The following is a 114694-nucleotide window of genomic DNA, read 5'->3' on the forward strand; positions in this document are numbered from 1 at the left end:
GGCCTGCTGGTCAACCGGGTTCGCCACCGTCCAAGTCGCCCACACCCTGGCCGACGCCGGCCTGGAACCACGCCGGAACTACTTCGTCGTCATGGACGAACTCTGGAGGGCCCTGCGCTCCGGTGAAGGCATGGTCGACCGGGGTCGACTCCCTCACCCGTCTCAACCGCACCGAGGGCGTCGGGCAGGCCATGATCACCCACACCATGAGCGACCTCGAAGCCCTGCCCACCGAATCCGAACGGATGAAAGCGCGCGGTTTCGTCGAACGCTCCGGCATGGTCGTCTGCGGCGCCCTGCCCGGGGCCGAAATGGAAAAACTCAACAAAGCCGTCACCCTCTCCAGGGCCGAACAGGCCCGCCTCATCTCCTGGGCCGACCCGGGATCATGGACCGACGTCGGCGGCTCCCGCAAACGCGTCCGCCCGGGCCTGGGCAAATTCCTCTTCAAAGTCGGCGGCCGCCCCGGAATCCCGGTCGCACTCAAACTCACCAGCGTCGAAGAACGGCTGCACGACACCAACAAACGCTGGACGATCAACAACACCGGCGAGGGGGCGAACTGATGGGCGCACCAAGCAGCGGCAAACGCTCCCGGCTCGACACCGAAACGGTCCTGCTGTGGGTGTTAATCACGGCCGTGGTGCTTGGTGTTGGCTCGGTGACCGGCGCCGTACACCTGGGATCGATGCTCTCCCGTGATGGCCAGAAGCTGCCGGCGAACCCGTTTGAACTGGTCTTCGGCCTGATCTCCCAGAAGGTCACCTGGCCCCCGGCCGCAACCTGGGTCCTGATCGGCTTCGCTGTCATCATCATCGTCGTCTCCGTCCTGGTGGTCCGGTCGGTGCTGCGCAAACGGTCCAAACGTTCCCGGGTGGACGCCGCCGCGCAGCACATGGCCAAAGGCCGCGACCTGCGCGCCCTCAGCCTGCGCGGTGCCACCGCCACCGCCGAACGCCTCGGCGTGACAGGATCACCCGGCGTCCCGGTCGGTAAGACCGTCCTCGGCGGACAGATGGTCTACGGGTCCTGGGAAGACATGCACATCGACATCTGGGGACCCCGCACAGGCAAGACGACATCCCGGGCGATCCCGGCGATCCTCGCCGCCCCGGGAGCGGCGCTGGTGACCTCGAACAAGCGGGACATCGTCGACGGAACCCGCGACGTCCGCGCCGCCGACGGCCCCGTATGGGTGTTCGACCCGCAGTCCGTCGCCCTCGAGGAACCCACGTGGTGGTGGAACCCCCTGTCCTACGTCACCGACGAGGTGAAAGCAGCACGCCTGGCCGACCACTTCGCCGCCGGTTCCCGTGGCCCCGACGCCAAAACCGACGCCTACTTCGACCCCGCCGGCCAGGACCTCCTCGCCGGGCTCCTCCTCGCCGCCGCCCTCGACAGCCGGCCGATCACGCAGGTCCACACCTGGCTGACCCGACCGGCTGACGATGAAGCGGTGGACATCCTCAAATCCCACGGCTTCACCCAGACCGCCAACGCCGTCGGCGGCGTCATCAACGCCCCCGAAAAACAGCGCGGCGGCGTGTACGGCACGGCACTGCAGATGGCCTCCTGCCTCACCAACCGCCAAGTCGCCCGCTGGGTCACCCCGCAGGGCGACAACGACACCCGGCCGCAGTTCGACCCTGCAGCATTCGTCCGCTCCAAAGGCACCCTGTACAGCCTGTCCAAGGAAGGCAAAGGCACCGCCGGCCCGCTCGTGACCGCGCTGACCGTGGCCACTGTCGAGGCCGCCGAAGAACTCGCCGTCCACTCGCCCGGCGGCCGGCTCGCCACACCCATGGTCGGTGTCCTGGACGAAGCAGCCAACGTCTGCCGCTGGCGGGAGCTCCCGAACCTTTACAGCCACTACGGATCCCGCGGCATCGTCCTGATGACCATCCTCCAATCCTGGTCCCAAGGCGTTGAAGTTTGGGGACGCGACGGGATGCGCAAACTCTGGAGCGCCTCCAACATCAAGGTCTACGGCGGCGGCGTCGCCGAAGCCGAATTCCTCAACGAGCTTGCCCAGCTCGTGGGGGAGTACAGGTACTCCAACATGACCAGAAGCCGCTCCAAACAAGGCACCTCCTACAGCCGCGACGACGACCGCAAGGAACGCACCCTGGACGTCTCGGACCTGGCCGCCTTTCCTCGCGGCCGGGCCATCATGTTCGCCTCCGGCACCCCCGCGGCGCTGCTGGAAACGGTGCCCTGGATGAGCGGACCGCAAGCTGACGCGGTCCGGGCCTCCATCGCCGCACACGACCCCGCGAACAAGCCGGCGGTCGCGGCCGGGAACCGGTGGATCGCCGCGGGCGCCTCACATGAGTGAGGGCCTGGGGGAGTGGGACGAAGAGCCGGACGACAATTCGGCCGGCGCGACGGAGTCGACCGAGGAGGACGCGCAAGCTCCTGAGTTGTTCTACCCGAATGTCGCCGAATTCGTCAGCAACAAGCTGGCCACGAGCTACCGCCGGCAACTGAACGTCCAAGGCGGGGTGACCTGGTGCCCGCAATGGTGGAAGCACGCCGAAGCCATTAGCCGCCTCGAAGCGCTCTGGCGCGCCTGGGAATTCCTGCGCCTGGACGGCACCACGGGGATGAGCGTCTGGTGGCGCGACCACGCAGACCACCACATGTCCGTCCTGCTCTCAACAGACGGCCCATTTAAAGGCTGCACCCCGGACGAAGGCCACCGCTCCAAACTCGCCCCGCTGCCCTGCGAGGAACCACCCGCAGGGCTGTTCTAAACCGGCTGTTTCCAACGCTCAAGGTGACCTCGCGAGCTGTCCACAGTTGGGGTCAATCCGGGTTATCCACGGCTGAAAACCGGGAGCCACCAGGAAAGCTCCCTCAGCAGAAGTAGCGGTGGATAACCCACCAGGATTGTCCCCCGCCTGCGGGCAGCGGAAAAGCAGTCCAGACGGGTTCTGAACCGGAGCGCCGATTTACCGGACGTGGATGCTTACCCCGGCCATTCGCTGGTCCAAGTCCGCCGGTAGCGAAAGGCTTCGTCAGGCGTGGCTTTCCTCGTCTAACTGTCGGAGCCTGCCGGTACGGTAGGTGCTACGCCCGGAGTCACGTCCGATGACCTGGAGAAGAAAGGCGCCGCATGAGTGAGTTCGAGGGGCTTCCTGCCCGCGGAGTGGTGTTCTGGCCGGTTGGTACCGGAGACAGCACCACGGTGGTAGTTGACGATCTGGTCGTGATGCAGGTTGACATTCACGATATGGCGAAGGCGGACGATGATGACACACCCGAGGTTGCGGTGGTGGACCGTCTTGTCGAGGCGCTCCCAGCGGTCGGGGGCAAGCCTTATCTCGCGACGTTTGTACTAACCCATGCCGACAAGGACCACTGCCTGGGTTTCGCTGACCTCCTGCAGCAGGTGACGATTGGGGAGTTGTGGGCGACACCGCGCCTCTGGCGCGAGTACAACGACCCTGACGCTCCGGAGCTGTGCAGCGACGCTGTTGCGTTCCGTGAGGAGTCGGAGCGGCGAATCGAGGCCACGATGAAGGCCGTGAGCGCTGGTGGCGTCCCGGCGAGTGGCGATCGAATTCGTGTTGTCGGCTATGACGATGAGCAAAGCTCGCATGCCTACAGCGAGTTGCCCGAAGAATATCTGGCCTGGCCCGGCCAGTCGCTGACGATGCTTGATGGAAACGAGTGCGCCGGCGTGTTCGAGGCGTTTATCCACGCCCCCTTTAGGGACGACGCAGCCGCCGCTCGAAACGAGACCTCTCTGTCGATGCAGGTTACGTTGACGGACGAAACGGGTGTTGATGGGAAAGTGCTGCTGTTCGGCGACCTTGCCCATGACACGATCATGAAGGTCTTCGATTACAGCGAGTACTACAACCGTGAGCAGTACCTCGCGTGGGATTTGCTGCTGGCACCGCATCATTGCTCCAAGCGGGTGATGTACAAGAGGGATGCCGAGGGCACGGAGCAGCTCCAGATGGATGTGCTCAATGCATTCGAGCGCAACGCACGTCCTGGCGGGACCGTTGTGTGTAGCAGCGCGGTGTTCCCGGATGTAGACGTCGACGGGAACAATCCTCCGCACAAGATGGCGGCTGACCGATACGCGGAGATCTCCGATGAGGTCATCTGCACAATGTCATGGGTGGATGAGGGAGCGCCCTCCCCGGTTGTGTTTGGTGTCGATGCGGCTGGTGCCCGCATCATCCGCGGCGACCTCGTCAAGTCGGCAGCATCCGAGGCCGCGGCAGAACTCGCAGCATCGGCAGTCGGCCGGCGGTTCGCTGCCGTCACCGCGGCCGCCGTAGCGGTGGCGAACAAGATTCCGCGGTCGGCTGCGGCCACCACGGTCGTTGCTGGCCCCGAGCGGGTAGACGCGGCCGTGACCTCTGACCGGGGCGGCCGGCATGCACCGGAGACGCCGGTCGGGTTCGGTCGTTGAGCGAACTCGCGCAACGGCAGCTTACCGAACTTGCGGAAATCAGCGACGGTGCTATCCAGCTGCTGGGAACTGTAACCGAGAGCGGCCTGACCACTCTCACGGTCTCGCTCGACACGTCAGGGATCGAGACCGCCAATGGCGGAATCCGGTTGCGCGCACGGGAACGGTTCGAAATCATCGTCGGCCCGTCCTTCCCCGACTTGCACCCGGACGTCAACGTCGCGCATCGACGGTGGGCAGGAACACCCCACGTCCAATGGGGACGCCACCTCTGCCTGTACGCGGCACCTTCCGTGGAATGGAACCCGGCCGACGGAATGCGCGGGTTGATCGCAAGACTAAATCTGTGGCTTCAACGCGCTGCAGCCGGCGAGCTGGACCCGGCTGGACGGCCACTGCACCCACCAGTCGCATACCACTCATACAAGCACGGCTGGGTCGTTGTCCGCCCGGACTTGGGAGATCTTGTGCCCTGGACAAACGCCGGACCAGAACGAGTGAAACTCCTCTACGCATGGTGCGCGAAACGCGGTAAGCGGATTGACGTCCTCGAATGGCTTACCAGGCAACAGATCATTGACCGGCTCGTTGCAGACGACCTGCGCGCGCAGGGCGAGAACGGCGTAGCGTACTTCGCTGCGCCGCTCGTGCTGATCAGCGACACCCTCGAAATGGAGTACCCAACCACGGCTGCACTCCTCGCAGGCGCCCTCGACACCTACGGCCTCAACCGCGACGAACTCCTACGGGTCCTCGTCAACGCCCGGATAATCAACAAAGCCATCGGCGTGACACTTGAGGGCGATGACGCCGTACCGGCGATGATGCTGCTGGGGACACCCGCGCGCCGCCTCGAACCGGGAGTACTCCTCGCGCATATCACAGCCTGGCATCTTGATGACCTCGGCGCGGACATCACCGACCTACTCCAAGAGGTCAGTCCAGAGCACGTTGAGCTCGCCGCACGGGTGCGAAAATTGGCCCATGACTGGCTCGGCTTCGCCAGGCTGCAGTGGATGGTCATCCACGAAGCCCGCCCAGAAGTGACGCGGCGTCGAGATGCCGGCTCACCTCTCCAGTGGCTGGCCGGCAAAAGGGTACTGGTGCTGGGTTGCGGAGCCCTCGGAGCACCGATCGCTGAACAATGCATCCGGGCAGGAGTCGCGCAGCTCCATGTGATTGACAAGGGAGCAGTCACACCCGGAATCCTCCTCCGGCAGCCATACGAAGACGCGGACATCGGCTACAACAAGGCCGAACGCCTCGCGACCCGGTTGTCTCGAATCCGGCACGACCTGACAGTGACAAGCTCAAGCGCGAACATCGTGACAGGGACACTTACCGACCCTGCAGACCTGCTCCAGTACGATCTCATCGTCGACGCAACAGCTGACATCGGTGTTCGCGTCGGTATTGAACGAGCCCGTGGAGCCATCCGCGCCGAGTGGCCGGCGACCATCAGTGCGCTGTTCGGGCACACAGCACAACGTGGTGTGGCCACAATCTCCCTGCCGGGAGCGACCGGAAGCGGCCACGACATCCTCCGCCGCCTTTCCATCGATACCGCTATCACGGCACCTGCCGGATGGAAGGACCTCGCCGACGATCTCTTCCCAAATCCGCCACGAACCGAGCGGTTCTTCCCCGAACCGGGCTGCTCCGCCCCCACGTTCACTGGTTCCGCCGCAGAGACAGCAGCACTTGCCTCAGCGCTACTCGTCTCCGCGGTCTCAGTCCTTGCCAGCACGGACGCTGAACCCATGACCGCAATTGGCTGCGACCTCTCCCCTGAAGTGAGGGGCCCGCGACCCGTACGCCTCGGGTGGAGAAATGACGTGATCCTCCCAGACAAGACCGGAAATTATGAGGTCCGCATTAACGCTCGCGCCCTAGCGGAGTTGCGCACAGAAACCCGTCGTGGGCGCAGAGTCCGCGGCGGACGGATCGAAACTGGCGGGATGCTGCTGGGGAGTTTTGACGAAGCGACGCAGACGGTCCTCATCGACACGGTCGCAGGTCCTTCACCGGACAGCCACCTTTCGGCTGCATACTTCGATCACGGTACAGAAGGAACACAAGAAATCGTTACCTCCCTTAGCACCGCCACTGCGAATCGGGTCGGGTTTGTGGGCATGTGGCACACGCATCCTTACGGAGTCGCCTCCCCCAGCGACAGGGACGAGGAAGGCATGGCCGACATCGTCGCGATGGACGGTGGCAGCCGCCGTGCGCTAATGCTCATCCTCGGGGGTAATGCTCCTATTTGGGAGGGTTGGCTCGATAGCGGGACCCTGCCCAACATTTACGCCCGGGTGATCAATCGGAACCCCGCCAGCCGACAGGAGGGAATGGTCGCGCCGTTCCTCACCTCTTCGGGTGCCTGGTTCCCTGGGGGATATACCTATCCAACAGGGCAATTCCCTACGGGTGCCGGAGAACGCGCAGGGATCGGCAGGGACCAATGAGCCCGAGGATTGGACTCGCGTTGTCTGGGGGCGGCTTTCGCGCAACAGCGTTCGGCCTCGGCAGCCTACGAGCCCTTCACGATCGCAATCTTCTTCCCCAGGTGACTGTCGTTTCGGGCATCAGTGGGGGGAGCCTCCTCGCTGCGATGTGGGCTTACGGACCGGAACGATTCGATGAGTTTGACGACTCCGTCACTACGCTCCTGCGTGGGGGACTCCAAACTGAGCTTGCTCGACGTGCCTTCACGCCACGGGCAGCGGGGCGTGCAATCGCCAGCGCTGTCCGGGCACTTGCCTCGAAGGAGGGGCGCTCCTATTCCCGCACTGATGCACTCGTCGATGCCCTGTCGTCGCGTAATTTCGGAGCCAAGCTCATCACTGATGTGACCCATGCAGGCATCGAGACCGTGATTTCGTCCACAGACATGAGAACCGGTAACGCAGTGCGATTCGGCAGCGCTCTCAGCGCATCTTCGCCGTTCGGGACAATCCTCGATGAGGTAACTGTTGCGGAAGCAGTCGCAGCCTCAGCGGCGTTCCCAGTTTTACTTCCCGCTTTGTGCCGAAGTTACGAATTCCTTGGTAGAGACGGTGATCGACGTAGCGAGCGATTGTCTTTGACCGACGGTGGTGTATACGACAACCTTGGCCTTGCTCCCTTACTCCCTGGCCGCTCAACCAAGTACAGTTCCCACGTATTCGATCTCGATTACATTGTCGCCGTCGACGCCGGACGCGGACGTACTGAGCGTTCCGCGGCTCGATTCATGGCCGGCAGGCTCGCCCAAAGTTTTGACATCACACACACAAAATCTCAGGACTCTGCCCGAAGCCGGATTCACTTGGCCCGCGAGCACGCGGAGGTAAAGGGCATTGTTCACGTCTACCTCGGCATGCGAGATGAGCGGCTGCCAATGCCCTTGGCGGACCTCGTCCCACGCGCAAGAGTCCAAAATTATCCGACGAACTTCGCTCCAATGAGGGATGTTGATTTGGACGCCATTGCGATCCGCGGGGAACAGCTCACTCGGACGCTGCTCAACAACTACACCCCCGACCTTGGAGGATAGTTTGCTACCCCTAGCTGCTTGTTCCCGTTCCTTGTTCCCGCGGCCGTAGACCTGCCCGGGGCTGCTGGGTGTCGGACCAGCGGAGTTTGTGCCAACAGTTTCTGCACAAAACAGAGAGATCGGGCATCCCTTGGGCAGGAGGGTTCGCCAGCGTAACCGTCCGGTTGGAATCTAGACCCTTCCGTCGAAGTGTGCCAATTGGCTGGTCGGGGCCCTATTCTGACGCTTTTGTCCTTGCTGCCTGACGTCAGGTTGGGGTGTAGTTCAGTCTGATCGGAGTTCTGAAGGACCGCGTAGCGCAAGAACTGCAGTAGGAGATGTAACTAGCCGTTGTTGACAACAGCGTGGCCAAAACAGGCATAATGGATAGGCCCTCTGTTTAAACCGATGAGTCGGAACTGGCCGATAAGAACCATATGTCGTCTAGTACTCTGCGAATACCACCAGATGAATCAATCTGAAACATGCGGTTTTCCGGTTTGCCACATGAAATGGATCTCTGCCCGCAACCTGAAGTACATGACGGCGATCGTGCGCGCCTGGGAATCATTGCGACAACGTAGCAAGTGCCACAGCTTGTGGCACATTTGCGGTCGGAGCCACATCCGCACCGTTCTCGACTAGGGCGTGTCTCCTAAATTCAAGTTGGTTTAGCCGGGATGCTTGATGGGTGTCGCGTACTTCTGTTTTGACCGATGGGCAGTGGGCCCGCATCCAGCCGTTGTTGCCGTCCTCTGATGGTCGTCGGGGTCGTCCTTTCCGGGATGACCGGCGCGTGGTCGAGGGCATCATTTACCGGTATCGGTGCGGGATCGCGTGGCGGGATGTGCCTGCCGAGTTCGGTCCGTGGCAGACCATTTGGAAGCGTCACCGTCGCTATAGCGGTGACGGAACGTGGGACAGCATCCTGGCTGCATTGCTGACGGTCGCGGACTCTCAGGGTGAAGTGGATTGGTCGGTCTCGGTCGATTCGACGGTGAACCGTGCCCACCAGCACGGCACCAACCTGCCGCGCACCACAGGGGGCCGGTTCGAATTACATGAATCTGTTTGCTGAGCCGGACGATCATGCGGTTGGACGGTCCCGGGGCGGATTGAGCACCAAGATTCACGCCTTGGTTGATGGCAAAGGCAGGCCCTTGGTTCTGCTAGTCGCTCCGGGCCAGGGCGGGGACGCGCCGATGTTCGCCCACCTCATGAACCAGCTGAAGATCAACCGGGCGGGTCAGGGCAGACCCAGAACCCGCCCGGACCGCGTCCGCGGTGACAAGGCCTACTCCTCGAGAGCGATCCGAACCCACCTCCGCGACCGCGGTATTACCGCAGTCATCCCGCAACCGTCCGACCAGATTGGCCACCGAAAGCGACGAGGTTCCACCGGTGGCAGGCCGCCTGCCTTCGACAAAGAGGACTACAAGGGCCGAAATGTCGTCGAACGAAACTTCAACATCTTCAAGCAATGGCGGGCCCTGGCGACCCGCTATGACAAGCTCGCCCTGACTTACCGCGGCGGAGCAGTTCTCCGGGCAATCATCATCTGGCTGACAGCTTTAGGAGACACGCCCTAGCGAACGAGGAAGAATTCCTGCGCAGCGTTCGATCGTGTGAATCACGGGGCCGGGTAAGGATGAAAGCGGTGGCGGCGTCCTGGTTGGGCGTTCACCGGCCCAGCTCTTGATGTTGCAATAGCTCGAGGGCGCCGCAACTATCCGTCAGGGACAGTTCAAGCCGTTCCGATTCGGGGTAGCGCACCACAGGGTTCTCGCCGCCCCATATCTGTACCGACTGGTCTGGGCCCCACTGCGGCCATCCCGGGTTTCCGGTTGCGGCGAAGCGGGTCCATGCGCTGCGCATCCGGATGCCGGATTCGATCACTGAGTCAGTTGGCTCCGGGATCAGCGCTCCCATTCCGGTGTCCAGGGTGTTGAAGGTCAAGGGCAAGTCAATGGCGTGCGGGGAGCCCATGCCCCCTACCGGGTCGATGCACAGCTCGTAGACGAACACGTGTCCCCCGGCGTCGGCGCCGGCCATGGCAGCCTGCAGTGTAGGGGCGAGGAACAGGTAGTCGGTATTGACCTTTTCGTAGAGCTCCCCGGGTTCTGCTTGCGGCATAATGGCGCGGTAGCCGTCGGCGTCTCCGTTGGGTGCGAAGATGTGCAGGGCGGTGTCCGCTTCTTCCGTGGTGATGCTAAACCGCTTTTGTTGGGCGGTGAAAAGACGGTATTCGTCGCGGGTATGGCCGGTGATTATGGGTATTTCGCGGGCGGCGCCATTTCGAAGCGCCGTCCATGGGTCCTCCGGCATCGTGTCTCCGTCCACGATCGGCCCAAAGATCGGCCCAAACGACGAGGAAGTGTAGGCGAGGGTACCCCATTCGTCGGCGCGGTTTCCCATGGTGCTGATGACCAGCCGCGTTGCGTCGGCCAGCGTCTGAGGAGTCAACGTCGCAAGGGTGCGTGCATCTGCTGTTCCTTCGATGCCGGCTGCGGCGGCGACGGCCTGGGTGACCGAGTGCGCGAGTGGTGGGGAGACGAACATCCGAGGAATACTCTGGGCGATGGCCCGATGGAACAGATTGCGGGCGCGTGGCATGGTTAGCAGGGCCAGGACACATCCGGCGCCTGCGGATTCTCCGAAGATTGTGACCTTTTGCGGGTCACCTCCGAAGCCGGCAATGTTGTCCCGCACCCATTCCAGTGCCGCGATCTGGTCGAGGATCCCGCGGTTGGAAACGGCGCCGTCGATCTGTCCGAAGCCGTCCACACCCATCCGGTAGTTCACGGTGACAACCAGGACGCCCTCGCGGACCAGTGCGGTCCCGTTGTACGCCCGTTCTGAACCTGCCCCGGCGAGGTAGGCTCCGCCGTGGAACCACACCATGACCGGCAATGCCTCTGGAGCTGCACTCGGGGCCCAGATGTTGAGGGTCAGACAGTCAGGTGCCGGATCGGTTGACGGCGGGATCTCCGAGCCAGGCAGTTGCAGGCCCTGGGGCGCCGGGGGCCCGTACGAGGAGGCATCGCGAACAGAGCTCCATGGAGTAGGGGCCTGGGGCGGTGCGAATCGGTGCCGGCCCCAGGGCGGCGCGGCGTAGGGGATCCCGAGCCAACTGCGCACCCCGTCATCTTCACGGCCTTGGACTGGACCTGTTTGAGTTAGCACCGGGTTGAGCATGGAACCGACCTTTCATAATTTGCAGAGAATATTTCTGCATTCAAGAGAATGACTGAAAATGTGACGTTCGTCAACCCCTCTGACATGAAAATTAGGTGAGTGCGGTGGGGTGCGTGGGGTGAGCGGTGTTATCCGGTCTGTTGCAGGGGTTCGAGAATGACTTGATAGCCGAGGGATTCTAGTTGTCTGACGGCCCGGGCCATGGTTTTAACGGGTGTCTGCCGGGTGAAGTAGTCGGCGCCGGGGTCGTTGTAGAGTTCGCCGGTGGTGAGCATGTGCCACGCTGCGGTGAGGATGGAGTGTTCGACGGCGACGAGGGCTTTGGCGGGTCCGCGCCGGGAGGCAATGCGCCGGTATCTGGCACCGAGGTAGGTGTTCTTCGATTTCGCGCAGGACAGAGCAGCGATGCCCAGGGCACCTTTGAGGTACCGGTTGCCGGGCCGTGTTTTGGTGGATTTGACCCGTCCGGCGGATTCGTTGGATCCCGGGGAAGTACCGGCCCAGGATGCCAGCTGCCCTGCGGTGGCGAATGCGCTCATGTCGGCGCCGGTTTCGGCGATGAAGATTTCCGCGATGGTGGTGCTGAACCCCGGGATGCTCACGAGGAGCTCCCGGGCGAAACGAAAGGGCTCCATCGCCGCCTCGATCCTGGCGCTGAGGTCGTTGATATCGGCGGTGTGGGCATCAATCCGGTGCAGATAGAGTCCGGTCATGTAGCGGTGGTGTTCGGTGAACCGGCCGTTGAGGGCTTGGGTGAGTTCAGGGATTTTGGACCGCAGCCGGCGTTGGGCCATCTCTGCCAGGGCCGCGGGGTCGGTCTGCCCGTCGATGAGTGCTTGGAGGATCAGTCGTCCGGAGACCCCGGTGATGTTCGAAGCTACCGAGGATAGTTTGATGCAGGCGTCCTCGAGGAGTTTCTCCAGGCGCTGGATTTCCCGGGTCCGTTCCTGAGTGATGATGGTCCGGGCCCGGGTCAGGTCCCGCAGTTCACGGATCGGAGGCGGGGGCACGAAGGAGGCCCGGACCAGCCCGTGGGCGCCCAGGTCGGCAAGCCAGGCAGCGTCGGAAACGTCGGTTTTGCGGCCCGGGACGTTCCTGGCGTCATGGGCATTGACCAGGATGATGTTCAGTCCGTCGTCTTCAAGCAGGTAGTAGAAGGGGCGCCAGTAATCACCGGTGGCCTCCATGACCACCAGATCCACGTGCTCGTCCAGGAGGTGTTCCTTTAGCCCCAGGATCTGCCCCGTCATCGAACCCCAGGTCGTGATGGTGGATGTGGTGGACCGGCCGCCGCGGCCCTGGATGCGGACACAGACCTTCGCGTCCTTCTTTGAAATATCGACACCCGCGCAGCGCGGGTGAATGACCTCCATGAGAGCTCACCCTTCCTCGAACAGTCCAACAGATGGCGTCTGTGTCCCGGGGAAGGCGGATAAACAACAAATCTGACATTCGTGCTCAACGGCAACATTCCACGGTCCCGCGGACAAAAGCTGCGCCCTCCACCACCAAACTCACTTACAGGCTCACCGGCACTAAAGAGAGACCGGGGTCGACCGGAACACACTCTTCAGTCTGCTCCGGCAGCCCCGACACCGCAAAGGTTCCCCACAGCAGTACATTTTCGGCCCCCACGGCGGAGCGAAAGCGCCCCTGAGAAACTCACTTCAGAGAGAGGAGCATAGGCCGAGTCAATGGCCATTTTCGGGTGAGTCAGAATCACGGGCGGCCTCTTCGCCCCTGTCCAACTTCCGAATCGAGGCCATCTCTCCCGCGGTGAGCGAGAAGTCGAAAACGGATAAGTTTTCTTTGAGCCACAGAGGGTCGGATGCTTGCGGGATGGGGACGATGTCCTGTTGGACATGCCACCGCAGCAGGACTTGGGCTGGAGATTTGTCCAGGCGCTGAGCGATCTCGATGATCAGCGGATTCGCCCGCAGACCGGAGGACCGACCGATAGGACTCCAGGCTTCGGTGACTATTCCCAATAACCTGTGGACAGCGCGCGGCTCAGTCCGGGCAAGGTCGGGGCTCAGTTGGATCTGGTTTACGTCCGGAACTACTCCCGTTGCATCGATAATGTCCTTCAGGTGGGCTGGTTTGAAATTTGAAACTCCAATGGCTTTTACACGGCCCTCCTCCAGCAACTTCACAAGGCCCTTCCAGGCGTCCACGTACTTGCCCAAGGCCGGAACCGGCCAGTGACACATGAACATGTCCAGATGGTCAAGGCCGAGTTTGCGCAGGCTCTCGTCGTAGGCGCGCTGCACTCCATCGATGCTGTGGGACTCTTTGTTGAACTTGCTGGAAATAAATAATTCGGATCGGGGGACGCCGGCGGTGCGGATGCCCCGGCCGACTGCTTCTTCGTTTCTGTACTGGAACGCGGTGTCGACCAGGCGGTAACCGCTCTGCAGTGCGAAACGCACCGCAGTTTCGCACTCGTCTTCCAGCATCGGCCAGGTTCCGAGGCCAAGCCGGGGAATGGTGTGTCCGTGCGGCAATTTCAGCCGGGGAATGTCCGAAGCAGTGGTGTCAGTCGTTTCAGTTGTCATCGGGCACCTTTTTCTCGGGAGCTTCAAGCTGAGTTTGTTGGAGCGGCCTGCCTGGACCTGATTCTGTTGGCGCGATCTGCGCTGGAAGGTCTTTTCTGCGGATACTTCCAGCTGCTGGAAGGGTCATGAGGACGCCGGCCGTGACCAGCGCTGCGGCAACAGGGACCACGCTGACCAGCAGTGCCATCACAAACGGTGTTAGGAAGAGCGCTGAAGCCCGTACCGTGCCAGTCAGGGAGAGAGCATCCCCGCGTTCTTCCGGGTGCACTTCATCTGCAGCTATGGCCGGTCCGACAGTCTGGAGGATCCCGGCACCAACGCCGGAAACAGCGAGGGCGGCGGCGGCGGCAACTGCGGCGCCGGCCAGTGGCCCCGCCGCGGCCAAGCCCGTCCCCGTGGCCAGGAGGCCCGTGAGAAGGGACGTCCTGTTTCCCCGCCTGCGCAGCCAGCTCGCAGATGCACTTCCGGCCAGGACGGCAGCGTTGGGTATGGCTACCAGGATTCCGATGACGGCGACGGGTTGGCCGGCAAGGGAGAGCACGATGGGAACGTAGGAGTCCAAGAGGCTCTTCCAGGCGCCCGCTCCAGCGTTCATCCAGCAGGCGGCATCGACGCCAGGGCGCCGCCAGAGGCCTCGCGCCATTATTCCGCCTGTGGCATGCTCCGGAGCGAACACAGGAAGCCTAGTCAGAAGGGCAGCAGGGATGACGGCCGCCGATCCTGCCGCTGCCGCCACGATCAGCGGCAGCGGTGTCGAAAGTTCCCAGAGATAACCGGCAAGTGCAGGCCCCAGCAGTGCTCCGACCCCTGCGGCGAGATTCACGTCAGTCAGTCCCTTGACAGACGAGGTCGACATGCGGACGGCGTGCGTCTGGCTGCTGGTCCAGAACAAGGCTCGAGCCGAGCCCTGGACCAGCTGGGATACTACGAAAATTGCCAATGCATCTGAGACTGCGATCAGAGCGCACGAGACGGCAATCATGAGCGCTGCTCCCACGAGGAGGGCTTTGTCTGGGACCCTGCGCATCAGTGCTCCCAGGAAGATCCGGGTCACTAACTGCGAGACTGCTGCAAGTGCAACCATCATTCCGACTTCGACCGTGCTGTACCCCACGGCAATGGCCAATATCGGCACCACCACTGCCAGGGTTCCAAGGGCGAACGAGAACAATACCGTCGCGGCAATGCTCAGGATTCTGTCAGCGCCGGACAGGCCCACGGTCTGGCCTTTGCAGGATGATGGCACGCCGCCCTTGGGTCGGAGTCCGGTTAGAGAGCCGGCACGGCGATTTCTGCGCCGTGCCGGGCTTACCCGCGGACATGTTCGAGATAGGTGTTTGCTTCTTCCAGACCGACAACATCGCCGTATTTGTTGTCAATGTCGAAAAGGCTGGCGAGGTGCGGCAGTTCGGCCCGGTCTCCGACGCCCTCCTCAACAACGATGGTGTGGAATCCGTAGGAACATGAATCCACGGCGGTAGCCCGGATGCATCCGCTGGTGGTGCCGCCGATGAGGATCAGCGTATCGATGCCTTTGGACACCAGACGGGCCGCGAGATCGGTGCCGAAAAAGCAGGATGCATACTTTTTCACGAGCAGCATTTCATTGTTTTGGCGCTCGAGCCTGTCGTCGAGTTCCACCCATTCGCTTCCCTCAACCAACCAGCTGTTGGACGGGATTTTCCGGATCCATTTACCGGCCTCCTGCAGGTCGGTGTCGTACGCGACAGTTGAAAAGATGATCGGAACGCCAGCGCCCCGAGCTCTTCCAAGAAGTTCCTGGGCTGCCTTTAGCTGTTCGTCAAGGTCTCCGGCCAAGGGCGATCTTGAATCCGTGAATCCGCGGATCATGTCAACCACCAGAAGCGCCGGGCGGCTCCCGAAACCGATCCTTCCGCCCAGTCCCTTTTCCTTGAATTGGGACCTTAACCTCTGGTATTCCTCTCGGGCAGCAGTCGCAGACATGCTTTCCCCTTTCTTAGAGCGTTTCAGTACTCAGACACGTAGGCAAGCGGGCGTGCAGGCCCCCTGGGGCTAGACCTTGTTGCCCAGCCGCCGTTCGACTGCCCACAGGGCGAGGTTCCCGGCCAGTGCGATCGCAGCGAGGAGCACGATGATGCCGTACATGGTTGGCAGGTCCAGCATGCCGTAGGCCCGCAGCGCCAAAAGCCCGAGACCGGCACGCGCAGCGAAGAATTCGGCGATGATCACGTTGATGAACGCGATGCTGAAACCGATACGGATGCCAACCATGAGCGAGGGTGCCATGGCCGGAATGTATATCTTGGTCACCGTCTGCAGCGGGGATAGGCTCAGCGAGCGTGCCAGCTTGGGCAGGAGCGGGTTGATGGCGCGGACGCCTGCGGTTGTTGAGACCATGATGGGGAATACCGCTGCCAGCGCGGCCATCGCCGATTGCGCTCCCACACCCACTCCGAAAATCTGGAGAAGGATGGGAAAAAAGATTACGCGCGGGATGGCGAAGGCGCCTGCGACGATGGGATCGAAGACGGCACCGAGAAACTTGCTCCGGCCAATGGCATAGCCCAGTGGAAAGCCTATGGCAGCAGCGATGAGGAAACCGATAGCCACCGCCTGCAAGGTCGCGTTGAGGTGCCGGTAAATGGAGCCATCGGCGAAGCGCTTCGCCAGCGCGTTGAGCGAGTCAGTGGGCGAAGCGACGAGGTCACTTATGGAAGACAGCAGTGCCCACAGGAGCACCAAGGCCACCAACACGGCAGCACGCCACACGTTGTCCCGGATGACCCTGGATCTGTTCGCACTCTGTTGAGTGGTGACTGTCGGCAACGAAGGAATCGTTACATCGGTACTCACAGCATGTCCCTTCTGATGCGTTTCTCCAGCCAGGTAAGCACGCTGTTGACCAGTACGCTGAGGACGATGACAACAGCGATATAGGCCCACATGTCTGCTGTGTTCAGTTCCCGGTAGTAGAAGCCGGCGCGGAAGCCGACTCCTTGGGACGCGAGGATGAACTCCATGGCAACGGTGCCGATGACGGCGTAGATAAATCCGAGCTTCACGCCCGGGAAAATAAGCGGCGTCGCCGCCGGAAAGAGAACTTTTAAGTAGTACTGCCGCGGGGAGGCGCTGACCGAATTGGCGAGCTTGTGAAGAATAGGCTTGATGGCGTTCAGGGCAACCATCGTGGTCAGCGCAATTGGAATCAGGGACATCGATGCGGCTATAACGATGATCGGTCCCGCGTTGAGTCCCATCACGGCCAAAAGAACCGGATAAAACAACAAAGTGGGCATTGCATAGCCGGTGACGATGAAGGGCTCAAGGATGCGCCCTGCAGCCGGTACCCGCCACAAGAAAACCCCGAGCGGGACTCCCAGCACAAGTCCGATGGTGAACGCCACCAGAATGGTAGTAAGGGTTCGGGCTGCGTCCTGGCCAAACTGTTCCGTCGGGACGATCGAGGCCAGCCGGGTCAGAATCTCCGATGGTGGCACCATGAGGGACCGGCTGATCATGCCGGTTCTGGTAGTGAGCTCAAGGACAACGACAAGCGTCACAATGATTGCCCAAACGACCAGCGATGAACGCGGTACCATAGCGGCCTTTTGCTTGGCCGGCACGGCCGGGGTCTTCTCCAGAACGCTCACGCCAGCCGCGCCCCTGGTCCCAACGTTTTCTCCGCCTCAACCTTTACCAGCGCCCAGAGGTGGTCTTCCAACTCACGGAACCTTGGCAGCGCGTGGGTTCCCTCCGGCCGGGGCCGTGGCAGATCGATGGTTACCACCTCTTTGACAACGGAGGGCCTGGCTGACATGACCCAAACCTCGTCGGAAAGGTACACGGCTTCCTGGATATCGTGGGTGATGAACAGGACTCTATTGCGTGTCTTTTCCCAGATACGGAGCAGTTCCCGGCCGATGAACTGCCGGGTCTGCTGGTCCAAGGCGCCAAAAGGCTCATCCATGAGCAGGACGCGCGGCTCCATGGCCAAGGCCCGTGCGATCGCAACACGTTGCTTCATTCCTCCGGAAAGCTGGCCGGGGCGGTGGTCCTCGAAACCGGTGAGCCCGACAAGTTCGATCATGCGGCGGGCGCGCTCATGGCGCTCCGCTTTCGGGACGCCTTTGACCTCGAGGCCGAAAGCGACATTGTCCAGGACCGTGCGCCAGTGCAGGGTGGAGTCTTCTTGGAACACCATGGCAGTGTCCCGCCGGGGGCCGGTCACGCTTTCACCGTTTATGCTGACCGAACCCTGCGTGGGCTTCAGCAGGCCGCCGACCATGTCAAGCAAGGTGCTTTTTCCGCAGCCGCTGGGACCGATAACGGAAACGAATTTGCCTTCCGGTATGGCGCCCGAAACGTTAGCGACTGCGTGGGTGACTCCTGTCGCGGTGCCGAAAGTCATTCCGATATTGTCGAAAACGACGTCACTGTCGTGTCCTACTGAATCGATCGGGGATATCTGGCTCATGAAAGGAAGTTCCTCATAACGATGGCGTTCATGTCCGGTTCTTTGGTGATCTGGCCTTGTTCTTTACCGGCGGCGACGACGGCGGCCAGCTGGGCATCGGTGAAGTCCAGGCTGTAGAAGTTCTGCGAGTTCTTCAGCGCCTCAAGAGCCACCTTGGGCTCGTATTTGATTGCCTTCCCGTAGGCGTCGGCGGCCTTTTCGAGGTCGTTGGTAATCAGGTCCATCGCCTTCTTGAGCGCACGGCCCCAGCCCTTCAACGCCTCGGTATTTTCGTCGATGAAGGATCCTGTCGCGACGAGGCAGGTGTCCGACCAGTCCGTTACGTAGTCGCGGGAACGCCAGATCACCTTCGCTCCGCTTTCGGAGGCGATTTTCTCGGAAAGCGGCGAAGCCGTCCACGCTACGTCAACAACTTTCTGGGAGACGGCGGTCCACGAATCGCTCGCTGAGCCGACGCTGATAAGTTCAACGTCCTTGCCTGGGACTAAGCCAGCGGCCCGCAGCGTGCGGTCTGCGAAATACGAGGAGTTTGATCCTGGCGTGCTGACTGCCACTTTCTTGCCCCTGACATCCTCAATGGAGGTGACGGGAGAGTCGGGCAGCGCAATGAAGTCGACAGAAGCCGCCGTATAAACATTGCCGAAGATTTTTACGTCCATGCCCTTCTCGGCCGCGATAAAGACGGGAATAGTGGACGACGTACCGAAACCTATGCCGGATTCGATTCCTCGAACAGTGTCAAGCCCCCCTGGGAACTGAATATGCTCAAGGGTCAGCCCCTCTTCCTCGTAGTAGCCTTCCGTCTGGGCGATAAAGAAGGGGGCGGAATGAATAAGACTGGCCAGACCAGTAATAGCAACGTCGCCGGAATATCCCTTCTTACCCCCGCCGCTGCCGCCGCTGTCCTGGCCGCACGCCGTGAGGCCTCCCAGAAATAACGTCCCGCCCGCTGCCGCTGTGATCTTGATAAATCCGCGGCGTCCCATTGGTTCAAAACTCATTCGGCTCTCCCTCATCTTCGTGTCAGATCCGTGGTTGTACAAGTGAAACACATCACTTTACTGCTGTCCAGATAAAAGTTCTGTACAGCAGAGGCAGTGGTAGGCCTTTGTTCTTGACCACCCTGATGTCGTTCTAATGGCTTCGATGCCCGCTCTGCCGTTGCAACAACGGGGACGGTGGGTGTTCGAGCGCCGACAATCAAAGGCGGTGATGTGTCTGTAGAGGAATGGTCAGGGTCCAGCAAACGGTTGTGGTTCGAAAGCCCGCAGGGCTCACCGTCCAGGCCCGATAGTCTCTCGTCCAGGTATCGGAATGGACCGCGGTCGTCCTAGAAGACCGGCTCGCCAACGATCGGGGACGCTTCACACGCCTTGGTTGGCCCCTTCCCCAGCGAACGGGTCGGAAAACTTGGACATGACGCGGACATGACGAGACCCTGGATCGGGAGAGCCGAGGATCCGGTGGTGTGTCGACCGGTCATTGAGATTGTCACTGACTTCCGCCGCCCGTTCGTCCCGAACCAGGCCCCTATGATGGAAGCATGCGTCCGTGCTGGGAGCTTCATGTGGAGCCGGAGCCGCGAGCTCCCCTCGATGGCGTCGCCCGTGACCTCGGCCTCGTTTCGGACGTCTCTGCGGGACGACGGGGGGCGGTGATGCGTCTCTGGCAGCCGGACCGGACCGTCGTGCTGGTCGCGGAGGAAGCGTCTCGCACAGCGCCGCGGGAGGACGTGCCCGTTGTTGCGCGCCCCACGCCCGGTGGGCAGTGGCTTGCTGCCGGACCTGCGGCCATCCTGTGGTCGACGATCGCCACCAGGGAAACGCTCGGGATCAGCGGAACGGAGGACCCGCTCGAAGCCGCGTCTGAATGGGTGCTCGCCTCGTTGCGCCAGCTGGGAATGCAGGTGAGCCTGCAGGCAGGCGGAACGATTTGGACACCGATGGGCGTGGTCGGCGCTTGCGCGGTCGTCAAGCAGGACGGCGTCATCCTCGCGCAGGGCATCGTTGATTATGCAATGGATGCGGGTGATTGCGTGGGGACGGATCCGGTGCCGGCGGAGAACGTCCGTAGCCAATCGGGCTTGCCCTTGCCGCTCGTTATCGATCGTTTCGCGCGCATGGCGCGCACGCTCTTCCGGGCAAAGGTCATCTCGCCGGCATCCGGGTCGGCCTTACCTCGGTCCTGAGGCAAAGACGGGGTGTGTCCCAGGAGGGTTTCTGGGACACCCCCTGTTGAACGTCGGTGATCAGCCCGTGTAGGCCTTCGTGATGAGGTCGACGTACTCCTGTGGTGAGCCCATCACGTCGTTGACGAGCTTCTGCACGTCGTCGCCGCTCGTATAGTGGACCGGCCGCTTGGTGTCGGCGGCAGCCTTGATGAAGGCCTTGTCGGTCATGACCTTCTCGAAGGCGTCGCGGATTGTCTGCAGCGTGCCCGGGTCCATTCCTGGGGGGGCCGCGAGGAGGCGGCCGCTGGAGATGAGCTTCGTGTGCAGCGTTGCGAGTTCCTTCTGGTCGCCCTTCACCACGTCGAGGAGGTTGTCGACGTCCTTGATCTCCTTCTCACCGGTGTTCTCGCCGATGACGAGGATCGGTTTAAGATCGCCGGCGTTGATACCTGGCTGCTGGCTGCCGAACGAGCGCGAATGCAGCTCGACGTTGCCCTGGATAACGTTGAGGCTGGCCTCGTTGCTGGACTTGAAACCGGTCACGACCTGGTTGTCCATGCCAAGGAGCTGGTTCAGAACTACGGCGTCGATGTACTCGTTTGAGCCGGGGCCGGTGGCCGCGAAGCGTTTGCCAGCGATGTCGTCCACTGACGCGATGCTGGAGGACTTGCTGGTGGCGAGCACGTCGGGTTCGGAGCTGATTTGGCCGATGTAACTCATTGTCTTCGCGTCGTACCGGACGCCGTTGGTCTTCGCGATCGCAGCACCGAGGTGGCCGGGGCCGTTGAGCAGCACGAGGGTTTTCCCGTCCGGCTTGGCGTGCACGGACTCGTTCGTGGCGAGGATGCCGCCCGCGCCGGGCTTGTTCTCGACAATTACTGTAGCGCCGAGCTCGTCGGCAAGCTTCGGGGCCAACATGCGGGCGTAGGCGTCGTAGCCCCCGCCCGGGTCGAACGGGACGACCAGCGTGATCGTCTGGTTTTTCAGTTTGGCCGCTGCGTCCTCCGGGGAGGTTGACGCGCCGGTGGCACCTGCCGACGAGCAGCCTGTGAGTGCGCCGCCGGCGAGGGCGAGGGCGGCGAGGCCGAGTGCGAGCTTACGCATTGGGACGGGTCCTTTCGATTTTGGTGCGCCCGGACCATAGGCGGCCGGGCGGTGACGCGGGAAGGGAGAGCAGGGAAACGGGCGCTCAGGCGAGGCCGAGCAGCCCGCCCGGCAGCGGCAGTTTGAGGGCGATCGCGAAGACCACGTAGATGACGCCGCCGAGCAGGGCCGCGTAGATGGCGGCGAACCACCACGACTTGGCGGTTTGGAAGCGCAGGTAACCTACGGTGAAGGCGACCATGGCGAGGTAGATACCGAAGACCGACAGTGCGACAAAGAAGCCGCCGAGCCAGCCGAGCGAGGTGATCCAGTCCCGCGTCGAGAGGTTCTTGAAGAACTCGTACTCCTGCTCGGCCACCGACTTGGCGGCCTCGGGCACGTTGGTCTTCGGGGCGGCCGGCTTGGGCGGGAAGAACAGCACCCGTACGAGTAAGGAGGCGCTGGCAATCACACCCACGCCGCTGACGCCGAGAGGGAAGTAGGCGGCGAGGTCCCTCCAGCCCGTGGCCATCAGGAACGCCACGACGAACACGACGAGCAGCACGGATGTGATGATCAGATCGGGCTTGTGCACGTGGCGCCCCCGCGAGCCGCCCTCGCCGTCGCCTTCGATGGAGTGGATCATTTCGGTGCTCATACGAGACCTCCGGTGGCCAGGAGCTCGCGCTTATCGGCGCGCTTTTTGCGAGCGGTGCGGACCGCGGTGAACATGATCATGCCGGCGATGATGACCTCGATGACGATCACGCCGGGCCGGCTGAGCCAGTTGAACTGGAACAGCGCGTAGCTGACGGTGAAGTACCGCTCGAGGATCTCGCCGAGCACCAGACCAAGCAGCAGCGGGATGCGGGGCCACTTGAAGCGGCTGCACATCACGCCGATGGCGAGGAAGACGAGCATGATCCAGACGTCGTCGAGCGAGCTGGTGTTCGAGAATGCGCCGATGGTGAGCATCGTGATGAGAAACGGTACGAGCAGCCTTCCGGTCACCGAGGTGAGCTTGGCAAGGGGACGGATCAGCAGGTAGCCGAGGATGACAGCCGCGATCGTGCTCAGCACGATGATCCACACGAGCGAGAGCGTCACGTTGAGGTGCTCGCCCAGCATCTCGGGGCCAGGATTCAGGCCGAGGATCAGGAACGCGCCGAGTAGCACCGCCATGCTCGCGCCCGACGGCACGCCGAAGGCGATCGTCGGTACGAGGTGGCCCCCGTCCTTCGCTGTCGTGGTCGCACCTGCGGCGATCACGCCCTCGATCGAACCGTTGCCGAACTCCTCGGGATGCTTCGAGGTTTGCTTGGCGTGGCCGTAGGCGATGAACTGGGACACCGATCCTCCGAGACCGGGCATCATTCCCAGGACGGCACCGATGGCACTGGTGCGCAGCATCAACGACCAGTGGCGAAAGGAATCCTTGACGCCGACGAGGATGCCGCCAAGGTGTGGCGGCACGGCCGTCTTGGTGTCACCGTCTTTGTCGAGCATGGACTGCAGCACTTCGGCACCGCCGAGGAGACCGACGACGACGGGGACAATGCCGATGCCCTCCCAGAGGTGCAGGCTTCCGAAGGTGTACCGGGCCGCACGCGACTCTGATCTGCCTGAAAACGGCCATTGATTCCGACGATGCTTCTTCACGGAATCGAGAGGGGTTGACGAACCTCACATTTTGCGTCATCCTCTTGATTACAGAAACCTTCTCTGCAACACAGAGAAGACATGCGGGCCCAACGAAGGAGACCTCTCATGACAGACCAGACCAGCGTTATCCAGGACGTGCAGCGCGGCATGATTCCTGCACACATTTACAACGATAAGGAGATCTTCGAGCTCGAAAAGGAGCGCCTATTCGGACGGAGTTGGCTCTTCGTTGCCCACGAGTCCGAAGTGCCCGAAGCCGGCGACTACGTAGTGCGCCGTGTACTCGAAGATTCATTCATCATTTCCCGAGACGAAAAGGGCGAGATCCGTGCTCTCTTTAACATGTGCCTCCACCGGGGAATGCAGGTCTGCCGGGCCGAGATGGGAAACGCCTCGCATTTCCGCTGCCCCTACCACGGCTGGTCCTACCGCAACGATGGTCGCATCGTGGGTCTGCCGTTCCACAAAGAGGCCTACGGTGGGGAAGAAGGCTTCAAGAAAAAAGGTCAGACTCTGCTCCCCGCTCCTTCTCTGGGGGTATACAACGGTCTGATTTTCATCAGCCTTGACCCTGACGCGGAACCCCTTGAGGACTTCCTGGGCGACTTCAAGTTCTACATGGATTACTACACCAAGCAAAGCGCTGACGGCATCGAACTCCGGGGCCCCCAGCGCTGGCGTGTCAAAGCGAACTGGAAGATCGGCGCCGAAAACTTCGCCGGCGACATGTACCACACTCCCCAAACGCACACGTCAGTTGTTGAAATCGGTCTCTTCCGCGAACCCAAGGCTGAGAAGCGCAAGGACGGAACAACCTACTGGGCCGGCAACGGCGGCGGTACCACCTACAAGCTCCCCGAGGGCACCTTGGAGGAACGGCTTCGCTATGTCGGCTACCCCGACGACATGATCGCGCGGATGAAGGAGCAATGGAGCCAGGAGCAGCTTGATGTAGTCGGCAAGGACGGATTCATGGTCTCGGCCGCATCGGTCTTCCCAAACATGAGCTTCGTCCACAACTGGCCCCGCGTAGAAGAGGACTCCGACGAAGTCCTGCCGTTTATCTCCATCCGCCAATGGCAGCCCATCAGCGAGGACGAGACCGAAATCGTTTCGTGGTTTGCCGTGGACAAGAACGCGTCAGAGGAGTTCAAAGCCCTTTCGTACAAGGCATATCTCATGTGCTTTGGCAGCGGCGGCATGTTTGAACAAGACGACGTTGAAAACTGGGTCTCGCTGACGAGCACGGCGGGCGGCCCTATGGCCCGCCGCCTCCTGCTCAACAGCCGGATGGGCATGCTGGAAAACGGGCAGAACGTCGTAGAACCCCTGACCTCAGATGAGTATTCAGGACCAGGTTCCACACGAATCGGCTACAGCGAATACAACCAGCGTGAACTCCTGCTGCGGTGGGCTGATCACCTCGAACGACCGATGGAGAAAGCGGCCCAGCTGCACGTCGGAACCGATCCTATTCAGGCACCCGCGGCCACCGAGGCGGATCCTTCACGGGCCGCCGTCGGGAGCACTGCCATCCCAGCCGACCCGATCCTCACAAAGGAGGCCTAGGCCATGAGCGTTGAAACCGATCGCAACGGCAAGACCCTTTCGGAGCAGTCTGTTCTCGGTGGCCATGCCCCACGCACCCAGAGGATAGGGGAATCCCTCCCGTTCGATGATGCGCTCCACCTTCAGGCGCACCGTTGGCTGGTTGACGAAGCCTACCTCCTGGACGCCCAGGACTATGACGCATGGATGGCACGGATTGCTGAGGACGTGCATTATCTGATGCCCGTGCGGGTGACGACCGCCCTGGGTGCCGGCTACAGCACGTCCCCCGGTATGGCCCATCTTGATGAAAACAGGTACTCGCTCAGCCGACGGGTAGCCCGGTTTGCCACAGAGCATGCCTGGACCGAAGACCCTCCCTCACGGTTGCGCCACTACATCACGAACGTTCGGACGTTCCGCACAGACAACCCGAACGAAATCATCGTTGATTCGGCGGTGCTGCTCTTCCGCAGCAGGGGCGATGTACGGGAGGCCGCTACGGTGTCCGCCGGACGTGAGGACCTTCTGCGCCGCACCGGTACCGGATGGGAACTGGCGCGTCGGACCATCATGGTGGATGAGTCGGTTATCCGCATGCAGAATCTGGCCATATTCCTATGAAAATTGGTTGGGAAGGCGAGGAAGAAGACCGCCTTGCCGCCATTCGCGCGGCAGAGGAACGCGTCCGGCTGGAAGCGCATGCCACTGGCGCTCCGATCGTGATTGCCAATGAGTTTTCCGAGGTGCACATCACAAGGGTGGAGACCCGCAATGGCTCCCGGCTGATGATCAAATCCCCGCGCTCCGCGCAGTGGGTTTCATTGTGCCCGCTGGAACTCGAGGCGCTGACATGGCAGGCGCCGGCAACGTTTTCGGCCATGATCGGAAATCCATTCGGTCCGCTCATCGCCGAGGATGAACGACCGCCCCAATTCAAGAAGAACAGCAACACTTAGGCCAAGGAGTTTGAGCATGCCAGTCGTAAAAGCAGACCTAGCAGCCTGCCAGGGGTACGCCAACTGCGTTGTCGGGGCGACCGATTATTTTGATCTGGATGACGACGGGATCGTAGTCCTCCTCAAGACTGAAGTACCCGAGGCTGACCGGGCCCGGGTCGTGGAGGCAGCCCGCAGCTGCCCCGTTTCCGCCCTGATAGTGGAGGACTAATTGAATACAGTAACTGTCATCGTGGGCTCCTCCATCGGGGGTGTACGGACCGCACAGTCCCTACGCCTGGAGGGATACGAAGGACGTATCGTTCTCGTCGGTGAAGAAACGGAACTGCCCTACGACAAGCCGCCGTTGTCCAAAACTGTCCTGGCAGGTACAGCAACTGAAGCCTCCATCTGCCTACTGGACCGCGACCAAGCCCAGGAATTAGGAATAGAGCTGCAACTTGGACGTGCAGCAACCGGGATCGACATCGCAGGAAACCTGCTGAATCTGCAAGGTCAGGAAGCTCTGCACTTCGACAACCTGGTCATAGCCACAGGCGCCTCCGCCCGCCCATCGCCGTGGGGGCAGCGGCCTGGCATCCATGTTCTTCGCACCCTCGACGACGGCCGCAGCCTCCGTGCGGACCTCGCGAAGGGTGGACATCTGGCTGTTGTCGGCGCAGGTTTCATCGGCGCCGAAGCCGCGGCGACAGCGCGGGCGCTTGGTCTGGAAGTGACAGTTATCGACCCACTCCCGATCCCTATGAGCCGCATCTTCAACGCGGAAGTCGGACAGTGGTTCGGAGACCTTCACAGTAGCAATGGCGTGAAGACAATCTTTGGTACCGGAGTCGAGTCCATCGACGGCGAACAGGGCTCTTTCGCCCTGCGGCTTACCAACGGTCAGAACCTGGAGGCCGCCACAATTCTGGTCGGCATTGGCGCCGTTCCCAACGACGCCTGGCTCGCATCTTCCGGTCTGCTCGTGGACAACGGCCTGGTGCTCGACGAATACTGCCGCACCGTGGATGCCCCACACATATATGGCGTCGGCGACGTTGCACGATGGCGGCACCAAAAACATGGCGAAGATATCCGGATCGAGCACTGGACCAACGCCGTCGAGCAGGCCGCGTGCGTGGCTTACAACATCACGCATCCGGAGACTCCCCGCGCCTACACTCCCGTCGAGTACGTCTGGAGCGACCAACACGATTGGAAGATCCAGGTGGTAGGCCGGGTGGGCGGAAAGGCTGAACACGTCGTTATCGGACATCCGGAAGTTCACGGGCGCTTCGCCGCGCTATATACGGTTGACGGCACCAGCCTGAGTGGTGCCGCCATCGTGAACTGGCCTAAGGCGCTCCTGGCCTGCCGCCGCGGCATGGGTACGGGAATAACAGTTCAAGAACTGCGGGAGAAACTCGAACCAATGCTAGACCCCCAACCCTTGGCGGCATCCTGATGGGACAGACTTGGTCACCCCTGACACATGCAGGGGCGAGGGAAGCGATTGCTTTGGCCTGCCGTGTGCTGGCACACCGTGGCCTGGCAGACGGCATCCTCGGCCATATCAGCCTTCGAATCGGCGAGAACAGCCTGCTGGTCCGATGTAGGGGTCCCCAGGAGCGCGGGCTGGCATTCACCGAAGCCAGCGACATCCGTTTGGTCGACCTTGACGGCAACCCCGCTGCTGAAGGCGAGTTGGAGGGGGGATACTCCGCCCCTAACGAACTCCCCCTGCACACGGAACTGTTACGCCAACGCCCCGACATCAACGCGGTCGTCCACGCGCACCCGCCTCGGGTCGTCGCAGCTGACCTCGCCGGGCTTGGCATCCGCCCGATCGTCGGAGCCTTCGATATTCCAGGCACCCGCCTGGCAGCAGGCGGGGTACCCGTGTATCCGCGGGGAGTACTGGTCAGGAACCGCCAGTTGGCTGCGGAAATGCTCCACGCCATGGGTGATCGTCCTGTCGTGCTGCTCCGCGGACACGGGCTGACCAGCGCCGCAGGGAGCGTGGAGCAAGCAGTACTCCAGGCAATCAGCGTAGATACCCTTGCAGGGTTGTCGCTTCAGGTGACTTCAGCTGGGGGAGCGCTCAAAGACCTCCCAGACTCGGACATGGCTGAACTGCCAGACCTCGGTGGGTCGTTCAACACGCAAACGGCTTGGAGACACGAACTCGCTCGGATTAACGCTGCATGGTGAAGCTAGCCGACAGGAGCGTACAGACTCTCATCCCGGGGACGGAGGGGACATCTGACATGTCTTCTGACCCTATGAACGGCACATCCAAACACGGCCCGCCACCGCAGTACCCCATCGAATCTGTTGACAATGCATTGCGACTGCTCCTGCTATTCGAAACCCAGCCCAGCATCCGGTTAACAGATGCGAGCAACTATCTTGGTGTTGCATCGTCGACAGCGCACAGGCTTATGGGGATGTTGCTCTACCGAGGCTTCGTGCGACAAAACCCGGCTACTCGCGCATATGAACCAGGCCAGGCGCTCAGTTCCATCGCCTTCGCCATCAGACGCCAGGTAGACATCAGGGCCCTCGCTCGTCCCGTACTTGAACAGCTGTTCCAACAAACCGGGGAAACAGTCCACTTCGCCACGCTCGAGAGGACAGACGCCCGATTCCTTGATGCCATTGAAAGCTCAAGGGCAGTGCGGGTGGGCTCCCGCCAAGGCATCACGCTGCCAGCCAACTGCACTGCGACAGGAAAAGCGATGCTGAGCCGGCTCACTCAGGAGCAGCTACGGGCCCTGTACCCGAATAAGGAACTCCCCGTGCTGACGGAAAACTCAATCAAGACAAGAACAAACCTCGAAGCCGAGCTTGATGAGATCCGCCGAGCGGGATACGCCACGAGCAGAGAGGAAAGTGAAGACGGAGTTACGTCGGTCGCCGTGGCTATTACGGGCCCGTCCGGGGCGCTTTTCGGGATTAACGTTTCGGTGCCGGCTCACCGGATGTCGGACAAGTTGCGCGCGGAACTTGGGGGAATGATCCGCGTCGCCGCTGAAAATTTGCAAGGCCTGCTGCTTTAGCCGGCTGCAACCCACAATGCGGTCGGTCCCGCTTGTTACTCCAGTAGCCCGTTGATCTTTGATCCTCTGCCAAGGTGACCCTGATGCCTTGCCCTTGAGATGCTACAGATGTCGCAGGGCGGTCGTAGTTGGTTGCTGTAAACGTAAGCCAATCAGCGGCGCACCGCGAAGGGATCCCTTTCTCGTTGTCGGCCCCCGGCATCAGTGGCCCCAGCCACGGCCGGAGTGAACTGAGCGCGACACTTCACTCCAAAAAAACCAATATCATCACTCGCACTGACATTTCTGATTACAGTCAGTCAGCTTGGAGAAACGGATGCAGGAACTGCGGCAGGCTTCAGTCGCTATACCTTTCTACAGGGACGAGAAGGGGAATCTTCGCTTGGTACTGATCAAACGATCAAACTATGGACAACATGGAAGCCAGATTTCGCTGCCTGGAGGCAATCGGGAACCACAGGACGAAGGTGCTTGGGACACTGCCCTTCGTGAAACTATCGAAGAGCTGGGATTGAGCACCAAGCAAATTGTTTTACTCTCTCAACTCGAACCAATTGATACCCACGTAACCCGCTATCGAGTTTCACCTTTCGTAGTCCAACTGCAGGGGATCACACCAAGCTTTGTATGGAAGCCTCAAATGGCGGAGGTCGAGGAGGTGGTCGATGTACCAGTGAATGTGCTGGCCTCCGAAACTGCAGCAGGAGAAGAAGAACTATGTTTTCCGGGCTGGAACACTCGGAGGAAAGTCCCCGTGCGGAGGTTTCAGGGGCATACAGTTTGGGGCCTAACCCTCCGAATCCTCGAGCCCGTATTGCCTCAGGCGCTGGCAGGAAAATGGCCCATATCGTGACGCACATCAGAACCTCTTCGCAAACGATTGCACTCACCAACGCAATCCGGACGTGCGGAAACTGTCCTGAATCATGTGAGTTGACCAACGAATACCCCCGAATCTAGAGGGTTGGGTCGACTGCAGCGAAACGGATTGCGGAGGGAGCCGGTCCCGACGACATGACCAGCCTTGCCGCCTTCCTCCTCTCCGACGAGAGCAGCTACATCACCGGACAAACAATCTCTGTCAATGGAGGGCTGCTTCACAGATAGGAAGTCCTGCTGACAACCCAAAAAAAATCCGCCGCGGTTTCCATGGCCGCTCAGATCCATCGTCAACCGTGGCGCCAGACTGGAAGGCCGGGCGCCAAGGCTGTCTAACAGGACCTGACAAAGTCCCGGCTCGCTCCGTTGCCGCCCGAGCCTGGTTGATCTTCTTTTGGTATGGGATACACCCCCTTCCTCGGGCACTCCCCCGCTCATTTTCGACTGGTAGCGGGACGTGTTGAAGTGGGACGAGTAGAAGTTCTTTTTGACCGGGGCATGTCTGGAGCGGATGTTCAAAATGCGAGTCATTTTTAAAGCCCTGAATGGACCCGGCTTATCGGCCGCATCAGTCGCCTTGAAGTGGCTCTCGGCCCACCAGGTCCGCCGCGCGGTCGTAGTTCATCACAAGTGTCGGGGTGCCGAGAGTTAATCGTCTTTGAGCAACATGGATAACTGAGACACTCGTGTGCCTGTATATGGTGACCTCCGGGAAGCTTTCGTTGATGACTTTCCAGTGCGCACCAGGGATGGTGTGGGTCAATACATCGCCCAGGAACATTCCTATGGGCCTGACCAGCGCTTCCAGGGATGCCTTGTCTTCTGCGCTCCCTATCAAAGAATCGACTGCTACCAGTCCTTGTCGTGAGCGGGGAATCGACATACCCTTCTTCCGGCATAACTCGAGTAATTCGTCGTAGCCTCCAACATTGGTCGGGGGAGGCTTAATTTCTCCGGGAATAGCAGGTCTGTACTCGGCATATTTCCTGGCCATCCCAGGGGGCAGCGACTGCAGAGGCTCGTCGATTCCGTCCGGGTGACACATGCGGCCATGCTACTTCACCGTCCGAAGCGGTTCCTCGAGTCCGCCTCTTGTGTGGAAAGTGGACATGTATTCCATGTAGTTTGCCGACGACGCCAGGGCATGGCGATCGATCGTGGCCGGGGAGTAGCCAAGGGCTTCAGCGATGATGGCCACGGGTGCGAGTTTGGTGAGTTCGTGAAGTGTTCCGAGCCTGGCCGCCCGACTGCTGAAAGCCGTGCTTAGCCGCTGGGTGAGGGTTGAGGCCTGGAGGTGCCGGCCTGGCGAGCCGCCTCTGAATACCCAGTTGCTGTTGGGGTGCGCGGCCGTTTGATGGTGGGTTGGCGTGACTGCTAGTTCTCGCCAGGGCTCATCGAGCGGAGGTGTGAGAGCGATTTCGACGGTTCCGAGGGTGATGGTGACGATTTCCTCGGTCACGGTGACGTTGTCCCAAGTGAGTTTGACGATGCCGGAGACTTGCTGGCCGAAGACCAGGACGAGGATAGCCGCTGCCCGGTCTCTGGGGTTCATGTCGGTCGTGTGGCTCAGGTTCTGGACGAGGCCGTTCTGGGCGGCTGCGTCGAGTCGTGGGCTGGTGCCGCGGCGGTGGGGCTGCAGTTGCAGGGAAGGGTCGATGAGGTTGGTTTTGGTTGCCCAGTCGAGGAAACGTGAGGCGATGCCTCGTGTCGTCGGGCCTTCCGCCTGCCATCGGTCCAGGTGCGCTTGATTCACTTCGGCGAGTTCGGCACCTTGATCGCTGAGCCAGTTCAGAAGTTCTACGGCGACGGTGACTGCCTGTTTGGCCCGCAGGAACGTTCCTCGGGTGACTTCGTCCATCTGGTTCATGCGGCGCTGGTGGTGCCAGCGGATGTAGAGGCGCATGATGTCGCGGTGGCTCGGGCTGGTGATCCTGTCGAGGGCTTGCTCGGCCCAGTCGCTGAACCTAATGCTAAGTTCATCGCGACGGGGCAGCGCATGGTGTTCGACGAGTAGGCCGCGGACGTATTCGCGGGTCCGGGACGCCGGTAGTTCGTCGAGGCGGGCGTGGGTGATCACAGGCTCGGCTGCCAGTTGTTGAAGGAATGCCGTGACGTGCGACTGCTGGATCCACGTGAGTCCGCTATTGGCGCGTTTCATGGACTTCAGAGCGGTGCCAATTACCTGAAGAGCGGCGGAGGGCGGCTCGTTGTCTGGGCTGAGGAGTCGGTCAATGGTCAGTGTAAGGATGCATGACCAGCAGCGGTTGCCGGAGTGGAGTTCGCCTTCCGTCCCGCATCCGATGCAGTCAACGTTGAGCTGAACTCCGGAGCATTTCCGGCAGGCCGGCAGGGTGTCGACGCGTCCGGGCAGCACGCCGTTGTGGCCGCAGGCGCAGGTGCCTCGGGTTCTTTTGGCCTGCTGGTAGCAGTAGCCGCAGATTCCGGCGTCGGGCCACCGGACGGCGATTTTGTGGTGTTCGCCGCATCGCCCGCAGGCTTCCGGCCATTTGGTAGGGTCGCCGGCTTTGCGTGGCCTAGTCATCTTCTTCCGGAGGCAGGACGCGGATCCGGCGGGCGATCGGCGCTCCAGGTGTGATGCCCAGGTCTTCTGGCCGCTTGGGTGCGTTGGCGGTTTTGGCGGCGCGCATCTGGACGTAGGGTTCGAACAGGTCGTTGGACGTGCATTCGAGGATGTCACAGAGGGCCGCGAAGGTCTGGGCAGGAATGCGTTCGGGTGTACCGGTGACCAGTCGGTGGACCTGCGCGTTGGAGAGGTTGATGCCCCGGGCTTTGAGTAGGGGGAGCAGTTCGGTGGTCTTCCAGAGGTTCCGTCGAGCCATCAGTTGCCGGAGGTTCCAGCGGTAGCCGATCCGTCGCTGTTCAGCCATGATCGTTCCCCTCGCCGTCGCCGCTGCGTAGCCGCTGGGCGATCATTTTCTGGATGGTCTTCTGTTTGAAGTCCGCCGACACGGAAGTATAGAGGGCTGTGGTCGAGGAGTAGCTGTGCCCGACCTGTTGTTGCATTATCTTGAGCCCGTCGGGCTCCTGTGCCTCTGGCCTGCGGTTTTGGGTTGGTGGGTGTGTCCGGGACGTGCATGACGGTGGCATTGGGTGTCCTTTCATTCTCGTGGATCTGTTATGGATTCGGGATGGTCGCTGGGTCTGGTGATGGACTTTGGCGGCGTTGTCCGAGGGCGTGTGCGAGTTGCTGTCGCAGTCGTTGGTTCTCGTCGTTGAGTCGTCGGATTCTGTCGTTGGCCGCTTCGAGTCGTTGCCGTAGCGAGGCCTCGCTTGCCCGCTGTGGCTGTGATGCCGGTGTGGGCTCCGCTGAGGCGTGGTTTTGGCGGAGGCGTTCGATTTCGGCGCGGAGGTCGGGCTGGGTGTAGAGCCAGGACCGGGAGACTCGGGCGTATTTGGCGACGGCGTCGAAGGTGACCGGTCGGCCTTCCGCGTGCAGCGTGCGCAGCGCTTGGACGGCTTTGGACCGGGTGAGAGCGGCGCGCTGCTGTGCAGCTTTGATCAGGTGCCGGCTGTTGTCGGGGCGGTTCATCCGGCGGCCTCGGCTGGTGCGGTGTCGTCGAGGGAGTCGATGATGCGGTCCAGGTTGTGCAGCACGGCCTGGTTCATCTCGATGAGCCGGGTCTGTCCGCGGGCCTCGGCCGCGGAGAGGATCTGGACGGTCTGGCGGCGCTGCTCTTGGTGCTGGGGGAGGAATTCGGCGGTGGTGACAAACATGGGACAGGTCAGGCAGGCGTTGGCGTGCGGGCAGGTTTTCTGAACCGGCAGCCCGCAGAATCCGTTCGGCAAGCTCTGCGTCGCGCGGCCGAGGCGTTGTTTGGCCCAGCTGGCTTCGGCGAGAGGTCCTTGCGGGTCAATGGTGATGGTGTCGCCGTTGATGTTGACCTTGCGGGCTTTCTCCCAGTGGCGACGCACGGTCGTGTCATGCAGCCGGGCGTAATGGGCGGTCATCTCCGCCGAGGTGTGATCGAGGAGGACCCGGACAACTTCCTGAGGAACGTCGCGGTTGATCAGTGTTGTCCCGAAGGTGTGGCGCCACTGATGCGGAGTCAGGCGCACCTCTTGCCCGTGTTCGTCGCGAATGTCGCAGCGTTCCAGCCAGTCTTCAAGCTGTCCGCGGTAGGAGTGTGTGGTGAGCGGTTTTGCTCCGTCGGGGTTCATCTTCGGGGCCGGGAACAGCCAGTTGCTGCCTTCGGGGAATCGTTCGCGGACGCGTCGTTGCTGATCGAGGATGGCGGTATGGACTTCCTCGTCGAGGGGTACGAGGGCTTCGCGTTTCATCTTCCGGTTCATATAGCGAAGGTATGGGGCGCCGTCACCGTCACGGACCACGCCGTCTGATACCAGGTTGCAGGCGTCCCCGACGCGCAGTCCGCAGCGCATCAGTATCAGTGTGAGTAGCCGACTGTCGGGGCTGGTCCATTTGCCGAGGTTTTCGGGTTGGTCGAGTTGCGCCATGATGTGATCGGCCAGGGCTCTGGGCAGTCGTTTGGCTGGTCGTGGGAAGTCTTCGGGGTAGAAGTTCGCCGATGCCGGCAGGTCCTTGGCCCGGTCGTGGCGGCGGATCGCGGCGAAGAAGGCGTTCAGGGAGCTGATGTCGCGGCCACGGGAAGTCACGGCCCGTTTATCCCGGGCGAGTTCGGCGAGGAAGCGTTCCAGGATGCCGCGGTCGATGCAGTCCGGGCCGTCGGAGTGGGGGATGGTGTGGGCGAGGAACGCGGCGAATCGGTTCAGGGCGAGGAGGTCGATGCGGGCTTGGATGATTTCCCTGCCGCTGGTCAGCCGCCATCGGATGAAGCGTTTTGCCATGGTGCGCAGCCACGGTTGCGGGATCTTGTCGAAGCGGAGGGTGCCGCGGGTGTCGGTGTAGCCGAGGCGGTGCAGGGCCCAGACGTCGCGGGAATACTCTGACTCCCAGCCGGTGCCGGCGGCGAGGTCTTCGAGCCGGGTGTAGGCAAATCGCAGGAATGCGAGTTGCCCGTTGTGGCGGTGACTGCGGCCCACCCGGCCGGCGCTATAGAACGCTGCCCACTGGCCAAGATTCCACTCCAGCAGCGAGGTGACGCCGCTGTCGGTGAGGAGCCGGATCACGGGCGTCACAACGGAGGAGCGGGTACTGGCCCGGCGTTCATCGTGGCGGCATTGCAGGGCGTGCTGGAGCTCAAGCCGCAGCTGGGGACGATCTGCCAGGCATCGGAAATCGAACCGGTCCAGGCCCACGCTTTCGCACCGGGCGACGAACTCGTCGATATCCGGTGTGCCAATGGCGTGCCAGCGGGACTTGTGGTTCAGACACAACGGCGAGTTGCCTTGGGCCCAGAGGTCGCAGAACGCGAGCCTGCATTCGGGCCGTTCGGTGGCTGGCTCGGGGGAGAGGGTAGCGAGCCACTTATTCACGTCGGTCTCGCTGGAACGACTGAAGAACCCGTGATGGCTGATGCAGAGGCCGCGTCTGGCCGAACCGAAGCGGCACCAGGTGACGGTGCATGCCGCCAAGGGGCCGTCGCCTACGGGTAATGGGCCGGGGCTGGCGAGGAATGACTCCAATTCGGGGCGTCCTTGGTCCAGCCAGCGCTTGTAGTGGCTTTTGCAGAACCCTTTCACCGTACGTTGCCGTTCACACTTGTCGATCCGGCAGGGCTCGGTGTTGAAGACGAGGGAGCCTGGGGCCGGGATCACGATTTCGGGTCTGAATTCGGGCCGGACGGTGCCCATGAGCTTAGCCAACAGACCGCGACCGTCCTCGTTTTCATTCAATGCGAGGGAGCTCACCAGGTGACCTCTTTTCCGGTCAGCAGCCCTGCCTTTTCGAGGGCGCGGCGGGCGTCCTCAACAGTGAGGTGGCCGTAGACGTCGATGGTGGTTGCGACCGATGCGTGGCCAAGCAGGCTGCTGATCACTTCGATGGGTGTCCCGGCCCGTAGCAAGCGGGTGGCATAGGTGTGGCGGAACCAGTGCGGGTCAAAATCCACTCCGGTGTTACGGCGCAGCCGCTTCACCAGGTCATAGAATGCCGCGTAGCCCATCGGGCGGCCGCGGGCGCCGGCCCACAGATTCACGAACACGTAGTCGCTGTCCAGATCTCCGTATTCCTCGTGAAGGTAGTCGCCGTAGAGCCGCACGACGTCCGCGCCGATCGGTATCGTGCGCGGCGAAACGGACTTCGCCCGGGCCCGGTTGGCGTTCACCCGCCGGCGGATCGTCAGCTCGCCCTCGGCGACTGCAATGTCCTCATGCCTTAGTCCGAGTGCTTCGCCGATACGGATTCCCGACTCCCACAGCAGGACGAACATGAACCGGTCCCTCAGCCGAGTGCACGCATCCAGCACTGCTTGTGCCTGCACCGCAGGCAGGACCGTGGGCAACCTCTTGGGCTCACGCAGCTTCACGATCCGGCGCCGCTGCGGCCTGTCCCCGGCAAGGTGGGCAAGGAACGGTCTCCATCCCGTTCTTCGGTGCCGGACCGTTTCGAACTCGGTGACAAGGTCGCCCAGCGGAACCCCATGACGGGAGTGAAACACGTAGAAGCCGCCCACCGCCGCGAGCTTGCGGTTCACCGTTCCCGGCCCGCAGTGATGGGAAGCCGACGGCAGCAGCGTCACGTCCGCGGCGCGCCCGGCAGGCGGAAGCCGCAGCCAGGCGAGAAACTCGCCGACGTTCTCCAAGGCCACCTGGCGCCAATCAATGCCGCGGTGGCGAAGAAAGACGAACCAATCCTTGAGATCATGCGCATACGCCTTGAGCGTGTTCGGCGACCTCTCGACGTCGGTCAGGTAAGCCAGGAACCGCTCCACCGGCTCGACGACACCATGATCATCAAGCACAGTCCACGACTCAAGCGGCGAACCGGACACCAAAACTCGTTGAACCTGCATGAACCCTCCCGCGATCCCGTGTGATGGACAGCTTCAGATAAGCACCTCCATCACGCGGAACTGTGCGGTTACGGGCCTCGTGCTGCACGTCAAAGACACCCCGGTTCCGGCCCCAGATAAGCTGGATGAACAGCGGGTCGTAGCCGGCCTCGATCAGATGAGTGACGTACGAGTGCCTCAGGGTGTGCAGGGTCAGTTCCTCCGGCAGGCCGGCGATCGTCCGCACCCGCTGAAAAGACCGGTCGAAGTTGCGGAAAACAGTGGAACCAGAGCGCTCCGAAGGCCACAGGCTAGCGGACCGGTCAGCGGTCGGGAAACGTTTCCGGCCGTCAGGGGAGAGCCAGTGCTCAAGGAGCCCAACCACCCAATCGAACTCGGGAACCGTCAGAACGGTGCGCCGTCGGGGTCCGGAACCCTTGGTTCCCTTGGCCCACCGCACCTGGAGTGCCCCGAAGCGGCCGAACTGCTCGACGTGCGGATTGGGACCAAAATCGACGTACTCGAGCATCACCAGTTCGCGCCGCCGCAGCCCGTATGCATAGCCCACCTTGAACGCCGTCGAGTCCCTGAATGCTGGCAGCCAGCGTTTGGAACCCTTGGCGAACTCTGTGTCGACCAGGTCGTCGGCAGCGTCGAAGAACGTCTGCAGTTCTGTCCGGGTGAACGCCCGGCGGCGTGCCGGCAGGGCATCGTCCGTCGTGTGTCGTGGCGAGTTCCACTCGAACACGACCTGCACCGGAATGTCCGCGAAGACCCGCTCACAGAACGTGGCCCAACCGTAACGCCCGTCCGTTAGATAGGAACAGAAAGCCCTGATGGCCCCGGAGTTTGTCCTCAGGGTTGATAACGCCAACCCTTTCTCTGAGCTGCGGCGGTCTGCCAGAAATTCATCCACGTGATGCGCCGACCACGTCCACGGATACTCGTTCGCGTGCTCCTGGAACTTCTGGATCGTCCCGCATGAGCTCTTGATGTACGACGTCGACAGACCGCGAGCCAGCATCTGTGCACGCCAGCCATCCACCATCGCCTCGAAGACTCGATCCTCGGCACGCAGCAGCCCGACATTCGCGTTGGTCAGAAAGGCCGGAATCCGCCCAGATTCGATACTCACTGAGCTAACTGTACGCAAAAATCTCTCATCTAATGAGAGACTACGTCACTGTGCCGCGGCGTCCCGCGCAAACGCTGACTTCCAGCAATCGACGTCAATTGGTCATTGCACCGCACTGACCTGCGCAAACATCAAAAAACAGGATGAGACGAGTTCTCTAATCTACTTCTACTCGTCCTACTCAAACGCCGATAATGGAGATTATGTAAAGCTGTACTCTGCGTATTGCATCAGATGAATCAATCCACCCCGATCCCCTATGGTTGCTTGGCTCGGCTCCTGAGCCTCGAATTCCGCGGATTTGTAGGCGGAACTCGGCTGATGCGCAGTCACGCAAGCCGCTCCATGCGGACCAAAGCGTCGGCGCTTGAGCGTCCCTGAAGGGCGTTTGACCTGCGGTTTTGCGCTGATGATGCATTTAATGAATCATTGATTCAGTTATTGAATGTGGTTTGAGGGCGACTTTGGGAGCGAACTGTGGCGGTTGACGGGTCCGGGCGCGTGCTGCAGTTGAATGCCGTTTCGTTGCTGCATCCCGAGGAGCAGACGCTCGAGGACATGTTCACCGGCTGGCGCAACCAGCAGCTCTCCCGGAATCTGCAGTTCGACACGATCGACAAGGGAATCGCCAGTGTCCGCAGGTTCGTGAACCATGTGAACGAGTTTCCGTGGAACTGGGCGCCGGAGCATGTAGAGGAGTACTTCGGTGATCTCCGCTCGATCCGTCAGCTGAAGCACTCCACCGTCCGCGGCTACCAGTCAATGCTCCGCCGTTTCTCGTCCTACGTCTCGAACCCCGATTACGGCTGGGACAGGGTCTGTGAGCAGCGTTTCGGCACGCACCCGTCCCAGGTCTTCTTCGACTGGAACACGGCAACCCACACCCAGGAGTACGAAGGACAGCCGTCGAAGAGGCCCTTTACCAAGGCCGAGTTGCAGATGCTGTTCGATCATGCGGACGACCAGGTCGAGCTCATTGCGGCGTCAGGCAAGAAGGGCTGGAAGGCAGCCTATCGGGACGCCGTCATGCTGAAAATCACCTACTCGTACGGGCTGAGGTTCAACGAGCTGCGTCACCTGCAAACCGTCGATTTCGCAACCAACCCTCAGGCGCGCAGGTTCGGAAAAGCAGGTGTTTGCAAGGTCCGGTTCGGCAAGTCACGCAAGGGTTCCCCCTACAAACCTCGCAGCGTCCTGACCGTCTTCGACTGGAGCGCTGGCATCATCGAGGACTGGCTCGCCAACGGCCGGGGAACTCTCGACACCCTGGATCTTTTCCCCAGCGAACGCGGCGGCCTGATCTGTGAATCAACCCTGCTGCGTCGGCTCCGGCGCTACCTGAACGAGCTGGACCTGCCGCTGGAGGGTCTCGATCTGCACTCCCTGCGCCGCAGCTATGCGACGCACCTGTTGGAGGACGGATGGGATCCTAGATTCGTGCAACTTATCTGGGGCCGGAACCGGGGTGTCTTTGACGTGCAGCACGAGGCCCGTAACCGCACAGTTCCGCGTGATGGAGGTGCTTATCTGAAGCTGTCCATCACACGGGATCGCGGGAGGGTTCATGCAGGTTCAACGAGTTTTGGTGTCCGGTTCGCCGCTTGAGTCGTGGACTGTGCTTGATGATCATGGTGTCGTCGAGCCGGTGGAGCGGTTCCTGGCTTACCTGACCGACGTCGAGAGGTCGCCGAACACGCTCAAGGCGTATGCGCATGATCTCAAGGATTGGTTCGTCTTTCTTCGCCACCGCGGCATTGATTGGCGCCAGGTGGCCTTGGAGAACGTCGGCGAGTTTCTCGCCTGGCTGCGGCTTCCGCCTGCCGGGCGCGCCGCGGACGTGACGCTGCTGCCGTCGGCTTCCCATCACTGCGGGCCGGGAACGGTGAACCGCAAGCTCGCGGCGGTGGGCGGCTTCTACGTGTTTCACTCCCGTCATGGGGTTCCGCTGGGCGACCTTGTCACCGAGTTCGAAACGGTCCGGCACCGAAGAACGGGATGGAGACCGTTCCTTGCCCACCTTGCCGGGGACAGGCCGCAGCGGCGCCGGATCGTGAAGCTGCGTGAGCCCAAGAGGTTGCCCACGGTCCTGCCTGCGGTGCAGGCACAAGCAGTGCTGGATGCGTGCACTCGGCTGAGGGACCGGTTCATGTTCGTCCTGCTGTGGGAGTCGGGAATCCGTATCGGCGAAGCACTCGGACTAAGGCATGAGGACATTGCAGTCGCCGAGGGCGAGCTGACGATCCGCCGGCGGGTGAACGCCAACCGGGCCCGGGCGAAGTCCGTTTCGCCGCGCACGATACCGATCGGCGCGGACGTCGTGCGGCTCTACGGCGACTACCTTCACGAGGAATACGGAGATCTGGACAGCGACTACGTGTTCGTGAATCTGTGGGCCGGCGCCCGCGGCCGCCCGATGGGCTACGCGGCATTCTATGACCTGGTGAAGCGGCTGCGCCGTAACACCGGAGTGGATTTTGACCCGCACTGGTTCCGCCACACCTATGCCACCCGCTTGCTACGGGCCGGGACACCCATCGAAGTGATCAGCAGCCTGCTTGGCCACGCATCGGTCGCAACCACCATCGACGTCTACGGCCACCTCACTGTTGAGGACGCCCGCCGCGCCCTCGAAAAGGCAGGGCTGCTGACCGGAAAAGAGGTCACCTGGTGAGCTCCCTCGCATTGAATGAAAACGAGGACGGTCGCGGTCTGTTGGCTAAGCTCATGGGCACCGTCCGGCCCGAATTCAGACCCGAAATCGTGATCCCGGCCCCAGGCTCCCTCGTCTTCAACACCGAGCCCTGCCGGATCGACAAGTGTGAACGGCAACGTACGGTGAAAGGGTTCTGCAAAAGCCACTACAAGCGCTGGCTGGACCAAGGACGCCCCGAATTGGAGTCATTCCTCGCCAGCCCCGGCCCATTACCCGTAGGCGACGGCCCCTTGGCGGCATGCACCGTCACCTGGTGCCGCTTCGGTTCGGCCAGACGCGGCCTCTGCATCAGCCATCACGGGTTCTTCAGTCGTTCCAGCGAGACCGACGTGAATAAGTGGCTCGCTACCCTCTCCCCCGAGCCAGCCACCGAACGGCCCGAATGCAGGCTCGCGTTCTGCGACCTCTGGGCCCAAGGCAACTCGCCGTTGTGTCTGAACCACAAGTCCCGCTGGCACGCCATTGGCACACCGGATATCGACGAGTTCGTCGCCCGGTGCGAAAGCGTGGGCCTGGACCGGTTCGATTTCCGATGCCTGGCAGATCGTCCCCAGCTGCGGCTTGAGCTCCAGCACGCCCTGCAATGCCGCCACGATGAACGCCGGGCCAGTACCCGCTCCTCCGTTGTGACGCCCGTGATCCGGCTCCTCACCGACAGCGGCGTCACCTCGCTGCTGGAGTGGAATCTTGGCCAGTGGGCAGCGTTCTATAGCGCCGGCCGGGTGGGCCGCAGTCACCGCCACAACGGGCAACTCGCATTCCTGCGATTTGCCTACACCCGGCTCGAAGACCTCGCCGCCGGCACCGGCTGGGAGTCAGAGTATTCCCGCGACGTCTGGGCCCTGCACCGCCTCGGCTACACCGACACCCGCGGCACCCTCCGCTTCGACAAGATCCCGCAACCGTGGCTGCGCACCATGGCAAAACGCTTCATCCGATGGCGGCTGACCAGCGGCAGGGAAATCATCCAAGCCCGCATCGACCTCCTCGCCCTGAACCGATTCGCCGCGTTCCTCGCCCACACCATCCCCCACTCCGACGGCCCGGACTGCATCGACCGCGGCATCCTGGAACGCTTCCTCGCCGAACTCGCCCGGGATAAACGGGCCGTGACTTCCCGTGGCCGCGACATCAGCTCCCTGAACGCCTTCTTCGCCGCGATCCGCCGCCACGACCGGGCCAAGGACCTGCCGGCATCGGCGAACTTCTACCCCGAAGACTTCCCACGACCAGCCAAACGACTGCCCAGAGCCCTGGCCGATCACATCATGGCGCAACTCGACCAACCCGAAAACCTCGGCAAATGGACCAGCCCCGACAGTCGGCTACTCACACTGATACTGATGCGCTGCGGACTGCGCGTCGGGGACGCCTGCAACCTGGTATCAGACGGCGTGGTCCGTGACGGTGACGGCGCCCCATACCTTCGCTATATGAACCGGAAGATGAAACGCGAAGCCCTCGTACCCCTCGACGAGGAAGTCCATACCGCCATCCTCGATCAGCAACGACGCGTCCGCGAACGATTCCCCGAAGGCAGCAACTGGCTGTTCCCGGCCCCGAAGATGAACCCCGACGGAGCAAAACCGCTCACCACACACTCCTACCGCGGACAGCTTGAAGACTGGCTGGAACGCTGCGACATTCGCGACGAACACGGGCAAGAGGTGCGCCTGACTCCGCATCAGTGGCGCCACACCTTCGGGACAACACTGATCAACCGCGACGTTCCTCAGGAAGTTGTCCGGGTCCTCCTCGATCACACCTCGGCGGAGATGACCGCCCATTACGCCCGGCTGCATGACACGACCGTGCGTCGCCACTGGGAGAAAGCCCGCAAGGTCAACATCAACGGCGACACCATCACCATTGACCCGCAGGGACCACTCGCCGAAGCCAGCTGGGCCAAACAACGCCTCGGCCGCGCGACGCAGAGCTTGCCGAACGGATTCTGCGGGCTGCCGGTTCAGAAAACCTGCCCGCACGCCAACGCCTGCCTGACCTGTCCCATGTTTGTCACCACCGCCGAATTCCTCCCCCAGCACCAAGAGCAGCGCCGCCAGACCGTCCAGATCCTCTCCGCGGCCGAGGCCCGCGGACAGACCCGGCTCATCGAGATGAACCAGGCCGTGCTGCACAACCTGGACCGCATCATCGACTCCCTCGACGACACCGCACCAGCCGAGGCCGCCGGATGAACCGCCCCGACAACAGCCGGCACCTGATCAAAGCTGCACAGCAGCGCGCCGCTCTCACCCGGTCCAAAGCCGTCCAAGCGCTGCGCACGCTGCACGCGGAAGGCCGACCGGTCACCTTCGACGCCGTCGCCAAATACGCCCGAGTCTCCCGGTCCTGGCTCTACACCCAGCCCGACCTCCGCGCCGAAATCGAACGCCTCCGCCAAAACCACGCCTCAGCGGAGCCCACACCGGCATCACAGCCACAGCGGGCAAGCGAGGCCTCGCTACGGCAACGACTCGAAGCGGCCAACGACAGAATCCGACGACTCAACGACGAGAACCAACGACTGCGACAGCAACTCGCACACGCCCTCGGACAACGCCGCCAAAGTCCATCACCAGACCCAGCGACCATCCCGAATCCATAACAGATCCACGAGAATGAAAGGACACCCAATGCCACCGTCATGCACGTCCCGGACACACCCACCAACCCAAAACCGCAGGCCAGAGGCACAGGAGCCCGACGGGCTCAAGATAATGCAGAATCAGATGGGCCACGAACATGCCTCCACCACGGGGATCTACCAGTTTGTCAGCGATGACTTTCGCAACGCCACGCTCCGCGCGGCCCTGGACCGCACCATGGACGAAGTCCTGGGCGTGCAGCTGCGGGGGCAATGGTGAGGCGCGAAGTCGAATACAAATGGCGGCTTTCGGAGCTCATGGCAGCCCGGGGACTTCACAACACCACCGACCTCATCCCTCTTCTGGCTGAGCGCGGCATCACCCTCTCACGGCCACAGGTCTACCGGCTCGTCAACCAGAAACCGGAACGCGTCGCATTGCAGGTCATCGCCGCGATCTGCGACATCTTTTCCTGCGGCCCCGAGGACCTCATCACCGTCACAGCCGCCGACGCTCGAGCCCGGAAAACCGGCACCAGCGCCCCCAACGTCGTCGACTTGAACCGCACCGTCAGACCACGACGGGCACGCATCATCGACGATGACCACTGAGCAACCCCAAGGCCTGACTCCGCGGAACACCAGCCGCGGCCGGCCCCGCACCACCGGGACCGCGACGTGCGCACGCTGCGGCCGGGCCGCCGGCAAGACACGAGCCACCTGGCCTGAAGGAAAAATCTGCGGACCCTGTTTCACTACAGCCACCCGCACTCACGGGACCTGCCCCGACTGCGGCCAGCACCGGTTGCTGCCCGGACCGCCCTCGGCCGCCGGGGGTCCCCGCTGCGCACCCTGCGCCGACATCCTCCATGACTTCCACTGCAGCCGCTGCAACACGGAAGGCGAGTTCTACCGGCGTGGCATCTGCGCCCGCTGCGCCCTCCGGGACGACCTCAATGAACTGCTGCTCACACACGGGGCCGCCCAAGAGACAGTGAGCAAGATCGTTGATGTCCTCTGCAAGGCGGACCGGCCTGAGAGCATCATCACTTGGAAACGCTCCCCCAAGGTCCAAGCCCTTCTTGTTTCTCTGTCATGCGGAAAGACTCCCTTGACGCACGAAGGCTTCGACGCGGCAGCTGAGTCGGCGGAACGACCAGCCAATCACCTGCGGGCCCTGTTCATCCATCACGGGCTCCTCCCCTACCAGGACCCGCATCTGGCCCGGTTCGAGACCTGGATTAACGACAAACTCCGCGACCTGGCTGAAGAAATTGCTAAGCCCGTCCTGCAGTTCGCCACCTGGCATCACCTCCGTCGCATCCGGTCCATGACAACACCGGAGAAGAGCGCCCAAGCCCCGGTGCACTCCGCCAAACAAGAGATCACCGAAACTATCAAATTCCTGGCCTGGCTCCGGGATACCCACCAGCGGACTGCCGCGAACTGCAACCAGCAAGACGTCGAAACCTGGCTCGCCACCGGACCGACAACCAGGAAAGCCATCCGCACGTTCATTGTCTTCATCAAGAACACCGGCACAAACCACCGGGTGGAGATGGGCCACTACACCGCGAAATCACGGCCAACGATCACCCAGGACCAGCGCTTGGCATGGCTGCGGGAACTACTCACAGGCACCAGCGAGTCCCTGCCCTACCGAATCGCCGGCGCGCTACTGCTTCTCTATGCCCAACCACTGGTCAGGGTTGCCAAACTCCGTGTCGACGCCATAGAGACCAACGAAACCACCGGGGCTATGCGGGTCACCTTAGGTCTCCACCCAGTGCCCACCCCCGAGCCTGTCACGGAACTCATTCGAGAGCACCTGGCAAACCGGCCAAACCTCAGAACCGGTTCAGATACCCAAAGCCCTTGGCTCTTTCCCGGAACACGAGCCGGCCAGCCTCTTCACCCGAACACCATCATGGACAGGCTCCGCAGCCTCGGTATCGACCTGCGCGGCGCACGAAACACCGCCCTCGACGAACATCTCCTAGCCTCACCGCCACCACTGGTCGCCGACGCCCTCGGATACGGCCACCAAATCGCCTTCCTCCACGCCGACGCAGCAGGCGACGCCTGGTCACGCTACGTCAACCTGCGAAGTAGACCTTGAGCTTTCTCGAACCTGTGACCTTCAGGCTGCGCTAGGCTCACCCCATGACGGCGCGTGGTCAAGCTCGAGAACCGGAGTTTGGAGGGATTGCTCTTGAAAAAGGTCTTCTTGTTCGGGTGGGTGCTAGTTGCTGCCATTGGTGTTTACGTTGGCGCAATCGTCCAAGATGAGGGCTCTCGCATTGCAGCTTTCGCAGCTGCTGCCTGTGCTGCTGCTGTCGCAGTGTTTGAGCTCGTAGGGCTACTACGCCATGGACACGGGAGGTCAAGAACGAGTGTCGAACGCAAGCACCCTGAGAACTGAGCGCGGGTGTCTCCCTGCATGTCCCAACCACGGGCCCTATGGGAGGAATACGCCCACGTCCAATCCGCAGGGATGCCAGTAGTTTGCTTTAAGCTTCAAGTGAACTGCTATTTTCAGAATACACCTACCACTCCTGCTGCCCAATCAGAACGGGGCTAACACCGGACACTGAGGAGTACCGACCCGTCTCCTCTCCAGCTTTGGCCAGCCCACAGTTCCGCTTGTTTAGCGTTGCATTTTCGTTGCTTTCCTTTTGCAAGCCTGCGATGATGGAGAGATGGAAGCAACGACCCGGCATGACATTCACCTGGGGACCACCCGGATGAATATCCACGACCTTGTGCGCGAACTCAATGAGAATCTGGGTACGACCGTTGTCCAGACCATGGCCGGAGTGAAGGACCGCACGTCTCCGTTTCGCTGGGCGAAGCCTGACGGCCCGGAGCCCCGCCCGGAGGTCGAGTCACGCCTGCGCCTGGGTCATCGTGTCTGGAAGACACTTGAGCTCGCTGAAGGAAAGCATGTTGCGTTGGCCTGGTTGATGGGCGCCAACCCGCGCCTGGACGAGGAACTTCCTGTCCTTTACATTCAGCAGCTGCGTTCCCGGGAGGTTTTGGGGGCAGCCGAATCGTTCGTGAATGACACTTACGCCGCATGATCACGGCCGACAAGGTTCGCCGGTGCGACTTGACGGGGCTGACTCTTGTTGGGGCTGCCGGCGAGATTTCGTTCAGGGTGGCGAAGGACCGTTACGGTGCGTTGTCGGTCAGGAAGAATTCCATCGTTGGCCCGATGCCTATCGGAACGGCCGCAGGCAGCGATTCCCGGGGACGGTACGACAGCATAGGCTCGACGATCTATCTCGCCGACTCCCGCCAGTGCGCCTACGCCGAGGTATTGCTTGGCTTCCGGCAGCAGCGCGCGTCCGTTGCCAAGGCCGCGGAATCCATCGGATGGACGGTCGAGGACTACATCGCCAGTGTCCGGGCCCAGGCCGAGGAGAACGGGATTGACGTCCCATGGGCCATATCCGTGGACTGGCAAATGGACCGTTCGATTTACGAAATTCGCCTCCCTGGTCAGGGGTGGTGGGTTCAGATAGACGACGCGGCCACCCTCCGCGCCCTTGAAGCCCTCACACCAACCACGGCGGGGCTGACCGAACGCTTGCAGCTCCTCACGGCCGGCTCCCTCACCGGTGACGACCGTGATCTGACAACCCTGCTCGCGCACGTTATCCGCGGAACGGTGTTAGACGATGGCTCAGAACCACTGGGTATCAGCTACCCGTCAAAAACACTGACTGGAAGGTGCTGGGCCTACTGGGACCGACGGGCTGACGAAGGCCTCTCCCCCAGCCGCAACGGCCTCCTGCAGCTGACCTCCGAAAATGTCGGACCGGACCCTGAATTCCACCGTGTAGCCGAACTGTACGGTCTACCGGTCCTCGGAGCTCGCCCGTGAAATCAAGGAAATCTTCCGAGCGCCGCTCCGATAGGCCGCCAACCGCTGGCGGCTGCAGGACTTGCCGGCCGTTGGCAGAGGGGTCCCGGCTAGATCAGGCATCAGGTTCTTCGCCACTCTGAGGCTGCTCGGGGGTAATGCGCTGCAGCAGCGCGTCATGGGCTTCCTGGAGCGCGTCCGCGCGGGCCTGCGCGGCGGCCGCCCGGGTTGCTGCTGCCGCAGCTTCGGCCGCTGCTTCCTGGCCGGCTGAGCGGGCCTGCTCTAACTGCTCGGCATTGGTGGTTAGCTGGCGTTCCAGCTCCTCTATTTTGGCCACCAGCTCGGAGACAGCGGACTCCTTTTCGGCCGTCACTTTGTCGAGGTCGGCAACAAGCTCGGCGACCTCTTCATTCAGCTCCTTTTTCTCCCGGGCCCAGAGCTCGCCGGTGGCGGCGTGGCGCTCGTTCGCAATGGTGGACGCTTCCGCCCAGACAGCCCCGGCCAGACGCGCCGCCTGCTCGAGGATGGCCGGCGGGGTCGCCGCGACCTGACCTCCTGCGGACTGCTTCTCCTCGGCCCATTCCTTCAGATAGCGGGTGGCGTCGGCGTTACTAACGCCCGCAGCAGATCGAACAGTGGACACGGTCGGGCGCCGCTCGGCGCTGATCTGCTCCGCGGCAGCAAAAACCCGGTCTTTAGCACTCGAACTCATTCGAAAACCCTCAGTAGTAGTAGTAGGAGTAGTACCAAAACTACTCCTACTACTACTAATCGGCAATACCGCGCTGTCCCGGGGCCCGCGGTTCCCCGTCCATGTGGGTGGGGTAGGGCCTCAGGCCAGAGGGTCTGGGTAGCGGGGATTCCTCGTGGGTCGCCCCCCAGGCGCAGAGCGGTTTGCGCCGCCCAAGAGCCTTGCCTTGGGGACGATACGCGTCCACGAAAAGAGTAGGAGTAGTAGTAGATGCCTCCTACTACTACTGGGCGTCTCTTGGTAAAAGATCGGCAGGGCCTTCGGGATCAGCCGGCAGGGTGCCGAGAAACGCTGGGAGGGCCGTATCCGCGGATGAGCGCACGCCAGCGTAGGACGCTTGGAGACGCCGGACCGCCCGGGAGCACAGGGGTTTCCGCCCCTCCAGCGCCCCTATTCCCCTTCCGGCACGTTGTCCGCCAGTTCGCCCGCGGCGATCCGCTCAGCGGTGCGCCGGTAAGCATCTGCGATATAGTCCTCGAGATCCTGGCGCCCAACGCGCCAGAGCCCCCGGCCCCCAACCTGAAAAGCGCGAAGCTCTCCAGTATGAATGAGGTTCCGGATGAGGCTGCTTTTGCACTTCAATTCTTCGGCGACCTGCTCGATGGTCAGAAAGCGGCGCTTGCCGGGTTCAGCGGTCACCCGGACATCCTAATGTGAGCAGCACCCAGCCGGGGCCAATTTGCGGGCCCCGGGCCATCCGGTGAGATTTCCTGGGCTGGACGGCCTGCAGGGCTTACCGGCTCATGCCCTTTTGAAGGAGCTTTGTCGGGCCGTTGGCTCCGCGCGTCTTGCGGGCCTTTGCAGGCCTCGATCCCTTGCCTACGGCTGCGCTGGGCGGAGTGCCCTGATCCTGGTCCGCAACGAGCCGTGCATCTACAGCCTCGCGGTCAGCAACCCCTTCGAGGCTGGCCGCCAGTTCCTGTCGGCGCTCGGCTGAGTCGTATGTGGCTCCTGCTTCGCCACGCAACTGCTCGGGGCGGTGATCGGCACGGGCGGCTGTCCAGTCTTCAATCAGCCGCCTTTCCATGTCGTCCTCGACGGCTACGCCGTCTGCAAATTTGTGCCGCTGTTCCCAGTTGTGTGCCTCGATGGGTTTGGTCTCCCGGAGCCAGGCCAGCGCTTCGTCCAAGTCCTCCCTTGAGGGCTGATCAACGGCCTCGGCGCGCTTCCTGTCTTCCCGATCGGCCTCGGCCAGCAGTTGCACAGCCTGGGCGTTCTCGTCACGGCCGGAACGGCGTTCCTGTTCTGCCTGTTCGCGGTCCCGCTCGGCTTTAGCCAGGGCCTCCGCCACCGTTGCTTCATTGGCACCGAGGTTGTCCACGTCCAAGCCGTAGCGGCGCTGCACCTGGTCACGGATCACCTCGGCCGCGTCGCGCGCCGCCGGATCGTGGTCTTTCCACGCGGTGGCCGCCTCATGTGCCCTTTCGATGTCGCGGCCGGTGGCCGTGTCCCACCACCGGTTGTCCATGACGGGGGCGAGCTGTGCACGGGCAGCTGCCCGCTCGGCATCGAACCGTGCCTGCAGTTCGCGGGCCTGTTGTTCCTCGGCCGCTTGGGCGCGGCGCAGCTCTTGCTCGCGGGCTCTGGCCAGCTGCTCACCGAGCCGGCCGGCGACGGTCAGCGCAACGCGCGACATTCCCTCAAGAGCCTCATCAATGCCGTCAGATTCGCTCATGGTTCCCCTCCTTGGTGTTATCTCTCAATGTCTGGGCGGGTATTCCCGCTTCGGGTGCCCGCGTGGGTGCGTGCCTGCACATATTCCGGCAGCAGCACGGACCCCGCGGGCCGACCGGCAACCTGGCCGGCTGTGCTCGCGCGTACCGCGGCGGCAGCTTCGCTATCCGCTGTGGGCGTTGACGCTGGGACGGCGGGCAGTGCGGCCGCGACCTGGCTCAGTTGGTGCTTCACCATGTGGCTGATCTGGCGTGCTCGGCGCAGATCATTTGAGGCCTTGTGCATGTCGTGGACGGCCTTTGCGACGTTGAGCAGCTGGCGCAGCATGATTGCCTGCGCGGCTGTTCCGGTGCCGCCCATCGAAGCTGCCATGAGCATGAGCGAGGCTCCGCGGGCAGATGGTCCTGCGCTGCGGATGGGGCGGACTGGGTAACGCCGCAGTTGTGCTGTCTTGGACAGCTCGTCGGCCGCTGCTGCGAGTGGTCCGGGCGTCGCCTCGGTTGCCGTGGACCAGGCGGCGAAGGCGCCGGATGTCTCGCGTGCAACCTGCGCCCAGGTCGCGTGATCGTCCAGCGGGACGGAGCGCAGCGTTTCGCGGAGCCGGGCAACTTCGTCGCTGTACTGCTCCCACATTTGCGGGTCCGGTTCGTGGGCTTCGCGGCCGATCGTGACCGGGCGGCGTCCACGTGCAGCTGCCTGCCATTCGGCGACCGCCTCGGCGGCACCTTGTGGGCTGTCAGGCCACTCGGCGCGGAGCTTGGGCAGAGCAAGGTCTTTGGCGAGGTGACCGCCGCCGAACCACACAGGCCGGCCACCTTTGGGAGGACGTTCTGCCACGCTGTAGCCGACCACGACGTCGTCACGTCCGGACGCGTACCGCGGCCTGACCAGGGCACCGGCACGGCGAAGGCGTCGAATGAATTCGGCCTCATCCTGGGCGGACGTCGCGCAGGCACGGACCTTGCGTTCCAGGGACCGGCGTTCCGGTTCCGGGGCTCCCCGCCGCTCGGACGCTTCACGTTCACCGGGCCGGAGGCCACGGGTGGAATGCGTGGGCGAAAGTTCTTCCAGGCCGTACTTTTTCTCAAGCTCCCGGGCGGCCTGTTGCGCGCGGGGGAAGTCCCGCCAGCTGCTCCACTTCGTGCCGTCCTCGCGGACCATGGAGGCAGCGATGTGGATGTGGTCGTTTCCGGCTTTGCTGTGGCCGTGACGGACCGCCACCCACTGGGCCGGCGCCCGTCCGCTGGCTTCGGTGAAGCCCATCTCGTCCATGAAGTCCTGCGCAATCTCAGCCCACTTCTGGTCGGTAAGGTCGCCTTCCTCGGCGCGCAGCGAAAGCGAGCAGTGCCAGACATGGCCGCCGGGAATCTCGACGCCCAGGACGCTTCTTGCCCGGTCCAATTCCTTGGCAATGGCCTGCGCCGCGTCGGCGTTCAGTTCGTCATCGTTGTGCCAGGCCATGATCGACGGTGAGCCCGCGACCAGGTGTGGGTCGGTGTGTTCGTTCGCCCGGCCCGGACCGGCAAGGTAGGCGATGAGCCCGTGCATACGGGTGCCCTTGGTGATGTTGGGAATCATCAGCGAACCATCGAATCAAGCATCGTGTTGATCCGGTCCGCGACCGCACGCACCCGGGTCAACACCGTGCGGGCTGCTTCCGGGAATTCGTCCGTGGCGTTCGCGTGCCGGGCGAGCTGGTTGACGTTGTTCGACAGGGCAGCAAGGTAGCGGCGGGCCGCAATGAATTCAACGGCCATCGCCCGCCGCTCATCCAGCGACTCGGAGTTCTCCGCGTACAGGGCAGCGCTGACCAGAATCTCCGAGGGGCTGCGCCCGGTCCGTTCCTCCAGCACCTTCAACTGAGCACGTTCGAACTCCGACATCGACACCCGCACGTACTGGGTGTCGCCGTCAATGTTGGCGCGGCGGCGGCGGGAGATCCGGCGTGGCGACTTCGGCTCTTCGGTCATCCCGATCCCCTTCCCCCATGCCCAGCGCAGCGCCCCGGAATCTCCGGGCCACACTGACGAGTGTGCCGCATCCAGGGCCGCAGGCCGTGGATCAACACGCGGGTTATGGCACATAACCATCTAGCTTGCTCCGGTCGCTCCGACCGAGGTCCTGCTCCGCTGGCACGTCCAATAGGGCCTCGTACCCATCGTCCAGACGTCAGTACCCATCTGGCTCAGCGAAAACATCTCCGTCTTCGACTTCGCACTCTCCACTGCCTGCGACTCCGATGCACCGGAAACCTTCCCGGTCCCGACATGGCGGAGCTGCCGGACCTCGGAGGGCCGTTCAACATAGCGACCGCCTGGAGGCACGGAATCGCCAGGCTGGGCGTCAGCCCGTCAAGCCTGGCGATTCCGACAGCCCCGCCGACGCTGGGTATGATTAGTAAAATGCGATCAACAGATGCGGACGACAGGGCAAAATACGGCCCTCCTCCGCAGTACCCCATAGAATCTGTTGACAACGCCCTCCGCCTCCTCCTGCTTTTCGAGACCCAGCCCAGCATCAGGCTGACGGACGCAAGCAAGTATCTGGGTGTAGCTTCCTCGACTGCCCACCGGCTCATGGGCATGTTGCTCTACCGTGGATTCGTGCGCCGGAATCCGGCCACCCGGGCCTATGAACCTGGCCAGGCACTGGGCTCCATCGCTTTCGCCATCCGACGCCAGAGCGACGTCCGGACCGTCGCCCGCCCGTTCCTGGAACGGCTCTTCGACGAAACCGGGGAGACCGTCCACTTCGCTAGGCTTGAGGGAACAGACACGCATTTCCTCGATGCCATCGAAAGCTCCCGCGCGGTGCGCGTTGGCTCCCGTCAGGGCCGGATGATTCCCGCCAACTGCGCCGCCACGGGAAAAGCCATGTTGAGCCGGCTCAGCGATGACCAGCTACGGAACCTTTACCCCCAGCAAGAGCTCCCCGGCCTGACCAAGGCCTCCATCACGTCCCGGGCGGACCTGGAATCGGCTCTGGACAAGATCAGGCAGACCGGTTTTGCAAGCAGTGACGAAGAAAGCGAGGACGGCGTGACGTCCGTCGCCGTCGCCCTCACCGATCCAAGCGGCACCCCCTACGCCCTCAACGTCTCGGTGCCGGCCCACCGCATGTCGGACCAACTCCGCGTCGAACTCGGTGCCAAGCTTCAGGCGGCCGCTGAAGAATTGCAGGGCCTGCTGGTCTAGGCCCACGCGCCGATCCCCGCCTCCGGCCGTTCCTGACGGAGCCGGCCAGCGGTGGCGGAGGGACGTCGGACAGCGAGCTGTTACCGGCCGCAGGCGCTCAGCTGCACGCCCAGTCGCGGTAGACTCGCGCACATTGGAATCGAAAACCCGGTTGGAACAGGCATCGCCGGCGGCGAGCTCGGCTGCGATGCCTGCCGGGCCCCCAGCAGGCGGGGCAGGACGGTGGTGCGCAGGGCATCGGCGCTGACGCGGGTGGCGTGCGCGGAGACGTTTACGGCCGCGATGATGCCGGTCCCGGCATCCCGCACGGGGACGGCAATGGACCGCAGGCCCTCGGTCAGCTCCTGGTCGGCCAGCGACCAGCCTTGCTCCCGGGCCGCGGTTATCCTCTTCCGGATTTCCTCGCGGTCGATCGCGGTGTTGCCGGTCAGGCTTTCCGGCACCAGGGCTTCCAGATATTCATCAAGCTCCCCCTCGGTGAGCCCGGAGAGAAGGACGCGCCCGGTCGCCGTCGCGTACGCCGGCAGGCTGGTGCCGATGATGATGTTGACGGTCAGGACGCGGTCGGCGTGGACCCGGTCCACGTAGACCACGCTGCCCCGGTGCAGCACCGTCAGCGATGCTGTCTCGCCAGCCTCCTGCACCAGCGACGCAAGGTGCGGATGGGCCACCGCCAGCAGCTTATGGCTCAGCAGATAGGCATCCCCGATCTCCAGCACTGCTAGCCGCAAGGAATAGCCACTGGCGTCGTAGGACAGATAACCCAGGTATTCCAGGGTGAGGATGAATCGCCCCGCCGCGGTCCTGGCGATCCCGACGAACTCGGCAACATCCGAGACCGACAATGGCCTGTCCTGGCTGCTGATAGGCCTTCAGCACGGACAAAGCCCGGGCCAACGCCTCGACATGGCCCGGGTCGCTCTTCTTCAAAAGGGAGGCGGTCTCCGGGAGGCTTGGCCCTATCCGAAGCTATCTCATGGCGATGCGTTTAATGGCCCCCACTGGCGAGGATTACAGGCCAGACGGCGCTGGGCGGGCGGCTACCACTGCCACACCGGCAGATCTCGCCAGTTCTCTGCTGAACGGAATTAACATCTGGACAGCAGTTATGCGTTGTGCTTCACTTGCTGGATTACGGCGACCGTGCCGAGCTGCCGCATCTGGCCAGTCTGTTCGACATCGACAACAAGTGTGGCGGCGGCGTTGGCTTGCAGGAGGCAAACGCCTACCTTGAGCTGACCGCACCCGTGATGGCCCAAACATAAAGAGCTGAGGCTTCAGCCGTTTAGCAAACTATCGACAGATCCGAAAGACGAGGCCCTCCGATGATAAATGAAACGAGTACGGCTCCGAGACCAGGTGCGACCTCAAGGCTGCCCTTGCTGAACGGACACAGTATGCCGCGGATCGGCCTCGGAACATGGCCGATGCTGGACGCCGAATGCGAGCAAGCCGTCCGCTGTGCCGTGCAGACCGGCTACAGGCTGGTCGACACGGCCGTTCAATACCGCAACGAAGAAGCCGTGGGCCGCGGCATCAGAACCGCCGGCGTCCCGCGGGCGGAACTCTTTATTTCCAGCAAGTTCAACAAGGAGTCCCACAGCGTCGACGGCGTCCGTCGGGCGTACGACGAAAGCCTGCGGAAGCTTAGGGTCGACTATCTGGACATGTTCATGTGCCATTGGCCGGTGCCGGCGCTTGGCGCGTATGCGGAGGCATGGAAAGGCCTTGTAACCCTGTTAGAGGAAGGCGCCGTCAAGGCCATCGGCGTCTCCAACTTCAAGCCGGCCCACCTGAGGAAAATCATCGAAGCGACCGGAGTCGTTCCGGACGTCAACCAGATTCAGCTAAGTCCCGCTCTGGCGCGCACACAACCGCGTGCGGTCCACCGGGAGCTGGGAATCCTCACCCAATCCTGGAGCCCGATCGGCCGTGAATCCGGACTGCGTGCGAACCCCCTTGTGGTGGCCATCGCCGACCGTCTGAACAGGTCACCTGCCCAGGTCCTGCTGCGATGGCACATTCAGCAGGACCTGGTGCCCATCCCGCAGGCTTCGGACCCCGTCTGGTTGAGAGAGAACATCTCTGCGTTCGATTTCACCCTGACCGCCGACGACATGAACGATCTGGCCCGCCTGGATATGGGCGAAACTGCTGCGCGGGACTCAGATGCTGCGGAAAACGGTCACTGAATCCCGGCCAACGGACGCGGTCCGGCGGGGCCTCGGCCACTCGGCCGACTGGGGCTTGACGAACGCCACACTTTAGGTCATTCTCTTTCTAAAAGAAACTATCTCTGATTACCAGAGATGACTGGCGTCTTGCCGGCCCGGACAAGGAGATCCATCAATGACTGACCACAGCGGCGTGATTCAGGATGTACGGCAGGGCATGATCCCTGCACACATTTACAACGACAAAGAGATCTTCGAGCTTGAAAAGGAGCGGGTCTTTGGTCGCAGCTGGCTTTTCGTCGCCCACGAATCCGAGGTGCCCGAAGCTGGCGACTACGTGGTGCGCCGCGTCCTGGAAGACTCATTCATCATTTCCCGTGATGAACATGGAGAAATCCGGGCACTGTTCAACATGTGCCTTCACCGCGGCATGCAGGTCTGCCGCACGGAGATGGGAAACGCTTCCCACTTCCGTTGCCCGTACCACGGGTGGTCCTACCGTAACGACGGCCGCATAGTCGGACTGCCCTTCCACAAAGAGGCATACGGCGGCGAAGAGGGCTTCAAGAAGCAGGGGCAGACGTTGCTGCCTGCTCCTTCCCTGGGCATCTACAACGGCCTTATCTTCGTCAGCCTGGATCCTGACGCAGAGCCGTTGGAGGACTTCCTGGGTGACTTCAAGTTCTACATGGACTACTACACGAAGCAAAGCTCCGGCGGGATTGAACTGCGCGGGCCGCAGCGGTGGCGGGTCAAGGCCAACTGGAAAATCGGAGCCGAAAACTTCGCCGGCGACATGTATCACACCCCCCAGACCCACACCTCCGTCGTCGAAATTGGTTTGTTCCGCGAACCAAAGGCGGAAAAGCGCAAGGACGGGACAACCTATTGGGCCGGCAACGGCGGCGGAACTACCTACAAGCTTCCCGAAGGAAGCCTGGAAGACCGCCTCCGCTACGTGGGCTACCCGGACGAGATGATCGCCCGCATGAAAGAGCAGTGGAGCCAGGAGCAGCTCGACGTCGTGGGCAAGGACGGGTTCATGGTGTCGGCGGCGTCGGTGTTCCCGAACATGAGCTTCGTGCACAACTGGCCACGGGTCGAAGAAGACTCCGATGAAGTGCTCCCGTTCATCTCCATCCGGCAGTGGCAGCCAATCAGTGAAGACGAGACCGAGATCGTATCGTGGTTCGCCGTCGACAAGAACGCGCCCGAAGAGTTTAAGGCACGTTCCTACAAGGCCTATCTCATGTGCTTTGGCAGCGGCGGCATGTTCGAGCAGGACGACGTGGAAAACTGGGTTTCCTTGACCAGCACCGCCGGCGGCCCGATGGCACGGCGCCTGCTGCTGAACAGCCGCATGGGCATGCTGGAAAACGGACAGAACGTCGTCGAACCCCTGACCCCCGAGCAGTACTCCGGCCCCGGCTCGACCCGCGTCGGATACAGCGAATACAACCAGCGTGAACTGCTCCTGCGATGGGCCAACCATCTTGAACGACCGATGGAAAAAGCGGCCCAGGTGCACGTCGGCAGCAATCCGGTGCAGGACTGTCCGTCTGACACCCCGGATTCTTTCCCGGCTCCCGCTGAGCACAACGGGCACGCCCCGGCAATGACCGTTTCGAAGGAGGGCTAGCCGTGGGTATTGAAGCCGTAACCGAACGCAGCAACAAATCTCTCTCGGAGCAGTCGGTGCTGGGAGGGCACGCCCCCCGTACTCAGAGGACGGGTGACTCCCTGCCGTTCAATGATGAACTTCATCTGCAAGCCCACAAGTGGCTTGTCGATGAATCCTATTTGCTCGACGCACAGGAGTACGACGAGTGGCTGAGCCGCCTCACGGACGACGTGCACTATCTCATGCCGGTGAGGGTGACCACTGCCCTCGGGGCCGGTTACAGCACGTCTCCCGGGATGGCGCACATGGATGAAAACAAGTACTCGCTGAGCCGCAGGGCGGCGCGCTTCGCCACGGAACACGCCTGGACCGAAGACCCTCCGTCGCGGCTGCGCCACTACGTCACCAACGTCCGGACGTTCCGTACCGGTAACCCGGATGAGATCATCGTGGATTCGGCGGTCCTGCTGTTCCGCAGCCGGGGCGACGTCCGCGAGGCCGCGACCGTGTCGGCAGGCAGGGAGGATCTGCTGCGCCGCACCGGCTCCGGCTGGCAGCTCGCCCGCCGCACCATCATGGTCGACGAGGCGGTCATCCGGATGCAGAATCTGGCCATATTCCTATGAAACTCGAATGGGAAGGCGAAGAGGAGGACCGCCTTGCCGCCATTCGAGCGGCGGAGGAGCGCGACCGGCTGGAAGCACGGGTCAACGGCGCTCCGATCGTGATCGCCAACGAATTCTCCGAAGTCCAGGTAAGCCGCGTCGAGACGCGGAACGGCTCGCGGCTGATGATCAAGTCCCCGCGCTCCGGCCAGTGGGTGTCCCTGTGCCCCCTGGAGCTGGAAGCCCTCACCTGGCAGGCGCCGGCAACCTTCTCGGCCATGATCGGGCATCCGTTCGGGCCGCTTGTCACCGAGGACGAGCAGCCGCCCCAGAACAAAAACAACATCTAGAGGCCAAGGAGATTGACAATGCCTACCGTAAAAGCAGATCTGCAAGCCTGCCAGGGCTACGCCAACTGCGTCGTTGGGGCAACCGACTACTTTGATCTGGATGACGACGGAATCGTTGTTCTCCTCAGGACCAAAGTTCCCGAGGCCGAGCGTTCCCGTGTCACCGAGGCTGCCCGCAGCTGCCCGGTGTCCGCCCTAGTAGTGGAGGACTGATGAACACGACCACAGTTATCGTCGGCTCCTCAATCGGCGGCGTGCGTGCTGCCCAGTCCCTGCGCCTGGAGGGGTATGAAGGCGACATCGTCCTCGTCGGTGCTGAGACGGAACTCCCGTACGACAAGCCGCCGTTGTCCAAATCCGTCCTCTCCGGCAAAGCAGAGGAGTCGTCCATCCGCCTCCTTACCCGCGAGCAGGCGGAGGAAGCCAGCATCCGGCTGCTGCTCGGGCACGCCGCCACAGGCATCGATGTCGCCGGAAACCTGTTGTACCTCCAGGACCACGAACCCCTACACTTCGACAACCTTGTGATCGCCACGGGCGCATCTGCCCGACCCTCACCCTGGGGCCAACGGCCCGGGATCCACGTGCTCCGTTCCCTGGACGATGCCCGGAAACTGCGCGCCGACCTCCTCAAAGGCGGGGAACTGGCAGTGATCGGCGCCGGTTTCATCGGTGCCGAAGCAGCCGCGACGGCACGTACGCTCGGTCTGGAAGTGACAGTCATCGACCCGATGCCCATACCAATGAGCCGCATCTTCAACGCCGAAATCGGACAGCTGTTTGGAGAACTCCACCGCAACAACGGCGTCACCACGATCTTTGGCACCGGAGTCGAGGCCATTGAGGGCGAGCACGGGTCCTTCAGCGTCAGGCTTACCAACGGCCAGACAGTACAAGCCGCCACCGTTCTCATCGGGATCGGCGCGGTTCCCAACGACGCCTGGCTGGCCTCCTCGGGACTGCTGGTGGACAACGGCGTCGTGCTGGACGAGTTCTGCAGGGCTGTGGACGCCCCGAACGTGTATGGCGTCGGCGACGTGGCGCGCTGGCGGCATCAGAAGCACGGTGCGGACATCCGGATCGAGCACTGGACAAACGCGGTTGAGCAAGCCTCATGCGTCGCCCACAACATCACCCATCCGGACAGTCCCCGCGAGTACACACCGGTTGAATACGTCTGGAGCGACCAGCACGACTGGAAAATCCAGGTCGTCGGTCGCGTGGGAGGCAACGCCGACCATGTCCTCATCGGAGACCCTGAGCTGCACGGTCGGTTCGCAGCGCTCTACACCACCGACGGAGTGGAACTGTACGGTGCCGCGATCGTGAACTGGCCGAAGGCCCTGCTTGCCTGCCGCCGCGGCATGGGATCAGGGATCGGCGTGCAGGAACTGCGCGACAAACTCGAGCTCCTGCTCGAGCCCCGGCCGACGGCGGCACTCTGATGCGGGGAAGTCAGCCGCCGGTGGTCCACGAAGAGCAACGGCAGGCCATCGCAATGGCCTGCCGGGTCCTGGCCGGCCGCGGCCTCGCCGACGGAATCCTCGGCCACATCAGTGCGCGAACGGGGGAGAACGAGCTCTTGGTCCGTTGCAGGGGTCCCAAGGAGCGTGGCCTCGCGCACACCGAAGCCAACGACATCCGGCTGGTCGACCTCGACGGCAATCCCGCCGCCGAAGGCGAGCTCGACAGCGGCTACACGGTCCCCAACGAGCTGCCTCTGCACACCGAGCTGCTGCGGCGGCGCCCGGATATCAACTCCGTTGTGCATGCCCACCCCCCGCAGGTCGTGGCCGCCGACTTGGCAGGGCTCGCCATCCGGCCGATCGTCGGGGCGTTCGACATCCCGGGCACCCGCCTGGCGGCAGACGGAATACCCGTCTACCCCAGAGGAGTGCTCGTGCGAAACCGCGAGCTCGCAGCGGAAATGCTCGACGCCATGGGCGATCGGCCCGTGGTGCTGCTGCGCGGACACGGCCTCACCAGCGCGGCGCCGACGATGGAGCAGGCGGTCCTCCAAGCCATCAGCGTAAACACCTTGGCAGGCCTGTCGCTTCAGATCACAGCAGCCGGAGGGCAGCTGCACGACCTTCCCGGTCCCGACATGGCGGAGCTGCCAGATCTCGGAGGGCCGTTCAACATCGCGACCGCCTGGCGACACGAGCTCGCCCGGCTGAGCGTCAGCCCATGAAGCCGGCCAGCGCGGCAGTGCCGACAGTCCCGCCGACGCTGGGTACGATACAAGGCATGCGATCGACAGAGACAGAAGACGGATCCAAATACGGTCCGCCGCCGCAATACCCCATCGAGTCTGTTGATAACGCCCTGCGGCTGCTCCTGCTGTTCGAAACCCAGCCCAGCATCAGGCTGACCGATGCCAGCACTTACTTGGGCGTGGCGTCGTCGACGGCGCACCGGCTTATGGGCATGCTTCTCTACCGTGGCTTCGTTCGGCAGAACCCGGCGACCCGGGCCTACGAACCTGGGCAGGCGCTGAGCTCGATTGCCTTTGCGATCAGACGGCAGGTGGACATCCGGACACTGGCCCGGCCGGTCCTCGAGCGGATCTTCGAACAAACGGGAGAAACCGTCCACTTCGCCAGGCTTGAGAGGACTGACGTCCAATTCATCGACGCCATCGAAAGCAGGCGAGCGGTCCGCGTCGGTTCCCGCCAGGGCCTCACCTTGCCAGCAAACTGCACTGCGACTGGTAAAGCGATGCTGAGCCTCCTCGGTGAGAAGCAGCTGCGGAATCTGTACCCAGGGCAGGAACTCCCCAAGCTGACTACCAACTCAATTACCTCCAGGTCGGACCTTGAAAGGGAGCTCGACGAAATCCGGCACAGGGGTTACGCAAATAGCCGCGAAGAGAGCGAAGACGGGGTGACATCGGTCGCCGCCGCGGTTGCCGGCCCAAGCGGCACTGTCTACGGAATCAACGTATCTGTGCCGGCCCACCGCATGTCGGAGGAGCTTCGCAGCGACCTCGGGGGCATGCTCCGGGCAGCCGCAGAAGAACTCCAGGGGCGCCTGGTCTAGAAGACTTAAAGCGGCTTCGCGTTTAGGCATGGTTGGTCTGTTTGTTCCGGTAGGGGCGGTGGCCGCCGGCGGCCAGTAGGCATCTGAGTCTGTAGTTGGTGAAGTTGCGGAAGCCGCGGGCGATTCGGCGGGTGGTTTCGATGACGCCATTGATCGCTTTGGTGGGTCCGTTGGAAGCGCCGTGGGTGTCGAAGTAGGCTAGGATCGCTGTCTTCCATTGAGTGTCCGCCCGAGTCGGGCGACTTCCGGGATGGGGAGGTCGGGAATGATGTGATTACTTCGTTGGCGAGTTCCCGGCCCCGCTCCGGGCGGGCGTGGTAGATGTTGCGGAGCTTCTGGTAGCACTGCCAGGCCAGGGTGACTTCGTGGCCGTGATCCCCGGCGCTGAGCTTAGCATCGAGCCGGGCGGCTTGTTTGTCGGTGAGGTGTTCGGCGCCGATCTGCAGGGTTCGACGGATTCCGTAGAGCGGGTCGCCCTTGCGGCCGCGGTGTCCCAGGGTGTCCTGCTGGACCCGGCGGCGGACCTCGTCGATCATGGCCGAGCCGAGCTTCACGACATGGAACGCGTTCAGAACGGCGATGGCTTCGGGCAGCTCGTCACGGATCGCGTTCGCGTAGCCGCGGAACGGATCCAGCGCGGCGGTCTTGATCCCGGCAGTGAACCCTGCGCCGCGTTCTTTGAGCCAGTCCGCATAGGCCTTCCCCGACCGGCCCGGAACCAGGTCAAGCAACCTGGCGTGCACCACCCCCGCGGGGTCGCGGGTGTGGTCCACGATCCCGGTGACCATGCCGGTTCCGGGCGGGCCGGTGTGGGACCAGACATGCTCATCGACCCCGAGCGCATCTACCCCGGTCAGCCGGCCGGTCGATGCGATCCGCCGGGTGGCTTCGATCCTGACCGCGTCCCAGACGGTGTGCCAGGAGACGCCGAGCTGATGGGCCAAGGCGGAGACCGAGGTGTCGAAATGCTGGAGCGCATCGGTCGCCCACCCGGCGGCCCTGGCGGTGAGCTTCGCCCGTGGTCCTGCCAGCGGGTGCTCCTCTGTGAACGTCGTTCTCGGGCAGTCCGGGTCCGGGCACCGCCAGACACGTTTGGCCCACAGCAGCCGCACCGGGCGGCCGAAACAGGGAATGTCATGGAGACGGACCTGGCGGCGTCCATGCCCGACCGCGATGACGCCGCAGTCGGCGCAGCCGGTGACGTTCTCCCCGGTTTCGACGCCCAGAAGCAGGCCGGTACCGGTTGCCGTGACGGAGCTGACGCGGACGCCCTCGACACCGAGCAGCGCATCCGCGCGCGTGCACCAGCGGCCACCGGAACACGACATAGAGTTATTCATGTCAGGGTCTCTTTTGGGTATTGGTTGCTTGGTCGCGACCAATTCAAAGAGGCCCTGACCTCTTTCCTGCCGCACCACGCCGCAGCTGCATGCGGCCACGCCCTGCCCCCGGCGTCAGACGGCCCTCACCCTGCTCATCGTCGAAGGCCCAAGGCGACCGGCTTCCCGGCGAACGCGGCCGCAGGCGCCGGACTCCTCCGGCCGCCAGATTGTGTGCACGCCAACGTCGAGCAACTTCCGCTCACCGACGTCCGTGATGACCCAGACAAATCCGTGTTCCGGAAACGTCATGTCAACCCGCCCGTACCACAATGCCCCGGTTTCATGATCCCTCACAGCGATGCGGTGCCCGCGGGCCAGGGACAGGAAGACTTCGATTTCGCATTCTGTCAGCGACTCTTTCAACCCATTCCTCCCCGGCGCTGCGCCGAGAGCCGCCGTACGCAGGGAACAGCCGGCCTGGCGGGCGGCGGGGCAGACCATGCTAAAAACGCTGCCAGCCGGCGCGCCGGAGAGATCGCTCTGCTGTCCGTTCATCGCAGCCCGCTCCCCCACCTTTCGAGTGTCACACCGCGTGGAACGTCGCTGTCCAGGCGCGCTTCATAGCGGCCCGGGGCGAGGCGGGCCACCGAGATGCCGACGTGTTCAGCCATCGCCGCCGGCTTCAGCAGATCCACCGCTTCATCCAGGGCGGCGTCCAGTTCTTTTCGGGTGTGAACGGCGACGACGAGACAACCGGGTGCTGCGTGCATGGTCAAATCCTTAATCTGAGGGCGGTGATCAGTACTTTGGGACACGCCAAATGTCCCTGGGACGGAACGGAGGAGCGGCAGCCCGCCGGCATGATCAAGCCAGGGCCCAAATCCCGGCGGCCCCGGCGGAACCTAGGGGACCAAGGCTTCCGGCAGAAGAAGGGGCAGGACCGTGGAACGCTGCAGAACGGCGGCGGTTTACCTCCGACAGTCCCATGATGGTGGCTTCAACATCTTCCAGGGATTGCTGAATCCAGGCGAGGGCGGCCAGGTCATCGGAACTGTGGGCCGCGTCGATTGATGACGCCTCTAGGAGCGCAGCCCGGCGGCTGATCCTGCCGGAAAGTTCGAGGATCAACGGCGGAATCATGGCCAGGGATTCACCCCGCGTTAGGTGCGCGAAGGCTTCTTTTCCAGCGCCACGGTGGGTGACGGCGACCGTGAGGGCCAGATCTGAGGAGTTTGTGGTCATGGGTCTGTCCTTCAGGTTGTTCAAAGTCCTGGTCTTTTCGGAGTGCTTCCGGTACGACGGAAGGGGAGTCTCGGGTGGTTCGTCCCGCCGCAGATCGTCCGCGCCGCAGGCACACCGTCCGCCACCGGAATGGGCCTGCGGCACGGACGGTCTGCGGCTCTACAAGCCCGGGCGCACCTCCCGATCGACGCAGCCAAATACGAAACGGCAGCTTTCAAGGCCGCGTTCTCCACGGCCCGGTCTTTGGTTTCAACAACACCGACCGTCAGTGCCCCTGCCCGGCCGAGACATCAACCATGCTTAACTGCGAAGGGCCCTTAAAGCGACCCCGTACTGCTCCGGCAGTACTTTCCAAAGGGCACGGACCTGAACGTGTGGAGTTAGACCAGCTCGATGACGTCTGCGACGGACTCAACGACAGGCCCCGAGCATGTCTCAACGACCGCTCGCCACGGGCAGCCATGCAACGATTAGGACACCGGATGCAAACACATCTAATTCGCAACGTTCACTAGAAACCGCCCCGTATATCGGGGGCTGATCCTCGGCGCCAACGCAGGACGGGACCTTCGCAGCAGGGCCTATCGGCACCCCTCCCGGTCCCGCGGAACGTCGATCTGCACCGGGCCTGTCGTCTCCGTCAGCACGGTCTGGGACCGCGTTCCGTTGCGCGAGTTGGCAGTATCCTTCGCCGCCGTGTCGTGCCGTTCATAACCGAGGTGCTCGGTCAGTTCCTCGTCCAGGGCGGTTTCGATGACGGTCTTGGTCAGCTGCTTGAGCAGTCCGTCAGGACCGGCCAGGGACAGCCCCTGCTCCCTCGCCATCCTGACCAGCTCGCGGGCAGCCTCGGCCTCGGATTTCTCTGTCAGTTCGTCAACGGCTTTCGTACTCGGCACAGCCTCAAGTGTTGCGGCCATATCGGGCTCCTTCCCGCCAGGCTTGCCGCCCCGGCGTGTCGAGCCGGATACACCGTTAATTCCCCAGTCCCTGCCCGGGCAGCACGCCGCTGAAGAAGGCGAGGTTCCTGAAGGTCACCGGCGCCGAGAAGATGTCCGCAGCAGCGGTGATCGGCGCGTATCACGACCTGTGGCAGGTTGAGGCGTCCTTCCGCATGACCAAGTCCGATCTGAAGGCCCGGCCAGTGTGAGCCCCGCCCGGCACCGATCTCAGACCCAGAACCGGCCGCAGCCGAGGGCTTCCACGATGGGGACCGCTTCTTCCTCCGCCCCCTCTGGCGGGGCCAGCCAGTGGCCCGTGGAAGGGGGAGCGGAATCAAGGGTAGAATCCACCCCGCGGGAGGACCGCCATGCCCCAATGCGGGCCGCCCTGCGGCTGTCGCCCGCCGAAGGATCCCGCGCTTGTGCTTCATCCGGCGCCTGCGCCGGGCCGGCCCGGCGCGCTGAGCGCAACCGGCACACCAGCCCGGGCAACAATTCCCTCAACCGGGTTCGTCCGGGGAGGACGGAGCCACGGGCGCCGCGATCTCTTTCACGGGCACATCACGCCCAGCCGAAAACCGCCGCTGTCTTCGGCCCCTCTCCCAGAGCCCACCGTGGTCGCCGGAAACCGGACACGAACAGGGGGGCCACTTCAAGAGATACAGGCCAGTTTGTCCGCGATCGCGGTGTTCGACTCGCACGCCGAAGCCAGCAGCACGATCTGGGCGCGCTGCGCCAATCCGGCACGGACTCGAAGACCCCGTCAAGCGGGATAGTTCCCCAGGATCACCATCAACGACGCGTCGCATAGCTGGCGCTGCGACGGCCTGCGTAGTCCGCCAGGATTCGAACGAAGTCCTCGGTTCGCTCCGCGAAGACGCAGTGGCCCGCGGTTCCCAGGATGTGCAGGCTCGTGGTCTCCGAGACGAGGGCGAGCTTCTGGTAGAAGGCGATGCCCAGGTCAACCGGCGCCGAGCGATCGTCGCGGCCCCAGACGACTTCGACGGGAATATTGACCTCGCCGGCGAAGAGGCGAGCGCGGATGTCGTCCTTCGCCGCCTGAAGACTCGGCTCCCAGTATTTCTTCTCAACCATCGGGTAGGTCTTGAGGGCGTTCTGGTGGTTCTCCTTGACGTACTTGGCGGCGGCCGCATTGATTTGTTCCTGCGGCACCGGGGTCACGTACAGCGCACGGAAGAAGGCTCCGCAGATCTCCTCCGGAGACGCGTCCGCCGGAAGCGAACGCGTGATCGCGTCGTAGAACTCAACGTCGCGGAACTTAGGGTCGGTGCCAGCGAGCGTCGCGCTCGACACGATGAAGAGACCTTTGGTCGACTCCGGCATGTCAAGAGCGAGCTTGCTCGCCAGCAGGCCACCGCGCGAGTGCCCGACCAGAATCATGTCCTCGAGTCCCAGAGCGTCGATGAAGCCCCTGGCGTGCTTGACCACCGCATCGAACGTCCACTCGGCATGCGTCGGCGCGAGGTCAGTCTCTCCCTGCCCCAGCTTGTCGAAGGTCACGACGCGGAAGCCCTTGTCGACCAGAGGAGCGATGACGGGAGCCCAACCATCCCCGCCGCCCGGCATGCTCATACCCGAGTGGCCACCGTGGATCAGGAGGATGACCGGACCCTCGCCCTGATCGATATAGCGCGTCCTGATTCCGCCGACGGATATGTAGTTCACGGACAGGTCTGTGTTCAACTCAAGCCTCCTGATCAAAGCAACTGGCTCGCCTATGGGGCGAGTATCTGCCATTTCTGTCACACAGAGAAGCCTTCTGTCAAGAGGGATCCGTGATTCAACGCCGGTGACAAGTTGAACGCCCGCGATCGCCGTCGACATCCCGGTCGTCGGTTGACGCTCGTTGTGCGCCAGCTGCTGATGGGGCCCGCCGAGCCCATCCCGATTGGTACGCCTTGGTTGACGTGAATACACGCCGATACAACAGCAACCACAACCGGCTGGCTGCCAGGCGCCATACCAACATCCGTGCGCCTACTCGACATTGGCTCTCCACGGCTCCACTGGGCCGCCTGGCCAGCGTCAACGCGATCGAGTAGGCGGGCGACCGCCACGAGCTGCGAAGCCCGGATTGAGCGGAACCATTGACGAACGACGAGCGAGTGGATAGCATCCATCAGAATCACTCTCTGCCTAACAGAGGCATCGGAGCCCTCTACTCAACGTCCCTCACCGGGCTCATCATCTTCACCATCGGCACCCAGCTCGTCGCGCTGATCGCCTTCATCCCGTTGCTCAAATCCGTGCCCGCGCCCACGCAGGGACCCGCTGCGTAGCCGGGCGCGGACTGCCTGATGACGCCGGCGCCCCGTAGACTATATGAAGGTGAGCCGGGAAGTCTGGTCGGCAGTATTTTTTGTCGACCTAACTTTTAGGAGTCCTTCATGGGCCAGAAACTCCCCTCACCGCCGCCCCGGTTCACCATCTTCGGACGGGGCAGTTACGCGGAGTCATTGCGCATCGGCGAGATCCTGCGCAAAGAAACCGTCGGCGGCGTGCTCCTGGTGGCGGCCGCCGCCATCGCGTTGATCTGGGCCAACTCTCCGGTGTCCGAGAGTTACTTTGCCCTCCGGGACTTCAAGATCGGCTACGAGCCATGGCACCTGCAACTGAGCCTCGGCGCCTGGGCCGCAGACGGGCTGCTGGCCATTTTCTTCTTCCTAGTAGGCCTGGAACTCAAACGGGAATTCGTCGCCGGAGACTTGCGCCAGCTCAATAAAGCGATCGTCCCGGTCACTGCCGCCGTGGGCGGCGTGGTGGTCCCCGCACTCATCTACGCCGCTATCAACATCACGAGCCCCGAGACGCTTCGCGGTTGGGCCATCCCCACCGCCACTGACATAGCGTTCGCTGTCGCCGTTCTGGCCATTATTGGCTCGCACCTGCCCAGCGCCCTGCGGATCTTCCTCCTGACCCTGGCCGTGGTCGATGACCTCCTCGCCATCAGCATCATCGCGTTCTTCTACACCACCGAAATCCAGACCGGGCCGCTGCTGTGGGCACTCATCCCGCTGGCCCTCTACACGTTCCTGGCACAGAAATACCGGCGGTTCTTCAAGATGAAAGCCCCTGCGGCGTGGCTGATCCTTTTGCCGTTAGGCACGCTCGCGTGGGCGCTGGTGCACGCCTCGGGCGTCCACGCCACCGTCGCCGGCGTGCTGCTGGGGTTCGCCGTCCCCGTCCTTCGTTCCAAGGCCAGCGGCGGTCCGGACGCGGGCCCCGGCCTTGCCGAAGTCTTCGAGCACAGGTTCCGCCCGATCTCCGCCGGTGTTGCCGTACCCGTGTTCGCGTTCTTCTCCGCCGGCGTGGCCGTCGGCGGCTGGGACGGTCTGGTCTCGGCGCTGACGGACCCGGTGGCCGCCGGCATCATCCTGGCGCTGGTCCTGGGCAAGCCGGCCGGAATTCTCGGAACCACCTGGCTCCTCACCAAGTTCACCAGAGCGCGACTGGACAGCACCTTTAAATGGATAGACGTGCTCGGGGTATCACTCCTGGCGGGCATCGGATTCACCGTCTCGCTGCTCGTGGCCGAACTGAGTTTCGGCAACGGAAGCCTGCACGATGATCATGCGAAGGTGGGTATCCTCACAGCGTCCGTCCTGGCCGCACTGCTGGCTGTCGCCGTGTTGCGGACCAGGAACCGGCAGTACCGGCAGGCCCACGAAGCGGAGCTGATCGATTCAGACCACGACGGCATCCCCGACGCCTACGAACCCCGGAATTCCTCCTGACCGTTCCCATCGATACCATCCCGCGGACGATCGCTCAGCGAATCTACGAAAGATCAGGGCCAGCCGGACAGATTCCGCGCTGGACGCGCGGATGCAGAGCAGACGCAGAGCAAGAATACTCCCAGAGCACCGACGGCAAAGGGGAGCTAGCCGGTCACGCCTCCTGCCGCCGAGGCTGTGCCTGGGGCATGGGCTTCGGTTCATGCCAGGAGGGGGCCTCGTGGTTGCGGTCCGCCGCCCATTCGGTCCTGCCAGCGTTGGCTGCAATCGCCGAGAATCCTGGCGGCTTCCTCAGGCGTGCCCCAGCCCAAGACGTGGGCGCGGGTTCCGGGCTGGAGGTCCTTGTAGTGATTGAAGTGGTGGGTGATCTGTTCCTGCCACCTGGTACCGAGATCTTCGATGGTGCGGATACGGTCCCCCTCGTCGCGGTCATCTGCCGGGACTGCGACGATCTTATAGTCCATATCGTCCCCGTCGCGGAAGTTCAGGACGCCCAGAATCCGGCCGCGCACGACGAGCCCAGTGGGCAGCGGTTCGCGGGTCACGCACAGAATGTCCAGTTCATCGCCGTCCTCGTCCAACGTTTGCGGGATGAATCCGTAGTTCACCGGTTTAGCGAAAATTCGCGGGTCTACCCGGTCTAGGTGGAAGAGGCCCGTGGTGCGGTCCCATTCGATCTTGTGGCTCGATCCCATCGGAATGTCAATAACACCGATGACCAGGCCACGGTTGTAGTCCCCGCACCCGAGGAGGGCGTTGTAGTCAGTCATGAGAGCACCCCATGTCGGCAACCTGGGTCGATGCAGGGCGAGAGTCTTTACGGTCCGCTTGGGGACGCTCATCCCGCACATGTGGGGCGGTGGCGAAATTAGGCATAGTTCTCCGTCTGTGCGTGGCACTAAACAGGAACTATCAGCCGGGTGCGGCGGTTCGGACGGTGGCCCGCCCCGGCGAGATCCATCACCGTCCCTGTAATCAACCACATGACGAGGCCCGCTGGCAACAACTTGCCCGCCGTGTCATCACGGCGAGCCATGGGGGATGCTTACAGCTGCCCGGGCCATGCCCGGTCTTAGTGCACGTGGAGCTTCCTGCCTCGCGGACCGATTTTCTGGACAGGCCAGCCGGGGAACGTGCGGGACGACAGACTTTCGCGGGCTTGCCCGTTCGAGCCGCCGGCTGTGGGCACGTATGTCGGGGAGCGGAACCGAACAGGGCGGAGCTACGTGGCGGCGATGATCCCGAAGCCAAGAAGCGCCGCGAGGACGACGCCGAGCCCGATGCGGTATCCGATGAAGACCGTGATGCTGTGTTTGGCGACCAGGCGCAGGAGCCAGGCGATCGATGCGTACGCAACGATGAAACTAACGGCAGTACCGACGATGGTGGGTATCCAGCCAACCGTCGCACTGATCTCCCCGGCCTGGGTAAGACCCTCGTAGGCTCCGGCGGCGGTGAGCGCGGGGATGGACAAAAAGAACGAAATTCTGGTGGCCGCTACCCTGTCCAGATCCCGGAATAGACCGGCGCTGATGGTTGCTCCGGAGCGGGAGATGCCGGGAATGAGAGCGATGCACTGCATGAGGCCGATGACCAGCGTGTCTTTGAGGGTGACCGCCCGCTCGGGGCGTGTCTGCCGGCCCGTCCGTTCAGCCGCTGCCATGACGATGCTCCAGCCGATGAGGGCGGCAACGACAACCCAGAGGTTCCGCAGAGACCCGGCGATGAGATCCTTGCCGAGAAAACCGATCACACCGATCGGAATGGAACCGATAATTACGTACCAGGCGAAACGGTAGTCGGGATGGGTGCGGGCTTCGGCCCGGCGCAGCCCCTGGGCCCAGGCGAGGAACAACCGGGCAATATCGGCTCGGAAATACACGACGACGGACAGGATCGCACCGACCTGGATGATCGCCGTGAATGCTGTTACTCCGCCGTCGTCGACCTGCAGACCGAGGAGCTTCTCAACGATCGTCAGATGTCCGGTGCTGGAGACGGGCAGGAACTCAGTCACTCCTTCGACGACACCCAGGACGATTGCTTGAAGCAGGTTCATTCTTTCGCTGATCACTTTCCGGCCCAAAAAGGACCAGCCTCAGTTGACGGATCGAAGTGGAGCCGGTGAAACGCTACCTGATCCCGGTCCGGCCCGTCATATCGCACCAGGGGGCAGCCAGAACAGGAGCCGACATCGTCCGTGGGCACTCAGCGGCAGGGGGCGTGCGCAAGGGAGCCGCGAATAAACCTATCGGGAAAGAAGCCTTTCGCCATCCGGCCGCAGCTCTCCTGAGGGCGAAACATGACGGTACAAGGTTTGCCGCGTGATGCCCAGCTCGGTGCAAAGTTCGCCGACTTTGGTGCCTGGTCGGCCCATGGATGCCATGGCGAGCCGGAGTTTCGCGGGGGTCATCTTGTAGGGACGTCCGCCGTTCCTGCCGCGGGCGCGGGCGGCGGCGAGGCCGGCAAGGGTTCGTTCGGAAATGAGTTCACGTTCGAACTCGGCAAGGGCGGCGAAAATTCCGAAGACGAGCTTCCCTGACGCGGTGGTGGTGTCGATCGCAGCGCCCTGGCCCGTCAGGACCTTGAGCCCGATTCCCCGTTCGGTGAGGTCGTGGACGATGTTGACCAGGTGCCGCAGGTCTCGGCCGAGCCGATCGAGCTTCCAGACCATGAGGGTGTCGCCGTGGCGTAGAGCCTTGAGGCATGCTGCGAGCTGGGGCCGGTTATCCTTCGTTCCGGATGCCATGTCTTCGTAGAGCAAACCGGCGTCGACGCCGGCGGCCAGGAGCGCGTCCCGCTGCAGGTCCGTGGCTTGGGATCCGTCTGCTTTCGAGACGCGCATGTATCCGACCAGCACCGATTTCTCCTCTGTCACCTATACGTTCGTTTAAGTGACAGCAGACCCCCTGACCGATTCGAATCGGAACGTGTCACTTAACCCGTTACGTATTCTAAGTCAGGCAAAGGGTCTATCTCATTCTGTTTGTGACAAGAACTCGAGGGGGATCTGAAGCTCGGCGAAGGCGTCTTTGAGACCGCCCACGAATTCCTCGCTGCGGCACCCGTACCGTGCGAAGTCGAAGAGGTGCTTCGCGACCACGGGATCCGTTTTGGCTGCCGCGATGCATGCGTCCAAGGTAGTCGTCACTGTGTTCCAGAGCTCGTCCAGCGTCGGCTGGTGCGTGTCCGCTCCTGCTGTAAGTGGTCCGGGCGGGGTCCCGCTGCTGATCGGTGTCTTCGGTTCGGGGCGCAGAAGGTGCCCGGAGGTACCGAGGACGGTCAGAGTGCCATCTTCGATCATTTCCATCGCGGTGGCAGCGGCTTTGAGCAGTTGCAGCTGTCGGGTCCAGTGGAGGGTCTCGAACGGTTGCCATGAGTGCAGGCCGGCCCGGAACGGGTGGCCGCAGTGGTCCCAGACCCGGCGCACATCCTCCAGTTGCCGGCCGTATCGTCCCTGGGCCGTGCTGAGTTCGTCCAAGAGGGTCCGCAGCAGCCGGAACCAGACTCCGGCATGAACAGAGCGCCGGGGTAGGTCCACGGATCCTGTTGCTATTGCCTGCCAGGTGCGCCGGTCCATCAGGAACAAAGGGTCCGGGAATTCCCGCTGGTCCTCGGCGGAGGTTGTCCACTTGATGTAGTCAGCAGGGTGTCCTTCATAGGTCTCGAGCCGGTGTCGGTGTACCGGGCAGCTGGCCATGAGCGGCAATTGCCAGAAGAGCAGTATCGTCGGGCCGGACTTCAGGCATTCGCGGCATCCCCGCAGCACCCGGGTTTCCGCGAGCCATGGCAGCCACTTCCGCGGTGTGTAGATTTGGCGCCGCGTCGGTGGCAGGAGTACCGAGAACTGGTGCACATAGGTTGCGTAGGCATCGGGTGCGGGGGCGAGGGAGTCGAAGAGCCATGGCACCCAGCCGGCCATGGTCATGGCCTGTACGCGGTGCTGGTCGAGGCCCGTGCGCTTGGCGAGCTCGTCGAGGAGGTCACGTGGCGGGTCCAGATCCAGCTCTGCGTCGCTGAGTTCCCGGTGGCCGAGTGCGTGTTCGAGCAGCTGGTGGGAGTACATGCCGTAGCTGCTCGCCGTCCGCCGCAGCCAGGAGGACAATGATTCCGTTGCTGCAGGTGCCGGATGAAGGGGCCAGCGCTCCGGCGGCCTCACATCAGTTCGCGTTCGAACAAGCGGCGCCGTTCGGTGGGTCCTGCATAGTCGGCCATGACCAGGGTCCGACGATTGATGCGCTCTTCACCGCTTTCCACGGCGGCGATCGCCGCGGTCGTCAGAAGCCGGGCGAGTTCGCCAATGGTTCCCTCACTTCGGGCGAGTAGATACTGCGCCATATCGGCGGTAGCGATGTCCGAGGCTCGCTGCAGGGGCAGGGCGGCCGCGAAGCTGGCCAACAACGACAGAGTGTCCTCCCCCGTCTTCCACAAGGGAAGGACGATGGGTTCAAACCGGTTCTCCAGCTGATCATCGGAACGAACGGCAAGATATGCCTCCCGCGTTCCGACGCCGACGATCGGGATGCGCAGCTCGTTGCCCAGGAATCGCAGGAGGTTGAGGAACTCCCGGCGGCTGTTGCCTTGCCCTGCGAGGATATTGTGCAGCTCGTCGATGACGAGCATGCGCACTCCCGTCAAGCGCAGCAGTTTCAGCGAAATCTGCTCCACGTCAGCCAAGCGCCGCCGCGGTTGAAGCGGTGCCCCCAGCGCGGCCAGGAGCGCGATGTAAAAGCGCAGCACGGAAGGCTCCGAGGGCATCTGCACGCACAACACCGGAATGCGTTCCCGCTCTGGCTCGGCCACGGGCGGGTGCCCCCGGCGGAACTTTTCCACGATCATCGACTTGCCGTTGTTCGTCGGCCCGATCAGCAACAGGTTCGGCATGCGCTGTTTGTCCGGCCAAGACAGCAGGGACTCCAGGCGGGCCACCGCTTCCACCGCGCGCGGGTACCCGATCCACCGGTCGGCCCTGATCAATTCAACCCGCTCGTTCGCAGGCAACCGTGCCGCGGCCCGCACACTCGGGTGCAGGTGGGACAACTCCGGCGCCTCGTACTCAGGCACGGTCACCACTGCTCGATCTGATCGAATCGCGGTACCGGGGCCGCGATCGTGTCCGGTTCCTGCTGAGCAGCGGCTTCCGGCGGGAGTAGTGGAATTGGTGTCTTCGAATGCCGCGTCGTCACTGCATGGCGGCGCTCGGTGTCGCGGCGCATCCGCTTGGTAGTTTTCGAGGCAGTGTTTGCGATTTCCCGCATTTGCGCGATCGTGCGGAACAACGCCGCCTCATCCACTTGGGCTACTCCGCGCTCGTGTAGTCGCGCCAAGGCGTGCCGGTGCTCCCACAGGCTCACAGAGGGGTTAGCCATCGTCCGGTAAGGGACCTCAACATACTGAGCCCCCTCCGGTTCCAACACTCAGATTCTGCTGATGTCCCTGGGGTCCCGGCGGATAAGGAACGGCCCAAGCGTGTCGCGCCGGCTGATCCATGGTTTCAGCGCATTGGAGAAATAGTGGACATGATCGATGACGAAGCCCGTCCTCGTCAGGGTACGCCGCACGACGGGAAGGAAATCGACCAGGAACGCCGTCGGGTTAGTGGCAACCGGCGGCAGCCCCGTCGACGCCACCCCTTCAGCCCACCGACCAGCTGGCGTCTGCCCCAGCGTGCTGTGGGTGGTGCCGTGATAGTTGGTGACGGCAAGGACCATCCATTTCTCCAGCTCGCGCAGGGTCAGCGCCGCTTCCCGGTCGGAGTCATAACCACCCCGTTCGCTGGGATTGGAAAAGGTGGTCCCGGGAAGTTCGTGGATTTGTTTCATCGCGGTGCCGATCACGCGTTCCACGATTCCGCCATAATGAGGCCGGCCCAGCGGGCGGTAGGCCAGCTCGATACCGTGCTGATCGCATCCTCGTCGGAGCGCTTCGCTCTTGAATTCGCTGGCATTATCCAGGTAAAGCAGTCTCGGCTTCCCGCTCATGGGCCACCCCGCCTCAACACTCAGACCTTCAAGCCATGGTCTTTTGTCAGTCCCGGCATGCGCCAGGCACAGCCCAACCGACACTGCCGAGGGCGCCTCCAGGGTCACAACCATGCCGATCATGCACCGACTGTAAACATCGATTGCGACAGTTAAATACGGCCGACCAATCGGTCGCCGCTCCCGCTCGTCCACGACGATCACATCGATGACTGTGTGGTCAATCTGCACCCGCTCCAGAATCGTGCCGACTGCAGGCACCTCGTCCCCGGCGGACTGCAGCGACCGCACCGCATCGGGCCCTCCCCTACGCCGGCCTACCTCAACTGGATTCAACGCCCGGATGCGCCGCTCCACCGTGTTTCGGGCCGGGACAGGAAGCTGCCTTGCGCGGCAGGCCGCAGCAATATCCCGATACACCGCCGCCAACGTCCGTTTCTGCCGAGTCAGGAACTGCTTCCGCACCATCATCCGGACAAGGTCCTCGACCTCCTCTGACAGCCTTGCGGTTCCTTTCCCTCCGGAGGAACGGCCCGGAGCCAAATCTGTCAGCAAACCAGAACCATCGCGACTGCGTTTGATCAACACGTACACCTGGCGTCGCGATACGCCCAAGGCCGCGGCGGCAGCATCAACCGCGGCCCTGCCAACGACCGTCCGCGCAGCCAAGGGACCGATCACGGCCGAAACCGACTTCGTCCGATCCCACAGGTCATCCGGCATCGTTAGTGTGCCCGGCTCACGAATGGGCGCCGATTCCGCATCCACTCCGACACCTCCCTCGGCGTGCAGAGGAGTAGTAAGCAAAAACGACCCTAGTGCAGAGGAGTACGGAAAAACCAGTGCTCAACACCCGCCTGCACAACCCTGGAAACGCGCTGCTCGCCGTGCACGCGAGTACGGAAAATGACATTTGAAGGCTCGCCGACCGCAGGTCAGAAACGGTCGTTTTTGACGCGCCTTCTGGATGCGCTCCAATACGCGCTTGATACCGCAGGCCAACTATCCTGTGACTGCTATGAAGTTGCTATCAACTTGATAGCAACTTCATAGATCCAGGTGGCTTACTTACTCGTAACTGTCGCGGACCTGCTCGAGACCGATCCTAAGAGCGCGCAATGCCATCGGATGCTTCTTTCGGCCTTCGAGCTTCGCCACGTCCGCAAGTAAGTCCATGAGTTCACGGTCCTCGTCAAAACGAAGCAACATCGTTCTGGCAGTCCCCTTGTCCCTCGAATCACTAAGTGTGGGCGTGACACTGGGCCTGGCTGGAATTCCGCGCTCAGCGCTGACAGCCGGCGAGGTCAGTAGTGGTTCAGCGGCATTGCCAAACGCCTCGATAGCCTCGTCCCTAGCTTTCTCGGACGCGGACCGCTTCTTGATTGCCACTACCCCATCAACTCCTCTACCAGCCCACGGATTTCCCTCGCCGCCTTAGGGTTCTTCCACTCAACAACTCCGAGCCCCTCCCCCACCACGTCTCGATAAGCCTTGCGCTCATACAGAACGGTTCGCAGTGGTTCGATACTCGGATAGTCGGAAAGGTAATCCCTGGCGTCGCCACTTTCAGATTCGAACGCGTTGGTTGATACCCGTGTAAGAGCCCCTCTGACTCGAAGGGAGGGATTGAAGTCACGGGCAGTTTCAATCAACCTATCGACAGTCGCGAGTGTATCGAGATCAAATTGACTCGATTGCGTCAGGATCAACAACTGGTGGGCCGCAGTCATGGCTGTGCGCATCTCCTTGCTGTCCTTCCCTGCCACATCGACAAGGACAACGTCATAGCTCGTATCCAGTTCACGCAGCGTCTCGTGCAGGCTCCCAAGTTTCTCCACTACAAAGATGCGAGGTTCATGCCCGGCCTCTTCGCGGTCTACTGCCCAACGAGCAGTGGACCGCTGCCGGTCGCCGTCCACGACCGCTATGCGCATCCCCCGCTTCGCCAGCTCAACAGCAAGGTTGGTTACAACCGTGGACTTGCCGACGCCGCCCTTTTCGCTACCCACAACAATGATCATGCCTCCAACCTAATGCCGAGGTTGATAGCAAAAGGCTAGCGACACGCTACCTGTTTGATAGCACTATGAAAGCAGTAGCAAATGGGCCGGATCGAGAGAAGATCCTCGGATAGGGTGATAGCAGTTTCAACTGCTATCACATCACTATCCGATTGATAGCGATGGGCGCTGAGGGACCAGGCCGCCAGCAAGCCCAAGTACTCACCTCCCTGACTGGAGTCATGCGCGTCATATGGAATACTGCTCGCTACTAAATTGCTATTGAATCACTATTGATTTGATAGTGATTGTGAAACTGAGGGGCAGCTGATGACTGCCAAAGGAGCAAGTTTGCTAGCGAAACACTACTTATTCGATAGCACTATGAAAGTAGTATCAGTACGTGGGCGGCGTACCAATGCACAGCCCAAATTATCGGAGCAGTTTCAAAGTGCTATCGAACTACTACACGACCGTGGCTGAGGATCAACCTCAAACTGCTGGACGCGAGCATAAGCTCCACGCAATCGTCACCCACGCTCAGCAGGGATGTGGGACCAACTCGAAACGCTGTGCTAGCGAAACACTACTAAGGCACTACCGATTCACTAGCATTTTGGTAGCTGCCAGCGAAATCAACTGCACCAGAGACCTATGCGGGCTGATCTATTCGCCACACTGCCGCATCATCCGGGGGTAGCCAATACTCATCCCTTTCAGAATCAAACAAATCGACCTCATCGATCGCAAGCTGGAGTGTCTTGAACCTATCGAGGTAGGCATGCCAGATCGCGCGTTCGTGACGATTCCGCCGGATGTGGTCAAGGTAGTCGTCGAGCACTCCGAGCCTGGCGGCGAGCATGCGGAGGTTCACTGAAGTGGTTTTCCACGTTCTACCGTGGCGCTGGATCATGCCGAGTGTCTCCATCTCAGCCAATGCGGCCGAGCAGGCGTTGCGGCTGACACCACTGTTGCGGGCCACTTCCGCGGTGGTGGGGGAGTGGCGCCCACGTTCAATTGCCTCATAGGCAAGGGCAGCCACGTCTCCCAGGGCCCGAAACACGGGGCGGACGGCATGAATTTTTCCTTTCCGCCACGTTAGTTCCCGTGCAAGTTGTTGGTAGTGCTCAGGGAGTTGAATGAGGTAAACATCGGCCGCCTTCTGACGTGCGTCGGCGATCTTAGTGAGGATCCCATCAGAAGCTTGAACCAAGACGGGCAGCAGCCTGGCGATGGTGACGTGGTGTTTCCCCATCGCGACAGCAAGAGTGCGGCAACCGACATCCAGGATGTCTGTTTCTCTAGCCCGCATGTATCCCAACAATCCGCGGATCAGTAGACGGAGGCTGAGGCCTTCTCGACCGCGTTTTTGGAGTCTGTGGTCAAGGACTGCGTACAGAACATTTTCCAAGTCGTTCACGAGTTGGTGTACGGCAGCACTGCTGGGTTTGCTTGCCCCCCCGGTGGTTAAAGTGGCGCTTGTGTTGTTAATAAGTGCACTCCTTTCCCCGCGATTACGGGGGAGCGGTTTTCGGGCGCTCGAAGCTGCACCGGTGAAGGCCTGGGCTTTGGCCCACTCGTACGGAAGGAGCCTTGCCTGGCGTTCTGCAGATCCGTAGAGGGCAGCTAGGCCCGGGAACTGGCCGACGAGTTCGTTTTCTACGTGCTGCAGGGACCAGCCACAGGCACTGAAGTGGTTCAGCACGGCCATTCGGGCCTCGGACGGGCCCTTGTACTTAGCCGTGTCGTACAAACCGGTTCGTGCGACCCGTCGCAGCGGGGTCTCACTACTGGATCTCAGTGAGAGCGCCGGCAGCCCGCCGGTCCGTTGAGCGGCTACGGTCTTCGCTTCGCGGGCCTTGAGTGCGCGTTTGCGGGCCAGTTCCGGCGCCAACGCCGTACGCAGCTGCACTAAGCCCCGTGCTGGGTTGCGGCGGCGCAGGATGTCGTACGCCTGGGACAGGGGAGTGATGAGGGTTTGGTGGCCACCGGACTTGTGGATCGTTCCTGGGACACGGATGCACCCGTCTGTGATGTTCTGGTGGGGGCTCGGGTCAAGACTGGTGGCCATAAGGGCTAGCGCTTCGACCAGCTCCCGGGCCTCGGCTGCGTCCATCCGGTCGTGCAGCGGCACGTACAGGTGTCGTCCACCGCTGGGGGAGAAATCCTCCACGAACCTCATGCCGCACGCCGACAACAATTGGCCCACCCGGACCGCGTCCGAGTCCACCACGCCCTTCAGCGCCTTCGAGGTATCAAAGTCCAAGCACAGCGTGGAGACTCGGCCATCCGTGCCGTGCACCATTACAGCAGCAGGATGTCCCGGCAAAGACGGAGTGATCTTCGGCGCATTTTTCGGCCGAGGATATTGAAACCTCTGCCCAATCCACCGCCCCAACCGGTACGAAGGCGCGCCAGCAATCAGCGGAGCAAGACCCCATGCATCTTCCGGCTTGGGACGTGGAGCGACACTCACAAGGGCATGCGTTGACGTCAATACCGGTTCCGGTACCATAGGGACAGTAGTTCCTTTCGAGGTAACACAAATGGCACCCACAGCGTGGGTGTTGTAACAGCTCGGATCCGGATCTTGGCGGATGAGGGATCTGAGCGAAGGATTAGGAAGGTCCCTCCTTTTAGGAGGGGCCTTCTTCCGTTAGGAAGCCTTATCGATAGGCAGGGCTCCTTGTTCCTGGTGGTCGTCTATGTCAGGCCAAATAGGCAACCCGCGAGCATCCAGCCGGATGCTCATCAGGAGGCGTTCGGCTGCCTGTCCTTTGGAGAGCCCCATGTGGGTGGCAAGACGTTCCACCAGAGCTTTAGCATCGGCAGCAACGTCAACTTTGAGGACGACGTTGCCGGCCCCTGTACCCCGTACGCGTCTGTGGATGGCTGTACTCATAAACCCCAGCCTATAGGTACCGGTACCGTTAACTGCGCGGCCCGTTCGGCGTGTCGTTTCCATTAGACGAGGTCAGAAGCCTTTGGCCACCGCGGCGGCTGCGGCGAGCCACGCGCGTTGGGTGGCGGGTTGGAGGGCGTCGTAGCGGATGGGGCCGTTGACCAGGGCGGGGTCGTAGGGGATTCGGACTACGGCTCGTACATGGGGGGCGAAGCCGTCTGCGATCCGCCGGGCTTCATCCTTGGCGCGCTTGAGCGCATCGCCGCTCATGCTGCGTTTGGCGTCGGTGGACTCGGACACGATGACGACGGCGTTGCGGGCCAGCTCGGCATCGTGTCCGCCGCGGGATTCCAGCGTTTGGAGGGTCAGGCGCGCGGCCTCGGCGCGGTCTTCGATGGCTGTCACGGGGACCACGAGCTGGTTGGTGTGGTGGATCATTCGCCGCCAGTTGGCCGCGCGGGCCGTGTTTCCGGAGTCCATGACGATGAGCCGGTAGTAGCGGGTGAGTACCTGGTGGGCGATATCCACCTCCTCTGCGGTCACTTCATGGTCGCCCTCCTCGTTCTCGTCTGAGCGCAGGACGTCGAACTTGTCGGACGTCTGGTGGTGGACGAACTGGGCGATTTCGGCGGCTTGGGCGCTGGGGGAGAGCAGCGCCTTTGATGAGTCGATGAGATCCAGGACGCTGTTGTTATGGCCGCCCTGTTCGGTGCGCCAGCCGAGAGTGCCTTGGGATTCGTTGTTGTCCCAGGCCACGGTCGCTGCGCCGCTGTAGCGGGCCAGGATCGCACTGAGCATGACGACGGTGGGGGTTTTGTTCGCTCCGCCTTTGCGGTTGACGACAGCGACGGTGCGGGGGCCGGGCCAGTGCTGGCTCACTGTGCGGATGTCTTCGCGTTCGGCCAACTCTTCGGGTGAGGGGTCCATCCGGAAGCCCAGGCGGCTGAGAACGCCGCGCCAGCCGCGCGTGGCCGGCTGGAGCACGGGCGCGCTGATGAGGAATGAGGTGTCTTTGAGGCTGCGCCGGGTGGCAGGCTCCGCAGCGGCTGCTTTGGCGGCCGGTGCGGGCCCCTGGGCGGCCGCGGGCGTGACGGCTGCACCGAAGGTCACCGGCGCAGCGTCGACAGCTTGTGCCGGTACTTCTTCGGCCGGAGAGGCATCGGGGACCGAAGCTGGCGTGGGAGCCGGCGCGGCCTTGGTCGTGGCCTTGGCCGTCTCGGGCGAAGGGGCTGCTGTGTCCGGCAGAGGGTCCTGCTCCCGCCGCGGGGTGGGCTTGATCGGTGCGGCCTCGCTGACGACGCCTTCGGGGGAGACGATGATGAGGCCCTGCCCGTCCGGGTCGGTGGTGCTGACGCGGACGGGTCGGCCGAGCTGAGCCGCGGTTTCGGTGATGATTCGTAATGCATCGCTAAGGACGGCGGCTTCGTCGGCGGCCTCGATAGCGTGGGAGGTTCCGTTGATGGTGACTTCGCCGGTTCCGTTGGTGCGTAGAACGGCGTTGATCTTGGGGAAGTCGAGTGCTTGTGTTTCCATCATCTGTCCTTACTTTGTGCCGTTCGGGGGTGTGAAACGGTTGACCTGCCAGGGTTTGTCGGCTGCGCTGCGGAGCAGCTGCACGTCGTAGTCGCCGGCATCGGTGGGAAAGACGACATGGCAGCCAAAACCGTTGCTCTCTTCGATCCTGAGCTGGCCCGCTCCGGTGATCCTGGTGACCGGGATGTTGGCCGGGTCAACGTATTGGTAATCGGCGGTTGCTTGGGGGGTCAGGAGCTGGCCGAGTTCCTGGATCCAGACCTTGTCGGTGACTGCTGGTCGGGCATAGAGCGTCATGGCCTTGGTCGCGGTGTCCAGCGCGGCTGTTTTGCTTGCCTCGTCCCAGGCGATGCCCAGGGTAGCCGGTGCTGTGCCACCGGGAGCTTGGGGCTTGCCGCCCGCGCTGAGCGTGGCGGAGGTGGCGGCGGAAGCACTGGGCGATGGTTCCGCGGGTGTTGAGGTGGATACCGGCGCGCAGGCCGTGCACACGAGCAGGGCCGCGAGGGCTGTCAGGGCGCGTTTCATGGTTCCTCCAGTGAGTCGCTGCCGGGCAGGTAGAGAAAGGCGCTGGGAGTGCTGTTCTCTACGGTGCGGGTGTAATAGGTGTGGTCATTCGGGGCAGGGTTGCCGTTGTAGCCCTCTTCCACGAAGCTGCCGTCACGATTGACGGCTTTGACGACGGCGACGTGGCCGTAGGTGCCGTCGGCGCCCCCGGTGCCGGGGGAGTACCAAACGACAGCGCCGACACGGGGTGTTCCACCGGTGGGCCAGCCCTTGGCATCCCAGCCGTCTTTCCAGGTAAGGGCAGAGCCGAGCACCGCACCGTCAGGCCGGAAGGTGCCGTTCAGGACCTTGTAGGGGGCCGTGGTGCTGCCGAGTTGCTGGTTGACGCGCCAGAGGGCGAAGTCGACGCATTCGCGGTTGTACATGCCCAGCGGGGAGGGCTCGTAGATCTTGGCCGTGCGCCACGGCAGGTCATCGTCCTTGCCGGATTGCCCAGGGATGCCGCAGGAGCTTTCCCCGCCGGCATCGGTGATCTTTGCGTCGCCCAGGACGGCGACGACCTCGACGGCCGCCGCCCAGTAGGACTGGTAGTGGAACGGGTCGGCGTTGCGCTGGACCCGGTGCGCGGCCGTGGTGGGTTCGAGCTGTTCCCACCCGCTGATCTTCTGCAGGGCGGTAAAGAAGCTCATGGCTGAAGTCGTAGGGTCCATACGTTCCAGGTAGGTTCCCCACGCACCGTTGTCGCGCTGCTGGAACAGTCCCCGGGAGTCAGGGCCCGGACCATCGCCGTAGTCCAGGACACGTAGCCCAGATTCGCCCATGGCCGTCATGACACCGATCGTCTGCCCCCGGGCCGACAGGCCAAGGGCTTTTCCTGCGTTGATGACCAGGGCGGCGTTCTTCAGCTGCTCGCCCTCGTAACCGGCGACAGCGACCTTGGGCAGCTGGCTTGCGTCAACGCTGACGCTGAACCCGGTCGGTGAGCAGACGTCGGCCACGGCCTGAGAGCCCCCACCGAACAGGATGATGGACAGCACCAAGCCGGCGGGTACAAGGACGGCGCCGGCGACCAGCGCAGGCGCGCTCGTTCGTGATTGCATGTGTCCCCCTCACATCTGCTCGTCAGCTGCTTCGCCCTAGGGCTGGTCCTCGTCGTTCACTTCTGGTGTCTGGCCCTTCCTGAGCGTGTTCCGGTTCTCCCAGACCCAGTCCTTGACTTGATCTCTGGCGATCAACCATGTCTTCTCGACTTGGTAAGCAGGAATCACTCCGGTTTGGAGCCAGCGGTAGACGGTGTTTCGAGACAACCCGAAGATCTCCTCGAGGTCCTGGGGCGTAAGACGCTCCGGGTACTTGGCGAAGAGTGCTTCCAGGTACTTGGGGTCCACGCTCAGTCCGTCCCACCGCATAGAGCCAGCATAGACCACAAATTGGTACTGTGATGTACTGGAAGTGACTGAAAGGTACTAAACCTGTTGTTGGGGGTCACTTTTGGCCTTTCGTGTCGGATGGTACCGATACGATCTTTGCGGACATTAGTAGGGGAAGTGAAATGCCGGTCTCAAAGAACCGCTGGGTGACGCTCGGCGCAGAAACTATCGACGAACCCGTTCTTGCCTTCCCGGAAGAGCCGCCTTTCATCCCAACGGGGGCGACGAGGCCGCAACTGAGCGTTCCGCAACCGGACCACGCGGACCGGCTTCCCCGAAGGAACGCTGCGGGGAAGGAACCGGATTTTTGGTGGCTTGGCGTCCACGGCGGCGCGGGCGAAACGTCCCTTGCACGCCTGGACAAGAGCACCAAAGCCGCCGAGCATCACTGGCCCTTGACGGCAGCCGGATCCGTGATCGTCCTCGTTGCACGGTCCAATATCCCAGGCCTTCGCGCAGCACGGCTGGCGGCAACGGAATGGGCTTCGGGCTCACTTCCCGGGATCCACGTCGCCGGCCTCATGGTCATGGCTGACGCTCCCGGACGGCTCCCCAAAGAGATCCGCGACTTCGCCCGCGTCGTCGGTGGGGGAGTGCCCCACCTGTGGCATTTCCCGTGGGTCGACGGATGGCGTTACGGCCATGACGTCGCCACCGAGGAACTTCCCAAAGAAGCCCGCACCGTCCTCGAGCAGATACGCCTCGCCGTCGCTGCCACTGCCGGTCTCCCGGCCAAGTAGAAAGAAGAAAACCCAATGTTGTTCTCCAAGGCCCTCGAATGGTCAAGCTTTGCCATCACCGAGATACCGAACCCGGGCACCGGCGAGGCCCCTCCCGGCGCTGAAGGGTTGCTGACGATCCTCAAGTGGGTCGCCTGGATCGTCTTCGGCCTGGCCGTGGCCGGCATCCTGATCACAGCCGGAACGATGATGATCAACAACCGACGCGGCGAGGGCGGCGAGCACGCCGGCCGGCTGGCATGGGTCCTCGGCGGCTGCATCCTCGCAGCCTCCGCTGGCGGCGTCGTTGGCGCCCTGGTCTAAGGAGCTTTGCCATGACTGAACCGACAGTGAACGAAGACCAGAATCCGCTGACCAAACCTAAGTTCATCATCTCGGCCGTTGTCGTGGCGATCATTGTCGCGCTCGGGATCATCCTCGCCCTGGTTCCCAGAGGTGGGGAAACGGCGTCCCCTGAACCGAGCACCATCAACACAAGCACCAGCAGCGGTCAACCGACCGCGGCGTCGGCGTCCAGCGTGTGCGGCCTGCCATCCGGTGACCAGGCCAAGCCGGCCGCCGCACCCGCCGATACCAAATGGGAATTGGTCGGCAAGATCGCCGCACCAACATCGCCGACGCAATTCGGCCCCGGCAAGACCGAAACCAATGGACTCCGCTCCTGCTTTGCACACTCACCCACCGGGGCGCTCTACGCCGGGGCAAACATGATTGTTCTCGGGAGTTCTGGACGTCCCGACCTGTTGGCCCAGCATCTCGTGGTCGAGGGACCGGAACGAGACAAGATGCTGTCGGAGCCACCGACCAGCGCCCCGACGACGGCACCGTTTCAGATCGCGGGCTACAAGGTCGTGGACTACACCGGCGACCGCGCCGTCATTGAATACGGCCTCACAGCAGCAAACGGCAGCGTCGGGTCAGTGCCCGTGGCAATGCAGTGGCAAGGCGGCGATTGGAAATGGGTTCTGCCCGCCACTGGCATGGCAGAAGCACGACAGCTCTCTGATTTGAACAGCTTCATTAGTTGGGCGGGGGTCTAACTTTGTTTCCGGCCAACGAGAACGGGCAGCCCTGCAAACCGTGGGAAGTTGGATGCGTCGTTTCAGACTGGGCGAATGATCGTGCCAATGACGCGGTCAAGAACATGGCTCAGGCAGTCGCAGACGCTGTGGGAAACGTCGTCAAGACGCTTGGGACGTTTTGGGTGAATGTGGGAACTCCCGCTCTAACCGCAGCCCCGGGTGGGTCGACTGCGAGTGATCCGGTGTTGTTTCTGCAGAACAGTCTCTATTTCTGGACGGCTTCCTTGGCTGTGCTGTCCGTCCTCGTGGGTGCCGCCAAGATGACGATTGAGCGCAGGGGTGCACCGTTGCGGGATCTGGTGCGTTCGCTGGCGACCCTGATCGTCGTCTCCGGCGCTGGTGTCGCAGCAGTGGGACTGCTGACGGTTGCCGCTGATCAGTTCTCGGCTTGGATCATCACTAACTCCACGAACGGCACCTCGTTCAACGAGAACATCACAGCCTTGTTGGCGCTTTCGGCCACCAGCCCGCTCGGGTCGATCATGATCATTCTCCTAGGGCTGGTCGCGATTCTGGCCTCCGTCATGCAGATCGTGCTCATGATCATCCGCGGTGGCCTGCTCGTCATCCTGACGGGGATCTTCCCTACGGCTGCAGCTTTCACCAACACCGAAGCTGGCAAGGGGTGGTTCCAGAAGTGCACGGCATGGCTGATCGCCTTCATTCTCTACAAACCCGCGGCCGCCATTATCTACGCGACGGCCTTCCAGCTCAGCGGCAGCAAGATCTTCGGAAACGTTGGTGACGGCAAGGACTTCGGCTCCGCGCTCCTGACCACAGTCACCGGACTTGCTCTGATGATCATTGCCTTGTTCGCCATGCCAGCCCTCATGCGGTTCGTCACCCCCATGGTTGGCGCTGTCGCTGGCGGCAATGGCGCTCTGGCAGCAGGGACGGTCGGCGCACTGGCTTCCGGCGCCATCAGCATGGGCAGCGCCGGACGCGGCGGAGGGTCATCCACCAGCTCGACGACAACCAGCAGCACCTCGAGTCAAAGCCCCGGATCACAGGGCCCCTCAGGCACTGGCAGCCAAGGAACGGCAGGAACGTCCGGCACAGCAGGGAAGACGGGTACCCGGAGCGCCGGAGTCACTGGCGCGGCAGCATCTACCGGTGCCGGTAGTGCTGCTGCAGGCGGCGGAGCGGCCGTCAGCGGTGGCGCTGTGGCCGCGGGCGCGGGCGGTGTCGCCGTACTGGCCGCACAGAAGGGCGTTGAAGCAGGCCAGGCCGCTTCCGGGGCCATCAAAGACATGAGCGAAGAATCCACGGGGGGTGCCTGAGATGGCAGCTATCGAGAACACATACAGGGAACCGACCTACGGCAACTGGCGGCGTCCGCGCAAAGCGGGCATCGGCACCCTTGGCGGGCTGGCAACAGCCGGTTTGTTTGTTGGCCTCATTATCACGGTGATCTGTCTCTTTGTGGGCGGCTGGTTCGCCGGGCTCGTTGCTCTGTTCATTCTTGGGGTGGCGCTGGCGGTCGTCTCGGTGACCGACAAGCACAACAAGTCCGTGGGGGAGCGGGTCTTCGCCCGGCTGGCGTTCCGCTCCGCGCGGCGCAAGAAGGCCAACATCTACCGCTCCGGTCCGCTGGGACTGACGCCTTGGGGCGAGTTCCAGCTGCCTGGGATCTCTGCCGGTTCCAAGCTGTATGAGTTCACCGACTCCTATGGCCGCCCCTTCGCGCTGATCCACCTTCCCTCAACTGCGCACTACACCGTTGTCTTCGGCACCCAGCCCGACGGGGCATCCTTGGTTGATCCCGAGCAGATTGATGCCTGGGTGGCTAACTGGGGCGGCTGGCTGGCTTCGTTGTCGAATGAACCTGCCGTCGTGGCTGCATCCGTCACGGTCGAAACCGCACCCGATTCCGGGGCGCGGCTGCGCCGGGAAGTTGAATCGAACATCCATGACGATGCCCCTGACATTGCCAAGGCCATGCTCCGGGAGGCCCTGGCGACTTACCCGCAGGGTTCGGCCACGATCCGTGCTTGGGTCGCGCTGACGTTCAGTGCCGCTGCCCGGGCCGGCGGCAAGCGGCGCACGGCAGAAGAGATCGCTCGGGATCTCGCTTCGCGGCTTCCCAGCCTGACCGAGCGGCTGGAATCCACCGGCGCCGGAGCCTGCGCACCGTTGAATGCCCAGGAACTGTGTGAGGTCGTGCGGGTCGCGTACGACCCTGCAGCGGCACGGCTCATTGACGAAGCCCACTACCAGGGCACACCTGTGGACCTGGACTGGGGCGACGTTGGACCGTCCGCCCACCAAGCGGGCTGGGACGGCTACCGCCACGATTCCGGGCACTCGGTGTCCTGGACCATGACGGGCGCACCCCGCGGACACATCCTGGCCTCGGCTCTGGCCCGCTTGGTCGCACCGCACGGGGAGATTGCCCGCAAGCGGGTCACCTTGCTGTACCGGCCGATCGAAGCAGGCCGCGCGGCCGCCATCGTGGAATCTGACCAGACCAGCGCCCTGACCCGGGCCTCCTCGACTAACCGGCCCACCGCCCGCGCCCTGGTCGACGCCCGCGCGGCGCAGGCCACCGCAGCGGAGGAAGCCAAGGGTGCCGGGCTGGTCAACTTCGGCATGGTGGTCACGGCTACGGTGCTGTCCTCCCGTGACCTTGAGGACACTGTGGCCGTCGTGGAAGGCAATCTCGGTCCGTCGGCACGTCTGCTGTTGCGGCGCGCTTACGGCTCACAGGATTCTGCCTTTGCCGCGTCCCTGCCACTGGGTCTGGTCCTGCCCAAGCACTTGAAGGTTCCCGAAGAGATCCGCGAGGCCATGTGATGTTCGGCAGCAAGACCAAGTACCAGCGCACACAGGCCCCGGCCACGAAGCTCGCGGCCGCTGTCGCCCGCCGCCCGGGCCTTCGGGGCTGGCGCGGCCGCGGGCAGGGCGAAGCCGTGTACGTCACCGCGGCTGACGAGTGGCGCGGTACCTCGGTTCAGGTCTGCGGTCTCTGGCCGTTCGTGGGCGGGTCCGGGACACCGATCCTGGGTGTGCCGATCGGCGTGCACACCGACACCGGGGCGCCGTTCGGGGCAGATCCGATCAGCTGGTTCATGCACGGCATGATCAACAACCCCTCCATGTTCGTCCTCGGCCTGCCGCACTACGGCAAGTCCACCCTGGTCCGGCACATCGTCCTCGGCCTGGCAGGCCGGGGCATCAACCCATTGATCCTCGGTGACCTGAAACCGGACTACGTCGATCTGATCGAAGCCCTCGGCGGCCAGGTCATCAGCCTCGGTCCCGGACGCGGGCACTTGAACGTCCTGGACCCCGGCGAAGCCACAGGAGCCGGCGTCAGGCTGCTCGCCGCAGCCGAGGAACACCGCGCCACCGCCAACCGGGCCCTCAACGATCCAGATGGGGACCAGGCCGCGGCCGGGGAGTTGCTTGCTGCGGCGGTGAAGGCGGAGAAGCTCGCTGAACAGCTGATGGCCGACTCGCACAACCGGCGCCTGAACATGATCACGGCACTGATCACCATCGTGCGGAACGCCAAGCCCAGCGCCCACGAGGAATCCCTGATTGACCGGGCGCTGCACATCCTGGACGAGCGCCTGGACCGGGTTCCCCTGATCGGGGACCTGATCGAGGTCATCAAAGACGCGCCCGACGAGCTGCGGGCGATCGCCCTGGACCGTGGCGACATGAGCCGCTACCTCGACGCGACCGACCAGCTGCGCCAGTCCCTGTACTCCCTCGACGGCTCGGGCCGGTTCTCGGACATGTTCTCCAAGCCCACCGACCAGCCGATGGACCTGACCAAACCCGTGGTCTTCGACCTCTCAGGGATCTCCGACACCCAGCGCGACATCCAGGCCGCCTGCCTGCTGGCCTGCTGGTCAACCGGGTTCGCCACCGTCCAAGTCGCCCACACCCTGGCCGACGCCGGCCTGGAACCACGCCGGAACTACTTCGTCGTCATGGACGAACTCTGGAGGGCCCTGCGCTCCGGTGAAGGCATGGTCGACCGGGTCGACTCCCTCACCCGTCTCAACCGCACCGAGGGCGTCGGGCAGGCCATGATCACCCACACCATGAGCGACCTCGAAGCCCTGCCCACCGAATCCGAACGGATGAAAGCGCGCGGTTTCGTCGAACGCTCCGGCATGGTCGTCTGCGGCGCCCTGCCCGGGGCCGAAATGGAAAAACTCAACAAAGCCGTCACCCTCTCCAGGGCCGAACAGGCCCGCCTCATCTCCTGGGCCGACCCGGGATCATGGACCGACGTCGGCGGCTCCCGCAAACGCGTCCGCCCGGGCCTGGGCAAATTCCTCTTCAAAGTCGGCGGCCGCCCCGGAATCCCGGTCGCACTCAAACTCACCAGCGTCGAAGAACGGCTGCACGACACCAACAAACGCTGGACGATCAACAACACCGGCGAGGGGGCGAACTGATGGGCGCACCAAGCAGCGGCAAACGCTCCCGGCTCGACACCGAAACGGTCCTGCTGTGGGTGTTAATCACGGCCGTGGTGCTTGGTGTTGGCTCGGTGACCGGCGCCGTACACCTGGGATCGATGCTCTCCCGTGATGGCCAGAAGCTGCCGGCGAACCCGTTTGAACTGGTCTTCGGCCTGATCTCCCAGAAGGTCACCTGGCCCCCGGCCGCAACCTGGGTCCTGATCGGCTTCGCTGTCATCATCATCGTCGTCTCCGTCCTGGTGGTCCGGTCGGTGCTGCGCAAACGGTCCAAACGTTCCCGGGTGGACGCCGCCGCGCAGCACATGGCCAAAGGCCGCGACCTGCGCGCCCTCAGCCTGCGCGGTGCCACCGCCACCGCCGAACGCCTCGGCGTGACAGGATCACCCGGCGTCCCGGTCGGTAAGACCGTCCTCGGCGGACAGATGGTCTACGGGTCCTGGGAAGACATGCACATCGACATCTGGGGACCCCGCACAGGCAAGACGACATCCCGGGCGATCCCGGCGATCCTCGCCGCCCCGGGAGCGGCGCTGGTGACCTCGAACAAGCGGGACATCGTCGACGGAACCCGCGACGTCCGCGCCGCCGACGGCCCCGTATGGGTGTTCGACCCGCAGTCCGTCGCCCTCGAGGAACCCACGTGGTGGTGGAACCCCCTGTCCTACGTCACCGACGAGGTGAAAGCAGCACGCCTGGCCGACCACTTCGCCGCCGGTTCCCGTGGCCCCGACGCCAAAACCGACGCCTACTTCGACCCCGCCGGCCAGGACCTCCTCGCCGGGCTCCTCCTCGCCGCCGCCCTCGACAGCCGGCCGATCACGCAGGTCCACACCTGGCTGACCCGACCGGCTGACGATGAAGCGGTGGACATCCTCAAATCCCACGGCTTCACCCAGACCGCCAACGCCGTCGGCGGCGTCATCAACGCCCCCGAAAAACAGCGCGGCGGCGTGTACGGCACGGCACTGCAGATGGCCTCCTGCCTCACCAACCGCCAAGTCGCCCGCTGGGTCACCCCGCAGGGCGACAACGACACCCGGCCGCAGTTCGACCCTGCAGCATTCGTCCGCTCCAAAGGCACCCTGTACAGCCTGTCCAAGGAAGGCAAAGGCACCGCCGGCCCGCTCGTGACCGCGCTGACCGTGGCCACTGTCGAGGCCGCCGAAGAACTCGCCGTCCACTCGCCCGGCGGCCGGCTCGCCACACCCATGGTCGGTGTCCTGGACGAAGCAGCCAACGTCTGCCGCTGGCGGGAGCTCCCGAACCTTTACAGCCACTACGGATCCCGCGGCATCGTCCTGATGACCATCCTCCAATCCTGGTCCCAAGGCGTTGAAGTTTGGGGACGCGACGGGATGCGCAAACTCTGGAGCGCCTCCAACATCAAGGTCTACGGCGGCGGCGTCGCCGAAGCCGAATTCCTCAACGAGCTTGCCCAGCTCGTGGGGGAGTACAGGTACTCCAACATGACCAGAAGCCGCTCCAAACAAGGCACCTCCTACAGCCGCGACGACGACCGCAAGGAACGCACCCTGGACGTCTCGGACCTGGCCGCCTTTCCTCGCGGCCGGGCCATCATGTTCGCCTCCGGCACCCCCGCGGCGCTGCTGGAAACGGTGCCCTGGATGAGCGGACCGCAAGCTGACGCGGTCCGGGCCTCCATCGCCGCACACGACCCCGCGAACAAGCCGGCGGTCGCGGCCGGGAACCGGTGGATCGCCGCGGGCGCCTCACATGAGTGAGGGCCTGGGGGAGTGGGACGAAGAGCCGGACGACAATTCGGCCGGCGCGACGGAGTCGACCGAGGAGGACGCGCAAGCTCCTGAGTTGTTCTACCCGAATGTCGCCGAATTCGTCAGCAACAAGCTGGCCACGAGCTACCGCCGGCAACTGAACGTCCAAGGCGGGGTGACCTGGTGCCCGCAATGGTGGAAGCACGCCGAAGCCATTAGCCGCCTCGAAGCGCTCTGGCGCGCCTGGGAATTCCTGCGCCTGGACGGCACCACGGGGATGAGCGTCTGGTGGCGCGACCACGCAGACCACCACATGTCCGTCCTGCTCTCAACAGACGGCCCATTTAAAGGCTGCACCCCGGACGAAGGCCACCGCTCCAAACTCGCCCCGCTGCCCTGCGAGGAACCACCCGCAGGGCTGTTCTAAACCGGCTGTTTCCAACGCTCAAGGTGACCTCGCGAGCTGTCCACAGTTGGGGTCAATCCGGGTTATCCACGGCTGAAAACCGGGAGCCACCAGGAAAGCTCCCTCAGCAGAAGTAGCGGTGGATAACCCACCAGGATTGTCCCCCGCCTGCGGGCAGCGGAAAAGCAGTCCAGACGGGTTCTGAACCGGAGCGCCGATTTACCGGACGTGGATGCTTACCCCGGCCATTCGCTGGTCCAAGTCCGCCGGTAGCGAAAGGCTTCGTCAGGCGTGGCTTTCCTCGTCTAACTGTCGGAGCCTGCCGGTACGGTAGGTGCTACGCCCGGAGTCACGTCCGATGACCTGGAGAAGAAAGGCGCCGCATGAGTGAGTTCGAGGGGCTTCCTGCCCGCGGAGTGGTGTTCTGGCCGGTTGGTACCGGAGACAGCACCACGGTGGTAGTTGACGATCTGGTCGTGATGCAGGTTGACATTCACGATATGGCGAAGGCGGACGATGATGACACACCCGAGGTTGCGGTGGTGGACCGTCTTGTCGAGGCGCTCCCAGCGGTCGGGGGCAAGCCTTATCTCGCGACGTTTGTACTAACCCATGCCGACAAGGACCACTGCCTGGGTTTCGCTGACCTCCTGCAGCAGGTGACGATTGGGGAGTTGTGGGCGACACCGCGCCTCTGGCGCGAGTACAACGACCCTGACGCTCCGGAGCTGTGCAGCGACGCTGTTGCGTTCCGTGAGGAGTCGGAGCGGCGAATCGAGGCCACGATGAAGGCCGTGAGCGCTGGTGGCGTCCCGGCGAGTGGCGATCGAATTCGTGTTGTCGGCTATGACGATGAGCAAAGCTCGCATGCCTACAGCGAGTTGCCCGAAGAATATCTGGCCTGGCCCGGCCAGTCGCTGACGATGCTTGATGGAAACGAGTGCGCCGGCGTGTTCGAGGCGTTTATCCACGCCCCCTTTAGGGACGACGCAGCCGCCGCTCGAAACGAGACCTCTCTGTCGATGCAGGTTACGTTGACGGACGAAACGGGTGTTGATGGGAAAGTGCTGCTGTTCGGCGACCTTGCCCATGACACGATCATGAAGGTCTTCGATTACAGCGAGTACTACAACCGTGAGCAGTACCTCGCGTGGGATTTGCTGCTGGCACCGCATCATTGCTCCAAGCGGGTGATGTACAAGAGGGATGCCGAGGGCACGGAGCAGCTCCAGATGGATGTGCTCAATGCATTCGAGCGCAACGCACGTCCTGGCGGGACCGTTGTGTGTAGCAGCGCGGTGTTCCCGGATGTAGACGTCGACGGGAACAATCCTCCGCACAAGATGGCGGCTGACCGATACGCGGAGATCTCCGATGAGGTCATCTGCACAATGTCATGGGTGGATGAGGGAGCGCCCTCCCCGGTTGTGTTTGGTGTCGATGCGGCTGGTGCCCGCATCATCCGCGGCGACCTCGTCAAGTCGGCAGCATCCGAGGCCGCGGCAGAACTCGCAGCATCGGCAGTCGGCCGGCGGTTCGCTGCCGTCACCGCGGCCGCCGTAGCGGTGGCGAACAAGATTCCGCGGTCGGCTGCGGCCACCACGGTCGTTGCTGGCCCCGAGCGGGTAGACGCGGCCGTGACCTCTGACCGGGGCGGCCGGCATGCACCGGAGACGCCGGTCGGGTTCGGTCGTTGAGCGAACTCGCGCAACGGCAGCTTACCGAACTTGCGGAAATCAGCGACGGTGCTATCCAGCTGCTGGGAACTGTAACCGAGAGCGGCCTGACCACTCTCACGGTCTCGCTCGACACGTCAGGGATCGAGACCGCCAATGGCGGAATCCGGTTGCGCGCACGGGAACGGTTCGAAATCATCGTCGGCCCGTCCTTCCCCGACTTGCACCCGGACGTCAACGTCGCGCATCGACGGTGGGCAGGAACACCCCACGTCCAATGGGGACGCCACCTCTGCCTGTACGCGGCACCTTCCGTGGAATGGAACCCGGCCGACGGAATGCGCGGGTTGATCGCAAGACTAAATCTGTGGCTTCAACGCGCTGCAGCCGGCGAGCTGGACCCGGCTGGACGGCCACTGCACCCACCAGTCGCATACCACTCATACAAGCACGGCTGGGTCGTTGTCCGCCCGGACTTGGGAGATCTTGTGCCCTGGACAAACGCCGGACCAGAACGAGTGAAACTCCTCTACGCATGGTGCGCGAAACGCGGTAAGCGGATTGACGTCCTCGAATGGCTTACCAGGCAACAGATCATTGACCGGCTCGTTGCAGACGACCTGCGCGCGCAGGGCGAGAACGGCGTAGCGTACTTCGCTGCGCCGCTCGTGCTGATCAGCGACACCCTCGAAATGGAGTACCCAACCACGGCTGCACTCCTCGCAGGCGCCCTCGACACCTACGGCCTCAACCGCGACGAACTCCTACGGGTCCTCGTCAACGCCCGGATAATCAACAAAGCCATCGGCGTGACACTTGAGGGCGATGACGCCGTACCGGCGATGATGCTGCTGGGGACACCCGCGCGCCGCCTCGAACCGGGAGTACTCCTCGCGCATATCACAGCCTGGCATCTTGATGACCTCGGCGCGGACATCACCGACCTACTCCAAGAGGTCAGTCCAGAGCACGTTGAGCTCGCCGCACGGGTGCGAAAATTGGCCCATGACTGGCTCGGCTTCGCCAGGCTGCAGTGGATGGTCATCCACGAAGCCCGCCCAGAAGTGACGCGGCGTCGAGATGCCGGCTCACCTCTCCAGTGGCTGGCCGGCAAAAGGGTACTGGTGCTGGGTTGCGGAGCCCTCGGAGCACCGATCGCTGAACAATGCATCCGGGCAGGAGTCGCGCAGCTCCATGTGATTGACAAGGGAGCAGTCACACCCGGAATCCTCCTCCGGCAGCCATACGAAGACGCGGACATCGGCTACAACAAGGCCGAACGCCTCGCGACCCGGTTGTCTCGAATCCGGCACGACCTGACAGTGACAAGCTCAAGCGCGAACATCGTGACAGGGACACTTACCGACCCTGCAGACCTGCTCCAGTACGATCTCATCGTCGACGCAACAGCTGACATCGGTGTTCGCGTCGGTATTGAACGAGCCCGTGGAGCCATCCGCGCCGAGTGGCCGGCGACCATCAGTGCGCTGTTCGGGCACACAGCACAACGTGGTGTGGCCACAATCTCCCTGCCGGGAGCGACCGGAAGCGGCCACGACATCCTCCGCCGCCTTTCCATCGATACCGCTATCACGGCACCTGCCGGATGGAAGGACCTCGCCGACGATCTCTTCCCAAATCCGCCACGAACCGAGCGGTTCTTCCCCGAACCGGGCTGCTCCGCCCCCACGTTCACTGGTTCCGCCGCAGAGACAGCAGCACTTGCCTCAGCGCTACTCGTCTCCGCGGTCTCAGTCCTTGCCAGCACGGACGCTGAACCCATGACCGCAATTGGCTGCGACCTCTCCCCTGAAGTGAGGGGCCCGCGACCCGTACGCCTCGGGTGGAGAAATGACGTGATCCTCCCAGACAAGACCGGAAATTATGAGGTCCGCATTAACGCTCGCGCCCTAGCGGAGTTGCGCACAGAAACCCGTCGTGGGCGCAGAGTCCGCGGCGGACGGATCGAAACTGGCGGGATGCTGCTGGGGAGTTTTGACGAAGCGACGCAGACGGTCCTCATCGACACGGTCGCAGGTCCTTCACCGGACAGCCACCTTTCGGCTGCATACTTCGATCACGGTACAGAAGGAACACAAGAAATCGTTACCTCCCTTAGCACCGCCACTGCGAATCGGGTCGGGTTTGTGGGCATGTGGCACACGCATCCTTACGGAGTCGCCTCCCCCAGCGACAGGGACGAGGAAGGCATGGCCGACATCGTCGCGATGGACGGTGGCAGCCGCCGTGCGCTAATGCTCATCCTCGGGGGTAATGCTCCTATTTGGGAGGGTTGGCTCGATAGCGGGACCCTGCCCAACATTTACGCCCGGGTGATCAATCGGAACCCCGCCAGCCGACAGGAGGGAATGGTCGCGCCGTTCCTCACCTCTTCGGGTGCCTGGTTCCCTGGGGGATATACCTATCCAACAGGGCAATTCCCTACGGGTGCCGGAGAACGCGCAGGGATCGGCAGGGACCAATGAGCCCGAGGATTGGACTCGCGTTGTCTGGGGGCGGCTTTCGCGCAACAGCGTTCGGCCTCGGCAGCCTACGAGCCCTTCACGATCGCAATCTTCTTCCCCAGGTGACTGTCGTTTCGGGCATCAGTGGGGGGAGCCTCCTCGCTGCGATGTGGGCTTACGGACCGGAACGATTCGATGAGTTTGACGACTCCGTCACTACGCTCCTGCGTGGGGGACTCCAAACTGAGCTTGCTCGACGTGCCTTCACGCCACGGGCAGCGGGGCGTGCAATCGCCAGCGCTGTCCGGGCACTTGCCTCGAAGGAGGGGCGCTCCTATTCCCGCACTGATGCACTCGTCGATGCCCTGTCGTCGCGTAATTTCGGAGCCAAGCTCATCACTGATGTGACCCATGCAGGCATCGAGACCGTGATTTCGTCCACAGACATGAGAACCGGTAACGCAGTGCGATTCGGCAGCGCTCTCAGCGCATCTTCGCCGTTCGGGACAATCCTCGATGAGGTAACTGTTGCGGAAGCAGTCGCAGCCTCAGCGGCGTTCCCAGTTTTACTTCCCGCTTTGTGCCGAAGTTACGAATTCCTTGGTAGAGACGGTGATCGACGTAGCGAGCGATTGTCTTTGACCGACGGTGGTGTATACGACAACCTTGGCCTTGCTCCCTTACTCCCTGGCCGCTCAACCAAGTACAGTTCCCACGTATTCGATCTCGATTACATTGTCGCCGTCGACGCCGGACGCGGACGTACTGAGCGTTCCGCGGCTCGATTCATGGCCGGCAGGCTCGCCCAAAGTTTTGACATCACACACACAAAATCTCAGGACTCTGCCCGAAGCCGGATTCACTTGGCCCGCGAGCACGCGGAGGTAAAGGGCATTGTTCACGTCTACCTCGGCATGCGAGATGAGCGGCTGCCAATGCCCTTGGCGGACCTCGTCCCACGCGCAAGAGTCCAAAATTATCCGACGAACTTCGCTCCAATGAGGGATGTTGATTTGGACGCCATTGCGATCCGCGGGGAACAGCTCACTCGGACGCTGCTCAACAACTACACCCCCGACCTTGGAGGATAGTTTGCTACCCCTAGCTGCTTGTTCCCGTTCCTTGTTCCCGCGGCCGTAGACCTGCCCGGGGCTGCTGGGTGTCGGACCAGCGGAGTTTGTGCCAACAGTTTCTGCACAAAACAGAGAGATCGGGCATCCCTTGGGCAGGAGGGTTCGCCAGCGTAACCGTCCGGTTGGAATCTAGACCCTTCCGTCGAAGTGTGCCAATTGGCTGGTCGGGGCCCTATTCTGACGCTTTTGTCCTTGCTGCCTGACGTCAGGTTGGGGTGTAGTTCAGTCTGATCGGAGTTCTGAAGGACCGCGTAGCGCAAGAACTGCAGTAGGAGATGTAACTAGCCGTTGTTGACAACAGCGTGGCCAAAACAGGCATAATGGATAGGCCCTCTGTTTAAACCGATGAGTCGGAACTGGCCGATAAGAACCATATGTCGTCTAGTACTCTGCGAATACCACCAGATGAATCAATCTGAAACATGCGGTTTTCCGGTTTGCCACATGAAATGGATCTCTGCCCGCAACCTGAAGTACATGACGGCGATCGTGCGCGCCTGGGAATCATTGCGACAACGTAGCAAGTGCCACAGCTTGTGGCACATTTGCGGTCGGAGCCACATCCGCACCGTTCTCGACTAGGGCGTGTCTCCTAAATTCAAGTTGGTTTAGCCGGGATGCTTGATGGGTGTCGCGTACTTCTGTTTTGACCGATGGGCAGTGGGCCCGCATCCAGCCGTTGTTGCCGTCCTCTGATGGTCGTCGGGGTCGTCCTTTCCGGGATGACCGGCGCGTGGTCGAGGGCATCATTTACCGGTATCGGTGCGGGATCGCGTGGCGGGATGTGCCTGCCGAGTTCGGTCCGTGGCAGACCATTTGGAAGCGTCACCGTCGCTATAGCGGTGACGGAACGTGGGACAGCATCCTGGCTGCATTGCTGACGGTCGCGGACTCTCAGGGTGAAGTGGATTGGTCGGTCTCGGTCGATTCGACGGTGAACCGTGCCCACCAGCACGGCACCAACCTGCCGCGCACCACAGGGGGCCGGTTCGAATTACATGAATCTGTTTGCTGAGCCGGACGATCATGCGGTTGGACGGTCCCGGGGCGGATTGAGCACCAAGATTCACGCCTTGGTTGATGGCAAAGGCAGGCCCTTGGTTCTGCTAGTCGCTCCGGGCCAGGGCGGGGACGCGCCGATGTTCGCCCACCTCATGAACCAGCTGAAGATCAACCGGGCGGGTCAGGGCAGACCCAGAACCCGCCCGGACCGCGTCCGCGGTGACAAGGCCTACTCCTCGAGAGCGATCCGAACCCACCTCCGCGACCGCGGTATTACCGCAGTCATCCCGCAACCGTCCGACCAGATTGGCCACCGAAAGCGACGAGGTTCCACCGGTGGCAGGCCGCCTGCCTTCGACAAAGAGGACTACAAGGGCCGAAATGTCGTCGAACGAAACTTCAACATCTTCAAGCAATGGCGGGCCCTGGCGACCCGCTATGACAAGCTCGCCCTGACTTACCGCGGCGGAGCAGTTCTCCGGGCAATCATCATCTGGCTGACAGCTTTAGGAGACACGCCCTAGCGAACGAGGAAGAATTCCTGCGCAGCGTTCGATCGTGTGAATCACGGGGCCGGGTAAGGATGAAAGCGGTGGCGGCGTCCTGGTTGGGCGTTCACCGGCCCAGCTCTTGATGTTGCAATAGCTCGAGGGCGCCGCAACTATCCGTCAGGGACAGTTCAAGCCGTTCCGATTCGGGGTAGCGCACCACAGGGTTCTCGCCGCCCCATATCTGTACCGACTGGTCTGGGCCCCACTGCGGCCATCCCGGGTTTCCGGTTGCGGCGAAGCGGGTCCATGCGCTGCGCATCCGGATGCCGGATTCGATCACTGAGTCAGTTGGCTCCGGGATCAGCGCTCCCATTCCGGTGTCCAGGGTGTTGAAGGTCAAGGGCAAGTCAATGGCGTGCGGGGAGCCCATGCCCCCTACCGGGTCGATGCACAGCTCGTAGACGAACACGTGTCCCCCGGCGTCGGCGCCGGCCATGGCAGCCTGCAGTGTAGGGGCGAGGAACAGGTAGTCGGTATTGACCTTTTCGTAGAGCTCCCCGGGTTCTGCTTGCGGCATAATGGCGCGGTAGCCGTCGGCGTCTCCGTTGGGTGCGAAGATGTGCAGGGCGGTGTCCGCTTCTTCCGTGGTGATGCTAAACCGCTTTTGTTGGGCGGTGAAAAGACGGTATTCGTCGCGGGTATGGCCGGTGATTATGGGTATTTCGCGGGCGGCGCCATTTCGAAGCGCCGTCCATGGGTCCTCCGGCATCGTGTCTCCGTCCACGATCGGCCCAAAGATCGGCCCAAACGACGAGGAAGTGTAGGCGAGGGTACCCCATTCGTCGGCGCGGTTTCCCATGGTGCTGATGACCAGCCGCGTTGCGTCGGCCAGCGTCTGAGGAGTCAACGTCGCAAGGGTGCGTGCATCTGCTGTTCCTTCGATGCCGGCTGCGGCGGCGACGGCCTGGGTGACCGAGTGCGCGAGTGGTGGGGAGACGAACATCCGAGGAATACTCTGGGCGATGGCCCGATGGAACAGATTGCGGGCGCGTGGCATGGTTAGCAGGGCCAGGACACATCCGGCGCCTGCGGATTCTCCGAAGATTGTGACCTTTTGCGGGTCACCTCCGAAGCCGGCAATGTTGTCCCGCACCCATTCCAGTGCCGCGATCTGGTCGAGGATCCCGCGGTTGGAAACGGCGCCGTCGATCTGTCCGAAGCCGTCCACACCCATCCGGTAGTTCACGGTGACAACCAGGACGCCCTCGCGGACCAGTGCGGTCCCGTTGTACGCCCGTTCTGAACCTGCCCCGGCGAGGTAGGCTCCGCCGTGGAACCACACCATGACCGGCAATGCCTCTGGAGCTGCACTCGGGGCCCAGATGTTGAGGGTCAGACAGTCAGGTGCCGGATCGGTTGACGGCGGGATCTCCGAGCCAGGCAGTTGCAGGCCCTGGGGCGCCGGGGGCCCGTACGAGGAGGCATCGCGAACAGAGCTCCATGGAGTAGGGGCCTGGGGCGGTGCGAATCGGTGCCGGCCCCAGGGCGGCGCGGCGTAGGGGATCCCGAGCCAACTGCGCACCCCGTCATCTTCACGGCCTTGGACTGGACCTGTTTGAGTTAGCACCGGGTTGAGCATGGAACCGACCTTTCATAATTTGCAGAGAATATTTCTGCATTCAAGAGAATGACTGAAAATGTGACGTTCGTCAACCCCTCTGACATGAAAATTAGGTGAGTGCGGTGGGGTGCGTGGGGTGAGCGGTGTTATCCGGTCTGTTGCAGGGGTTCGAGAATGACTTGATAGCCGAGGGATTCTAGTTGTCTGACGGCCCGGGCCATGGTTTTAACGGGTGTCTGCCGGGTGAAGTAGTCGGCGCCGGGGTCGTTGTAGAGTTCGCCGGTGGTGAGCATGTGCCACGCTGCGGTGAGGATGGAGTGTTCGACGGCGACGAGGGCTTTGGCGGGTCCGCGCCGGGAGGCAATGCGCCGGTATCTGGCACCGAGGTAGGTGTTCTTCGATTTCGCGCAGGACAGAGCAGCGATGCCCAGGGCACCTTTGAGGTACCGGTTGCCGGGCCGTGTTTTGGTGGATTTGACCCGTCCGGCGGATTCGTTGGATCCCGGGGAAGTACCGGCCCAGGATGCCAGCTGCCCTGCGGTGGCGAATGCGCTCATGTCGGCGCCGGTTTCGGCGATGAAGATTTCCGCGATGGTGGTGCTGAACCCCGGGATGCTCACGAGGAGCTCCCGGGCGAAACGAAAGGGCTCCATCGCCGCCTCGATCCTGGCGCTGAGGTCGTTGATATCGGCGGTGTGGGCATCAATCCGGTGCAGATAGAGTCCGGTCATGTAGCGGTGGTGTTCGGTGAACCGGCCGTTGAGGGCTTGGGTGAGTTCAGGGATTTTGGACCGCAGCCGGCGTTGGGCCATCTCTGCCAGGGCCGCGGGGTCGGTCTGCCCGTCGATGAGTGCTTGGAGGATCAGTCGTCCGGAGACCCCGGTGATGTTCGAAGCTACCGAGGATAGTTTGATGCAGGCGTCCTCGAGGAGTTTCTCCAGGCGCTGGATTTCCCGGGTCCGTTCCTGAGTGATGATGGTCCGGGCCCGGGTCAGGTCCCGCAGTTCACGGATCGGAGGCGGGGGCACGAAGGAGGCCCGGACCAGCCCGTGGGCGCCCAGGTCGGCAAGCCAGGCAGCGTCGGAAACGTCGGTTTTGCGGCCCGGGACGTTCCTGGCGTCATGGGCATTGACCAGGATGATGTTCAGTCCGTCGTCTTCAAGCAGGTAGTAGAAGGGGCGCCAGTAATCACCGGTGGCCTCCATGACCACCAGATCCACGTGCTCGTCCAGGAGGTGTTCCTTTAGCCCCAGGATCTGCCCCGTCATCGAACCCCAGGTCGTGATGGTGGATGTGGTGGACCGGCCGCCGCGGCCCTGGATGCGGACACAGACCTTCGCGTCCTTCTTTGAAATATCGACACCCGCGCAGCGCGGGTGAATGACCTCCATGAGAGCTCACCCTTCCTCGAACAGTCCAACAGATGGCGTCTGTGTCCCGGGGAAGGCGGATAAACAACAAATCTGACATTCGTGCTCAACGGCAACATTCCACGGTCCCGCGGACAAAAGCTGCGCCCTCCACCACCAAACTCACTTACAGGCTCACCGGCACTAAAGAGAGACCGGGGTCGACCGGAACACACTCTTCAGTCTGCTCCGGCAGCCCCGACACCGCAAAGGTTCCCCACAGCAGTACATTTTCGGCCCCCACGGCGGAGCGAAAGCGCCCCTGAGAAACTCACTTCAGAGAGAGGAGCATAGGCCGAGTCAATGGCCATTTTCGGGTGAGTCAGAATCACGGGCGGCCTCTTCGCCCCTGTCCAACTTCCGAATCGAGGCCATCTCTCCCGCGGTGAGCGAGAAGTCGAAAACGGATAAGTTTTCTTTGAGCCACAGAGGGTCGGATGCTTGCGGGATGGGGACGATGTCCTGTTGGACATGCCACCGCAGCAGGACTTGGGCTGGAGATTTGTCCAGGCGCTGAGCGATCTCGATGATCAGCGGATTCGCCCGCAGACCGGAGGACCGACCGATAGGACTCCAGGCTTCGGTGACTATTCCCAATAACCTGTGGACAGCGCGCGGCTCAGTCCGGGCAAGGTCGGGGCTCAGTTGGATCTGGTTTACGTCCGGAACTACTCCCGTTGCATCGATAATGTCCTTCAGGTGGGCTGGTTTGAAATTTGAAACTCCAATGGCTTTTACACGGCCCTCCTCCAGCAACTTCACAAGGCCCTTCCAGGCGTCCACGTACTTGCCCAAGGCCGGAACCGGCCAGTGACACATGAACATGTCCAGATGGTCAAGGCCGAGTTTGCGCAGGCTCTCGTCGTAGGCGCGCTGCACTCCATCGATGCTGTGGGACTCTTTGTTGAACTTGCTGGAAATAAATAATTCGGATCGGGGGACGCCGGCGGTGCGGATGCCCCGGCCGACTGCTTCTTCGTTTCTGTACTGGAACGCGGTGTCGACCAGGCGGTAACCGCTCTGCAGTGCGAAACGCACCGCAGTTTCGCACTCGTCTTCCAGCATCGGCCAGGTTCCGAGGCCAAGCCGGGGAATGGTGTGTCCGTGCGGCAATTTCAGCCGGGGAATGTCCGAAGCAGTGGTGTCAGTCGTTTCAGTTGTCATCGGGCACCTTTTTCTCGGGAGCTTCAAGCTGAGTTTGTTGGAGCGGCCTGCCTGGACCTGATTCTGTTGGCGCGATCTGCGCTGGAAGGTCTTTTCTGCGGATACTTCCAGCTGCTGGAAGGGTCATGAGGACGCCGGCCGTGACCAGCGCTGCGGCAACAGGGACCACGCTGACCAGCAGTGCCATCACAAACGGTGTTAGGAAGAGCGCTGAAGCCCGTACCGTGCCAGTCAGGGAGAGAGCATCCCCGCGTTCTTCCGGGTGCACTTCATCTGCAGCTATGGCCGGTCCGACAGTCTGGAGGATCCCGGCACCAACGCCGGAAACAGCGAGGGCGGCGGCGGCGGCAACTGCGGCGCCGGCCAGTGGCCCCGCCGCGGCCAAGCCCGTCCCCGTGGCCAGGAGGCCCGTGAGAAGGGACGTCCTGTTTCCCCGCCTGCGCAGCCAGCTCGCAGATGCACTTCCGGCCAGGACGGCAGCGTTGGGTATGGCTACCAGGATTCCGATGACGGCGACGGGTTGGCCGGCAAGGGAGAGCACGATGGGAACGTAGGAGTCCAAGAGGCTCTTCCAGGCGCCCGCTCCAGCGTTCATCCAGCAGGCGGCATCGACGCCAGGGCGCCGCCAGAGGCCTCGCGCCATTATTCCGCCTGTGGCATGCTCCGGAGCGAACACAGGAAGCCTAGTCAGAAGGGCAGCAGGGATGACGGCCGCCGATCCTGCCGCTGCCGCCACGATCAGCGGCAGCGGTGTCGAAAGTTCCCAGAGATAACCGGCAAGTGCAGGCCCCAGCAGTGCTCCGACCCCTGCGGCGAGATTCACGTCAGTCAGTCCCTTGACAGACGAGGTCGACATGCGGACGGCGTGCGTCTGGCTGCTGGTCCAGAACAAGGCTCGAGCCGAGCCCTGGACCAGCTGGGATACTACGAAAATTGCCAATGCATCTGAGACTGCGATCAGAGCGCACGAGACGGCAATCATGAGCGCTGCTCCCACGAGGAGGGCTTTGTCTGGGACCCTGCGCATCAGTGCTCCCAGGAAGATCCGGGTCACTAACTGCGAGACTGCTGCAAGTGCAACCATCATTCCGACTTCGACCGTGCTGTACCCCACGGCAATGGCCAATATCGGCACCACCACTGCCAGGGTTCCAAGGGCGAACGAGAACAATACCGTCGCGGCAATGCTCAGGATTCTGTCAGCGCCGGACAGGCCCACGGTCTGGCCTTTGCAGGATGATGGCACGCCGCCCTTGGGTCGGAGTCCGGTTAGAGAGCCGGCACGGCGATTTCTGCGCCGTGCCGGGCTTACCCGCGGACATGTTCGAGATAGGTGTTTGCTTCTTCCAGACCGACAACATCGCCGTATTTGTTGTCAATGTCGAAAAGGCTGGCGAGGTGCGGCAGTTCGGCCCGGTCTCCGACGCCCTCCTCAACAACGATGGTGTGGAATCCGTAGGAACATGAATCCACGGCGGTAGCCCGGATGCATCCGCTGGTGGTGCCGCCGATGAGGATCAGCGTATCGATGCCTTTGGACACCAGACGGGCCGCGAGATCGGTGCCGAAAAAGCAGGATGCATACTTTTTCACGAGCAGCATTTCATTGTTTTGGCGCTCGAGCCTGTCGTCGAGTTCCACCCATTCGCTTCCCTCAACCAACCAGCTGTTGGACGGGATTTTCCGGATCCATTTACCGGCCTCCTGCAGGTCGGTGTCGTACGCGACAGTTGAAAAGATGATCGGAACGCCAGCGCCCCGAGCTCTTCCAAGAAGTTCCTGGGCTGCCTTTAGCTGTTCGTCAAGGTCTCCGGCCAAGGGCGATCTTGAATCCGTGAATCCGCGGATCATGTCAACCACCAGAAGCGCCGGGCGGCTCCCGAAACCGATCCTTCCGCCCAGTCCCTTTTCCTTGAATTGGGACCTTAACCTCTGGTATTCCTCTCGGGCAGCAGTCGCAGACATGCTTTCCCCTTTCTTAGAGCGTTTCAGTACTCAGACACGTAGGCAAGCGGGCGTGCAGGCCCCCTGGGGCTAGACCTTGTTGCCCAGCCGCCGTTCGACTGCCCACAGGGCGAGGTTCCCGGCCAGTGCGATCGCAGCGAGGAGCACGATGATGCCGTACATGGTTGGCAGGTCCAGCATGCCGTAGGCCCGCAGCGCCAAAAGCCCGAGACCGGCACGCGCAGCGAAGAATTCGGCGATGATCACGTTGATGAACGCGATGCTGAAACCGATACGGATGCCAACCATGAGCGAGGGTGCCATGGCCGGAATGTATATCTTGGTCACCGTCTGCAGCGGGGATAGGCTCAGCGAGCGTGCCAGCTTGGGCAGGAGCGGGTTGATGGCGCGGACGCCTGCGGTTGTTGAGACCATGATGGGGAATACCGCTGCCAGCGCGGCCATCGCCGATTGCGCTCCCACACCCACTCCGAAAATCTGGAGAAGGATGGGAAAAAAGATTACGCGCGGGATGGCGAAGGCGCCTGCGACGATGGGATCGAAGACGGCACCGAGAAACTTGCTCCGGCCAATGGCATAGCCCAGTGGAAAGCCTATGGCAGCAGCGATGAGGAAACCGATAGCCACCGCCTGCAAGGTCGCGTTGAGGTGCCGGTAAATGGAGCCATCGGCGAAGCGCTTCGCCAGCGCGTTGAGCGAGTCAGTGGGCGAAGCGACGAGGTCACTTATGGAAGACAGCAGTGCCCACAGGAGCACCAAGGCCACCAACACGGCAGCACGCCACACGTTGTCCCGGATGACCCTGGATCTGTTCGCACTCTGTTGAGTGGTGACTGTCGGCAACGAAGGAATCGTTACATCGGTACTCACAGCATGTCCCTTCTGATGCGTTTCTCCAGCCAGGTAAGCACGCTGTTGACCAGTACGCTGAGGACGATGACAACAGCGATATAGGCCCACATGTCTGCTGTGTTCAGTTCCCGGTAGTAGAAGCCGGCGCGGAAGCCGACTCCTTGGGACGCGAGGATGAACTCCATGGCAACGGTGCCGATGACGGCGTAGATAAATCCGAGCTTCACGCCCGGGAAAATAAGCGGCGTCGCCGCCGGAAAGAGAACTTTTAAGTAGTACTGCCGCGGGGAGGCGCTGACCGAATTGGCGAGCTTGTGAAGAATAGGCTTGATGGCGTTCAGGGCAACCATCGTGGTCAGCGCAATTGGAATCAGGGACATCGATGCGGCTATAACGATGATCGGTCCCGCGTTGAGTCCCATCACGGCCAAAAGAACCGGATAAAACAACAAAGTGGGCATTGCATAGCCGGTGACGATGAAGGGCTCAAGGATGCGCCCTGCAGCCGGTACCCGCCACAAGAAAACCCCGAGCGGGACTCCCAGCACAAGTCCGATGGTGAACGCCACCAGAATGGTAGTAAGGGTTCGGGCTGCGTCCTGGCCAAACTGTTCCGTCGGGACGATCGAGGCCAGCCGGGTCAGAATCTCCGATGGTGGCACCATGAGGGACCGGCTGATCATGCCGGTTCTGGTAGTGAGCTCAAGGACAACGACAAGCGTCACAATGATTGCCCAAACGACCAGCGATGAACGCGGTACCATAGCGGCCTTTTGCTTGGCCGGCACGGCCGGGGTCTTCTCCAGAACGCTCACGCCAGCCGCGCCCCTGGTCCCAACGTTTTCTCCGCCTCAACCTTTACCAGCGCCCAGAGGTGGTCTTCCAACTCACGGAACCTTGGCAGCGCGTGGGTTCCCTCCGGCCGGGGCCGTGGCAGATCGATGGTTACCACCTCTTTGACAACGGAGGGCCTGGCTGACATGACCCAAACCTCGTCGGAAAGGTACACGGCTTCCTGGATATCGTGGGTGATGAACAGGACTCTATTGCGTGTCTTTTCCCAGATACGGAGCAGTTCCCGGCCGATGAACTGCCGGGTCTGCTGGTCCAAGGCGCCAAAAGGCTCATCCATGAGCAGGACGCGCGGCTCCATGGCCAAGGCCCGTGCGATCGCAACACGTTGCTTCATTCCTCCGGAAAGCTGGCCGGGGCGGTGGTCCTCGAAACCGGTGAGCCCGACAAGTTCGATCATGCGGCGGGCGCGCTCATGGCGCTCCGCTTTCGGGACGCCTTTGACCTCGAGGCCGAAAGCGACATTGTCCAGGACCGTGCGCCAGTGCAGGGTGGAGTCTTCTTGGAACACCATGGCAGTGTCCCGCCGGGGGCCGGTCACGCTTTCACCGTTTATGCTGACCGAACCCTGCGTGGGCTTCAGCAGGCCGCCGACCATGTCAAGCAAGGTGCTTTTTCCGCAGCCGCTGGGACCGATAACGGAAACGAATTTGCCTTCCGGTATGGCGCCCGAAACGTTAGCGACTGCGTGGGTGACTCCTGTCGCGGTGCCGAAAGTCATTCCGATATTGTCGAAAACGACGTCACTGTCGTGTCCTACTGAATCGATCGGGGATATCTGGCTCATGAAAGGAAGTTCCTCATAACGATGGCGTTCATGTCCGGTTCTTTGGTGATCTGGCCTTGTTCTTTACCGGCGGCGACGACGGCGGCCAGCTGGGCATCGGTGAAGTCCAGGCTGTAGAAGTTCTGCGAGTTCTTCAGCGCCTCAAGAGCCACCTTGGGCTCGTATTTGATTGCCTTCCCGTAGGCGTCGGCGGCCTTTTCGAGGTCGTTGGTAATCAGGTCCATCGCCTTCTTGAGCGCACGGCCCCAGCCCTTCAACGCCTCGGTATTTTCGTCGATGAAGGATCCTGTCGCGACGAGGCAGGTGTCCGACCAGTCCGTTACGTAGTCGCGGGAACGCCAGATCACCTTCGCTCCGCTTTCGGAGGCGATTTTCTCGGAAAGCGGCGAAGCCGTCCACGCTACGTCAACAACTTTCTGGGAGACGGCGGTCCACGAATCGCTCGCTGAGCCGACGCTGATAAGTTCAACGTCCTTGCCTGGGACTAAGCCAGCGGCCCGCAGCGTGCGGTCTGCGAAATACGAGGAGTTTGATCCTGGCGTGCTGACTGCCACTTTCTTGCCCCTGACATCCTCAATGGAGGTGACGGGAGAGTCGGGCAGCGCAATGAAGTCGACAGAAGCCGCCGTATAAACATTGCCGAAGATTTTTACGTCCATGCCCTTCTCGGCCGCGATAAAGACGGGAATAGTGGACGACGTACCGAAACCTATGCCGGATTCGATTCCTCGAACAGTGTCAAGCCCCCCTGGGAACTGAATATGCTCAAGGGTCAGCCCCTCTTCCTCGTAGTAGCCTTCCGTCTGGGCGATAAAGAAGGGGGCGGAATGAATAAGACTGGCCAGACCAGTAATAGCAACGTCGCCGGAATATCCCTTCTTACCCCCGCCGCTGCCGCCGCTGTCCTGGCCGCACGCCGTGAGGCCTCCCAGAAATAACGTCCCGCCCGCTGCCGCTGTGATCTTGATAAATCCGCGGCGTCCCATTGGTTCAAAACTCATTCGGCTCTCCCTCATCTTCGTGTCAGATCCGTGGTTGTACAAGTGAAACACATCACTTTACTGCTGTCCAGATAAAAGTTCTGTACAGCAGAGGCAGTGGTAGGCCTTTGTTCTTGACCACCCTGATGTCGTTCTAATGGCTTCGATGCCCGCTCTGCCGTTGCAACAACGGGGACGGTGGGTGTTCGAGCGCCGACAATCAAAGGCGGTGATGTGTCTGTAGAGGAATGGTCAGGGTCCAGCAAACGGTTGTGGTTCGAAAGCCCGCAGGGCTCACCGTCCAGGCCCGATAGTCTCTCGTCCAGGTATCGGAATGGACCGCGGTCGTCCTAGAAGACCGGCTCGCCAACGATCGGGGACGCTTCACACGCCTTGGTTGGCCCCTTCCCCAGCGAACGGGTCGGAAAACTTGGACATGACGCGGACATGACGAGACCCTGGATCGGGAGAGCCGAGGATCCGGTGGTGTGTCGACCGGTCATTGAGATTGTCACTGACTTCCGCCGCCCGTTCGTCCCGAACCAGGCCCCTATGATGGAAGCATGCGTCCGTGCTGGGAGCTTCATGTGGAGCCGGAGCCGCGAGCTCCCCTCGATGGCGTCGCCCGTGACCTCGGCCTCGTTTCGGACGTCTCTGCGGGACGACGGGGGGCGGTGATGCGTCTCTGGCAGCCGGACCGGACCGTCGTGCTGGTCGCGGAGGAAGCGTCTCGCACAGCGCCGCGGGAGGACGTGCCCGTTGTTGCGCGCCCCACGCCCGGTGGGCAGTGGCTTGCTGCCGGACCTGCGGCCATCCTGTGGTCGACGATCGCCACCAGGGAAACGCTCGGGATCAGCGGAACGGAGGACCCGCTCGAAGCCGCGTCTGAATGGGTGCTCGCCTCGTTGCGCCAGCTGGGAATGCAGGTGAGCCTGCAGGCAGGCGGAACGATTTGGACACCGATGGGCGTGGTCGGCGCTTGCGCGGTCGTCAAGCAGGACGGCGTCATCCTCGCGCAGGGCATCGTTGATTATGCAATGGATGCGGGTGATTGCGTGGGGACGGATCCGGTGCCGGCGGAGAACGTCCGTAGCCAATCGGGCTTGCCCTTGCCGCTCGTTATCGATCGTTTCGCGCGCATGGCGCGCACGCTCTTCCGGGCAAAGGTCATCTCGCCGGCATCCGGGTCGGCCTTACCTCGGTCCTGAGGCAAAGACGGGGTGTGTCCCAGGAGGGTTTCTGGGACACCCCCTGTTGAACGTCGGTGATCAGCCCGTGTAGGCCTTCGTGATGAGGTCGACGTACTCCTGTGGTGAGCCCATCACGTCGTTGACGAGCTTCTGCACGTCGTCGCCGCTCGTATAGTGGACCGGCCGCTTGGTGTCGGCGGCAGCCTTGATGAAGGCCTTGTCGGTCATGACCTTCTCGAAGGCGTCGCGGATTGTCTGCAGCGTGCCCGGGTCCATTCCTGGGGGGGCCGCGAGGAGGCGGCCGCTGGAGATGAGCTTCGTGTGCAGCGTTGCGAGTTCCTTCTGGTCGCCCTTCACCACGTCGAGGAGGTTGTCGACGTCCTTGATCTCCTTCTCACCGGTGTTCTCGCCGATGACGAGGATCGGTTTAAGATCGCCGGCGTTGATACCTGGCTGCTGGCTGCCGAACGAGCGCGAATGCAGCTCGACGTTGCCCTGGATAACGTTGAGGCTGGCCTCGTTGCTGGACTTGAAACCGGTCACGACCTGGTTGTCCATGCCAAGGAGCTGGTTCAGAACTACGGCGTCGATGTACTCGTTTGAGCCGGGGCCGGTGGCCGCGAAGCGTTTGCCAGCGATGTCGTCCACTGACGCGATGCTGGAGGACTTGCTGGTGGCGAGCACGTCGGGTTCGGAGCTGATTTGGCCGATGTAACTCATTGTCTTCGCGTCGTACCGGACGCCGTTGGTCTTCGCGATCGCAGCACCGAGGTGGCCGGGGCCGTTGAGCAGCACGAGGGTTTTCCCGTCCGGCTTGGCGTGCACGGACTCGTTCGTGGCGAGGATGCCGCCCGCGCCGGGCTTGTTCTCGACAATTACTGTAGCGCCGAGCTCGTCGGCAAGCTTCGGGGCCAACATGCGGGCGTAGGCGTCGTAGCCCCCGCCCGGGTCGAACGGGACGACCAGCGTGATCGTCTGGTTTTTCAGTTTGGCCGCTGCGTCCTCCGGGGAGGTTGACGCGCCGGTGGCACCTGCCGACGAGCAGCCTGTGAGTGCGCCGCCGGCGAGGGCGAGGGCGGCGAGGCCGAGTGCGAGCTTACGCATTGGGACGGGTCCTTTCGATTTTGGTGCGCCCGGACCATAGGCGGCCGGGCGGTGACGCGGGAAGGGAGAGCAGGGAAACGGGCGCTCAGGCGAGGCCGAGCAGCCCGCCCGGCAGCGGCAGTTTGAGGGCGATCGCGAAGACCACGTAGATGACGCCGCCGAGCAGGGCCGCGTAGATGGCGGCGAACCACCACGACTTGGCGGTTTGGAAGCGCAGGTAACCTACGGTGAAGGCGACCATGGCGAGGTAGATACCGAAGACCGACAGTGCGACAAAGAAGCCGCCGAGCCAGCCGAGCGAGGTGATCCAGTCCCGCGTCGAGAGGTTCTTGAAGAACTCGTACTCCTGCTCGGCCACCGACTTGGCGGCCTCGGGCACGTTGGTCTTCGGGGCGGCCGGCTTGGGCGGGAAGAACAGCACCCGTACGAGTAAGGAGGCGCTGGCAATCACACCCACGCCGCTGACGCCGAGAGGGAAGTAGGCGGCGAGGTCCCTCCAGCCCGTGGCCATCAGGAACGCCACGACGAACACGACGAGCAGCACGGATGTGATGATCAGATCGGGCTTGTGCACGTGGCGCCCCCGCGAGCCGCCCTCGCCGTCGCCTTCGATGGAGTGGATCATTTCGGTGCTCATACGAGACCTCCGGTGGCCAGGAGCTCGCGCTTATCGGCGCGCTTTTTGCGAGCGGTGCGGACCGCGGTGAACATGATCATGCCGGCGATGATGACCTCGATGACGATCACGCCGGGCCGGCTGAGCCAGTTGAACTGGAACAGCGCGTAGCTGACGGTGAAGTACCGCTCGAGGATCTCGCCGAGCACCAGACCAAGCAGCAGCGGGATGCGGGGCCACTTGAAGCGGCTGCACATCACGCCGATGGCGAGGAAGACGAGCATGATCCAGACGTCGTCGAGCGAGCTGGTGTTCGAGAATGCGCCGATGGTGAGCATCGTGATGAGAAACGGTACGAGCAGCCTTCCGGTCACCGAGGTGAGCTTGGCAAGGGGACGGATCAGCAGGTAGCCGAGGATGACAGCCGCGATCGTGCTCAGCACGATGATCCACACGAGCGAGAGCGTCACGTTGAGGTGCTCGCCCAGCATCTCGGGGCCAGGATTCAGGCCGAGGATCAGGAACGCGCCGAGTAGCACCGCCATGCTCGCGCCCGACGGCACGCCGAAGGCGATCGTCGGTACGAGGTGGCCCCCGTCCTTCGCTGTCGTGGTCGCACCTGCGGCGATCACGCCCTCGATCGAACCGTTGCCGAACTCCTCGGGATGCTTCGAGGTTTGCTTGGCGTGGCCGTAGGCGATGAACTGGGACACCGATCCTCCGAGACCGGGCATCATTCCCAGGACGGCACCGATGGCACTGGTGCGCAGCATCAACGACCAGTGGCGAAAGGAATCCTTGACGCCGACGAGGATGCCGCCAAGGTGTGGCGGCACGGCCGTCTTGGTGTCACCGTCTTTGTCGAGCATGGACTGCAGCACTTCGGCACCGCCGAGGAGACCGACGACGACGGGGACAATGCCGATGCCCTCCCAGAGGTGCAGGCTTCCGAAGGTGTACCGGGCCGCACGCGACTCTGATCTGCCTGAAAACGGCCATTGATTCCGACGATGCTTCTTCACGGAATCGAGAGGGGTTGACGAACCTCACATTTTGCGTCATCCTCTTGATTACAGAAACCTTCTCTGCAACACAGAGAAGACATGCGGGCCCAACGAAGGAGACCTCTCATGACAGACCAGACCAGCGTTATCCAGGACGTGCAGCGCGGCATGATTCCTGCACACATTTACAACGATAAGGAGATCTTCGAGCTCGAAAAGGAGCGCCTATTCGGACGGAGTTGGCTCTTCGTTGCCCACGAGTCCGAAGTGCCCGAAGCCGGCGACTACGTAGTGCGCCGTGTACTCGAAGATTCATTCATCATTTCCCGAGACGAAAAGGGCGAGATCCGTGCTCTCTTTAACATGTGCCTCCACCGGGGAATGCAGGTCTGCCGGGCCGAGATGGGAAACGCCTCGCATTTCCGCTGCCCCTACCACGGCTGGTCCTACCGCAACGATGGTCGCATCGTGGGTCTGCCGTTCCACAAAGAGGCCTACGGTGGGGAAGAAGGCTTCAAGAAAAAAGGTCAGACTCTGCTCCCCGCTCCTTCTCTGGGGGTATACAACGGTCTGATTTTCATCAGCCTTGACCCTGACGCGGAACCCCTTGAGGACTTCCTGGGCGACTTCAAGTTCTACATGGATTACTACACCAAGCAAAGCGCTGACGGCATCGAACTCCGGGGCCCCCAGCGCTGGCGTGTCAAAGCGAACTGGAAGATCGGCGCCGAAAACTTCGCCGGCGACATGTACCACACTCCCCAAACGCACACGTCAGTTGTTGAAATCGGTCTCTTCCGCGAACCCAAGGCTGAGAAGCGCAAGGACGGAACAACCTACTGGGCCGGCAACGGCGGCGGTACCACCTACAAGCTCCCCGAGGGCACCTTGGAGGAACGGCTTCGCTATGTCGGCTACCCCGACGACATGATCGCGCGGATGAAGGAGCAATGGAGCCAGGAGCAGCTTGATGTAGTCGGCAAGGACGGATTCATGGTCTCGGCCGCATCGGTCTTCCCAAACATGAGCTTCGTCCACAACTGGCCCCGCGTAGAAGAGGACTCCGACGAAGTCCTGCCGTTTATCTCCATCCGCCAATGGCAGCCCATCAGCGAGGACGAGACCGAAATCGTTTCGTGGTTTGCCGTGGACAAGAACGCGTCAGAGGAGTTCAAAGCCCTTTCGTACAAGGCATATCTCATGTGCTTTGGCAGCGGCGGCATGTTTGAACAAGACGACGTTGAAAACTGGGTCTCGCTGACGAGCACGGCGGGCGGCCCTATGGCCCGCCGCCTCCTGCTCAACAGCCGGATGGGCATGCTGGAAAACGGGCAGAACGTCGTAGAACCCCTGACCTCAGATGAGTATTCAGGACCAGGTTCCACACGAATCGGCTACAGCGAATACAACCAGCGTGAACTCCTGCTGCGGTGGGCTGATCACCTCGAACGACCGATGGAGAAAGCGGCCCAGCTGCACGTCGGAACCGATCCTATTCAGGCACCCGCGGCCACCGAGGCGGATCCTTCACGGGCCGCCGTCGGGAGCACTGCCATCCCAGCCGACCCGATCCTCACAAAGGAGGCCTAGGCCATGAGCGTTGAAACCGATCGCAACGGCAAGACCCTTTCGGAGCAGTCTGTTCTCGGTGGCCATGCCCCACGCACCCAGAGGATAGGGGAATCCCTCCCGTTCGATGATGCGCTCCACCTTCAGGCGCACCGTTGGCTGGTTGACGAAGCCTACCTCCTGGACGCCCAGGACTATGACGCATGGATGGCACGGATTGCTGAGGACGTGCATTATCTGATGCCCGTGCGGGTGACGACCGCCCTGGGTGCCGGCTACAGCACGTCCCCCGGTATGGCCCATCTTGATGAAAACAGGTACTCGCTCAGCCGACGGGTAGCCCGGTTTGCCACAGAGCATGCCTGGACCGAAGACCCTCCCTCACGGTTGCGCCACTACATCACGAACGTTCGGACGTTCCGCACAGACAACCCGAACGAAATCATCGTTGATTCGGCGGTGCTGCTCTTCCGCAGCAGGGGCGATGTACGGGAGGCCGCTACGGTGTCCGCCGGACGTGAGGACCTTCTGCGCCGCACCGGTACCGGATGGGAACTGGCGCGTCGGACCATCATGGTGGATGAGTCGGTTATCCGCATGCAGAATCTGGCCATATTCCTATGAAAATTGGTTGGGAAGGCGAGGAAGAAGACCGCCTTGCCGCCATTCGCGCGGCAGAGGAACGCGTCCGGCTGGAAGCGCATGCCACTGGCGCTCCGATCGTGATTGCCAATGAGTTTTCCGAGGTGCACATCACAAGGGTGGAGACCCGCAATGGCTCCCGGCTGATGATCAAATCCCCGCGCTCCGCGCAGTGGGTTTCATTGTGCCCGCTGGAACTCGAGGCGCTGACATGGCAGGCGCCGGCAACGTTTTCGGCCATGATCGGAAATCCATTCGGTCCGCTCATCGCCGAGGATGAACGACCGCCCCAATTCAAGAAGAACAGCAACACTTAGGCCAAGGAGTTTGAGCATGCCAGTCGTAAAAGCAGACCTAGCAGCCTGCCAGGGGTACGCCAACTGCGTTGTCGGGGCGACCGATTATTTTGATCTGGATGACGACGGGATCGTAGTCCTCCTCAAGACTGAAGTACCCGAGGCTGACCGGGCCCGGGTCGTGGAGGCAGCCCGCAGCTGCCCCGTTTCCGCCCTGATAGTGGAGGACTAATTGAATACAGTAACTGTCATCGTGGGCTCCTCCATCGGGGGTGTACGGACCGCACAGTCCCTACGCCTGGAGGGATACGAAGGACGTATCGTTCTCGTCGGTGAAGAAACGGAACTGCCCTACGACAAGCCGCCGTTGTCCAAAACTGTCCTGGCAGGTACAGCAACTGAAGCCTCCATCTGCCTACTGGACCGCGACCAAGCCCAGGAATTAGGAATAGAGCTGCAACTTGGACGTGCAGCAACCGGGATCGACATCGCAGGAAACCTGCTGAATCTGCAAGGTCAGGAAGCTCTGCACTTCGACAACCTGGTCAAGCCACAGGCGCCTCCGCCCGCCCATCGCCGTGGGGGCAGCGGCCTGGCATCCATGTTCTTCGCACCCTCGACGACGGCCGCAGCCTCCGTGCGGACCTCGCGAAGGGTGGACATCTGGCTGTTGTCGGCGCAGGTTTCATCGGCGCCGAAGCCGCGGCGACAGCGCGGGCGCTTGGTCTGGAAGTGACAGTTATCGACCCACTCCCGATCCCTATGAGCCGCATCTTCAACGCGGAAGTCGGACAGTGGTTCGGAGACCTTCACAGTAGCAATGGCGTGAAGACAATCTTTGGTACCGGAGTCGAGTCCATCGACGGCGAACAGGGCTCTTTCGCCCTGCGGCTTACCAACGGTCAGAACCTGGAGGCCGCCACAATTCTGGTCGGCATTGGCGCCGTTCCCAACGACGCCTGGCTCGCATCTTCCGGTCTGCTCGTGGACAACGGCCTGGTGCTCGACGAATACTGCCGCACCGTGGATGCCCCACACATATATGGCGTCGGCGACGTTGCACGATGGCGGCACCAAAAACATGGCGAAGATATCCGGATCGAGCACTGGACCAACGCCGTCGAGCAGGCCGCGTGCGTGGCTTACAACATCACGCATCCGGAGACTCCCCGCGCCTACACTCCCGTCGAGTACGTCTGGAGCGACCAACACGATTGGAAGATCCAGGTGGTAGGCCGGGTGGGCGGAAAGGCTGAACACGTCGTTATCGGACATCCGGAAGTTCACGGGCGCTTCGCCGCGCTATATACGGTTGACGGCACCAGCCTGAGTGGTGCCGCCATCGTGAACTGGCCTAAGGCGCTCCTGGCCTGCCGCCGCGGCATGGGTACGGGAATAACAGTTCAAGAACTGCGGGAGAAACTCGAACCAATGCTAGACCCCCAACCCTTGGCGGCATCCTGATGGGACAGACTTGGTCACCCCTGACACATGCAGGGGCGAGGGAAGCGATTGCTTTGGCCTGCCGTGTGCTGGCACACCGTGGCCTGGCAGACGGCATCCTCGGCCATATCAGCCTTCGAATCGGCGAGAACAGCCTGCTGGTCCGATGTAGGGGTCCCCAGGAGCGCGGGCTGGCATTCACCGAAGCCAGCGACATCCGTTTGGTCGACCTTGACGGCAACCCCGCTGCTGAAGGCGAGTTGGAGGGGGGATACTCCGCCCCTAACGAACTCCCCCTGCACACGGAACTGTTACGCCAACGCCCCGACATCAACGCGGTCGTCCACGCGCACCCGCC

General features: G+C 62.6%; 108 protein-coding genes, 9 pseudogenes and 1 riboswitch (1 of these 118 cut by a window edge). Of the genes and pseudogenes, 59 read left to right on the forward strand and 58 right to left on the reverse strand.

Going from position 1 to position 114694, the window contains the following annotated elements; genetic code table 11:
* Position 1: 1 nt before the first annotated feature.
* The 7 genes and pseudogenes from ACV095_RS20970 to ACV095_RS21000 form a co-directional block, all read left to right on the forward strand.
* A pseudogene (locus tag ACV095_RS20970) lies at positions 2–566 on the forward strand (ATP/GTP-binding protein); the annotation flags it as partial.
* Positions 566–2335: a type IV secretory system conjugative DNA transfer family protein gene (locus ACV095_RS20975; protein WP_478223499.1), complete on the forward strand. Its 1770-nt coding sequence runs from the start codon at positions 566–568 to the stop codon at positions 2333–2335. The pseudogene ACV095_RS20970 and the gene ACV095_RS20975, both read left to right, overlap by 1 nt.
* Positions 2328–2753: a DUF4913 domain-containing protein gene (locus ACV095_RS20980; RefSeq protein WP_264963370.1), complete on the forward strand. Its 426-nt coding sequence runs from the start codon at positions 2328–2330 to the stop codon at positions 2751–2753. Before ACV095_RS20975 ends, ACV095_RS20980 begins: the two co-directional genes overlap by 8 nt.
* A gap of 362 nt (positions 2754–3115) precedes the next feature.
* Complete coding sequence (locus tag ACV095_RS20985) at positions 3116–4429, forward strand: ComEC/Rec2 family competence protein (protein WP_264963369.1); 1314 nt, start codon at positions 3116–3118, stop codon at positions 4427–4429.
* Positions 4426–6894, forward strand: a complete 2469-nt coding sequence (locus tag ACV095_RS20990) for a ThiF family adenylyltransferase (protein WP_264963368.1) — start codon at positions 4426–4428, stop codon at positions 6892–6894. Before ACV095_RS20985 ends, ACV095_RS20990 begins: the two co-directional genes overlap by 4 nt.
* Positions 6891–7964, forward strand: coding sequence for a patatin-like phospholipase family protein (locus tag ACV095_RS20995; RefSeq protein ID WP_286404973.1), 1074 nt, complete (start codon positions 6891–6893; stop codon positions 7962–7964). Before ACV095_RS20990 ends, ACV095_RS20995 begins: the two co-directional genes overlap by 4 nt.
* 670 nt (positions 7965–8634) lie before the next feature.
* Positions 8635–9532 (forward strand): IS5 family transposase gene (locus ACV095_RS21000; protein ID WP_152683474.1). Its coding sequence is split into 2 segments (ribosomal slippage): positions 8635–8985 and positions 8987–9532, totalling 897 coding nucleotides; the frame shifts between segments, so codons are not numbered across the junction.
* Positions 9533–9623: 91 nt separating this feature from the next.
* On the opposite strand, the gene ACV095_RS21005 is transcribed toward ACV095_RS21000, so the two are convergent.
* From ACV095_RS21005 to ACV095_RS21045, 9 genes are all read right to left on the reverse strand, one after another.
* Positions 9624–11138 (reverse strand): carboxylesterase/lipase family protein, encoded by a 1515-nt coding sequence (locus ACV095_RS21005; protein WP_286404975.1) that lies wholly within the window; start codon positions 11136–11138, stop codon positions 9624–9626.
* Positions 11139–11266: 128 nt separating this feature from the next.
* Complete coding sequence (locus ACV095_RS21010) at positions 11267–12511, reverse strand: IS110-like element ISArsp3 family transposase (protein WP_011689782.1); 1245 nt, start codon at positions 12509–12511, stop codon at positions 11267–11269.
* A 318-nt stretch (positions 12512–12829) separates the two neighbouring features.
* Complete coding sequence (locus ACV095_RS21015; RefSeq protein ID WP_011689781.1) at positions 12830–13693, reverse strand: aldo/keto reductase; 864 nt, start codon at positions 13691–13693, stop codon at positions 12830–12832.
* Positions 13683–14912: an MFS transporter gene (locus ACV095_RS21020; protein WP_013603158.1), complete on the reverse strand. Its 1230-nt coding sequence runs from the start codon at positions 14910–14912 to the stop codon at positions 13683–13685. Before ACV095_RS21020 ends, ACV095_RS21015 begins: the two co-directional genes overlap by 11 nt.
* A gap of 89 nt (positions 14913–15001) precedes the next feature.
* Positions 15002–15658 carry an N-carbamoylsarcosine amidohydrolase gene (locus tag ACV095_RS21025; RefSeq protein ID WP_264963366.1) on the reverse strand — a complete coding sequence of 219 codons (657 nt, stop codon included), beginning with the start codon at positions 15656–15658 and terminating at the stop codon, positions 15002–15004.
* Positions 15659–15727: 69 nt separating this feature from the next.
* Positions 15728–16528, reverse strand: coding sequence for an ABC transporter permease (locus ACV095_RS21030; RefSeq protein ID WP_011689778.1), 801 nt, complete (start codon positions 16526–16528; stop codon positions 15728–15730).
* Positions 16525–17325, reverse strand: a complete 801-nt coding sequence (locus ACV095_RS21035) for an ABC transporter permease (RefSeq protein WP_410869352.1) — start codon at positions 17323–17325, stop codon at positions 16525–16527. Before ACV095_RS21035 ends, ACV095_RS21030 begins: the two co-directional genes overlap by 4 nt.
* Entirely contained in the window at positions 17322–18149 is an 828-nt protein-coding gene (locus tag ACV095_RS21040; protein WP_011689776.1) for an ABC transporter ATP-binding protein, read from the reverse strand. Before ACV095_RS21040 ends, ACV095_RS21035 begins: the two co-directional genes overlap by 4 nt.
* Positions 18146–19150, reverse strand: a complete 1005-nt coding sequence (locus ACV095_RS21045; RefSeq protein WP_011689775.1) for an ABC transporter substrate-binding protein — start codon at positions 19148–19150, stop codon at positions 18146–18148. The genes ACV095_RS21040 and ACV095_RS21045 overlap by 4 nt, the downstream gene beginning before the upstream one ends.
* Positions 19151–19806: 656 nt before the next feature.
* Here ACV095_RS21045 and ACV095_RS21050 point away from each other — a divergent pair.
* A complete protein-coding gene (locus ACV095_RS21050) occupies positions 19807–20337 on the forward strand; it encodes a lipoate--protein ligase family protein (protein ID WP_232223687.1) in 531 nt (176 codons plus the stop codon).
* A 60-nt stretch (positions 20338–20397) separates the two neighbouring features.
* Here ACV095_RS21050 and ACV095_RS21055 read toward each other — a convergent pair whose 3' ends face one another.
* The 3 genes from ACV095_RS21055 to ACV095_RS21065 all read right to left on the reverse strand — a co-directional run bounded on the left by ACV095_RS21055 (position 20398) and on the right by ACV095_RS21065 (position 23061).
* Positions 20398–21423 (reverse strand): Bug family tripartite tricarboxylate transporter substrate binding protein, encoded by a 1026-nt coding sequence (locus tag ACV095_RS21055; RefSeq protein WP_011689773.1) that lies wholly within the window; start codon positions 21421–21423, stop codon positions 20398–20400.
* Positions 21424–21508: 85 nt separating this feature from the next.
* Entirely contained in the window at positions 21509–22060 is a 552-nt protein-coding gene (locus tag ACV095_RS21060; RefSeq protein ID WP_011689772.1) for a tripartite tricarboxylate transporter TctB family protein, read from the reverse strand.
* Positions 22057–23061 (reverse strand): tripartite tricarboxylate transporter permease, encoded by a 1005-nt coding sequence (locus tag ACV095_RS21065; protein ID WP_264963365.1) that lies wholly within the window; start codon positions 23059–23061, stop codon positions 22057–22059. Before ACV095_RS21065 ends, ACV095_RS21060 begins: the two co-directional genes overlap by 4 nt.
* A gap of 108 nt (positions 23062–23169) precedes the next feature.
* Here ACV095_RS21065 and ACV095_RS21070 point away from each other — a divergent pair, with 108 nt between their 5' ends.
* The 9 genes and pseudogenes from ACV095_RS21070 to ACV095_RS21110 form a co-directional block, all read left to right on the forward strand.
* Positions 23170–24633 carry a Rieske 2Fe-2S domain-containing protein gene (locus ACV095_RS21070; protein ID WP_286404977.1) on the forward strand — a complete coding sequence of 488 codons (1464 nt, stop codon included), beginning with the start codon at positions 23170–23172 and terminating at the stop codon, positions 24631–24633.
* Between the two features lie 3 nt (positions 24634–24636).
* A complete protein-coding gene (locus tag ACV095_RS21075; RefSeq protein WP_013603012.1) occupies positions 24637–25236 on the forward strand; it encodes a 3-phenylpropionate/cinnamic acid dioxygenase subunit beta in 600 nt (199 codons plus the stop codon).
* Entirely contained in the window at positions 25233–25571 is a 339-nt protein-coding gene (locus tag ACV095_RS21080; RefSeq protein WP_169094770.1) for a hypothetical protein, read from the forward strand. Before ACV095_RS21075 ends, ACV095_RS21080 begins: the two co-directional genes overlap by 4 nt.
* Before the next feature lie 16 nt (positions 25572–25587).
* Complete coding sequence (locus ACV095_RS21085) at positions 25588–25782, forward strand: ferredoxin (RefSeq protein WP_013603014.1); 195 nt, start codon at positions 25588–25590, stop codon at positions 25780–25782.
* On the forward strand, positions 25783–27015 hold the full coding sequence (locus ACV095_RS21090) for an NAD(P)/FAD-dependent oxidoreductase (protein WP_169094771.1): 1233 nt from the start codon (positions 25783–25785) through the stop codon (positions 27013–27015).
* Positions 27015–27761: a 3,4-dihydroxyphthalate decarboxylase gene (gene phtC / locus ACV095_RS21095; protein WP_264963784.1), complete on the forward strand. Its 747-nt coding sequence runs from the start codon at positions 27015–27017 to the stop codon at positions 27759–27761. Before ACV095_RS21090 ends, phtC (ACV095_RS21095) begins: the two co-directional genes overlap by 1 nt.
* A gap of 71 nt (positions 27762–27832) precedes the next feature.
* Positions 27833–28609: an IclR family transcriptional regulator gene (locus tag ACV095_RS21100; protein WP_193562614.1), complete on the forward strand. Its 777-nt coding sequence runs from the start codon at positions 27833–27835 to the stop codon at positions 28607–28609.
* A 316-nt stretch (positions 28610–28925) separates the two neighbouring features.
* Entirely contained in the window at positions 28926–29462 is a 537-nt protein-coding gene (locus ACV095_RS21105; protein WP_169094772.1) for an NUDIX hydrolase, read from the forward strand.
* 152 nt (positions 29463–29614) lie between these two features.
* A pseudogene (locus ACV095_RS21110) lies at positions 29615–29716 on the forward strand (SDR family oxidoreductase); the annotation flags it as partial.
* Positions 29717–30056: 340 nt separating this feature from the next.
* Here ACV095_RS21110 and ACV095_RS21115 read toward each other — a convergent pair.
* The 8 genes and pseudogenes from ACV095_RS21115 to ACV095_RS21150 all read right to left on the reverse strand — a co-directional run bounded on the left by ACV095_RS21115 (position 30057) and on the right by ACV095_RS21150 (position 37495).
* Complete coding sequence (locus ACV095_RS21115) at positions 30057–30533, reverse strand: DUF6278 family protein (RefSeq protein ID WP_264963785.1); 477 nt, start codon at positions 30531–30533, stop codon at positions 30057–30059.
* A 9-nt stretch (positions 30534–30542) separates the two neighbouring features.
* Positions 30543–31646, reverse strand: a complete 1104-nt coding sequence (locus ACV095_RS21120) for a Fis family transcriptional regulator (protein ID WP_350310824.1) — start codon at positions 31644–31646, stop codon at positions 30543–30545.
* A gap of 376 nt (positions 31647–32022) precedes the next feature.
* Entirely contained in the window at positions 32023–32376 is a 354-nt protein-coding gene (locus ACV095_RS21125; protein WP_478223500.1) for a helix-turn-helix domain-containing protein, read from the reverse strand.
* Positions 32369–32512, reverse strand: a pseudogene (locus ACV095_RS21130) (tyrosine-type recombinase/integrase); the annotation flags it as partial. The pseudogene ACV095_RS21130 and the gene ACV095_RS21125, both read right to left, overlap by 8 nt.
* 112 nt (positions 32513–32624) lie before the next feature.
* Positions 32625–33038, reverse strand: coding sequence for a DUF6262 family protein (locus tag ACV095_RS21135; protein ID WP_021474754.1), 414 nt, complete (start codon positions 33036–33038; stop codon positions 32625–32627).
* Positions 33035–35221, reverse strand: a complete 2187-nt coding sequence (locus ACV095_RS21140; RefSeq protein WP_162520269.1) for a tyrosine-type recombinase/integrase — start codon at positions 35219–35221, stop codon at positions 33035–33037. The genes ACV095_RS21135 and ACV095_RS21140 overlap by 4 nt, the downstream gene beginning before the upstream one ends.
* A 53-nt stretch (positions 35222–35274) precedes the next feature.
* Positions 35275–36381 (reverse strand): tyrosine-type recombinase/integrase, encoded by a 1107-nt coding sequence (locus ACV095_RS21145; RefSeq protein ID WP_478223501.1) that lies wholly within the window; start codon positions 36379–36381, stop codon positions 35275–35277.
* The gene (locus ACV095_RS21150) at positions 36341–37495 is read right to left on the reverse strand and encodes a tyrosine-type recombinase/integrase (RefSeq protein ID WP_462071432.1); all 1155 of its coding nucleotides are present in this window, start codon (positions 37493–37495) and stop codon (positions 36341–36343) included. The genes ACV095_RS21145 and ACV095_RS21150 overlap by 41 nt, the downstream gene beginning before the upstream one ends.
* A gap of 477 nt (positions 37496–37972) precedes the next feature.
* Between ACV095_RS21150 and ACV095_RS21155 the strand changes: the two genes are divergently transcribed.
* The 9 genes and pseudogenes from ACV095_RS21155 (at position 37973) to ACV095_RS21195 (ending at position 46681) form a co-directional block, all read left to right on the forward strand.
* The gene (locus ACV095_RS21155) at positions 37973–39100 is read left to right on the forward strand and encodes a tyrosine-type recombinase/integrase (RefSeq protein ID WP_410869368.1); all 1128 of its coding nucleotides are present in this window, start codon (positions 37973–37975) and stop codon (positions 39098–39100) included.
* Complete coding sequence (locus ACV095_RS21160; protein WP_478223501.1) at positions 39060–40166, forward strand: tyrosine-type recombinase/integrase; 1107 nt, start codon at positions 39060–39062, stop codon at positions 40164–40166. The genes ACV095_RS21155 and ACV095_RS21160 overlap by 41 nt, the downstream gene beginning before the upstream one ends.
* Before the next feature lie 53 nt (positions 40167–40219).
* Positions 40220–42406: a tyrosine-type recombinase/integrase gene (locus ACV095_RS21165; RefSeq protein ID WP_162520269.1), complete on the forward strand. Its 2187-nt coding sequence runs from the start codon at positions 40220–40222 to the stop codon at positions 42404–42406.
* Positions 42403–42816, forward strand: a complete 414-nt coding sequence (locus ACV095_RS21170) for a DUF6262 family protein (protein WP_021474754.1) — start codon at positions 42403–42405, stop codon at positions 42814–42816. Before ACV095_RS21165 ends, ACV095_RS21170 begins: the two co-directional genes overlap by 4 nt.
* A 106-nt stretch (positions 42817–42922) precedes the next feature.
* Positions 42923–43075: pseudogene (locus tag ACV095_RS21175) on the forward strand (site-specific integrase); the annotation flags it as partial.
* Positions 43072–43407, forward strand: coding sequence for a helix-turn-helix domain-containing protein (locus tag ACV095_RS21180; RefSeq protein ID WP_041653706.1), 336 nt, complete (start codon positions 43072–43074; stop codon positions 43405–43407). The pseudogene ACV095_RS21175 and the gene ACV095_RS21180, both read left to right, overlap by 4 nt.
* Before the next feature lie 499 nt (positions 43408–43906).
* On the forward strand, positions 43907–44914 hold the full coding sequence (locus ACV095_RS21185; RefSeq protein WP_350310825.1) for a recombinase XerD: 1008 nt from the start codon (positions 43907–43909) through the stop codon (positions 44912–44914).
* A gap of 580 nt (positions 44915–45494) precedes the next feature.
* On the forward strand, positions 45495–45875 hold the full coding sequence (locus tag ACV095_RS21190; RefSeq protein WP_264963806.1) for a hypothetical protein: 381 nt from the start codon (positions 45495–45497) through the stop codon (positions 45873–45875).
* A complete protein-coding gene (locus ACV095_RS21195; RefSeq protein WP_264963807.1) occupies positions 45872–46681 on the forward strand; it encodes a hypothetical protein in 810 nt (269 codons plus the stop codon). The genes ACV095_RS21190 and ACV095_RS21195 overlap by 4 nt, the downstream gene beginning before the upstream one ends.
* Positions 46682–46775: 94 nt before the next feature.
* Here the strand turns inward: ACV095_RS21195 and ACV095_RS21200 are convergent, their stop codons facing one another.
* From ACV095_RS21200 to ACV095_RS21220, 5 genes are all read right to left on the reverse strand, one after another.
* On the reverse strand, positions 46776–47372 hold the full coding sequence (locus ACV095_RS21200) for a DNA-binding protein (RefSeq protein ID WP_264963808.1): 597 nt from the start codon (positions 47370–47372) through the stop codon (positions 46776–46778).
* A gap of 429 nt (positions 47373–47801) precedes the next feature.
* Complete coding sequence (locus ACV095_RS21205; protein WP_264963638.1) at positions 47802–48050, reverse strand: helix-turn-helix domain-containing protein; 249 nt, start codon at positions 48048–48050, stop codon at positions 47802–47804.
* 94 nt (positions 48051–48144) lie between these two features.
* The gene (locus tag ACV095_RS21210) at positions 48145–49086 is read right to left on the reverse strand and encodes a hypothetical protein (RefSeq protein WP_264963637.1); all 942 of its coding nucleotides are present in this window, start codon (positions 49084–49086) and stop codon (positions 48145–48147) included.
* A gap of 17 nt (positions 49087–49103) precedes the next feature.
* Positions 49104–50663: a relaxase/mobilization nuclease domain-containing protein gene (locus ACV095_RS21215; RefSeq protein ID WP_264963636.1), complete on the reverse strand. Its 1560-nt coding sequence runs from the start codon at positions 50661–50663 to the stop codon at positions 49104–49106.
* Positions 50663–51055, reverse strand: a complete 393-nt coding sequence (locus ACV095_RS21220) for a MobC family plasmid mobilization relaxosome protein (RefSeq protein WP_264963635.1) — start codon at positions 51053–51055, stop codon at positions 50663–50665. The genes ACV095_RS21215 and ACV095_RS21220 overlap by 1 nt, the downstream gene beginning before the upstream one ends.
* Before the next feature lie 432 nt (positions 51056–51487).
* Here ACV095_RS21220 and ACV095_RS21225 point away from each other — a divergent pair, with 432 nt between their 5' ends.
* On the forward strand, positions 51488–52279 hold the full coding sequence (locus ACV095_RS21225) for an IclR family transcriptional regulator (RefSeq protein ID WP_264963634.1): 792 nt from the start codon (positions 51488–51490) through the stop codon (positions 52277–52279).
* Positions 52280–52359: 80 nt separating this feature from the next.
* Here ACV095_RS21225 and ACV095_RS21230 read toward each other — a convergent pair whose 3' ends face one another.
* The gene (locus ACV095_RS21230; RefSeq protein WP_286404955.1) at positions 52360–53124 is read right to left on the reverse strand and encodes an IclR family transcriptional regulator domain-containing protein; all 765 of its coding nucleotides are present in this window, start codon (positions 53122–53124) and stop codon (positions 52360–52362) included.
* Positions 53125–53394: 270 nt separating this feature from the next.
* On the opposite strand from ACV095_RS21230, the gene ACV095_RS21235 reads away from it, so the two are divergent.
* From ACV095_RS21235 to ACV095_RS21275, 9 genes are all read left to right on the forward strand, one after another.
* Positions 53395–53544 carry a hypothetical protein gene (locus ACV095_RS21235; RefSeq protein ID WP_157894436.1) on the forward strand — a complete coding sequence of 50 codons (150 nt, stop codon included), beginning with the start codon at positions 53395–53397 and terminating at the stop codon, positions 53542–53544.
* Positions 53545–53604: 60 nt separating this feature from the next.
* On the forward strand, positions 53605–54471 hold the full coding sequence (locus ACV095_RS21240; protein WP_047040723.1) for an aldo/keto reductase: 867 nt from the start codon (positions 53605–53607) through the stop codon (positions 54469–54471).
* A 157-nt stretch (positions 54472–54628) separates the two neighbouring features.
* Entirely contained in the window at positions 54629–56092 is a 1464-nt protein-coding gene (locus ACV095_RS21245; RefSeq protein ID WP_286404956.1) for an aromatic ring-hydroxylating oxygenase subunit alpha, read from the forward strand.
* Between the two features lie 2 nt (positions 56093–56094).
* The gene (locus ACV095_RS21250) at positions 56095–56700 is read left to right on the forward strand and encodes a 3-phenylpropionate/cinnamic acid dioxygenase subunit beta (RefSeq protein ID WP_047040738.1); all 606 of its coding nucleotides are present in this window, start codon (positions 56095–56097) and stop codon (positions 56698–56700) included.
* Positions 56697–57029: a hypothetical protein gene (locus ACV095_RS21255; protein ID WP_047040740.1), complete on the forward strand. Its 333-nt coding sequence runs from the start codon at positions 56697–56699 to the stop codon at positions 57027–57029. Before ACV095_RS21250 ends, ACV095_RS21255 begins: the two co-directional genes overlap by 4 nt.
* An 18-nt stretch (positions 57030–57047) precedes the next feature.
* Complete coding sequence (locus tag ACV095_RS21260; RefSeq protein WP_264963630.1) at positions 57048–57242, forward strand: ferredoxin; 195 nt, start codon at positions 57048–57050, stop codon at positions 57240–57242.
* Entirely contained in the window at positions 57242–58474 is a 1233-nt protein-coding gene (locus tag ACV095_RS21265; RefSeq protein ID WP_264963629.1) for an NAD(P)/FAD-dependent oxidoreductase, read from the forward strand. Before ACV095_RS21260 ends, ACV095_RS21265 begins: the two co-directional genes overlap by 1 nt.
* Positions 58474–59220, forward strand: coding sequence for a 3,4-dihydroxyphthalate decarboxylase (gene phtC / locus ACV095_RS21270; protein WP_047040748.1), 747 nt, complete (start codon positions 58474–58476; stop codon positions 59218–59220). Before ACV095_RS21265 ends, phtC (ACV095_RS21270) begins: the two co-directional genes overlap by 1 nt.
* 56 nt (positions 59221–59276) lie before the next feature.
* On the forward strand, positions 59277–60068 hold the full coding sequence (locus ACV095_RS21275) for an IclR family transcriptional regulator (protein ID WP_047040750.1): 792 nt from the start codon (positions 59277–59279) through the stop codon (positions 60066–60068).
* A gap of 22 nt (positions 60069–60090) precedes the next feature.
* On the opposite strand, the pseudogene ACV095_RS21280 reads toward ACV095_RS21275, so the two are convergent.
* From ACV095_RS21280 to ACV095_RS21295, 4 genes and pseudogenes are all read right to left on the reverse strand, one after another.
* Positions 60091–61408, reverse strand: a pseudogene (locus ACV095_RS21280) (ISL3 family transposase).
* Between the two features lie 114 nt (positions 61409–61522).
* Positions 61523–61945: a hypothetical protein gene (locus ACV095_RS21285; RefSeq protein WP_156525812.1), complete on the reverse strand. Its 423-nt coding sequence runs from the start codon at positions 61943–61945 to the stop codon at positions 61523–61525.
* Entirely contained in the window at positions 61942–62160 is a 219-nt protein-coding gene (locus ACV095_RS21290; RefSeq protein WP_047040755.1) for a hypothetical protein, read from the reverse strand. The genes ACV095_RS21285 and ACV095_RS21290 overlap by 4 nt, the downstream gene beginning before the upstream one ends.
* Positions 62161–62254: 94 nt before the next feature.
* Positions 62255–62632: a hypothetical protein gene (locus tag ACV095_RS21295; RefSeq protein ID WP_047040757.1), complete on the reverse strand. Its 378-nt coding sequence runs from the start codon at positions 62630–62632 to the stop codon at positions 62255–62257.
* 333 nt (positions 62633–62965) lie between these two features.
* On the opposite strand from ACV095_RS21295, the pseudogene ACV095_RS21300 reads away from it, so the two are divergent.
* A pseudogene (locus ACV095_RS21300) lies at positions 62966–63147 on the forward strand (IS30 family transposase); the annotation flags it as partial.
* 75 nt (positions 63148–63222) lie between these two features.
* Here the strand turns inward: ACV095_RS21300 and ACV095_RS21305 are convergent.
* Together ACV095_RS21305 and ACV095_RS21310 are read right to left on the reverse strand one after the other, a co-directional pair.
* Positions 63223–63549: pseudogene (locus ACV095_RS21305) on the reverse strand (transposase); the annotation flags it as partial.
* Between the two features lie 813 nt (positions 63550–64362).
* Positions 64363–65274: an alpha/beta fold hydrolase gene (locus ACV095_RS21310; protein ID WP_053004738.1), complete on the reverse strand. Its 912-nt coding sequence runs from the start codon at positions 65272–65274 to the stop codon at positions 64363–64365.
* 224 nt (positions 65275–65498) lie between these two features.
* Between ACV095_RS21310 and ACV095_RS21315 the strand changes: the two genes are divergently transcribed.
* The 3 genes from ACV095_RS21315 (at position 65499) to nhaA (ending at position 67325) form a co-directional block, all read left to right on the forward strand.
* Entirely contained in the window at positions 65499–65633 is a 135-nt protein-coding gene (locus ACV095_RS21315; protein WP_478223496.1) for a hypothetical protein, read from the forward strand.
* A 63-nt stretch (positions 65634–65696) separates the two neighbouring features.
* Positions 65697–65870, forward strand: coding sequence for a hypothetical protein (locus ACV095_RS21320; protein WP_462071421.1), 174 nt, complete (start codon positions 65697–65699; stop codon positions 65868–65870).
* A 108-nt stretch (positions 65871–65978) separates the two neighbouring features.
* Positions 65979–67325, forward strand: coding sequence for a Na+/H+ antiporter NhaA (gene nhaA, locus ACV095_RS21325; RefSeq protein ID WP_237429447.1), 1347 nt, complete (start codon positions 65979–65981; stop codon positions 67323–67325).
* A gap of 200 nt (positions 67326–67525) precedes the next feature.
* Here nhaA and ACV095_RS21330 read toward each other — a convergent pair whose 3' ends face one another.
* From ACV095_RS21330 to ACV095_RS21395, 14 genes and pseudogenes are all read right to left on the reverse strand, one after another.
* On the reverse strand, positions 67526–68095 hold the full coding sequence (locus ACV095_RS21330; protein WP_264963532.1) for an inorganic diphosphatase: 570 nt from the start codon (positions 68093–68095) through the stop codon (positions 67526–67528).
* A gap of 126 nt (positions 68096–68221) precedes the next feature.
* Positions 68222–68299: riboswitch (Fluoride riboswitch) on the reverse strand.
* A 248-nt stretch (positions 68300–68547) separates the two neighbouring features.
* A complete protein-coding gene (locus ACV095_RS21335; RefSeq protein WP_264963531.1) occupies positions 68548–69384 on the reverse strand; it encodes an undecaprenyl-diphosphate phosphatase in 837 nt (278 codons plus the stop codon).
* Between the two features lie 189 nt (positions 69385–69573).
* Entirely contained in the window at positions 69574–70185 is a 612-nt protein-coding gene (locus tag ACV095_RS21340; RefSeq protein ID WP_237430581.1) for a recombinase family protein, read from the reverse strand.
* Between the two features lie 117 nt (positions 70186–70302).
* Positions 70303–71484 carry a TniQ family protein gene (locus ACV095_RS21345; protein ID WP_264963530.1) on the reverse strand — a complete coding sequence of 394 codons (1182 nt, stop codon included), beginning with the start codon at positions 71482–71484 and terminating at the stop codon, positions 70303–70305.
* Positions 71481–72395 carry a TniB family NTP-binding protein gene (locus ACV095_RS21350; protein ID WP_462071441.1) on the reverse strand — a complete coding sequence of 305 codons (915 nt, stop codon included), beginning with the start codon at positions 72393–72395 and terminating at the stop codon, positions 71481–71483. The genes ACV095_RS21345 and ACV095_RS21350 overlap by 4 nt, the downstream gene beginning before the upstream one ends.
* A pseudogene (locus ACV095_RS21355) lies at positions 72392–74074 on the reverse strand (Mu transposase C-terminal domain-containing protein). The gene ACV095_RS21350 and the pseudogene ACV095_RS21355 overlap by 4 nt, the downstream one beginning before the upstream one ends.
* A gap of 300 nt (positions 74075–74374) precedes the next feature.
* Positions 74375–74695 (reverse strand): hypothetical protein, encoded by a 321-nt coding sequence (locus ACV095_RS21360; protein WP_015062076.1) that lies wholly within the window; start codon positions 74693–74695, stop codon positions 74375–74377.
* Positions 74695–75327, reverse strand: a complete 633-nt coding sequence (locus tag ACV095_RS21365) for an AAA family ATPase (protein ID WP_015062035.1) — start codon at positions 75325–75327, stop codon at positions 74695–74697. The genes ACV095_RS21360 and ACV095_RS21365 overlap by 1 nt, the downstream gene beginning before the upstream one ends.
* A 631-nt stretch (positions 75328–75958) precedes the next feature.
* Positions 75959–77572, reverse strand: coding sequence for a hypothetical protein (locus tag ACV095_RS21370; protein ID WP_286404961.1), 1614 nt, complete (start codon positions 77570–77572; stop codon positions 75959–75961).
* Positions 77573–77962: 390 nt separating this feature from the next.
* Positions 77963–78208 (reverse strand): hypothetical protein, encoded by a 246-nt coding sequence (locus ACV095_RS21375; RefSeq protein ID WP_264963381.1) that lies wholly within the window; start codon positions 78206–78208, stop codon positions 77963–77965.
* A 72-nt stretch (positions 78209–78280) separates the two neighbouring features.
* The gene (locus ACV095_RS21380; protein ID WP_264963380.1) at positions 78281–79744 is read right to left on the reverse strand and encodes a MinD/ParA family ATP-binding protein; all 1464 of its coding nucleotides are present in this window, start codon (positions 79742–79744) and stop codon (positions 78281–78283) included.
* A gap of 6 nt (positions 79745–79750) precedes the next feature.
* The gene (locus ACV095_RS21385) at positions 79751–80266 is read right to left on the reverse strand and encodes a hypothetical protein (protein WP_264963379.1); all 516 of its coding nucleotides are present in this window, start codon (positions 80264–80266) and stop codon (positions 79751–79753) included.
* Positions 80263–81345 (reverse strand): CHAP domain-containing protein, encoded by a 1083-nt coding sequence (locus ACV095_RS21390; protein WP_264963378.1) that lies wholly within the window; start codon positions 81343–81345, stop codon positions 80263–80265. The genes ACV095_RS21385 and ACV095_RS21390 overlap by 4 nt, the downstream gene beginning before the upstream one ends.
* Positions 81346–81381: 36 nt before the next feature.
* Positions 81382–81654: a helix-turn-helix domain-containing protein gene (locus ACV095_RS21395; RefSeq protein WP_011689726.1), complete on the reverse strand. Its 273-nt coding sequence runs from the start codon at positions 81652–81654 to the stop codon at positions 81382–81384.
* A 143-nt stretch (positions 81655–81797) separates the two neighbouring features.
* Between ACV095_RS21395 and ACV095_RS21400 the strand changes: the two genes are divergently transcribed.
* From ACV095_RS21400 to ACV095_RS21455, 12 genes are all read left to right on the forward strand, one after another.
* The gene (locus ACV095_RS21400) at positions 81798–82415 is read left to right on the forward strand and encodes a DUF6668 family protein (protein ID WP_264963377.1); all 618 of its coding nucleotides are present in this window, start codon (positions 81798–81800) and stop codon (positions 82413–82415) included.
* A 15-nt stretch (positions 82416–82430) separates the two neighbouring features.
* Complete coding sequence (locus ACV095_RS21405; protein WP_264963376.1) at positions 82431–82718, forward strand: hypothetical protein; 288 nt, start codon at positions 82431–82433, stop codon at positions 82716–82718.
* A gap of 11 nt (positions 82719–82729) precedes the next feature.
* A complete protein-coding gene (locus ACV095_RS21410; RefSeq protein ID WP_264963375.1) occupies positions 82730–83455 on the forward strand; it encodes a DUF8175 domain-containg protein in 726 nt (241 codons plus the stop codon).
* A 2-nt stretch (positions 83456–83457) separates the two neighbouring features.
* Positions 83458–84777, forward strand: a complete 1320-nt coding sequence (locus ACV095_RS21415) for a TrbL/VirB6 family protein (RefSeq protein ID WP_478223497.1) — start codon at positions 83458–83460, stop codon at positions 84775–84777.
* A gap of 1 nt (position 84778) precedes the next feature.
* Entirely contained in the window at positions 84779–86290 is a 1512-nt protein-coding gene (locus ACV095_RS21420) for an SCO6880 family protein (RefSeq protein ID WP_286404984.1), read from the forward strand.
* A complete protein-coding gene (locus ACV095_RS21425; RefSeq protein WP_478223498.1) occupies positions 86290–87909 on the forward strand; it encodes an ATP/GTP-binding protein in 1620 nt (539 codons plus the stop codon). Before ACV095_RS21420 ends, ACV095_RS21425 begins: the two co-directional genes overlap by 1 nt.
* Positions 87909–89678, forward strand: a complete 1770-nt coding sequence (locus ACV095_RS21430) for a type IV secretory system conjugative DNA transfer family protein (protein ID WP_478223499.1) — start codon at positions 87909–87911, stop codon at positions 89676–89678. The genes ACV095_RS21425 and ACV095_RS21430 overlap by 1 nt, the downstream gene beginning before the upstream one ends.
* Positions 89671–90096 carry a DUF4913 domain-containing protein gene (locus tag ACV095_RS21435; RefSeq protein ID WP_264963370.1) on the forward strand — a complete coding sequence of 142 codons (426 nt, stop codon included), beginning with the start codon at positions 89671–89673 and terminating at the stop codon, positions 90094–90096. The genes ACV095_RS21430 and ACV095_RS21435 overlap by 8 nt, the downstream gene beginning before the upstream one ends.
* A 362-nt stretch (positions 90097–90458) precedes the next feature.
* Positions 90459–91772: a ComEC/Rec2 family competence protein gene (locus ACV095_RS21440; protein ID WP_264963369.1), complete on the forward strand. Its 1314-nt coding sequence runs from the start codon at positions 90459–90461 to the stop codon at positions 91770–91772.
* Positions 91769–94237, forward strand: a complete 2469-nt coding sequence (locus ACV095_RS21445; protein ID WP_264963368.1) for a ThiF family adenylyltransferase — start codon at positions 91769–91771, stop codon at positions 94235–94237. Before ACV095_RS21440 ends, ACV095_RS21445 begins: the two co-directional genes overlap by 4 nt.
* Positions 94234–95307 (forward strand): patatin-like phospholipase family protein, encoded by a 1074-nt coding sequence (locus tag ACV095_RS21450; RefSeq protein WP_286404973.1) that lies wholly within the window; start codon positions 94234–94236, stop codon positions 95305–95307. Before ACV095_RS21445 ends, ACV095_RS21450 begins: the two co-directional genes overlap by 4 nt.
* A gap of 670 nt (positions 95308–95977) precedes the next feature.
* Positions 95978–96875 (forward strand): IS5 family transposase gene (locus ACV095_RS21455; protein ID WP_152683474.1). Its coding sequence is split into 2 segments (ribosomal slippage): positions 95978–96328 and positions 96330–96875, totalling 897 coding nucleotides; the frame shifts between segments, so codons are not numbered across the junction.
* Between the two features lie 91 nt (positions 96876–96966).
* Here ACV095_RS21455 and ACV095_RS21460 read toward each other — a convergent pair.
* From ACV095_RS21460 to ACV095_RS21500, 9 genes are all read right to left on the reverse strand, one after another.
* Positions 96967–98481 carry a carboxylesterase/lipase family protein gene (locus ACV095_RS21460; protein ID WP_286404975.1) on the reverse strand — a complete coding sequence of 505 codons (1515 nt, stop codon included), beginning with the start codon at positions 98479–98481 and terminating at the stop codon, positions 96967–96969.
* 128 nt (positions 98482–98609) lie between these two features.
* Positions 98610–99854, reverse strand: coding sequence for an IS110-like element ISArsp3 family transposase (locus tag ACV095_RS21465; RefSeq protein ID WP_011689782.1), 1245 nt, complete (start codon positions 99852–99854; stop codon positions 98610–98612).
* 318 nt (positions 99855–100172) lie between these two features.
* Positions 100173–101036 (reverse strand): aldo/keto reductase, encoded by an 864-nt coding sequence (locus ACV095_RS21470; protein WP_011689781.1) that lies wholly within the window; start codon positions 101034–101036, stop codon positions 100173–100175.
* A complete protein-coding gene (locus ACV095_RS21475; protein WP_013603158.1) occupies positions 101026–102255 on the reverse strand; it encodes an MFS transporter in 1230 nt (409 codons plus the stop codon). The genes ACV095_RS21470 and ACV095_RS21475 overlap by 11 nt, the downstream gene beginning before the upstream one ends.
* Before the next feature lie 89 nt (positions 102256–102344).
* Positions 102345–103001 (reverse strand): N-carbamoylsarcosine amidohydrolase, encoded by a 657-nt coding sequence (locus ACV095_RS21480; protein ID WP_264963366.1) that lies wholly within the window; start codon positions 102999–103001, stop codon positions 102345–102347.
* Positions 103002–103070: 69 nt separating this feature from the next.
* The gene (locus ACV095_RS21485) at positions 103071–103871 is read right to left on the reverse strand and encodes an ABC transporter permease (RefSeq protein WP_011689778.1); all 801 of its coding nucleotides are present in this window, start codon (positions 103869–103871) and stop codon (positions 103071–103073) included.
* A complete protein-coding gene (locus ACV095_RS21490) occupies positions 103868–104668 on the reverse strand; it encodes an ABC transporter permease (protein ID WP_410869352.1) in 801 nt (266 codons plus the stop codon). The genes ACV095_RS21485 and ACV095_RS21490 overlap by 4 nt, the downstream gene beginning before the upstream one ends.
* The gene (locus ACV095_RS21495; protein ID WP_011689776.1) at positions 104665–105492 is read right to left on the reverse strand and encodes an ABC transporter ATP-binding protein; all 828 of its coding nucleotides are present in this window, start codon (positions 105490–105492) and stop codon (positions 104665–104667) included. Before ACV095_RS21495 ends, ACV095_RS21490 begins: the two co-directional genes overlap by 4 nt.
* The gene (locus ACV095_RS21500) at positions 105489–106493 is read right to left on the reverse strand and encodes an ABC transporter substrate-binding protein (RefSeq protein WP_011689775.1); all 1005 of its coding nucleotides are present in this window, start codon (positions 106491–106493) and stop codon (positions 105489–105491) included. Before ACV095_RS21500 ends, ACV095_RS21495 begins: the two co-directional genes overlap by 4 nt.
* Positions 106494–107149: 656 nt before the next feature.
* On the opposite strand from ACV095_RS21500, the gene ACV095_RS21505 reads away from it, so the two are divergent.
* Positions 107150–107680 (forward strand): lipoate--protein ligase family protein, encoded by a 531-nt coding sequence (locus ACV095_RS21505; RefSeq protein WP_232223687.1) that lies wholly within the window; start codon positions 107150–107152, stop codon positions 107678–107680.
* Positions 107681–107740: 60 nt separating this feature from the next.
* Here ACV095_RS21505 and ACV095_RS21510 read toward each other — a convergent pair whose 3' ends face one another.
* The 3 genes from ACV095_RS21510 to ACV095_RS21520 all read right to left on the reverse strand — a co-directional run bounded on the left by ACV095_RS21510 (position 107741) and on the right by ACV095_RS21520 (position 110404).
* Positions 107741–108766: a Bug family tripartite tricarboxylate transporter substrate binding protein gene (locus ACV095_RS21510; protein ID WP_011689773.1), complete on the reverse strand. Its 1026-nt coding sequence runs from the start codon at positions 108764–108766 to the stop codon at positions 107741–107743.
* 85 nt (positions 108767–108851) lie between these two features.
* Positions 108852–109403 carry a tripartite tricarboxylate transporter TctB family protein gene (locus tag ACV095_RS21515; RefSeq protein WP_011689772.1) on the reverse strand — a complete coding sequence of 184 codons (552 nt, stop codon included), beginning with the start codon at positions 109401–109403 and terminating at the stop codon, positions 108852–108854.
* Positions 109400–110404 carry a tripartite tricarboxylate transporter permease gene (locus tag ACV095_RS21520; RefSeq protein WP_264963365.1) on the reverse strand — a complete coding sequence of 335 codons (1005 nt, stop codon included), beginning with the start codon at positions 110402–110404 and terminating at the stop codon, positions 109400–109402. The genes ACV095_RS21515 and ACV095_RS21520 overlap by 4 nt, the downstream gene beginning before the upstream one ends.
* Before the next feature lie 108 nt (positions 110405–110512).
* Here ACV095_RS21520 and ACV095_RS21525 point away from each other — a divergent pair, with 108 nt between their 5' ends.
* The 6 genes and pseudogenes from ACV095_RS21525 to phtC (ACV095_RS21550) all read left to right on the forward strand — a co-directional run.
* Entirely contained in the window at positions 110513–111976 is a 1464-nt protein-coding gene (locus ACV095_RS21525) for a Rieske 2Fe-2S domain-containing protein (protein ID WP_286404977.1), read from the forward strand.
* A gap of 3 nt (positions 111977–111979) precedes the next feature.
* On the forward strand, positions 111980–112579 hold the full coding sequence (locus ACV095_RS21530) for a 3-phenylpropionate/cinnamic acid dioxygenase subunit beta (protein ID WP_013603012.1): 600 nt from the start codon (positions 111980–111982) through the stop codon (positions 112577–112579).
* Positions 112576–112914, forward strand: a complete 339-nt coding sequence (locus tag ACV095_RS21535; protein ID WP_169094770.1) for a hypothetical protein — start codon at positions 112576–112578, stop codon at positions 112912–112914. The genes ACV095_RS21530 and ACV095_RS21535 overlap by 4 nt, the downstream gene beginning before the upstream one ends.
* Before the next feature lie 16 nt (positions 112915–112930).
* Positions 112931–113125 carry a ferredoxin gene (locus ACV095_RS21540; protein WP_013603014.1) on the forward strand — a complete coding sequence of 65 codons (195 nt, stop codon included), beginning with the start codon at positions 112931–112933 and terminating at the stop codon, positions 113123–113125.
* A pseudogene (locus ACV095_RS21545) lies at positions 113126–114357 on the forward strand (NAD(P)/FAD-dependent oxidoreductase).
* Positions 114357–114694, forward strand: partial view of a 3,4-dihydroxyphthalate decarboxylase gene (gene phtC, locus ACV095_RS21550; RefSeq protein ID WP_264963784.1) — the 5' end (the start) only. It continues 409 nt past the right edge of the window; the window shows 338 of its 747 coding nt (coding positions 1–338); the start codon lies at positions 114357–114359; its stop codon lies beyond the right edge, outside the window. Before ACV095_RS21545 ends, phtC (ACV095_RS21550) begins: the two are co-directional and overlap by 1 nt.

The sequence above is a fragment of the Arthrobacter sp. JDC6 genome (assembly GCF_056484025.1).

Bases quoted from the DNA above. Each gene is read 5' to 3' on its own strand.
- ACV095_RS21480 (WP_264963366.1), bottom strand. From the start codon at position 103,001: ATGTCTGCGACTGCTGCCCGAGAGGAATACCAGAGGTTAAGGTCCCAA.
- ACV095_RS21535 (WP_169094770.1), top strand. From the start codon at position 112,576: ATGAAAATTGGTTGGGAAGGCGAGGAAGAAGACCGCCTTGCCGCCATT.
- ACV095_RS21500 (WP_011689775.1), bottom strand. From the start codon at position 106,493: ATGAGTTTTGAACCAATGGGACGCCGCGGATTTATCAAGATCACAGCG.
- ACV095_RS21380 (WP_264963380.1), bottom strand. From the start codon at position 79,744: ATGATGGAAACACAAGCACTCGACTTCCCCAAGATCAACGCCGTTCTA.
- ACV095_RS21225 (WP_264963634.1), top strand. From the start codon at position 51,488: ATGCGATCAACAGATGCGGACGACAGGGCAAAATACGGCCCTCCTCCG.
- ACV095_RS21375 (WP_264963381.1), bottom strand. From the start codon at position 78,208: ATGAGTACAGCCATCCACAGACGCGTACGGGGTACAGGGGCCGGCAAC.
- ACV095_RS21390 (WP_264963378.1), bottom strand. From the start codon at position 81,345: ATGCAATCACGAACGAGCGCGCCTGCGCTGGTCGCCGGCGCCGTCCTT.
- ACV095_RS21515 (WP_011689772.1), bottom strand. From the start codon at position 109,403: ATGAGCACCGAAATGATCCACTCCATCGAAGGCGACGGCGAGGGCGGC.
- ACV095_RS21045 (WP_011689775.1), bottom strand. From the start codon at position 19,150: ATGAGTTTTGAACCAATGGGACGCCGCGGATTTATCAAGATCACAGCG.
- ACV095_RS21540 (WP_013603014.1), top strand. From the start codon at position 112,931: ATGCCAGTCGTAAAAGCAGACCTAGCAGCCTGCCAGGGGTACGCCAAC.
- ACV095_RS21240 (WP_047040723.1), top strand. From the start codon at position 53,605: ATGATAAATGAAACGAGTACGGCTCCGAGACCAGGTGCGACCTCAAGG.
- ACV095_RS21275 (WP_047040750.1), top strand. From the start codon at position 59,277: ATGCGATCGACAGAGACAGAAGACGGATCCAAATACGGTCCGCCGCCG.
- ACV095_RS21495 (WP_011689776.1), bottom strand. From the start codon at position 105,492: ATGAGCCAGATATCCCCGATCGATTCAGTAGGACACGACAGTGACGTC.
- ACV095_RS21400 (WP_264963377.1), top strand. From the start codon at position 81,798: ATGCCGGTCTCAAAGAACCGCTGGGTGACGCTCGGCGCAGAAACTATC.
- ACV095_RS21220 (WP_264963635.1), bottom strand. From the start codon at position 51,055: ATGACCGAAGAGCCGAAGTCGCCACGCCGGATCTCCCGCCGCCGCCGC.
- ACV095_RS21295 (WP_047040757.1), bottom strand. From the start codon at position 62,632: ATGACCACAAACTCCTCAGATCTGGCCCTCACGGTCGCCGTCACCCAC.
- ACV095_RS21290 (WP_047040755.1), bottom strand. From the start codon at position 62,160: ATGCACGCAGCACCCGGTTGTCTCGTCGTCGCCGTTCACACCCGAAAA.
- ACV095_RS21165 (WP_162520269.1), top strand. From the start codon at position 40,220: ATGGGCACCGTCCGGCCCGAATTCAGACCCGAAATCGTGATCCCGGCC.
- ACV095_RS21405 (WP_264963376.1), top strand. From the start codon at position 82,431: ATGTTGTTCTCCAAGGCCCTCGAATGGTCAAGCTTTGCCATCACCGAG.
- ACV095_RS21245 (WP_286404956.1), top strand. From the start codon at position 54,629: ATGACTGACCACAGCGGCGTGATTCAGGATGTACGGCAGGGCATGATC.
- ACV095_RS21140 (WP_162520269.1), bottom strand. From the start codon at position 35,221: ATGGGCACCGTCCGGCCCGAATTCAGACCCGAAATCGTGATCCCGGCC.
- ACV095_RS21505 (WP_232223687.1), top strand. From the start codon at position 107,150: ATGCGTCTCTGGCAGCCGGACCGGACCGTCGTGCTGGTCGCGGAGGAA.
- ACV095_RS21210 (WP_264963637.1), bottom strand. From the start codon at position 49,086: ATGAGCGAATCTGACGGCATTGATGAGGCTCTTGAGGGAATGTCGCGC.
- ACV095_RS20995 (WP_286404973.1), top strand. From the start codon at position 6,891: ATGAGCCCGAGGATTGGACTCGCGTTGTCTGGGGGCGGCTTTCGCGCA.
- ACV095_RS20980 (WP_264963370.1), top strand. From the start codon at position 2,328: ATGAGTGAGGGCCTGGGGGAGTGGGACGAAGAGCCGGACGACAATTCG.
- ACV095_RS21425 (WP_478223498.1), top strand. From the start codon at position 86,290: ATGTTCGGCAGCAAGACCAAGTACCAGCGCACACAGGCCCCGGCCACG.
- ACV095_RS21005 (WP_286404975.1), bottom strand. From the start codon at position 11,138: ATGCTCAACCCGGTGCTAACTCAAACAGGTCCAGTCCAAGGCCGTGAA.
- ACV095_RS21195 (WP_264963807.1), top strand. From the start codon at position 45,872: ATGATCACGGCCGACAAGGTTCGCCGGTGCGACTTGACGGGGCTGACT.
- ACV095_RS21050 (WP_232223687.1), top strand. From the start codon at position 19,807: ATGCGTCTCTGGCAGCCGGACCGGACCGTCGTGCTGGTCGCGGAGGAA.
- ACV095_RS21070 (WP_286404977.1), top strand. From the start codon at position 23,170: ATGACAGACCAGACCAGCGTTATCCAGGACGTGCAGCGCGGCATGATT.
- ACV095_RS21285 (WP_156525812.1), bottom strand. From the start codon at position 61,945: ATGAACGGACAGCAGAGCGATCTCTCCGGCGCGCCGGCTGGCAGCGTT.
- ACV095_RS21060 (WP_011689772.1), bottom strand. From the start codon at position 22,060: ATGAGCACCGAAATGATCCACTCCATCGAAGGCGACGGCGAGGGCGGC.
- ACV095_RS21105 (WP_169094772.1), top strand. From the start codon at position 28,926: ATGCAGGAACTGCGGCAGGCTTCAGTCGCTATACCTTTCTACAGGGAC.
- ACV095_RS21010 (WP_011689782.1), bottom strand. From the start codon at position 12,511: ATGGAGGTCATTCACCCGCGCTGCGCGGGTGTCGATATTTCAAAGAAG.
- ACV095_RS21145 (WP_478223501.1), bottom strand. From the start codon at position 36,381: ATGCAGGTTCAACGAGTTTTGGTGTCCGGTTCGCCGCTTGAGTCGTGG.
- ACV095_RS21395 (WP_011689726.1), bottom strand. From the start codon at position 81,654: ATGCGGTGGGACGGACTGAGCGTGGACCCCAAGTACCTGGAAGCACTC.
- ACV095_RS21025 (WP_264963366.1), bottom strand. From the start codon at position 15,658: ATGTCTGCGACTGCTGCCCGAGAGGAATACCAGAGGTTAAGGTCCCAA.
- ACV095_RS21085 (WP_013603014.1), top strand. From the start codon at position 25,588: ATGCCAGTCGTAAAAGCAGACCTAGCAGCCTGCCAGGGGTACGCCAAC.
- ACV095_RS21040 (WP_011689776.1), bottom strand. From the start codon at position 18,149: ATGAGCCAGATATCCCCGATCGATTCAGTAGGACACGACAGTGACGTC.
- ACV095_RS21100 (WP_193562614.1), top strand. From the start codon at position 27,833: ATGAACGGCACATCCAAACACGGCCCGCCACCGCAGTACCCCATCGAA.
- ACV095_RS21420 (WP_286404984.1), top strand. From the start codon at position 84,779: ATGGCAGCTATCGAGAACACATACAGGGAACCGACCTACGGCAACTGG.
- ACV095_RS21440 (WP_264963369.1), top strand. From the start codon at position 90,459: ATGAGTGAGTTCGAGGGGCTTCCTGCCCGCGGAGTGGTGTTCTGGCCG.
- ACV095_RS21075 (WP_013603012.1), top strand. From the start codon at position 24,637: ATGAGCGTTGAAACCGATCGCAACGGCAAGACCCTTTCGGAGCAGTCT.
- ACV095_RS21450 (WP_286404973.1), top strand. From the start codon at position 94,234: ATGAGCCCGAGGATTGGACTCGCGTTGTCTGGGGGCGGCTTTCGCGCA.
- ACV095_RS21410 (WP_264963375.1), top strand. From the start codon at position 82,730: ATGACTGAACCGACAGTGAACGAAGACCAGAATCCGCTGACCAAACCT.
- ACV095_RS21435 (WP_264963370.1), top strand. From the start codon at position 89,671: ATGAGTGAGGGCCTGGGGGAGTGGGACGAAGAGCCGGACGACAATTCG.
- ACV095_RS21335 (WP_264963531.1), bottom strand. From the start codon at position 69,384: ATGAACCTGCTTCAAGCAATCGTCCTGGGTGTCGTCGAAGGAGTGACT.
- ACV095_RS21215 (WP_264963636.1), bottom strand. From the start codon at position 50,663: ATGATTCCCAACATCACCAAGGGCACCCGTATGCACGGGCTCATCGCC.
- ACV095_RS21135 (WP_021474754.1), bottom strand. From the start codon at position 33,038: ATGAACCGCCCCGACAACAGCCGGCACCTGATCAAAGCTGCACAGCAG.
- ACV095_RS21115 (WP_264963785.1), bottom strand. From the start codon at position 30,533: ATGTGTCACCCGGACGGAATCGACGAGCCTCTGCAGTCGCTGCCCCCT.
- ACV095_RS21160 (WP_478223501.1), top strand. From the start codon at position 39,060: ATGCAGGTTCAACGAGTTTTGGTGTCCGGTTCGCCGCTTGAGTCGTGG.
- ACV095_RS21465 (WP_011689782.1), bottom strand. From the start codon at position 99,854: ATGGAGGTCATTCACCCGCGCTGCGCGGGTGTCGATATTTCAAAGAAG.
- ACV095_RS21470 (WP_011689781.1), bottom strand. From the start codon at position 101,036: ATGACAACTGAAACGACTGACACCACTGCTTCGGACATTCCCCGGCTG.
- ACV095_RS21255 (WP_047040740.1), top strand. From the start codon at position 56,697: ATGAAACTCGAATGGGAAGGCGAAGAGGAGGACCGCCTTGCCGCCATT.
- ACV095_RS21170 (WP_021474754.1), top strand. From the start codon at position 42,403: ATGAACCGCCCCGACAACAGCCGGCACCTGATCAAAGCTGCACAGCAG.
- phtC (WP_047040748.1), top strand. From the start codon at position 58,474: ATGCGGGGAAGTCAGCCGCCGGTGGTCCACGAAGAGCAACGGCAGGCC.
- ACV095_RS20975 (WP_478223499.1), top strand. From the start codon at position 566: ATGGGCGCACCAAGCAGCGGCAAACGCTCCCGGCTCGACACCGAAACG.
- ACV095_RS20985 (WP_264963369.1), top strand. From the start codon at position 3,116: ATGAGTGAGTTCGAGGGGCTTCCTGCCCGCGGAGTGGTGTTCTGGCCG.
- ACV095_RS21530 (WP_013603012.1), top strand. From the start codon at position 111,980: ATGAGCGTTGAAACCGATCGCAACGGCAAGACCCTTTCGGAGCAGTCT.
- ACV095_RS21015 (WP_011689781.1), bottom strand. From the start codon at position 13,693: ATGACAACTGAAACGACTGACACCACTGCTTCGGACATTCCCCGGCTG.
- ACV095_RS21365 (WP_015062035.1), bottom strand. From the start codon at position 75,327: ATGATCATTGTTGTGGGTAGCGAAAAGGGCGGCGTCGGCAAGTCCACG.
- ACV095_RS21525 (WP_286404977.1), top strand. From the start codon at position 110,513: ATGACAGACCAGACCAGCGTTATCCAGGACGTGCAGCGCGGCATGATT.
- ACV095_RS21430 (WP_478223499.1), top strand. From the start codon at position 87,909: ATGGGCGCACCAAGCAGCGGCAAACGCTCCCGGCTCGACACCGAAACG.
- ACV095_RS21510 (WP_011689773.1), bottom strand. From the start codon at position 108,766: ATGCGTAAGCTCGCACTCGGCCTCGCCGCCCTCGCCCTCGCCGGCGGC.
- ACV095_RS21080 (WP_169094770.1), top strand. From the start codon at position 25,233: ATGAAAATTGGTTGGGAAGGCGAGGAAGAAGACCGCCTTGCCGCCATT.
- ACV095_RS21120 (WP_350310824.1), bottom strand. From the start codon at position 31,646: ATGAAACGCGCCAATAGCGGACTCACGTGGATCCAGCAGTCGCACGTC.
- ACV095_RS21460 (WP_286404975.1), bottom strand. From the start codon at position 98,481: ATGCTCAACCCGGTGCTAACTCAAACAGGTCCAGTCCAAGGCCGTGAA.
- ACV095_RS21200 (WP_264963808.1), bottom strand. From the start codon at position 47,372: ATGAGTTCGAGTGCTAAAGACCGGGTTTTTGCTGCCGCGGAGCAGATC.
- ACV095_RS21385 (WP_264963379.1), bottom strand. From the start codon at position 80,266: ATGAAACGCGCCCTGACAGCCCTCGCGGCCCTGCTCGTGTGCACGGCC.
- ACV095_RS21190 (WP_264963806.1), top strand. From the start codon at position 45,495: ATGGAAGCAACGACCCGGCATGACATTCACCTGGGGACCACCCGGATG.
- ACV095_RS21260 (WP_264963630.1), top strand. From the start codon at position 57,048: ATGCCTACCGTAAAAGCAGATCTGCAAGCCTGCCAGGGCTACGCCAAC.
- ACV095_RS21055 (WP_011689773.1), bottom strand. From the start codon at position 21,423: ATGCGTAAGCTCGCACTCGGCCTCGCCGCCCTCGCCCTCGCCGGCGGC.
- ACV095_RS21125 (WP_478223500.1), bottom strand. From the start codon at position 32,376: ATGGCTGAACAGCGACGGATCGGCTACCGCTGGAACCTCCGGCAACTG.
- ACV095_RS21265 (WP_264963629.1), top strand. From the start codon at position 57,242: ATGAACACGACCACAGTTATCGTCGGCTCCTCAATCGGCGGCGTGCGT.
- ACV095_RS21330 (WP_264963532.1), bottom strand. From the start codon at position 68,095: ATGACTGACTACAACGCCCTCCTCGGGTGCGGGGACTACAACCGTGGC.
- nhaA (WP_237429447.1), top strand. From the start codon at position 65,979: ATGGGCCAGAAACTCCCCTCACCGCCGCCCCGGTTCACCATCTTCGGA.
- phtC (WP_264963784.1), top strand. From the start codon at position 27,015: ATGGGACAGACTTGGTCACCCCTGACACATGCAGGGGCGAGGGAAGCG.